General features: G+C 69.5%; 99 protein-coding genes and 6 pseudogenes (1 of these 105 cut by a window edge). 43 read left to right on the forward strand and 62 right to left on the reverse strand.

From position 1 onward, the window contains the following. Positions 1–511 precede the first annotated feature (511 nt). Entirely contained in the window at positions 512–661 is a 150-nt protein-coding gene (locus ABZ642_RS09330; RefSeq protein WP_360479654.1) for a hypothetical protein, read from the reverse strand. Beyond that, positions 658–849, reverse strand: coding sequence for a hypothetical protein (locus ABZ642_RS09335; protein WP_360479657.1), 192 nt, complete (start codon positions 847–849; stop codon positions 658–660). The genes ABZ642_RS09330 and ABZ642_RS09335 overlap by 4 nt, the downstream gene beginning before the upstream one ends. A gap of 65 nt (positions 850–914) precedes the next feature. Here ABZ642_RS09335 and ABZ642_RS09340 point away from each other — a divergent pair, with 65 nt between their 5' ends. Together ABZ642_RS09340 and ABZ642_RS09345 are read left to right on the forward strand one after the other, a co-directional pair. Next, positions 915–1148, forward strand: coding sequence for a transposase (locus ABZ642_RS09340; RefSeq protein ID WP_360479660.1), 234 nt, complete (start codon positions 915–917; stop codon positions 1146–1148). 133 nt (positions 1149–1281) lie between these two features. Next, a complete protein-coding gene (locus tag ABZ642_RS09345; protein ID WP_360479663.1) occupies positions 1282–2157 on the forward strand; it encodes an LLM class F420-dependent oxidoreductase in 876 nt (291 codons plus the stop codon). Between the two features lie 225 nt (positions 2158–2382). Here ABZ642_RS09345 and ABZ642_RS09350 read toward each other — a convergent pair. Continuing rightward, positions 2383–2508, reverse strand: a pseudogene (locus ABZ642_RS09350) (transposase); the annotation flags it as partial. A gap of 89 nt (positions 2509–2597) precedes the next feature. Continuing rightward, positions 2598–3584, reverse strand: coding sequence for an amidohydrolase family protein (locus ABZ642_RS09355; RefSeq protein WP_360479666.1), 987 nt, complete (start codon positions 3582–3584; stop codon positions 2598–2600). Positions 3585–3878: 294 nt separating this feature from the next. Here ABZ642_RS09355 and ABZ642_RS09360 point away from each other — a divergent pair, with 294 nt between their 5' ends. After that, entirely contained in the window at positions 3879–4142 is a 264-nt protein-coding gene (locus ABZ642_RS09360; RefSeq protein WP_360480196.1) for a transposase, read from the forward strand. A gap of 281 nt (positions 4143–4423) precedes the next feature. Here the strand turns inward: ABZ642_RS09360 and ABZ642_RS09365 are convergent, their stop codons facing one another. Next, a complete protein-coding gene (locus tag ABZ642_RS09365) occupies positions 4424–4840 on the reverse strand; it encodes an ester cyclase (RefSeq protein WP_360479669.1) in 417 nt (138 codons plus the stop codon). Between the two features lie 123 nt (positions 4841–4963). Here ABZ642_RS09365 and ABZ642_RS09370 point away from each other — a divergent pair, with 123 nt between their 5' ends. Then, a complete protein-coding gene (locus tag ABZ642_RS09370) occupies positions 4964–5563 on the forward strand; it encodes an XRE family transcriptional regulator (protein ID WP_360479672.1) in 600 nt (199 codons plus the stop codon). On the opposite strand, the gene ABZ642_RS09375 is transcribed toward ABZ642_RS09370, so the two are convergent. Then, entirely contained in the window at positions 5560–6579 is a 1020-nt protein-coding gene (locus ABZ642_RS09375; RefSeq protein ID WP_360479675.1) for a helix-turn-helix domain-containing protein, read from the reverse strand. The genes ABZ642_RS09370 and ABZ642_RS09375 overlap by 4 nt on opposite strands. Positions 6580–7072: 493 nt before the next feature. Here ABZ642_RS09375 and ABZ642_RS09380 point away from each other — a divergent pair, with 493 nt between their 5' ends. The 5 genes and pseudogenes from ABZ642_RS09380 (at position 7073) to ABZ642_RS09400 (ending at position 11578) form a co-directional block, all read left to right on the forward strand. Then, positions 7073–7849, forward strand: a complete 777-nt coding sequence (locus tag ABZ642_RS09380) for an SDR family oxidoreductase (protein WP_360479678.1) — start codon at positions 7073–7075, stop codon at positions 7847–7849. After that, positions 7833–8239 (forward strand): annotated as a pseudogene (locus tag ABZ642_RS09385) (cupin domain-containing protein). The gene ABZ642_RS09380 and the pseudogene ABZ642_RS09385 overlap by 17 nt, the downstream one beginning before the upstream one ends. 83 nt (positions 8240–8322) lie before the next feature. Continuing rightward, the gene (locus ABZ642_RS09390) at positions 8323–9129 is read left to right on the forward strand and encodes an alpha/beta hydrolase (protein WP_360479681.1); all 807 of its coding nucleotides are present in this window, start codon (positions 8323–8325) and stop codon (positions 9127–9129) included. 45 nt (positions 9130–9174) lie between these two features. Beyond that, positions 9175–9921, forward strand: coding sequence for an MBL fold metallo-hydrolase (locus ABZ642_RS09395; RefSeq protein ID WP_360479684.1), 747 nt, complete (start codon positions 9175–9177; stop codon positions 9919–9921). Between the two features lie 169 nt (positions 9922–10090). Further along, positions 10091–11578, forward strand: a complete 1488-nt coding sequence (locus tag ABZ642_RS09400; protein WP_360479687.1) for an MFS transporter — start codon at positions 10091–10093, stop codon at positions 11576–11578. 151 nt (positions 11579–11729) lie between these two features. Here ABZ642_RS09400 and ABZ642_RS09405 read toward each other — a convergent pair whose 3' ends face one another. The 7 genes and pseudogenes from ABZ642_RS09405 to ABZ642_RS09435 form a co-directional block, all read right to left on the reverse strand. Next, positions 11730–11924, reverse strand: coding sequence for a hypothetical protein (locus tag ABZ642_RS09405; RefSeq protein ID WP_360479690.1), 195 nt, complete (start codon positions 11922–11924; stop codon positions 11730–11732). 34 nt (positions 11925–11958) lie between these two features. Beyond that, on the reverse strand, positions 11959–12243 hold the full coding sequence (locus ABZ642_RS09410; RefSeq protein ID WP_360479692.1) for a hypothetical protein: 285 nt from the start codon (positions 12241–12243) through the stop codon (positions 11959–11961). 3 nt (positions 12244–12246) lie between these two features. Further along, complete coding sequence (locus ABZ642_RS09415) at positions 12247–12624, reverse strand: lipocalin family protein (protein WP_360479695.1); 378 nt, start codon at positions 12622–12624, stop codon at positions 12247–12249. A 45-nt stretch (positions 12625–12669) separates the two neighbouring features. Beyond that, positions 12670–12741 (reverse strand): annotated as a pseudogene (locus tag ABZ642_RS09420) (hypothetical protein); the annotation flags it as partial. A 55-nt stretch (positions 12742–12796) separates the two neighbouring features. Next, positions 12797–12919, reverse strand: coding sequence for a hypothetical protein (locus tag ABZ642_RS09425; protein ID WP_360479698.1), 123 nt, complete (start codon positions 12917–12919; stop codon positions 12797–12799). A gap of 184 nt (positions 12920–13103) precedes the next feature. Beyond that, positions 13104–14138 (reverse strand): hypothetical protein, encoded by a 1035-nt coding sequence (locus ABZ642_RS09430; protein ID WP_360479701.1) that lies wholly within the window; start codon positions 14136–14138, stop codon positions 13104–13106. A gap of 42 nt (positions 14139–14180) precedes the next feature. After that, positions 14181–15017: an oxidoreductase gene (locus ABZ642_RS09435; RefSeq protein ID WP_360479704.1), complete on the reverse strand. Its 837-nt coding sequence runs from the start codon at positions 15015–15017 to the stop codon at positions 14181–14183. A gap of 177 nt (positions 15018–15194) precedes the next feature. Between ABZ642_RS09435 and ABZ642_RS09440 the strand changes: the two genes are divergently transcribed. After that, a complete protein-coding gene (locus ABZ642_RS09440) occupies positions 15195–15872 on the forward strand; it encodes a TetR family transcriptional regulator (RefSeq protein ID WP_360479707.1) in 678 nt (225 codons plus the stop codon). Positions 15873–16207: 335 nt separating this feature from the next. Here ABZ642_RS09440 and ABZ642_RS09445 read toward each other — a convergent pair whose 3' ends face one another. Continuing rightward, positions 16208–19861, reverse strand: a complete 3654-nt coding sequence (locus ABZ642_RS09445) for a tetratricopeptide repeat protein (protein ID WP_360479710.1) — start codon at positions 19859–19861, stop codon at positions 16208–16210. 3 nt (positions 19862–19864) lie between these two features. Further along, complete coding sequence (locus ABZ642_RS09450; protein WP_360479713.1) at positions 19865–20197, reverse strand: hypothetical protein; 333 nt, start codon at positions 20195–20197, stop codon at positions 19865–19867. A 337-nt stretch (positions 20198–20534) separates the two neighbouring features. Between ABZ642_RS09450 and ABZ642_RS09455 the strand changes: the two genes are divergently transcribed. Further along, a complete protein-coding gene (locus ABZ642_RS09455) occupies positions 20535–21113 on the forward strand; it encodes a DinB family protein (protein ID WP_360479715.1) in 579 nt (192 codons plus the stop codon). 26 nt (positions 21114–21139) lie between these two features. On the opposite strand, the gene ABZ642_RS09460 is transcribed toward ABZ642_RS09455, so the two are convergent. After that, on the reverse strand, positions 21140–22141 hold the full coding sequence (locus ABZ642_RS09460; RefSeq protein ID WP_360479718.1) for a LacI family DNA-binding transcriptional regulator: 1002 nt from the start codon (positions 22139–22141) through the stop codon (positions 21140–21142). A gap of 64 nt (positions 22142–22205) precedes the next feature. Beyond that, positions 22206–23540: a GH1 family beta-glucosidase gene (locus ABZ642_RS09465; RefSeq protein ID WP_360480199.1), complete on the reverse strand. Its 1335-nt coding sequence runs from the start codon at positions 23538–23540 to the stop codon at positions 22206–22208. 310 nt (positions 23541–23850) lie between these two features. On the opposite strand from ABZ642_RS09465, the gene ABZ642_RS09470 reads away from it, so the two are divergent. Beyond that, positions 23851–26070 carry a glycoside hydrolase family 9 protein gene (locus tag ABZ642_RS09470; RefSeq protein ID WP_360479721.1) on the forward strand — a complete coding sequence of 740 codons (2220 nt, stop codon included), beginning with the start codon at positions 23851–23853 and terminating at the stop codon, positions 26068–26070. Positions 26071–26198: 128 nt separating this feature from the next. Beyond that, positions 26199–27188 carry a glycoside hydrolase family 6 protein gene (locus ABZ642_RS09475; RefSeq protein ID WP_360479724.1) on the forward strand — a complete coding sequence of 330 codons (990 nt, stop codon included), beginning with the start codon at positions 26199–26201 and terminating at the stop codon, positions 27186–27188. 34 nt (positions 27189–27222) lie between these two features. On the opposite strand, the gene ABZ642_RS09480 is transcribed toward ABZ642_RS09475, so the two are convergent. Then, positions 27223–29184 carry a DUF2264 domain-containing protein gene (locus tag ABZ642_RS09480; protein WP_360479727.1) on the reverse strand — a complete coding sequence of 654 codons (1962 nt, stop codon included), beginning with the start codon at positions 29182–29184 and terminating at the stop codon, positions 27223–27225. Then, a complete protein-coding gene (locus tag ABZ642_RS09485; RefSeq protein WP_360479730.1) occupies positions 29181–30215 on the reverse strand; it encodes a LacI family DNA-binding transcriptional regulator in 1035 nt (344 codons plus the stop codon). Before ABZ642_RS09485 ends, ABZ642_RS09480 begins: the two co-directional genes overlap by 4 nt. A 305-nt stretch (positions 30216–30520) precedes the next feature. On the opposite strand from ABZ642_RS09485, the gene ABZ642_RS09490 reads away from it, so the two are divergent. Genes ABZ642_RS09490 through ABZ642_RS09500 form a run of 3 tightly spaced genes read left to right on the forward strand, consistent with a single transcriptional unit; the run spans position 30521 to position 33881 of the window. After that, on the forward strand, positions 30521–32008 hold the full coding sequence (locus ABZ642_RS09490; RefSeq protein WP_360479733.1) for an extracellular solute-binding protein: 1488 nt from the start codon (positions 30521–30523) through the stop codon (positions 32006–32008). 9 nt (positions 32009–32017) lie between these two features. After that, positions 32018–33013 (forward strand): sugar ABC transporter permease, encoded by a 996-nt coding sequence (locus tag ABZ642_RS09495; protein ID WP_360479736.1) that lies wholly within the window; start codon positions 32018–32020, stop codon positions 33011–33013. Between the two features lie 13 nt (positions 33014–33026). Then, on the forward strand, positions 33027–33881 hold the full coding sequence (locus tag ABZ642_RS09500) for a carbohydrate ABC transporter permease (protein WP_360479739.1): 855 nt from the start codon (positions 33027–33029) through the stop codon (positions 33879–33881). 81 nt (positions 33882–33962) lie between these two features. Here ABZ642_RS09500 and ABZ642_RS09505 read toward each other — a convergent pair whose 3' ends face one another. The 6 genes and pseudogenes from ABZ642_RS09505 to ABZ642_RS09530 form a co-directional block, all read right to left on the reverse strand. Next, positions 33963–34742, reverse strand: a complete 780-nt coding sequence (locus ABZ642_RS09505; protein WP_360479742.1) for a polysaccharide deacetylase family protein — start codon at positions 34740–34742, stop codon at positions 33963–33965. A 38-nt stretch (positions 34743–34780) separates the two neighbouring features. Then, complete coding sequence (locus tag ABZ642_RS09510; RefSeq protein WP_360479745.1) at positions 34781–35917, reverse strand: acyltransferase; 1137 nt, start codon at positions 35915–35917, stop codon at positions 34781–34783. A 114-nt stretch (positions 35918–36031) separates the two neighbouring features. Next, positions 36032–36322: pseudogene (locus ABZ642_RS09515) on the reverse strand (methyltransferase); the annotation flags it as partial. A 76-nt stretch (positions 36323–36398) separates the two neighbouring features. After that, the gene (locus tag ABZ642_RS09520) at positions 36399–37355 is read right to left on the reverse strand and encodes a transporter (RefSeq protein ID WP_360479748.1); all 957 of its coding nucleotides are present in this window, start codon (positions 37353–37355) and stop codon (positions 36399–36401) included. Further along, positions 37352–38272, reverse strand: a complete 921-nt coding sequence (locus ABZ642_RS09525) for an ATP-binding cassette domain-containing protein (protein ID WP_360479751.1) — start codon at positions 38270–38272, stop codon at positions 37352–37354. The genes ABZ642_RS09520 and ABZ642_RS09525 overlap by 4 nt, the downstream gene beginning before the upstream one ends. After that, positions 38269–38700, reverse strand: coding sequence for a GntR family transcriptional regulator (locus ABZ642_RS09530; protein WP_360479754.1), 432 nt, complete (start codon positions 38698–38700; stop codon positions 38269–38271). Before ABZ642_RS09530 ends, ABZ642_RS09525 begins: the two co-directional genes overlap by 4 nt. A gap of 209 nt (positions 38701–38909) precedes the next feature. Between ABZ642_RS09530 and ABZ642_RS09535 the strand changes: the two genes are divergently transcribed. The 3 genes from ABZ642_RS09535 to ABZ642_RS09545 all read left to right on the forward strand — a co-directional run bounded on the left by ABZ642_RS09535 (position 38910) and on the right by ABZ642_RS09545 (position 42551). Beyond that, positions 38910–40265, forward strand: coding sequence for an FAD-dependent oxidoreductase (locus ABZ642_RS09535; RefSeq protein WP_360479757.1), 1356 nt, complete (start codon positions 38910–38912; stop codon positions 40263–40265). A 173-nt stretch (positions 40266–40438) separates the two neighbouring features. Then, on the forward strand, positions 40439–40780 hold the full coding sequence (locus tag ABZ642_RS09540; protein WP_360479760.1) for a hypothetical protein: 342 nt from the start codon (positions 40439–40441) through the stop codon (positions 40778–40780). A gap of 868 nt (positions 40781–41648) precedes the next feature. Next, on the forward strand, positions 41649–42551 hold the full coding sequence (locus ABZ642_RS09545; RefSeq protein ID WP_360479763.1) for an RNA polymerase sigma-70 factor: 903 nt from the start codon (positions 41649–41651) through the stop codon (positions 42549–42551). A 9-nt stretch (positions 42552–42560) separates the two neighbouring features. Here ABZ642_RS09545 and ABZ642_RS09550 read toward each other — a convergent pair whose 3' ends face one another. Then, entirely contained in the window at positions 42561–44114 is a 1554-nt protein-coding gene (locus ABZ642_RS09550; protein ID WP_360479766.1) for a GAF domain-containing SpoIIE family protein phosphatase, read from the reverse strand. Between the two features lie 506 nt (positions 44115–44620). Between ABZ642_RS09550 and ABZ642_RS09555 the strand changes: the two genes are divergently transcribed. The 3 genes from ABZ642_RS09555 (at position 44621) to ABZ642_RS09565 (ending at position 50991) form a co-directional block, all read left to right on the forward strand. Next, positions 44621–47182 carry a SpoIIE family protein phosphatase gene (locus ABZ642_RS09555; protein ID WP_360479769.1) on the forward strand — a complete coding sequence of 854 codons (2562 nt, stop codon included), beginning with the start codon at positions 44621–44623 and terminating at the stop codon, positions 47180–47182. Between the two features lie 302 nt (positions 47183–47484). Beyond that, complete coding sequence (locus tag ABZ642_RS09560; RefSeq protein ID WP_360480202.1) at positions 47485–47856, forward strand: cupin domain-containing protein; 372 nt, start codon at positions 47485–47487, stop codon at positions 47854–47856. A 282-nt stretch (positions 47857–48138) separates the two neighbouring features. Beyond that, positions 48139–50991, forward strand: coding sequence for an AAA family ATPase (locus tag ABZ642_RS09565; protein WP_360479772.1), 2853 nt, complete (start codon positions 48139–48141; stop codon positions 50989–50991). A gap of 162 nt (positions 50992–51153) precedes the next feature. On the opposite strand, the pseudogene ABZ642_RS09570 reads toward ABZ642_RS09565, so the two are convergent. From ABZ642_RS09570 to ABZ642_RS09605, 8 genes and pseudogenes are all read right to left on the reverse strand, one after another. Further along, a pseudogene (locus ABZ642_RS09570) lies at positions 51154–52359 on the reverse strand (acyl-CoA dehydrogenase family protein). A gap of 248 nt (positions 52360–52607) precedes the next feature. Continuing rightward, on the reverse strand, positions 52608–53231 hold the full coding sequence (locus tag ABZ642_RS09575; RefSeq protein ID WP_360479775.1) for a DUF5134 domain-containing protein: 624 nt from the start codon (positions 53229–53231) through the stop codon (positions 52608–52610). Positions 53232–53548: 317 nt separating this feature from the next. Continuing rightward, positions 53549–54175 (reverse strand): HAD family phosphatase, encoded by a 627-nt coding sequence (locus tag ABZ642_RS09580; protein WP_360479778.1) that lies wholly within the window; start codon positions 54173–54175, stop codon positions 53549–53551. Positions 54176–54298: 123 nt separating this feature from the next. Then, on the reverse strand, positions 54299–55924 hold the full coding sequence (locus ABZ642_RS09585; RefSeq protein WP_360479781.1) for a cytochrome b N-terminal domain-containing protein: 1626 nt from the start codon (positions 55922–55924) through the stop codon (positions 54299–54301). A 160-nt stretch (positions 55925–56084) separates the two neighbouring features. Continuing rightward, positions 56085–56414 (reverse strand): WhiB family transcriptional regulator, encoded by a 330-nt coding sequence (locus tag ABZ642_RS09590; protein ID WP_360479784.1) that lies wholly within the window; start codon positions 56412–56414, stop codon positions 56085–56087. A gap of 89 nt (positions 56415–56503) precedes the next feature. After that, positions 56504–58204 (reverse strand): FAD-binding oxidoreductase, encoded by a 1701-nt coding sequence (locus ABZ642_RS09595; protein ID WP_360479788.1) that lies wholly within the window; start codon positions 58202–58204, stop codon positions 56504–56506. Next, complete coding sequence (locus ABZ642_RS09600) at positions 58201–58923, reverse strand: lysophospholipid acyltransferase family protein (RefSeq protein WP_360479791.1); 723 nt, start codon at positions 58921–58923, stop codon at positions 58201–58203. The genes ABZ642_RS09595 and ABZ642_RS09600 overlap by 4 nt, the downstream gene beginning before the upstream one ends. 39 nt (positions 58924–58962) lie before the next feature. Next, on the reverse strand, positions 58963–59793 hold the full coding sequence (locus ABZ642_RS09605; RefSeq protein ID WP_360479794.1) for an SDR family NAD(P)-dependent oxidoreductase: 831 nt from the start codon (positions 59791–59793) through the stop codon (positions 58963–58965). Positions 59794–60139: 346 nt separating this feature from the next. Between ABZ642_RS09605 and ABZ642_RS09610 the strand changes: the two genes are divergently transcribed. From ABZ642_RS09610 to ABZ642_RS09620, 3 genes are read left to right on the forward strand one after another with little or no spacing between them, the layout of a single operon-like run. Then, a complete protein-coding gene (locus tag ABZ642_RS09610; RefSeq protein WP_360479797.1) occupies positions 60140–60967 on the forward strand; it encodes a hypothetical protein in 828 nt (275 codons plus the stop codon). Next, the gene (locus tag ABZ642_RS09615) at positions 60964–63279 is read left to right on the forward strand and encodes an HAD-IB family hydrolase (RefSeq protein ID WP_360479800.1); all 2316 of its coding nucleotides are present in this window, start codon (positions 60964–60966) and stop codon (positions 63277–63279) included. Before ABZ642_RS09610 ends, ABZ642_RS09615 begins: the two co-directional genes overlap by 4 nt. After that, on the forward strand, positions 63279–64073 hold the full coding sequence (locus ABZ642_RS09620) for a ferritin-like domain-containing protein (protein ID WP_360479803.1): 795 nt from the start codon (positions 63279–63281) through the stop codon (positions 64071–64073). The genes ABZ642_RS09615 and ABZ642_RS09620 overlap by 1 nt, the downstream gene beginning before the upstream one ends. Positions 64074–64111: 38 nt before the next feature. On the opposite strand, the gene ABZ642_RS09625 is transcribed toward ABZ642_RS09620, so the two are convergent. The 3 genes from ABZ642_RS09625 to ABZ642_RS09635 all read right to left on the reverse strand — a co-directional run bounded on the left by ABZ642_RS09625 (position 64112) and on the right by ABZ642_RS09635 (position 66922). Beyond that, complete coding sequence (locus tag ABZ642_RS09625; RefSeq protein ID WP_360480205.1) at positions 64112–64777, reverse strand: nitroreductase; 666 nt, start codon at positions 64775–64777, stop codon at positions 64112–64114. A 450-nt stretch (positions 64778–65227) separates the two neighbouring features. Next, complete coding sequence (locus ABZ642_RS09630; RefSeq protein WP_360479806.1) at positions 65228–65629, reverse strand: helix-turn-helix domain-containing protein; 402 nt, start codon at positions 65627–65629, stop codon at positions 65228–65230. A gap of 69 nt (positions 65630–65698) precedes the next feature. Next, positions 65699–66922 carry a hypothetical protein gene (locus ABZ642_RS09635; protein WP_360479809.1) on the reverse strand — a complete coding sequence of 408 codons (1224 nt, stop codon included), beginning with the start codon at positions 66920–66922 and terminating at the stop codon, positions 65699–65701. A gap of 148 nt (positions 66923–67070) precedes the next feature. Between ABZ642_RS09635 and ABZ642_RS09640 the strand changes: the two genes are divergently transcribed. Next, positions 67071–67676, forward strand: a complete 606-nt coding sequence (locus ABZ642_RS09640; RefSeq protein WP_360479812.1) for a TetR/AcrR family transcriptional regulator — start codon at positions 67071–67073, stop codon at positions 67674–67676. A 285-nt stretch (positions 67677–67961) separates the two neighbouring features. Here ABZ642_RS09640 and ABZ642_RS09645 read toward each other — a convergent pair whose 3' ends face one another. The 5 genes from ABZ642_RS09645 to ABZ642_RS09665 form a co-directional block, all read right to left on the reverse strand. Next, positions 67962–68837, reverse strand: coding sequence for an alpha/beta hydrolase (locus ABZ642_RS09645; protein WP_360479815.1), 876 nt, complete (start codon positions 68835–68837; stop codon positions 67962–67964). A gap of 285 nt (positions 68838–69122) precedes the next feature. Then, the gene (locus ABZ642_RS09650) at positions 69123–69293 is read right to left on the reverse strand and encodes a hypothetical protein (protein ID WP_360479818.1); all 171 of its coding nucleotides are present in this window, start codon (positions 69291–69293) and stop codon (positions 69123–69125) included. Between the two features lie 42 nt (positions 69294–69335). Beyond that, positions 69336–69932, reverse strand: coding sequence for a YceI family protein (locus tag ABZ642_RS09655; RefSeq protein ID WP_360479821.1), 597 nt, complete (start codon positions 69930–69932; stop codon positions 69336–69338). A gap of 104 nt (positions 69933–70036) precedes the next feature. Further along, positions 70037–70783 (reverse strand): SDR family oxidoreductase, encoded by a 747-nt coding sequence (locus tag ABZ642_RS09660; protein ID WP_360479824.1) that lies wholly within the window; start codon positions 70781–70783, stop codon positions 70037–70039. Between the two features lie 174 nt (positions 70784–70957). Then, complete coding sequence (locus ABZ642_RS09665) at positions 70958–72688, reverse strand: FAD-dependent oxidoreductase (protein WP_360479827.1); 1731 nt, start codon at positions 72686–72688, stop codon at positions 70958–70960. A gap of 327 nt (positions 72689–73015) precedes the next feature. On the opposite strand from ABZ642_RS09665, the gene ABZ642_RS09670 reads away from it, so the two are divergent. Further along, the gene (locus ABZ642_RS09670; protein WP_360479830.1) at positions 73016–73546 is read left to right on the forward strand and encodes a DUF1003 domain-containing protein; all 531 of its coding nucleotides are present in this window, start codon (positions 73016–73018) and stop codon (positions 73544–73546) included. A gap of 264 nt (positions 73547–73810) precedes the next feature. Here ABZ642_RS09670 and ABZ642_RS09675 read toward each other — a convergent pair whose 3' ends face one another. The 3 genes from ABZ642_RS09675 to ABZ642_RS09685 form a co-directional block, all read right to left on the reverse strand. Then, entirely contained in the window at positions 73811–74308 is a 498-nt protein-coding gene (locus ABZ642_RS09675) for an Ohr family peroxiredoxin (RefSeq protein ID WP_360479833.1), read from the reverse strand. Between the two features lie 908 nt (positions 74309–75216). Next, positions 75217–75618 (reverse strand): cupin domain-containing protein, encoded by a 402-nt coding sequence (locus ABZ642_RS09680; protein WP_360479836.1) that lies wholly within the window; start codon positions 75616–75618, stop codon positions 75217–75219. Positions 75619–75834: 216 nt separating this feature from the next. Continuing rightward, positions 75835–76308: a carboxymuconolactone decarboxylase family protein gene (locus tag ABZ642_RS09685; protein ID WP_360479839.1), complete on the reverse strand. Its 474-nt coding sequence runs from the start codon at positions 76306–76308 to the stop codon at positions 75835–75837. A gap of 366 nt (positions 76309–76674) precedes the next feature. Here ABZ642_RS09685 and aceE point away from each other — a divergent pair, with 366 nt between their 5' ends. Then, positions 76675–79368, forward strand: coding sequence for a pyruvate dehydrogenase (acetyl-transferring), homodimeric type (gene aceE / locus ABZ642_RS09690; RefSeq protein WP_360479842.1), 2694 nt, complete (start codon positions 76675–76677; stop codon positions 79366–79368). Between the two features lie 189 nt (positions 79369–79557). Next, positions 79558–79923: a MarR family transcriptional regulator gene (locus ABZ642_RS09695; RefSeq protein WP_360479845.1), complete on the forward strand. Its 366-nt coding sequence runs from the start codon at positions 79558–79560 to the stop codon at positions 79921–79923. A gap of 190 nt (positions 79924–80113) precedes the next feature. Here the strand turns inward: ABZ642_RS09695 and ABZ642_RS09700 are convergent, their stop codons facing one another. After that, positions 80114–80413, reverse strand: coding sequence for a DUF5133 domain-containing protein (locus ABZ642_RS09700; RefSeq protein WP_360479848.1), 300 nt, complete (start codon positions 80411–80413; stop codon positions 80114–80116). 493 nt (positions 80414–80906) lie between these two features. Here ABZ642_RS09700 and ABZ642_RS09705 point away from each other — a divergent pair, with 493 nt between their 5' ends. Then, positions 80907–81836 carry an RNA polymerase subunit sigma gene (locus ABZ642_RS09705; RefSeq protein WP_360479851.1) on the forward strand — a complete coding sequence of 310 codons (930 nt, stop codon included), beginning with the start codon at positions 80907–80909 and terminating at the stop codon, positions 81834–81836. A 123-nt stretch (positions 81837–81959) separates the two neighbouring features. Here ABZ642_RS09705 and ABZ642_RS09710 read toward each other — a convergent pair whose 3' ends face one another. Beyond that, complete coding sequence (locus ABZ642_RS09710; protein WP_360479854.1) at positions 81960–82628, reverse strand: nitroreductase; 669 nt, start codon at positions 82626–82628, stop codon at positions 81960–81962. 218 nt (positions 82629–82846) lie between these two features. After that, positions 82847–83341 (reverse strand): MarR family transcriptional regulator, encoded by a 495-nt coding sequence (locus tag ABZ642_RS09715; RefSeq protein ID WP_360479857.1) that lies wholly within the window; start codon positions 83339–83341, stop codon positions 82847–82849. 286 nt (positions 83342–83627) lie between these two features. Here ABZ642_RS09715 and ABZ642_RS09720 point away from each other — a divergent pair, with 286 nt between their 5' ends. Both ABZ642_RS09720 and ABZ642_RS09725 read left to right on the forward strand, forming a co-directional pair. Beyond that, the gene (locus ABZ642_RS09720; protein WP_360479860.1) at positions 83628–84131 is read left to right on the forward strand and encodes an SsgA family sporulation/cell division regulator; all 504 of its coding nucleotides are present in this window, start codon (positions 83628–83630) and stop codon (positions 84129–84131) included. A 448-nt stretch (positions 84132–84579) separates the two neighbouring features. Then, entirely contained in the window at positions 84580–87312 is a 2733-nt protein-coding gene (locus ABZ642_RS09725) for an AAA family ATPase (RefSeq protein ID WP_360479863.1), read from the forward strand. A gap of 98 nt (positions 87313–87410) precedes the next feature. Here the strand turns inward: ABZ642_RS09725 and ABZ642_RS09730 are convergent, their stop codons facing one another. The 7 genes from ABZ642_RS09730 to ABZ642_RS09760 all read right to left on the reverse strand — a co-directional run bounded on the left by ABZ642_RS09730 (position 87411) and on the right by ABZ642_RS09760 (position 94238). Further along, positions 87411–88637, reverse strand: coding sequence for a hypothetical protein (locus ABZ642_RS09730; RefSeq protein ID WP_360479866.1), 1227 nt, complete (start codon positions 88635–88637; stop codon positions 87411–87413). Between the two features lie 146 nt (positions 88638–88783). Beyond that, positions 88784–89572, reverse strand: coding sequence for an enoyl-CoA hydratase/isomerase family protein (locus tag ABZ642_RS09735; RefSeq protein WP_360479869.1), 789 nt, complete (start codon positions 89570–89572; stop codon positions 88784–88786). Between the two features lie 34 nt (positions 89573–89606). After that, positions 89607–90500, reverse strand: a complete 894-nt coding sequence (locus ABZ642_RS09740) for an alpha/beta hydrolase (protein WP_360479872.1) — start codon at positions 90498–90500, stop codon at positions 89607–89609. Between the two features lie 60 nt (positions 90501–90560). Then, complete coding sequence (locus tag ABZ642_RS09745; RefSeq protein ID WP_360479874.1) at positions 90561–91745, reverse strand: alpha/beta fold hydrolase; 1185 nt, start codon at positions 91743–91745, stop codon at positions 90561–90563. A gap of 8 nt (positions 91746–91753) precedes the next feature. Beyond that, positions 91754–92482 (reverse strand): flavin reductase family protein, encoded by a 729-nt coding sequence (locus ABZ642_RS09750; RefSeq protein ID WP_360479877.1) that lies wholly within the window; start codon positions 92480–92482, stop codon positions 91754–91756. Between the two features lie 329 nt (positions 92483–92811). Then, on the reverse strand, positions 92812–93324 hold the full coding sequence (locus ABZ642_RS09755) for a hypothetical protein (protein WP_360479880.1): 513 nt from the start codon (positions 93322–93324) through the stop codon (positions 92812–92814). Positions 93325–93380: 56 nt separating this feature from the next. Then, on the reverse strand, positions 93381–94238 hold the full coding sequence (locus ABZ642_RS09760) for an MBL fold metallo-hydrolase (protein WP_360479883.1): 858 nt from the start codon (positions 94236–94238) through the stop codon (positions 93381–93383). A 273-nt stretch (positions 94239–94511) separates the two neighbouring features. Between ABZ642_RS09760 and ABZ642_RS09765 the strand changes: the two genes are divergently transcribed. After that, a complete protein-coding gene (locus ABZ642_RS09765) occupies positions 94512–95360 on the forward strand; it encodes an MBL fold metallo-hydrolase (RefSeq protein ID WP_360479886.1) in 849 nt (282 codons plus the stop codon). A gap of 177 nt (positions 95361–95537) precedes the next feature. Beyond that, positions 95538–96143 (forward strand): CGNR zinc finger domain-containing protein, encoded by a 606-nt coding sequence (locus ABZ642_RS09770; protein WP_360479889.1) that lies wholly within the window; start codon positions 95538–95540, stop codon positions 96141–96143. Positions 96144–96316: 173 nt separating this feature from the next. Here ABZ642_RS09770 and ABZ642_RS09775 read toward each other — a convergent pair whose 3' ends face one another. Then, positions 96317–96490 carry a hypothetical protein gene (locus ABZ642_RS09775; protein WP_293996021.1) on the reverse strand — a complete coding sequence of 58 codons (174 nt, stop codon included), beginning with the start codon at positions 96488–96490 and terminating at the stop codon, positions 96317–96319. A 407-nt stretch (positions 96491–96897) separates the two neighbouring features. Here ABZ642_RS09775 and ABZ642_RS09780 point away from each other — a divergent pair, with 407 nt between their 5' ends. Beyond that, the gene (locus ABZ642_RS09780; RefSeq protein ID WP_360480225.1) at positions 96898–97059 is read left to right on the forward strand and encodes a hypothetical protein; all 162 of its coding nucleotides are present in this window, start codon (positions 96898–96900) and stop codon (positions 97057–97059) included. Here ABZ642_RS09780 and ABZ642_RS09785 read toward each other — a convergent pair. Further along, positions 97056–97568, reverse strand: a pseudogene (locus ABZ642_RS09785) (TIGR00730 family Rossman fold protein); the annotation flags it as partial. The gene ABZ642_RS09780 and the pseudogene ABZ642_RS09785 overlap by 4 nt on opposite strands. Positions 97569–98113: 545 nt before the next feature. Here ABZ642_RS09785 and ABZ642_RS09790 point away from each other — a divergent pair. Continuing rightward, positions 98114–100384: a M4 family metallopeptidase gene (locus ABZ642_RS09790; RefSeq protein WP_360479893.1), complete on the forward strand. Its 2271-nt coding sequence runs from the start codon at positions 98114–98116 to the stop codon at positions 100382–100384. A 134-nt stretch (positions 100385–100518) separates the two neighbouring features. Here the strand turns inward: ABZ642_RS09790 and ABZ642_RS09795 are convergent, their stop codons facing one another. The 3 genes from ABZ642_RS09795 to ABZ642_RS09805 all read right to left on the reverse strand — a co-directional run bounded on the left by ABZ642_RS09795 (position 100519) and on the right by ABZ642_RS09805 (position 103095). Further along, on the reverse strand, positions 100519–101631 hold the full coding sequence (locus ABZ642_RS09795) for an acyltransferase (RefSeq protein ID WP_360479896.1): 1113 nt from the start codon (positions 101629–101631) through the stop codon (positions 100519–100521). A 276-nt stretch (positions 101632–101907) separates the two neighbouring features. Beyond that, complete coding sequence (locus ABZ642_RS09800) at positions 101908–102468, reverse strand: hypothetical protein (RefSeq protein ID WP_360479899.1); 561 nt, start codon at positions 102466–102468, stop codon at positions 101908–101910. Between the two features lie 132 nt (positions 102469–102600). Then, the gene (locus ABZ642_RS09805) at positions 102601–103095 is read right to left on the reverse strand and encodes a MarR family winged helix-turn-helix transcriptional regulator (RefSeq protein ID WP_360479902.1); all 495 of its coding nucleotides are present in this window, start codon (positions 103093–103095) and stop codon (positions 102601–102603) included. 300 nt (positions 103096–103395) lie between these two features. Here ABZ642_RS09805 and ABZ642_RS09810 point away from each other — a divergent pair, with 300 nt between their 5' ends. After that, positions 103396–104814, forward strand: a complete 1419-nt coding sequence (locus tag ABZ642_RS09810; RefSeq protein ID WP_360479905.1) for a lamin tail domain-containing protein — start codon at positions 103396–103398, stop codon at positions 104812–104814. Positions 104815–104982: 168 nt separating this feature from the next. Beyond that, positions 104983–106068 (forward strand): hypothetical protein, encoded by a 1086-nt coding sequence (locus ABZ642_RS09815; RefSeq protein WP_360479908.1) that lies wholly within the window; start codon positions 104983–104985, stop codon positions 106066–106068. Between the two features lie 30 nt (positions 106069–106098). On the opposite strand, the gene ABZ642_RS09820 is transcribed toward ABZ642_RS09815, so the two are convergent. Further along, positions 106099–106761 carry a helix-turn-helix domain-containing protein gene (locus tag ABZ642_RS09820; RefSeq protein WP_360479911.1) on the reverse strand — a complete coding sequence of 221 codons (663 nt, stop codon included), beginning with the start codon at positions 106759–106761 and terminating at the stop codon, positions 106099–106101. Between the two features lie 109 nt (positions 106762–106870). Here ABZ642_RS09820 and ABZ642_RS09825 point away from each other — a divergent pair, with 109 nt between their 5' ends. From ABZ642_RS09825 to ABZ642_RS09840, 4 genes are all read left to right on the forward strand, one after another. Continuing rightward, the gene (locus ABZ642_RS09825) at positions 106871–107620 is read left to right on the forward strand and encodes an SDR family NAD(P)-dependent oxidoreductase (protein ID WP_360479914.1); all 750 of its coding nucleotides are present in this window, start codon (positions 106871–106873) and stop codon (positions 107618–107620) included. A 32-nt stretch (positions 107621–107652) separates the two neighbouring features. Continuing rightward, positions 107653–108378, forward strand: a complete 726-nt coding sequence (locus ABZ642_RS09830) for an NAD(P)H-dependent oxidoreductase (RefSeq protein WP_360479917.1) — start codon at positions 107653–107655, stop codon at positions 108376–108378. Beyond that, positions 108375–109040 carry a DsbA family oxidoreductase gene (locus ABZ642_RS09835; RefSeq protein WP_360479920.1) on the forward strand — a complete coding sequence of 222 codons (666 nt, stop codon included), beginning with the start codon at positions 108375–108377 and terminating at the stop codon, positions 109038–109040. The genes ABZ642_RS09830 and ABZ642_RS09835 overlap by 4 nt, the downstream gene beginning before the upstream one ends. Before the next feature lie 132 nt (positions 109041–109172). Next, on the forward strand, positions 109173–110198 hold the full coding sequence (locus ABZ642_RS09840; RefSeq protein ID WP_360479923.1) for an alcohol dehydrogenase: 1026 nt from the start codon (positions 109173–109175) through the stop codon (positions 110196–110198). Positions 110199–110207: 9 nt separating this feature from the next. Here ABZ642_RS09840 and ABZ642_RS09845 read toward each other — a convergent pair whose 3' ends face one another. Next, positions 110208–111911: a SpoIIE family protein phosphatase gene (locus ABZ642_RS09845; RefSeq protein ID WP_360479926.1), complete on the reverse strand. Its 1704-nt coding sequence runs from the start codon at positions 111909–111911 to the stop codon at positions 110208–110210. 225 nt (positions 111912–112136) lie between these two features. On the opposite strand from ABZ642_RS09845, the gene ABZ642_RS09850 reads away from it, so the two are divergent. Further along, on the forward strand, positions 112137–114822 hold the 5' portion of the coding sequence (locus ABZ642_RS09850) for a bifunctional nitrate reductase/sulfite reductase flavoprotein subunit alpha (RefSeq protein WP_360479929.1). The gene runs 1412 nt beyond the window's last position; 2686 of the gene's 4098 nt are visible here — the first part of the coding sequence; it begins with the start codon at positions 112137–112139; the stop codon falls past the right edge of the window.

Raw genomic sequence — 114822 nt, forward strand, 5'->3', positions numbered from 1 at the left:
GGTACGCAGGGCGGGACCGGGAACACCCAAGGTGGTACGCAGGGCGGGACCGGGAACACCCAGGGCGGTACGCAGGGCGGGACCGGGAACACCCAAGGTGGTACGCAGGGCGGGACCGGGAACACCCAGGGCGGTACGCAGGGCGGGACCGGGAACACCCAGGGTGGGACGCAGGGCGGGACCGGGAACACCCAGGGTGGGACGCAGGGCGGGACCGGGAACACCCAGGGCGGCACGCAGGGTGTCCGGAATTCGGCAGCAGGGCGCATCATCACCGCGCCGCTCCCATCTCCTTCTGCTTCACCCGAGGCGTTCACAACGAGTCTTCTGAAGTTGATCACTGATCGGGCGAGGCCACTGACGTGACGGCGAGGCCCCCGAACACTGTTGAGCGAGATGTCCGACGTCTCCGCACCACAGCCCCGGGGGCCTCGTTGGTTTCTCCACGTGCTGGAGGAGTGAGGTGACGATGCTCATCGTCACCCGTCAGCACGACCGACGGTGCAAGCTGTCACCCGCAGCCAGTAGCTGCCTCTTCAGCGGCGAACTGCTCGGGGGTGAGCTCGGCGGCCGGGGGAGGTGGCGGCGAGGTGGTCTTCTTGACACCGCCCAAGGCGCGACCACCCGTGCGTCGGGCCGGGGGTTTCATACGGTCGGTCATGCCGCGGTCAGCTCCTTCATCAGCTTGGCGTACTCGCTCAGCTCGGTCGGGAACTCGCCGAAGGCCTCCATGTAGTGCACCCAGGAGTGGATGGTGGTCTCGGCGAGCGGGAAGGGCTCGTCTCGGTCCGGGCCGATGCCCTCCCCCTCGGCGGGCTCCAACAGCTTGTCCTTCGCGTTGCGCGGCACGCTGAACGTGTGGCACAGCGGCATCCCAGCCGGTCGGTGGACTCGTGCGTGCAGGGCTGGACACCGTGAGCGAGCGCGAGCCCTGCAAGACCGACCTGTCCGACGGGCAGTGGGCGTTGATCGAGCCGGTGGTCGCCGCGTGGAGGGCCGCACACCCGTCGGTGAGCGGCCGCCAGGGCCGCGACGAGATGCGGGAGGTCGTCAACGCGCTCGTCCATCGCGGCCCCACCGGCTGCCAGTGGGACCTGTTTCCGCTTTCCGCACGACCTGCCGCCGCGGAAATCCGCCTTCGCCAGTAGGGGCCGGTCGACGTCCTATGGGCCGTTCGACCAACTGAGGGAACGGCGGGAATCGACCCGGAACGCCCTCCGGTCGGCAGTGGCTGGAGACGTGATGATCACGGCACAGCCCACCACCCGGAGGGAACACCCGATGAGCGACACCACAGTCCCCCTGAAGCAGCGAGTCGGCCGGTACGGCGCCTGGAGCGTCGAACTGCGCTCGGAGGACCCGGCCCGGCGCGGAGAACTGGACGAGGCCGCGGCCGAGCTGGAGGAACTCGGGTACGGCGCCATCTGGCTCGGCAACAACAGCACCGCCGGCCATGCCGCCCCGCTGATCGGGGCGACGCGCCGCATCCTCGTCGGCACCAGCGTCCTGAACATCTGGCAGCAGGAGGCCGCCACGACAGCGGCCGGCTTCGCCGAGGTGGAATCGGCGCACCCAGGCCGCTACCTGGTGGGTCTCGGCGTGAGCCACGGCCGGGTAGTGAAGGACTACAGCCACCCGTACGCGGCGATGACCCGCTACCTCGACGAGCTGGACGAGGCCGGCGTCGCCGCCGACAGCAGGGTGCTGGCCGCGCTGGGCCCCAAGATGCTGAAGCTGTCCGGCGAGCGGGCGGCCGGCGCCATCCCCTACCTGGTCACGCCCGAACACACCGCCCAGGCCCGCGAGATCCTCGGCGAGGGCCCGCTGCTCGCCCCGGAGCTGAAAGTGGTTCTGGAGACCGACCCGGCCCGGGCCCGCGCGCTGGCCCGCGGCGCCCTCGCCATGTACCTCACCCTGCCGAACTACACCAACAACTTCCTGCGGCACGGCTTCACCGAGGCCGACCTGGCCGAGGGCGGCAGCAACCGCCTGATCGACGCGGTCTTCGCCTGGGGCGACGAGGACCGCATCCGCGACCGCATCGACACCTTCCATCAGGCAGGCGGGGACCACGTGGCCCTCCAGGTGGTCACCGGCACCCACAGGGACAAACTTCCGAGGGAGGAATGGCGCAGGCTCGCTGCCCTATGGGGATGACAGCCTCGGGGGAACACGGGAACCGTGGTCGGCGGCAGCGCCAGTTCCGGTTCGGGTCTCTCACAAACGGTCAGTTGAGAGAGCCGCCCGGCGACGCGTGAACCGCCCGTATTCGCCCAGCTCGCCGCTGGCAGAAGTCCTCTCAGAACCAGGTCCGTCCTCAAAGATCATCGGATGGTGGATCATGGTGTCGTGATACGCCGTCATGAACTCACCGATCAGGAGCAGGACCTGGGCGGTGGTGCGGTCGCCGGTGTCCGCGCTCGTGACCATCACGCGAAGCAGCAGGCCGAGCGTGTCGACCACGACGTGCCGCTTGTGGCCGTCGACCAGCTTGCCGCCGTCGAAGCCGCGGTCGGGCAAGGCGGACGCTGTCGTCGGCGCGGGCAGTCGCGCAAGATCATCCGGGTCGGCGCGGCAGTGGTTACCGACCCACGGTCCTAGCCGATCTTCTCCGGGATGTTGGGGAAGAGCCGTCGGGCGTTGAGGTGGCCGATCTTGGCCCGGTCGTTGTCGTTGATGGCTGAGTTGTCGAACCAGTCGGAGGCTTCGCGCATGGACTCATACGGGTAGTCGCTGGAATACAGCACGCGGTCGACGCCCATCTCGGCCACGGCCGCGTTGAGCGTCTGGGTGTGGAAGTTGCCAGAGGTGGTGACGTAGAAGTTGCTGAGCAGGTAGTGGGTCAGTGGCTTCTTGAACTTGATCAGGTCGCCCATGTAGGAGGCGCGGTGGGCGATGCGCCACATGTTGGACGGCAGGGTCTCGCCCAGGTGGCCGAGAATGACGGTGAGGTTGGGGAAGCGGTCGAACAGGCCGCTGGTCATCAGGCGCAGCGCGTGGGTGGCGGTCTCCACGGTGAAGGTCCACACCGCGCCGAACAGCTCCGGATGCCCCTCGTAGATACCCTGGTTGCCCGGCAGCGGGTCACGGGGGTGCAGGTAGACCGGCACGCCGAGCGCCTCGACGCGCTCCCAGAACGGCAGGTAGCGTTCGTGGTCGTAGTACCAACCGGTTTCGGCATCACCGATGTTGGTGTAGCCGTTGACCAGCGCTCCGTGGAATCCAAGCTGGGTCACGCAGCGTTCCAGCTCCGTGACGGCTGCCGTCGGGTCCTGCAGAGGCAGGGCGGCGAACCCGCCGAAGCGGGTGGGATTGGCGGCCACAAGATCGGCCAGGTCGTCGTTGGCCTTCCGGGCGCGGGTGACAGCAAGCCGCGGGTCGGTCTCCCCCTGCACGCCGGGCGAGGTCAGTGACAGCAGCGAGTAGTCGATACCCGCGGCGTCCATCTCCGCCAACCGCTCCGTGGTCAGGTCGAGGAGGCGCCGGTTGATGTCCCGCATCGTCTCGGCGTTGACGTATTGCGGGACTTCATCGCTGAACTCTGGGAGGTTGAAGTGCTCTTCGAGCGCGATCTTACCGCTCATGTGGCCGCTCCTTACCGCTAGGTTGTCGAATGCGCCTTCGATTTAGAAGGCGGCTGTTACGGCGTCTCTTCGGCGCCCTACGGCAAAAGGGTGTGGCCGAGCGAGTAGTCCTGGCCGGTAAGCCTGATCATCGTCTCAGCATGGCAACGCGGAGTGGTCGACGAAACGCGGAGTGTGTCACTCTCTTGCCGTCGTGGAAAGCCATGGTCAAGATCTGTGGATCGAGCCGCGCTGAGTGGCCTGGTGGAACTGGGGTCCGTCTTCAGAGGCCATCGGGTGGTGGATCGTGGTGGGGTGATACGCCGTCGTGAACTCACCGATCAGGAGCGGGAGTTACTCGCTCCGCTGATACCGCGGGCGGCGACGGGTCGGCCGCGGGTGGCGGACCGGCAGGTCATCAACGGGATGGTTTGCAAGATCCGGACCGGGATCTCCTGGCGCGACCTACCGGAACGCTACGGGCCGTGGGGGACGCTATACACCCGCTTCCGCCGTTATGGAGTCCGGCTCTGCCGCCGTTCCGTACAGGACCCTGATGGTCTTGGTGTCCTCGTGTGAAGCCGCAGCAACACCGATGCCGAGAAGGGCAGCGGAAGCCGTGACGCGGTCTTCGCTCGGTGTGCTGCCTCGCAGGTCAGAGGTGGTATGCGGAAGCGTGTGGACTGTCCCGCCAGGACAGTTCGTTCGTGCCGGTGGCGTCCTGGGCCTGACCTGCAATGCTGTTGCCCCGGGCGGATGTTCTGACGGTGTGTCAGCAGCTCCCGCGAGTTCCCTCGATTTCCCGTCTTGGTGCCGACCCTGTGCTCCTCGGCGACGGATGTGATCGTCGCGCCTGACGGTCAGCGCAGGGCGCCGGTCTGGCGCAGCAGACTGACCCCGTCGGCGACGGCCCAGTGCTCGGCCCACTGCCCGTCCTGGTAGCGAACGAGGTCCATCACCCGGAACTCGACCCGTCGGCCGGACGCGGGAACACCGAACCATGGACCGGTGTGCCTGGCACGGAACACCTTGTGGGTGGCCACCAAGTCTCCGCTCCCGATGCAGTGCACAATCTCGACACGCAGTTCGGAGAATGCCTCGTGCAGGGCGGCCATGACCTCGCGTACTCCCTCCCGGCCGTCGTGCTGCCCCGGCTCGACGGTGCGGTTGCGGAAGTCGGGACGCACGAGATCGTCGATCAGCTCGAACCGTCCCTGCTCCTGGACCTGTTCGACGAAGAATCTCATCCGGTCCTCGGCGGATCGCTGTCCGGTCATCTCGCACCACCGTCCTGTTTTCTTGAAATCGTCGGGAAGCCCATGAAGTGCTGTGCGCCGCGATCGTCCGCCGTGCTGAAGGGCCGGGTCCACGAACTTGCGGGAACTGCAAAACTGTCGGCCATGGCATCTGTGTCAGTGGTCCCCCAGCAGCACCAAGTAGCACGAGCTCTCGCCGAGATAGGCCCGAGACTTCGTACGCTCCGCCGCTCCGCTGACCTGACACTCGATCAAGTCATGCGGCTGACCGGTATCGGCGTCTCCACGCTGTCGCGTCTGGAAGCCGGCAAGCGTCGGCCCTCGCTCGACCTGCTCGTCCCGCTCGCGGCCGCCTACCAGACCCCTCTGGAGGAACTGCTCGACGTTGCCCAGCACGCCGGTGAGCCGCCGGTGTTCCAGTCGCCGAGCCGGCGAAGCGGCATCGCTGCACAGCGCCTGTCCCACCACCTCGGCGGGATCCAGGTCTACCGGCTCATCCTGCCCCCGCATCAGAGCCCCGCCCCGCAGCGGCATGACGGCTACGGATGGCTGTGCGTCCTGGTCGGCGAGGTCCAACTGTTCCTGGCCGATGCCATCCTGTCCCTCGGCCCCGGCGATGCGGCCGAGTTCGACACCCACACGCCCCACTGGTTCGGCGCGGCAGGCGTGAAGTCGGCCGAGGTGCTCTTCCTCGCAGGCGGGCCGGGGGACCGAGTGCGTCTCCAAGCACGCATGACGGGTTAGCCGGTCGACTCCGCGGGGGAGTTCGAGTCGGGGCTCATCGAGCGGGCGTACTCGGTGGGCGTCCGGCCGTAGTGCTTCTTGAAGGTCCGGGTGAAGTGGCTGCTGTCCGAGAACTGCCAGTAGGCGGCGAGTTCCGAGACGCTCAGCCGACCGGAGGGGGCGGTGAGGGCGAGTCGGGCTTCTTCCAGTCGTCGCCGGCGGATGTAGGCGGCCACCGACTCCCCTGCTGCGGCGAATGCCCGCTGCAGGTTGCGTACGGAGACGTTGAGTTCACGGGCCAGCATCGTCCCGGACAGCTCGGGGTCGGCGAGGCGGCTGTCAGCGAGGTCTTTTGCGGCCTGCGCGAGGGCCGGGGCCAGTTGGGGTTCTGCGTCGTCGAACCGGCGTCTGGCGACCGCCTTGGCCAATTCGATGAGCGTGCTGTGGGCGGCCTGGACTCCGGCCGGGCTGAGGTCGGCGACTGTTTCGTAGATCATGTTCGAGTGGGCCACCAGCAGCCGCACCTCGGCGGAGTCGGCCGGCCCGCAGACGCTCTGTCGTTCCCCGAGCAGTGGTTTGAGCATGGCGGCGGGCAGGACGAGGACTTTCGCGGTCGTGTTCGGAACGGTTTCGAAGTGCAGGGGCCGTCCGATGTGGCGGATGAGGAACTGTCCGGCCGGCACGGTCTGTTCGGTGCGGGCCAGCGGGGCGCCCAGGGTCCAGGAGCCGTGCTGGACGACGTACATCCGCACCTGGCCCTCGATGCCGCCCAGGGGGCCTTCGGTCCGGATGGCCGACGCGCCGTGGAGATCGGTGATCGCTACGTTACCCACTGTGGTGGCACGGCTCTTGACCCGGAAGTCACGGGTCGTTTCCGGGCTGAAGGTCGGCAGCGGGAAATCGTGGCCGATCTCCGTCTCCCAGCCGCTGCGGAAGGCGTCGAATGCTCCCGATGCGGTGCCCTTGTCCGGGGGCGCGGATTCGCCGGAGGCCGCAGCACGTGACTCGTCGGTCTTCACCCCAGTGCTGTTCGGCATGGCCCTCCCTCTGCCTTCGCCCCTCCGGCGCTGCCTGGCGCTGATATTCCGTCCGGATGGCGCTGTGGTTCAAGCCTGCACTCTTCCGATCTTCCTAGGCTTCAGTGGCAGGGACAACCCCTTGCTCCGGCTTGGGGCATACACGCGAGGAGGTACACCGTGGTGCTCGCGGACCGCACGCGGCCCACCCTCCGACATGGTGCGGGTCTGCGTTCCCCGGTGGCCTCAAGGGGACAGCAGGGGCGTGGTGCGCCGTCTGCCGGCGCTGGGGGATCACCGAGACGGTTGCCATGACCCGCAGCCGCGCGGTTTCCGCATCTTCGTGGACCACCGTTCACGCCGCGACGGACTATCACCACGGTCCGGACCACGGGCCGTCAGAAAGGCCTTGGACAGAGAGGTCGCGGCGCCGTGAGGGACAGGAATCCTTCCCGGACCACGAAGACGGGCGGCAGACAACATCACTTGACTCATGAGGGATTGGAGATTTCCGATGGCTGGAGACACGTTCACTGGCAAGGTCGTCATCGTCACCGGCGGTGGATCGGGCATCGGCGCGGCCACCGCCCGCCTCTTCGCAGCCGAAGGCGCCACGGTGGTGATCGTCGGCCGGACGCAGACGAAGCTGGACAAGGTGGTGTCCGATGCGCCGGCGGGCTCGACGCTGATCGCCCGGGTCGGTGACGTCTCGGACGAGGAGGAGATCACCGAGCTGGTGGAAGCCGTGGCCAGCGACCACGGCCGGTTGGACACCTTGGTCAACAACGCCGCGAGGTGCGAGCCGCTGGGCTCCGTGTCCGACATCGATGCGGCGGGCTGGCGACGCGTCATGGCCACCGATGTCGACGGGGTCTTTTTCGCTTCCAGGGCCGCGCTTCCGTATCTGCGCGCCGTGGGCGGCAGCATCGTCAACGTCGGCTCGGCCTCCGGGCTCGGCGGCGACTGGGGGCTGGCCGCCTACGACGCCGCCAAGGGCGCGGTGACCAACCTGACCAACGCCATGGCGCTCGACCACGGCGCGGAAGGCGTGCGGGTCAACGCCGTCCACCCCAGCATGATCTCCACCGACATGACCGCGGGATTCCTGCGGAACGACGCGATCGTCGCCGCCGCTCTCAACCGGGTACCGCTGCAACGCTTCGGTGATCCAGCCGAGGCGGCCTCCGTCATCACGTTCCTGGCCAGTCCGGCGGCGAGCTACGTGAACGGAGCCCACATCCGCGTCGACGGCGGCCTCGGCGCCTCGAACGGCAATCCGCACCTCGCGTAACGGCCGCCGGGGCGGCAGCGCCACCGATCACCGTCTGGGCATCGGGGAGACCACGCTGGCCCCGCACGCCGACGGGCCGCCGCAGCACCGTCACGCCCGGCACGACGAGGGCTTCCACGTGGTGTCCGGTGCGACCCGGTTCACCGTCGGAGAGACCGAGTACGACGCGCCCGCCGGAACGCTGGTCATGATCCCGCCCAGTGCCGCACCCACCTTCGCCAACCCGACCGACGGCACCGCGGTCCTGCTCAACACCTTCACCCCGGACCTGTACGTCAACTACTCCCGGGACCTGCGCGACATGATCGCCGACGGCCGGCGCTGCCCCCCGAGGCCGCGATCGAGGCGATGAGCCGCTACGCCACCGAACCGGTCACCGGCTTCGCCTGATCGCCCACACTCACAACCCGCCGTGCGCAACGTTCCCGCCTGCCGTCCGACAGCCGGGACCAGCAACGATCGAGGAGAACGCCATGGGCACCACCACGCAGTACACCGTCAGCCTCGACGGCATCGGCCCGGTCGAGGTGTCCGTCGCCGACTATGGGGGCGGGCAGCCGTTCCTGCTCCTGCACGGAGGCGCCGGCCCGCAGTCGGTGACCGGGTTTGCCGAGAGGTTCGCCGCCGCCCACGACGTGCGCGTGCTGGTCCCGACCCATCCGGGCTTCGGCGGCACCCTCCGGCCCGGGGCCCTGGACTCCGTCGCCAGTCTGGCCGCGCTCTACCAGGCGCTGCTCCACCAGCTGGAGCTGGGCGATGTCACCGTCATCGGCAACTCCATCGGCGGCTGGATCACCGCCGAGATCGCACTGCTGAAGTCGCCCCGGGTCAGCGGCATCGTCCTGATCGACGCCGTCGGGATCGAGGTCCCGGGCCACCCCGTCGCCGACTTCTTCACCCTGACCACGGACCAGGTCTTCGAGCTCAGCTTCCACCATCCCGACCCGTTCCGATTCAACGCCGCCACCCTGCCTCCCGCGGCGCTGGCCGTCGCGGCCGGCAACCGCGCCGCGATCGCCGTCTACGCGGGCGCCGCGATGACCGACCCGACCCTGGCCGCACGCCTGGGGACGCTGGAGATCCCGACCCTGGTGCTGTGGGGAGACAGTGACGGGATCGTGGACCCCGACTACGGCCGGGCCTACGCCGCTGCGATCCCCCTGGCCCGGTTCCAGTTGCTGCCCGCCACCGGTCACAACGCGCAGCTGGAGACGCCCGACCAGGTCGTGGACGCGATCTGGGACAGCGCGGACACCGACTTCTCCGTCTTCGCCCGCTGAGCCGCGACCCGCCTGCCGACCCCCGCCACCCAAGGAGATCCGACCATGCCCAGGACCGCGGTCACCCGTGTCACCCACAGCTGCCATCTGATAGAGATCGGCGGCCGCACCTTCCTCACCGATCCCTGGTTCAGCACCAGGCCCGGCTACTACCAAGGCGAACCGATCGCCATCGGCATCCCCGACCTCCCCCGGCTCGACGGCGTGCTGATCAGCCACGACCACTACGACCACTGCGACCTGGAGGCCTTCGCCGCCTACCGCGACCGCTCGGTCCCGCTGTTCGTCGCCGAAACCGTCGTCGACGCCGCCCGCAGACACGGCTTCACCGATGTCACCGCCCTCAAGCCCTGGCAGGACGTGGAGGTCGGCGGTGTGACCATCACCGCGACCCCGGCCAAGCACGGCGTCTACGAGGTCACCTTCGTCCTGCGCGCCGGCGCCGACGCGGTGTACTTCGCCGGAGACACCATGCTCATTCCCGAACTCGCCGAGATCCCTGACCGGTTGGGGCACATCTCCGTGGCCTTGCTGCCCACCAATGGCCTGTACATCCGGCCCGCCGACAACATGCAGGTCGTCATGAACGCCGACGAGGCGGCCGAACTGACCGCAATCCTGCGGCCCGAACTGGCCGTCCCGCACCACTACGCCTTTACCAAGGGATTCCTGGGCGACCGACTGATCACCCACAGCGACAAGAACCCGCAGAGCTACCGCGATGCCACCCGCGACCTGGCCCCCGGAACCAGCGTCCGCATCGTCGAACCCGGCATCAGGACCGAACTTTGACCGCCATACCCGCGACCGGATGGCGTCCTCACCACCAGCCTCCACGACAGCGATCTTCAGGTCGACAGCACGAGCGTGTCCTGGCCAGTTCCGTTGACAGCGAGGTCAAGCCCGACGGCGAGCCGCCCGGCGACTCGCACGAAACCGCGCACGAGCGAGGGGGATGGACATGACCACGTATACGTCCCTGACCGGTGGTGGCCGTCGACGGGGAGGGCTGGTTCTGGCAGTGTGCTGCCTGAGCCTGCTGATCACCGCCCTGGACACCACCGCGGTGAACGTGGCGCTGCCTGCGGTCGGCCGCGATCTGCGCGCGCCGGTCAGCGGCCTGCAGTGGACCGTCGACGCCTACACCCTGGCGGTCGCCGCGTTCATGCTGCTGGCCGGATCCACCGCCGACCGCATCGGACGACGCCGGGTATTCCAGGCCGGACTGGCCCTGTTCACCGCCGGCTCGCTGGCCTGCTCCCTGGCCCCGACTCTGGGCTGGCTCATCGCCTTCCGGGTCGCCCAGGGCCTGGGCGCCAGCATGCTCAACCCGGTCGCCCTGTCGATCATTACCCACGCCTTCCCCGACCCGCGCGAGCGCGCCCGCGCGATCGGGCTCTGGGGCACCACGGTCGGACTGTCCCTGGCCGCAGGCCCCGTGGTCGGCGGCCTGCTGGTCACCTCGGCCGGCTGGCGCTCGATCTTCTGGATCAACATCCCGATCGGAGTGGCCGCCCTGGTTCTGACTGCGGTCTTCGTGCCCGAGTCCAGGGCCGCGGCACCGCGACGCCCCGACCCGGTTGGCCAGGTGCTCGTCGTCGCGATCCTGACCTCGCTGATCTTCGCGATCATCGAAGGCTCCCGGCGGGGCTACGGAAGCGCGCCCATCATCGGTCTGTTTCTCCTGGCCGGGGTCGCCACCGTGGCACTGCCCGGCTACGAACGCCGCCGCGAGCAGCCGCTGATGGAGCCGGCGTTCTTCCGCTCGATCCCGTTCACCGGCGCCTTCGTCGTCGCCGTCACCGCATTCGTCGTGCTGTCCGGCTTCTTGTTCCTCAACACCCTGTATCTGCAGGAGGTGCGCGGATGCAGCGCGCTGCACGCGGGCCTGCTGACCGTACCGATGGCCGCCGGCATCGCGCTCGCCTCACCGCTGTCCGGGCACCTGACCGCCGCGCGTGGTCCGCGGCTGCCGCTGGTCGCCGCCGGACTGCTGATCGCAGCCTCCGCGCTGATGCTGACCACGCTCGACGCGACGACGCCATGGGCGGTCCTGCTCACCGCATACATGCTGCTGGGCATCGGCTTCGGCCTGGTCAACACCCCGATCACCAGCTCGGCGGTGGCCGGTATGCCGCTCGCCCAGGCCGGAGTGTCCGCCGCGATCACCACCACCGGCCGCCAGATCGGGAACAACCTCGGCGTCGCCGCCCTGGGCTCGATCGTCGCCGCGCGCAGCGGGGGTCGGGATCGCTCAGGCTTCGCAGCCGCCAGTCACCCGGGCTGGTGGATCCTGGTCGCAAGCGGAGTGGTGATCGCGGTGGCAGGCCTGGCGATCACCACCCACCGGGCCACCGTCACCGCCGCCCGGGTCGCAGCACGCTTCCCGACCGATCCCGTGCCCACACTGGGCAGCGCGCCCGGCGTACTCGGATCTACGACGACCTGATGCATCGTCAGTTTTCGGCTCCGGAGCTGCTGTCGGCAGGTGCGTCGACATTCAGGGCGGCCCGGGTGGGGGTCGCGGCGGTACCCGTTGCCGACGTCATCCTCCGTTCGCCAGACGGTTCAAGAGGGAGCGGGGACGGTAGGGGATCACTTCAGCCAGTGAGATGGCGGTGCTGGTCCGGCCCCACGCCGTCGATGGCGAGAATCGCCTTGGTGGTGACCGCGAGAGACATGAGGGCCGCCAGGCCGTACCCGAGGGCGGCGGGGTCGACCCGACGGCTGGAAGGGTTGAGCGTGCCGTCGGTGGCCATCCGGCGCAGCCGGACGTGAACGGTGTTCCGGGCCACGCCCACTCGACGTCACGATCCGGGACTTCCTCGATCAGTCATAGTCGATCGACCGGTGCCCCGGCGTCGACGAGACGGTCGATCGCCGGGTAGAGCCTTTTGGGGCCGGCTTTTCCTCGCCGAGGAACTCGGCGGCCTTGCGGACGATCTCAAGCTCGGTTTCCAACTCACGGATCCGTCGACGCGCTGCTCGCAGCTCCGCGGACTCCTCCGAGATCCTGCCAGGCCTTCGGCCGTTGTCGATGTCGTCGGCGGATCCGTCGGCTACGCGGAAGACGAGTTCGCCTGGCCGGCGGATATTCCAAGGGCCGTCGGACACGTTCTACTTCCACAGGCCGAACTGCTCGACGTAGGCGTCGCCGGTGACCGGTTGCCCCTGGTAGATGCCGCGCACCGATGAGTCGGCCTCGTCGATTCCTGGCGTGAACGGCTGGTCGGCCTGGATTTCCTGGAGCACGGGTTTGGCGGTCACGACGAGTTCGGTGTTCAGGCTGGGGATCGTGACGGTCCATTTCCCGGCGTAGCGTTGGCCGGTCGTGGGGCTGGTTTCGAAGTGGGCGCCCTGCGGGGCGAGCGGATTGACGGAGACGACGCGGTGCGTGCCGTTGGGGCCGAGGACGGTCGCCCGGTGCTTTTCTCCGTTGTTGTCGAACATGTCCCACAGGTTGAGGACCTGACCGTTGTTGAGCCGCACGGCCATCCAGGTCCACTTGTGCAGCGTGTCCCAGTTCCAGTTGCCCCACTGGCGATCGAGCCAGGAGGTGCCGGTGACGTGTCTGGTCGAGCCGTCCAGCGTGAGGGTGCCGGTGGTCCGCAGATTTGGGGAGCGAGTAGTAGTAGCTGGTGTCGTCCAGGAAGGGGAAGAGGCCGGTTCAGTTGTTGTACAGCGTGGGGCCGACGGCCTTCAGCGTGAGGTCCAGGCTCCCCTTGCCCTGGGGCAGTTCCGCCTTCAGGTGCATGGCGTCGAGCGGGCCGGACAGTGACGCGTTCGGCATCCGCACATCGAGGTTGCCGGCGGACGTGCTGAACTGGTCGGCTTGAACACCTTCTGTTTGTTCAGGCCGGCTGATCACCCGTCGGCGGACTCGGCCGCGACCGCCACGGCCGGCCATGGCGCGCCCTCACGGCGCGACGGTCCACTGGCTGGACGACAGCGCCCAAGGGGAGGGCCGGGTACCTCTAATGCGTGCGCGACACGGAGGCGCGTGACCGGCCGCGCACGATCTCGGCCAGGCGGGCGGCCTGCTCATCCACGGCTTGGGGTCCGTTGCCGGTCAGCAGGGAGTGGTCGGCGTCCCAGACCACTTTGGCGGCCGAGGGGTTGAGGGTGAGGCTGACGTCGTAACCGGCCTCCTTGAGTGCCACGTCGACGTAGTAGGTCAGGCGCGTGCGCTCGCCGGGCACCTTCGGATACCCGGACGCGAGCATCACCTTTTCGCCGTACTTGGGGACGGTGGTGATCCGTGCGCCCTTGAAGGCGTGGTCGGGATCGGTCGTGACCTTCCCGTCGCCGTCGACCCGGTAGCGCGCCGAGGTCAGGCTCACCGGGGCATGGCAGATGAGGGAGATCGGTACGCCGACCTCGTGGAGCGTGTTGAGCAACTCCCCCATCCACGGGTTGTTGTTGAAGTCGACCATCGGGGCGTGTCCGCCGGGCATGTGCACGAAGGCCAGGTCCGCGAGCGAGAAGCCGGAGGCGGGGTCGCGGTGCCGTTCGATCAGCTGCTGGACGGACAGGTACTCGCGCTGCGGCGATGCCTCGAAGCCGGCGACGACGTCGCCCCGGACGGAGACGGCTTCCGCGTCCGTCCTGGGAAGCGGCTCGGAGACCGGGATGCGGCCCAGAAGCCGGTGGGCGAGGGCGAGTTCGCTCTCGCGGCGCTTGAGGAGGTCCGGGTTCCTCTCGCGCAGCTTCTCGGGGCCGAAGCGCTCGACTCCGCTCTGAATGGCGGTGCGGGCGGTGGCGGGACCGAGGTTCCCGCCCGCCTGGAAGTTGAGAGCGAGTCCGTTGATGTCGAGCTGCGGCAGCAGGCCGTCCGGCGTGGCCAGGATGAAGTCGTAGTCCCTCTCGAACTCCGCCATCACGGCGGCGAGTTCGACGAGAAAGAATCCGGTCGGTATCCCGGGGTGGCCGGCGGGCGCGCTGAGCGGGAGCCGGCGTGCCGACGACAGGACGATCAGGGCCTTGGGCCGAGGTGCGGTCGATTCAGTCATGGTCTTTCCGTCTCTTGCGAGTTGGTTTCGGAGCGAGGGCCTTCACGCCGGTACACCGGACGAGCGTTTGACGAGCGCGTCGAAGGTGCGGTCCGGCAGCAGCCGGCTGAGGAGAATGAGGGGGCGCGCTCCGAAACCGACGCGGTAGCGGGTGCGCGGACGCCGGGCGGTCGCCGCCCTGGCCACGGTCTTGCCGATGACGGCGGCGGGTGAGGTCATGCGGGTGCCCGGCCGCGAGCTTCGCTCCAGGGACGTGGCCATCGCGTCGGCCTGCTCGCCGTACGGGCCGTGGGAGGAGGTGGCACGCAGCTTGCCGGCCGCGATCGCACCCCAGTCGGTCCGGATGGAGCCGGGCTCGATGAGTACGACGTCGATGCCGAACCGCTTGAGTTCCAGGCGCAGCGCGTCGCTGAGGCCTTCGACGGCGTACTTGCTGGCGTGGTACCAGGCGCCCATGGGCGTGGCGAACCGTCCGCCCATGGAGCTGATGTTCACGATGGTGCCGCTTCGTCGGGCGCGCATGTGCGGCAGGACCAGCTGGGTCAGGCGCGCCAGGCCGAACACGTTCACCTCGATCTGTGCGCGGGCCTCCTCCATGGGAACGTCCTCCAGCGCGCCGTACGAGCCGTAGCCGGCGTTGTTGACGAGAACGTCGATGCGACCCTCGGCCGCGATGATCTCGGCCACCGCGTTGCTCACCGAGGTCTCACTGGTGACGTCGAGCGAGAGCGTTCGCACGCCCGACGCCGCCAGGTCGTTCATCCGGTCGGTACGCCGGGCCGCGCCGTAGACGATGAAGCCGGCCTGCTGAAGCTGTCGAGCGGCGGCTTCGCCGATACCTGAGGAGGCACCGGTGACCAGGGCTACCTTTTTCGTCATTGCCGTTCCTTGCGAGTCGTGGCCCAGCGCACTGGGGCTTGGAAGCAGTCAGGCGCCGGGCGGAGGCTGGTCCAGGGCGATCGGCGGTTCCGCCCCACCTAACAGACCGGCGGGCTCTTCGAGCATAAGAGACCTGCGGTCTTTACGCAAGGGACCGCTGGTCTGTAACATATGGGTATGAATACGTTCCAGCGCGCCAGAAGCGAGGAGCAGCGCGAAGTCCGCCGCCGGAGCATCCTCGAGACGGCGGCGACCATGCTCAGTGAGATGCCGGTCTCGGCCGTGAGCCTCAACGAGCTCAGCCGCCGCGTGGGACTGGCGAAGTCCAACGTCATGCGCTACTTCGAGTCGCGAGAGGCGGTCCTGCTGGACCTCCTGGAGAGCCTGACCCGCGATTTCCTGGCCGAGGTGGTCGATCAGCTGCCCGCCTCCATCGACCGGACCGGTTCCGCGATCACGAGAGCCGAGTCGGTGGCGTCAGGTCTGGCCACATCGTTCGCGTCCCGCAAGATGCTCTGCGAACTGCTCAGCGCCCAGGCCGGCATCCTTGAGCACAACGTCTCCGCCGAGGTGGCCGCGAGATACAAGCGGGGGGCCCACGACGGTCTTGCCGGACTGGCGGACATGCTGCGGGAGATCCTGCCCGAGCTCGGCGACCGGGAGGCCGCCGAAGCAGCCAGCATGACGATCGTTCTCGTCGGAGCGTTGTGGACGCACAGCCATCCGGCGGAGGCCGTGCGTGCCGCCTACGCCGGCGATCCGAGTCTCGTCTTCCTCCGAACCCCCTTCGCCGCGACGCTCGAACGTTCGATCGCGATCTACCTGACCGGGCTGCTCGCCCACTCCGACCGGTGATCCCGGCCGAACCGACCGGGCGCGGACTCGAGCACCGCGTTGGCAGAGGTCCCGCGTGACCGTCGGCTCGCGCCGATCAGCCATCCCCCTCCGTCACCTTCCGCCTCGGATCCGCGAGTTGACGGAGCGGGGCGCAGGCAATGATCTGGGCCACTCGGGGGTCTGAAGAACTGCCCGGCCTCCGCCGACGCCTCAGCGGCCTCCACGCCTCACCGCCGGTCATCGCTGTCAGTCGACATCAGCAGGGGGAAGTGCTCCGCGCGGCGCCGACCGGCAGTTCACTTCCACCGTGGCGTACATGGAGGAGGCGCACTAGGCGTGCTCACCGTCGGTGGTCATCCCGGGCGGTTGCCGGGCGGGATGCCATGGTTGCGGGCGCGTCGGCTGTAGGGCGCCGACACGAACTCCTCCAGCCCGAGATCACCGCCCGCGACCTGGCCGTCCAGGTGCCGGGCGAAGCCGACGACATCCGCCTGCCCCTCGCCCGCCAGCCAGTGCAGGACGAGGGTGAACACATCGCCCAGAAACTGCATCTGTACGGGACTGCTTTCCCGACTCCGGGCGGTGACGACCGCCGACAGGTCGCCGAGGCGCCGCTCGGTCGTGGCGAACGTGCCCGTCTCGATTGCCTTCTTGAACGCGTCGACCACAACCGGCAGCACCTTGGACCACAGGTGCTGCTCGACCGCGGCACAGAGCGTGCTTCCCCACACCGCCGCCGACCACAGGGCGTCCGCGTGCTGAAGCCGCGTGGCGCAGTCCGCGAGCGAGGCGAGCATGGGCGCGGCCAGCTCCCAGGCACCGATCCCGACGAGGAGCCCCACCGAGTCCCGGTAATGGCCCAGCGCCTCGGCGTCCCTGCCGCGCAGCCTCAGCGTCTCGGCGACGTCCCAGTGGAAGCTCGCCGTCTCCCTCGAGATGCCGAGCTTCTCCGCCCGCGCGAGTCCGATGGAGGCGTACCGCGCGGCGATGTCGAGGTCGCCCTTGTCGCGGTGGGAGGTGCACAGCCTGCCCACGGCGGCCAGTTCCTGCTGGTCGTCATGGTTGATGCGCGCCAGTTCCAGTGCCTTCGTGGCAGCGGCGATCGCGGCGTCCGGATCACCCGCGATCTGGTGGAGGATCGCCTCGTCGAGTATGAAGGCGGCCTGCTGCGTCCGGTTCTCCAGCTCGAGCGCGCGGGCGTAGCCCTCCCGGGCATGGCGCATCGCCTCGTCGTAGCGCTGGAGCCGTTTGCTCAACTGGCCCAGCACGCCGACCGTTTGGAGCAGCCCGTTCTTGTCGTCGCGCCGGAGGTACAAGTCGTGTGCCTCTTCGGCCAGCAGCCGGGCTTCCTCTCCCTGGCCGTGCCGCATCTGGAGCTGTGCCATGCGCAGCAGGAGGTTCGGGCGGTTTTCGCAGGCCTCGCCGTAGGCCACGCTGCGCCGGAAGTCGGCCAGTGCCGCCGCCAGGTCGTCGAGCCGCTCGTGCCGAGTGCCGGTCAGCTCGAACCGGGTGGCCCATCGCTGGTCAGCGGTCTCCGCCGGGAGGTCCAGCCGATCCAGCAGGCCGTCGATCCGCGCGACGAGCTGCTGTACCGCCTCCTCGCCGGCGGTGTCGTCCCTGGCGGTCAGCGCGAGCTCGTCCAGCAGAACATCCAGGTAGGACAGCGTGTCGCGGTGAGGTGTGCGCTCGACGGCACGACGCAGTCCCGTAATCTCCTTGTGCAGGAGGCGGGCCATGGCGCCGTGGTCCCGGCGGGCTACGCGTGCGAGCATCGCGCACTCCGCGAGTGCGGCCTCGCCGGCGGTGGCGGCCCGGTCCCGCCACTGGTCCAGCCGCCCGTTCGCGGTGCCCACGTAGATGTACGACCGCTCGATTCCGGCGGGCAGCCCAGTGCCGACGATGGCCTCACAGACCGGGGTCTCCTCGGCCGTGATGCGGTGCACGACCATACGGGCGAAGTCGGCTGCCCGCTTCGACGGGATGCTCCAGAGCGAGCCGATGTAGCCGCGGGCGCCGACCCGGACGAACTCCCGGCCGACGCCCGTCCAGGACTGGCAGGAGTTGTTGAACACGATGGGCCGGTGGCGCAGCGTCAGCCACTGCGGAATGCGCCAGTTCTCCAGGGCGAACCGCTCGCCCAGCACGATCCCGTCGTCCGTGCCGTGCGTGTTGAAGAACAGCAGCTCCACCGGCAGGTCTTGGGGCAGCGCCATCAGAGCACCGAGCATGACCTTGTCCGGTCCCGGCAGCAGGATGGGATGGGTGAAGTGGCCGCCCACTGAGCGCATCACGTCCTCGGTCTCCGAGATCCGGAAGAACCCGGGGTCGAACACGAGGCTGAATGTGCCGGCCGATCGTTCGATGCCCTCGCCGTACACCTCGTTGAGGATGATCAGGACGGGATCGGCTGCGACGTGCCCGATGGGCTTGCGCGACCAGTCGGCCTCCGCGGAGCGGACGAACGAGTACGGCAGACCGGTGGTGAACGCGGTGAGCCTGCGCTCGCCGACGGAGGCGAGCGCGGCCGGCGGGACCTGCGCGGTCACCGCCTCTTCCAGGGCCCGATAAGGGTTTCTGCCGCCGGTGGACAGCCATCGCCGCAGTCTCCCGCCGGCGTCGACGCCCTTCGTCTCCTCGTCGAGGCGCGCGCCCGCGGTGATCCGCCGCTGCTGCTCGTCGACCGCTCGCCGGACTGGCTCCAGGTCCGGCGGTGGCGTGACCACCAGGCGCGCGCCGCGGTGATGGGCGTACACCGCGCCCAACAGCGCGTTCACGTCGGCGGTGTTCTCGACCAGCGTCGCCTCGTCGGAATCCGGATTGGTCTCCGCGAACAGCTCGTCGAGCGGTGTGCCGGGACCGTCGACCGCACGCAGGGCCGCGCCGGTGCGCAGCGCGGTGAACAGCGCGGCTACATAGCTCGCGCGGTCGTCGGTGGAGACCTCGATCGTGCGCTCCGGCTCGCCGCCCGGCTCGCGCAGCGACTGCCAGGCGACGCTGGTGAGTTCGGCCAGTCCGCTCCACCGCAGGCGCAGCTTCTCCGGGACGTCCGCGAACATCCCGTCGTCTGGGTCGCCCTCGTCCTCCCCGGTGTGCGCGGCCCACAGGCGGTTCGCCCCTCTGCGGAGGGCGGGGTCGAGGGTGTTGAGTTCCTCGGGGCTGAAGTCGGAGAGGAACACGGCACGTTCGACGCTCATCCGCGACAACAGCCCGGACACCATCTCGTTGTGCTTGGCCCAGGACCGGTATTGGCTCAGCGCCTTGCCAAGCCGCTGGTGCTCGGCTATGTCCAGCAGGGTCTGCCGCTGCACCTCCGGACCACCGGCCAGTACCTCGTCCAGACCCAGCCGCGCACCGATGCTCCGCATCGACTTGTCCTGACTGCTTTTGAACTCCTCGTACAGCTCGATGAATTCCGCCTCGGCCATAGGCGGCGGTTCGACTGCGACGATGGGCGTCAGCCGGTCCGCGGGGAGGCAGGACGCCACGACGGCCGCCTCCCGTATCTGGTCGGGGCGGCACACCACGACCGTGTCACCGACGTTGAACACTGGCAGGCTGGTCAGCGCCAGGACCACCTCGGAGCTGCCTGCCGGTAACGACAGGCGCACCTCGTCGCCGTCGATCGCACACGGCACGGCCGCCTCGACGGTGAGCGTGACCCGACCGGGCAGGGAGTAGGCCACGCCCCGGTCGAACGGTTTTGGGGTCCCCTTCACCTTCAGGCACCAGTCCACCGGGACGTCCAGGTCAAAGCGCAGTTCGAGCGCAACGGCGGGTCCCTCGTCCCGCGGTGTGACCAGTTCGAGTTCCCGCGTGCCCGCCCCGAGGTGCTGCCTCACCCGCGTGGTCGCCAGCTCTGCCACGGGCAGCGCTGCAGGCCGCACCCCCGCGCCGAGCATCCGCTCTCGAAGGGGGAGCGGCGACTTGCGGTGCATGTCGAGCAGGGCCGCACTGAGGAGACCGCCGTCGAAGCGGAACCTGATCCCGTGCGACAGGCCGAGATCCACGGCCTACAACCCGTACACGTAGGAGTCGACCAGCGAGTACCGCGTGACGGTCGGCGGCCACGAGCGCAGCTGCGTGCGGGCGCGCTCGCGTCCCTTGCGCACGATGGAATTCACCAGGACCGGCGTCGACACCCCGACGTACAGGGCGCCCCAGTAGGTGGTCGCCGGCAGCGCCAGCGCCAGGACACCGCCGAGCGCCGAGAAGGCGAGCGAGACTGTGAGGTAGAACCACGACCACTGGAACCGTTCGGGATCGTTGCGGATCTCGTAGAGGCGAACGATCTCCGGCGCCAGCGCGCCGACCATACCCAGCAGGAACACGGCCGCAGAGCTCATTCTCCGCATCGTACCTGAGAGTGATCGACGACTCACGACTGAGGGAAGACCAACTCCGTGTTGTCATAGGGGACTTTGGGCTTGGTCTTCTCCTCGGACGCTGTTCGGAGGCCGGCCCGTCGCACGACGCTCAGCGACAGCGCCAACCGACCCACTGGGGTACGGCTCGATCTCACTCATCCCGCCGACCAGGCCCGGCACCATCAGGTGGAGACGAAACGCACCTCCTGCCGGCGGGGCGGGCCTACTCTGTGACTCGCGGTCACCGCATGATCTTCAGTTTTCACACGCCGATGATCAACGGTGGCCGTATCTGTCGGCGAACCTGGAGCAGCCAATGACCTCGCCCGGCCCCGTCACCCGCGACCTGCTCGAAACCTTCGAGGACGTGCGTTCCAGAACCTTCGCTCGCCTTGACGGGCTCACCGACGCCGAATATCTGTGGGAGCCCGTCGCCTCCTGCATGACGCTCAGGTCGGCTGCGGGCACGATGTTCCGTGCCGACCCGCGATCCGCAGGTGATGTGCGTCCGGCGCCGTTCACGACGATCGGGTGGCGTGTCTGGCACATCGGGGCGGACTGCCTGCGCGGCTATGGACGCTTCTTCGGTGACGATCCCCAGGATGAGGACCGGCATCTGTGGCCGGGCACGGCGATCGAAGGCATCCAGGCGCTGGCCAACGACTGGACCCGGTTCCGCAACCACGTCGAATCCCTCGGCGATGACGGTCTTCTCCGGCCCATGGGCCCCGTCGCTGGTGTCTACGGTCACGAGAGCTACCTGCTGCTGGCTCTGCACGCCTTGGACGAAGCCTCTCACCACGGTGCCGAACTCGGCGTCCTTCGCGATCTTTATCTGCACGGCTTCGCCATCGAGCGACGGGCAGACCGCGACGAGGTCAACCCGGCACCATGACCCTCGTCAGGCTTCGGACTGCCGTGCTACGCGGATCCCCTGATGACCAGGTCCGTCGGCAGGATGAGAGGCGTCGGCTCCTCGCCGCTCAGCACGCGTACCAGCATGCGGGTCATCTCGCGGCCGAGGGCCACGATGGGCTGGTGGATCGTCGTCAGGGCCGGCTGGGTGTGCTGGGCTGTGAGGATGTCGTTGAACCCGACGACCGCGACGTCCTCGGGGACGGCGCGGCCGCGCTCGCGCAGGACCCGCAGGGCGCCGGCGGCCATGGCGTCCGAGGCGACGAACACCGCGTCCAGGTCCGGGTGTTCGTCGAGCAGGCGGGCAGTCGCCGCGGCGCCGCCCGCCTCGCTGAAGTCGGCGTGGGCCACGCGGTGGTCCGTCAAGCCGGCCACGGCGACCGCCTCACGGAAGCCCAGGTAGCGGGAGACGCCGGCGTGCATGTCGAGCGGGCCGGTGACGGTTGCGATGGCGCGGCGGCCCGTCGAGATCAGGTACTCCACGGCCTGGCGGGCCCCGCCCCGGTTGTCGGCGTCCACGTACCAGCGCGGGGCCCGGCCCAGGGGGCGGCCTCCGTGCACGACGGGGACGCCGCCTGCCTCGGCCACCTTCGCCAGCGGATCGTTCTCGCGCAGGGCCAGCAGCATGACGCCGTCCGCACCCCGCGACTGGAGGATGCGGGCGAGCCGGGCCCGGCCCCGCTCCGAGGCGGCCAGGACCAGCAGCAGTTCGAGGTCGGTCTCCTCGATGACCGCGTTGACACCGGTGATCACCTCCGCGAAGAAGAGGTTGGCGAACAGCGCGGGATCGTCGCTGGAGATCGCCAGCACCACCGCGCCGCGGCGCTGCGAGGCGAGCGAGCGGGCCGCGACGTTGGGCACATAGCCCAGCTCCGCCACGGCGCTCTCCACTGCCTGCCGTGCCTTCGTGCTGACGTGCCGGCGGTTGTTGATCACACGCGAGACGGTTCCGACGGACACCCCGGCGCGCAGCGCCACCTCGTCGAGCGTCGGCGGCCGTCTGGTCATGTGGGGGCTGCTCCTGTTCGTACGGGCGGGGTGGCGAGTAGCAGCACTGTAAGCGCGAACCGCGTCACAGGCCGCTGCGGCGGATGACCTCGGCGTACCAGCGGGCGCTGTCCTTGGGCGTGCGGCGCTGGGTCGTGTAGTCGACGTGCACGATGCCGAAGCGGGGGGCGTAGCCGAAGGACCACTCGAAGTTGTCCAGCAGCGACCAGACGAAGTAGCCCTGCAGCGGCACGCCACGGCTGATCGCCTGTGCGCAGGAGCGGAGATGGCCGTCCAGGTAGGCGATCCGGTCCGTGTCATGCACCCCGTCGTGCTGCACCACGTCGTCGAAGGCGGCACCGTTCTCCGTGATGTACAGGGGTACGGCCGGGTAGTCGTTCTTGAGGCGCAGGAGGAGCTCCAGGAGTCCCCTCTCGTCGATCTCCCAGCCCATCGCGGTTCTCGGACGGCCGCCGTCGGCGATCCGGACCAACGGTGAGCCCACATAGGCGGTTTGGTTCGGCGTCGAGCTGCCGGCGACCAGCATCGGTGCGTAGTAGTTGATGCCGAGGTGGTCCAGCGGAGCCCCGATCCTCTTCAGGTCGCCGTCGTGGATGTGCCCGAAGGCGGTGACTTCGTGGAGGTCGTCGAGCACGTCGTCGGGGTAGGCGGCGCGCAGCAGCGGGTCGAGGAAGAGACGGTTCTGCATGCCGTCGATGCGGCGGGCGGCGTCCAGGTCGGCGGGCTCGGCGTGAAGCGGGGTGACGTGGGTGAGGTTGAGCGTGAGGCCGACGCGGGCCTCACCCCGTATGGCCTCCGCGGCCAGGCCGTGTCCGAGCAGCAGGTGGTGGGCGGCGCGTACGGCGGCCGCGGGTTCGCGGCGGCCCGGGGCGTGGCGGCCCGTGGCGTAGCCGAGGAAGGCCGAGCACCACGGCTCGTTGAGGGTGGTCCAGTGGGTGATGCGGTCGCCCAGCGCCTCGTGCGCGAGCGCGGCGTACTCGGCGAACCGCTCGGCGGTGTCCCGGACCGGCCAGCCGCCGCCGTCCTCCAACGGTTGGGGCAGGTCCCAGTGGTAGAGGGTGGGCCAGGGCTCGATGCCGTGGTCGAGGAGGGTGTCGGTCAGACGACGGTAGAAGTCAAGGCCGCGCTGGTTGACCGGGCCGGAGCCGGCGGGCTGGATCCGGGGCCAGGCGAGGGAGAACCGGTAGGCGCGCAGGCCGAGTTCGGCCATCAGCGCGATGTCCCCGGAGAAGCGGTGGTAGTGGTCGGCCGCGACGGCTCCGGTGTCACCGTCCCGGACGGCGCCCGGGGTGGCCGCGAAGGTGTCCCAGATGGAGGGACCCCGGCCGTCCTCCGTGACCGCGCCCTCGATCTGGTAGCTCGATGTGGCGGCGCCCCACAGGAAGCCGGGATCGAACATGCTCACTGAGTTGAACCTCCACCTGCGAGAAATTGAGAGCGATGACAATCGGAATGCTGTCGTTCTGGGTGCGAATCTCACCACTGACCTGGGTTGACGCCGCAGCTCGGCCGGTGCTTGCGCGATGCTTCCAGCGAAAAACTGGAAGCGCTTACAGTCGCAGGCTAGGAGCGGCACGTTCGGTCTGTGAAGTGTTCGGACACAGAAAAGACTCCCGTGTTCCAAGGCTTGACAGCCTCGGTGCCCCCGCCGAACATCTGGCACTGACGCCGAAGCGAGCCGGGAACCCTACGATCGAGAAGGGCCCGGTATGTCCCACAGAGCCAGATGGGGTGCAGCCTTCCTCGCACCCGTCCTGACCGTCGCCCTGGCCGCGACGCCCGCGCACGCCGCGGACTACGAACGGGTGCTCAACGGCACGTTCGACAGCGTGAAGACCCCCTGGTGGAGCAGCGCCAACACGCCGTCCACCATCGACCTCGGCCGGCTGTGCGCCGACGTCCCCGCAGGGACCGTCAACGTATGGGACTCCATGATCGGCCAGAACGACATCCCACTGGAGGCCGGCCGGCCCTACACGCTGCGCTTCACCGCCTCCGCTACCCGGGACGTGTCCCTCCACGCCGTACTGCAGCTGCCCGCCGCACCGTTCACGACCACCCTGAACAAGACCGCCGCCGTCACCAGCACGCCCAAGACCTTCCAGTTCACCGGCACGTCCACGAGCGCCGACCTGCACGCCCAGCTGTCCTTCCAACAGGGCGGCGCCACCCAGCCGTTCACCCTGTGCCTCGACGACGTCTCCCTCACCGGCGGCGCGACACCACCCGGCGGCGGGCGCGACTTCGGCTCCCCGGTGCGTACCAACCAGTACGGCTACGCCGTCCACGGTCCCAAGAAGGCGTCCATCGTCGACGCCTCGGCGACGCCCGTGCGTTGGCACCTGCTCGACGCCGCGGGCGCGGTCGTGAAGACCGGACGCACCCACGTGCAGGGCACGGACGCCGCCTCCGGCGACCATGTGCACATCGCCGACTTCAGCTCGGTCCACACGGCCGGTACGGGCTACACGCTCGCGGTCGGTACGGCGACCAGCTATCCGTTCGCCATCGCGGACAATCCCTACACGGCCCTGCGCAAGGACGCCCTCGGCTACTTCTACGCCGTCCGCAGCGGCACGCCCATCGAGGCCCGGTACGCCGGTGACGCCTACGCCCGGCCCGCCGGACACGTCGGCGTGGTACCCAACAAGGGCGACACGGACGTGCCCTGCCTGCCCGGTACCTGCGACTACTCGCTGGATGTCCAGGGCGGCTGGTACGACGCGGGCGACCAGGGCAAGTACGTCGTCAACGGTGCGCTCGCCGACTGGCAGTTGATGGACGAGTACGAACGTTCCCGCAGCCAGGGGGACACCGCGGGGCTGCGTGACGGACTGCTGAGCATCCCGGAGAACGACAACCGCGTCCCGGACGTACTCGACGAGTCCCGCTGGGAGACGGAGTTCCTGCTGAGCATGCAGGTGCCCGCGGGTGAGCCGCTGGCCGGCATGGTTCACCACAAGGTCCACGACTTGGCCTGGACCGCCCTGCCCACCCGGCCCGACCAGGATTCCCAACTCCGCTACCTGCACCCGCCGTCCACGGCCGCCACCCTCAACCTGGCAGCCGCGGGTGCTCAGTGCGCCCGGGTATGGGCCCGCTACGACGGGGCCTTCGCACGCAGGTGCCTGACCGCGGCCAAGTCCGCCTGGAAGGCCGCGCTCGCCCATCCCGACGTGTACGCCCCGAGTGGCGACAGCGTCGGAGGGGGAGCGTACGCCGACACGGACGTGTCCGACGAGTTCTCGTGGGCCGCCACCGAGCTGTACGCCACCACGCACGACCCTGCCTATCTGTCCCGGATCGACACGAAGATGACCTCGGCCGGGTTCTCCTGGCGCGACACCGGCGCGCTCGCCGATCTCACCGTCGTCCGGCTGCCGAGCCGCTTCCCGCACCGCATGGTCGCCGCCGCCCGCAAGCGGGTCCTCGCCGTCGCGGACGGGTTCGTACGGGACGAGCGGTCGCAGGGCTACCCGAACCCCAACCTGCCCACCGACGGCGCCTACGTCTGGGGCTCGAACAGCGTCACCGCGAACAACGCCATGGTCATCGCGACCGCCTACGACCTCACCCACCGGGACAGCTACCGCAGTGCCGCCCTGGAGTCGCTGGACTACCTCCTCGGCCGCAATGCCCTGAACCAGTCCTTCGTCACCGGCTACGGCACCCGGGTCAGCCACAACCAGCACAACCGCATCTGGGCCCACCAGATCGACCCCAAGTTGCCCAGCCCGCCGCCTGGTTCACTGGCCGGCGGCCCCGACTCCGCCCTCCAGGACCCGGTCGCGCAACAGAACCTGGTCGGCTGCGCCCCCGCCACCTGCTACATCGACGACATCTACGCGTACTCGACCAACGAGGTCGCCATCAACTGGAACTCCGCGCTCGCCTGGGTGGCGGCCTTCGCCGCCGACTCCGCGCGCTGAGCACCGCGGCCTGAACGCCGCGGCCTGAACGCACGTACCGCCGTGGCTCCGCCCGCGCCTGGACGAGCGCGGACGGGGCCGAGCCGAGGGGCCCACGGCAGCCCCGCCCCCAGAGATAGGGACTCACCATGCGCTGGAAAGCCCTGCTCAAAACCGCCTCACTCAAAACCGTCACGCTCCGAACCGGCCTGATCTGCCTGCTCGTCGCACCGATGCCGCTCCTGGCGGCCGGTCCGGCGGCCGCCGCCGACCCCGTCTCCCTGACGAGCGGCTTCTACTCCAACCCCGACTCCGGCCCGGCCGTCTGGGTCCGCAACAACCCCTCCGACACCCGTGCCGCAGGTATCCAGTCGGCCATCGCCTCCCAGCCGATCGCCCGCTGGTTCGCCGCCGAGAGCGGGGGCATCGGACCGGCCGTCGCCGGCTATGTCGGTGCCGCCGACAGCCACGACAAGCTGCCGGTTCTCGTCGCCTACAACATCCCGCTCCGGGACGCGTGCGGCGGCGAGTCGTCCGGCGGCGCGGGCAGCGTGGCCGAGTACCGCACCTGGATCTCGACCTTCGCGGCAGCGGTGGGCGACCGCCCCGCGGTGGTCGTCATCGAGCCGGACGCCCTGTCGGACTTCAGCTGCCTGACCAGCGCGCAGACCACCGACCGACTCACGATGCTCGCCTACGCCGCCCAGATGTTCCAGCAGAAGGCACCCAACACCTGGGCCTACCTGGACGCCGGACACACGAACTGGGTCGCCCCCGCGACCATGGCGAGCCGGCTGAAGTCCGCGGGCGTGGCCGCCGTTCGCGGCTTCGCCCTGAACGTCTCGAACTTCTACACCACCTCGTCCTCGGAGACCTACGGCAACTCGATCAACTCGGCGCTCGGCGGCGGCTCCCACTTCGTCGTCGACACCAGCCGCAACGGCAACGGCTCCAACGGCGAATGGTGCAACCCGGCCGGGCGCAAACTCGGCGTCACCGCGCGCGTGGGCGGCGGCGAGGACCTGCTGCTGTGGGTCAAGACACCGGGCAACTCCGACGGACAGTGCGGCATCGCACCGACGGTCCCCGCCGGGCAGTTCAGTCCCGCGATCGCCGTCCGTCTCATCGACGGCACGTGATTGGGGCGTACGGCACCTGATCGCGACCTGCCGGTCAACTCGGCGGCTCCAGGCGCACGTTGTCCTGGGTGCCGTCGGGCCAGGCGACGGAGACGAGCGCGGTGCCGGCACCGTCGTGACAGACCTCCAGCCGTACGCCTTCGGCCGCGCCCGCCCCCTCGACCGCTCCGGAGAGGCAGACCAACGCGGCGTACACCGTGCCCGGTTCGACCTCCGCGGCCGTAGCCAGCCAGGGCGTCGCCGAGTGCGGGCCGAAGGCGTTGGCGTCCCGCGCGGTGGCGATGCCCGCCTGGTCGAAGCCGCGCAGCCCAACCACCGTGCTGGCGATACCGGTTGGGCGCCGCACCCAGGCGACAGGACCGGTCTCCTCGTACCCGAGCGGCGGTTCGGCGGCGGCCAGACAGTAGCCGCCGAGCCGTAGCCGCAGCGGTTCCTGAACCGGGCCGTCGACGCGCGCGAGCCGTACCTCCAGTGGGCCGTTCAGCATGGACGCCGTCGTGATCCACGGGCCCGTACGGAAAGCGGGCGCGGGGTCGTGGGCGTACGGGGCGGGTACCGGGCCGAGCGGCCAGTGGGCGCGTTGTCGGGAGATGGCGGTGCGGACACCCAGGTGCAACCGGGTCAGCGGGCGGCGATGAGAAGGCCGCCCCTCGGCGTCGAGCAGGGCGACGTGCGAGTCGAGCGGGTCGTTCAGGCTCGCCTCCGTACTGTCGGGCGCGGCGTGCGAGGCGTAGGCCAGGCGGCCGTAGGCCGGGTCGTCCGCCTCGGCGTCGACGCCGTCGCCGACGGCGTGGTCGCTGCCGTGGTTGACAACGCGTACGACCCCGTCGATGGCAGTGCCGGAGACGAGCCACCCCGGGGCGGTCAGCGTCCGCCGCACGTCCCGGGTCTCGATCGGCAGCGCCTCCTCTTTCTCCGCCCACACCGGATGTTCGGCGGGCAGCACCAGTCCGGCGAAGCCCTTGCTCGACCAGTACGGCGAGCCCGGCCCGGAGTACGGCTGCCGGATGGCCGGGAACTCCCCGTGCCAGCCCAGCGGTTGCAGCCCGCGCCCGTCGAAGCAGCCGGCTTCGGTGAAGTGCCGCAGGACCCCGCTGGCCAGGCGCCGGGTGCGGCCCGCCGGCAGGGGAGTGGCGTCGAAGACGGCTCCGGTCCACAGCGGGCACAGCATCGCGTAGCGGTACGTGAGGGAGCGGCCCTGGTACAACGGGGCGCCGTCGGCCGCCACGAGGTGCTGGGCGTCGTCGAGGTAGCGGCGCAGCCGGGCACGATAGCGGGGGAGCAGGGTGGAGTCCGCTGCGGTGCCGGAGATGCGGCAGTACCACAGTGGGTAGTACTGCATGGCCCAGCCCGAGTAGTAGTCGAAGTGCCGCAACGTGCCGCCCCTGCCGCCCCCGTCGGCGTACCAGCCGTCGCCCGCGTACCACTCCTCCGTCCGTGCGATCGCGTGGTCGATGTCGGGCGCGCTCCACGGCGCGCCGACCGAGCGCAGGAACGCCGACGTGATCGCCCGGAACCAGACCCAGTTGTTGTCGGGGACGTCGCTGCCGAGCAGGTCCGTCATCCAGGCGACGATCCGCTGCCGTACGCCGTCGTCCAGCCGGTCCCAGATCCACGGCCGCGTCTCGTGCAGCGCGATCGCCACCGACGCGCACTCCACCTTGGCCTGCCCGCACTCACGCAGGCTCGGCCAGCGCTCCGGCGAGCGCGGATCGGTGCCGGCGGCCAGGCCCTCGGCGTACCACGCGGCGTGGCCGCCCGGGTCGGTGTCGCCGGAGTGGGCCAGGCGGAAGCCGGCGAGCAGGAAGGTGCGGGCGAAGCCTTCGAGGCCGTCGCTGTGCCGGCCGTTACGGCTGACGGGTCCGGGCAGATGGAGCAGGGCGTGCCGGTCGGTGGCGTACGGGCGGACGGCGGCCAGCTGCGCGTCGGCCAGCGCCTCCCAGTGCGCACGCGTCCAGCCGGTGTACGGGGAGAGGAGCCGGTCTTCGGGTATCAACTATCCGCCTTTCCGACGGTGTTGAGGCGGGCTGGGGGCGCCACCGACTGGCGTACGACGACGTGCGAGCCGAGCACCACACGGCGGCTCGGCGGATCGGTGGGGCGGCGGTGCAGGGCGAGGCGGGTGGCGGAGCGGCCGAGTTCCTGCTGGGGGACATGCACGGTGGTCAGTCGCGGGTAGAGGTCCTCGGCGAGCGGGATGTCGTCGAAGCCGACCACGGAGAGGTCGCCGGGGACGGAGCGGCCCAGGTCGCGGGCGGCGGCGATGGCACCGGCGGCGCTCATGTCGCTGGCGCAGAAGATGGCGGTGGCGTCGGTGCCGGTGAGCAGCCGGCAGGCCGCTTCGTATCCTGACTCGCGCGTCATGTCGCTCTCGGCGACGAGCGCCGGATCGGGTTTGATGCCGTGCGCGCGCAGTGCCCGTTCGTACCCTTCGAGGCGCTGGCCCGCCACGCTGAACTCGTGCGGACCCGCCAGGTGGGCGACCCGGGTGTGCCCGGCGGAGAGCAGGTGGCTGGTGGCGGCGAAGGCGCCGCTCTCCATGTCGCACTCCACCACGTCCACTGGCGCCTTCGCGCCCTTCCACGGCCGGGCGCAGAGCACCAGGCGGGCGCCGGCCCGGTCCATCCCCTCGGCGGCCGCGGCGAGTTGGGCGAGATGTTCCTCGGTCTCGGCCATGCCGCCGACCAGGATGATCGCCTCCACGCCGCGCTGACGCATCAGGTTGATCACCGACAGCTCGCGCTCCGGGACACCCTGGGTGGAGCAGACGAGGCAGACCCGGCCGTCGGCGACGGCCTGCTCCTCCACTCCGGAGGCGACGTTCATGAAGAACGGCGAGGTGATGTCGTTGACCACCATCGCGACCATCCCCGACGCCGTGCTGAGGGAACGGGCGTTGGCGTTGACCACGTAGTCGAGGTCGCGCGCGGCCTGCATGACCCGCTCGTGCGTAGCCGGGGGCGCCGTGTACGCCCCGCTGAGGATCCGCGAGACGGTGGCGACGGACACGCCCGCGCGCGATGCCACGTCACGAATCGTCGCCCGCCCCGCGGAACCCCGACCTTGAGCCATGCTCTGCTTCTCCTTGCCCCGGTGAACAGCCGATGTGAGTAACACCGATGAAAAAGTTACACAACTTGTCAGAGTTTCTCTATGCCCTGGCAGAGATCGGGGCTACCGGGCTTCTGGCGCCGCGAGGATCGACTCGTCAAGCGTCGTCGAACCTCTTGACGGCCATGACATGCACCCTTAGCGTCCCGGTTACTGTAAACGGTTCACTGAACGTTACGCGCCGATCGGCATCCCTCTTCTCCGCCTCGGAGGAACACCAGATGACATCGTCGAACGTCTCCAGACGCGGCCTCCTGCGCACCGCCGCACTCGGCGCCGGCACCCTCGCCCTGGGCGGCGGCCTGACCGCATGCGGCTCCGGCTCCTCCCCCTCGTCGGCCAACGCCCTCACCTACTGGGACTGGTACGTCACCCAAGCTCCCTGGGTCGACAAGGAGATCGATCTCTTCGAGAAGGGCCGTAGCGGCGTCAGCGTCAAGAAGACCACCCAACAGAACGCCAAGTACGCCGACTTGGTCGCGCTCGCCAACCGCAGCGGCAACCCGCCGGACGTCTTCATGATCCCGCAGGTGCCGAGCGTCGCCGAGCAGGTCGCCAAGGGCTGGCTGCGGCCGCTCGACGAGTGGGCGACACCGAAGTGGCAGTCGCGCTTCCCCGAGGGCACCTTCCTGGAAGGCGCCAACGTCTTTGACGGCAAGGTCTATTCGGCCCCGCTGAAGGGCTCGGGCCCGCTGTACCAGCTCTACATCCACCACGGCGTCTTCAGGTCCGTCGGCCTGACGAACCCGGACGGGACCGTGAAGACACCCAGGACCTGGGACGAGGTGACCAGCGCCGCCCAGACGATCACCAAGAAGAGCGGTGGCAAGTCGTACGGCCTCGGCTTCGGCAACGCCGACGGCATCGGCGTCCTCGCATGGTGGCTGGACCTGTTCGTACGCGGCGCCGGCGCCCCCGGCGGCGCCCCCACCGGCGCGGGAACCGGCATGGACTACCGCGTCGGCAAGTGGACGTTCGGCACCGACCGCTCGTACGCGGACTTCCTGGAGCTGTTCGTCGAGTGGAAGAAGCGCGGCTTCTTCCACCCCAACTCCGTGAGCCTGTCCGACGAGGCGGCCCGCGCCTTCTTCGAGCGCGGCAAGTTCGGCATGACCGTCGGCGGCGTGTGGAACCAACCCGAGTGGACCCAGCACAAGTTCACCGACTACAGCCTCGTCACCCTGCCCTCGCCCACCGCGACCCCGCAGGGCTACTACTACGCCGACCCGGTCGGCAACGGCTCCTTCGCCGCGGTCTCCGCCAAGAGCAAGAAGGCGCACCAGGCGTTCCAGTGGCTGGACGCGCTGACGTCCCCCGCCGCCGGACGCCGCTGGGTGCAGGACCTCAACGGCGTCTCGGCCCACCCCGCGAACAACGACCCGCACGGCATCGACTCCAAGCCCTTCGCCGCCTTCGTCGGCATGACCCAGCAGGTGCTGCGCGGCCCGGTGCCCCTGGTACGCAACCCGGAGCTGGCCGGCGTCGCGCCCGGCGCTCCCAAGCCCGACATCGGCGATGTGGTGACCGGCGTCTACACCGGCCAGATCAAGGACGTACAGAGCGCGTTGAGCGGCCTGGCCGACAAGAAGTTCCAGCTCCTCTCCGACGCGGTCGCCGCCGTGGCCAAGCAGGGCAAGAAGGTCAGCACGTCCGACTACGTCTTCGCGGACTGGGACCCCACCAAGCCGTACTCCACGAAGAAGGCCTGAGCAGCCGACATGTCACTCCTCGCCACCCGCCGGCGCCGGCTGCCGCCCCGGACCGCACCACCGGTCGCTCCCCGGGTCGGCCTCTGGCACCGCATCCGCGCCGCCAAGTGGTCGTACGCCTATCTGGCCCCGATGGCCGTGCTACTGCTGGCTTTTGTGATCTACCCGATCTTCGCCTCCTTCGGCTACACCTTCTACCGCTGGAACGGCATCGGTGAACCCGGCGACTACGTGGGCCTCGCCAACTTCCGGCAGATCCTGCAGGACCGCATCTTCTGGGGCGCGGTCCAGCACACCTTCGTCTACGCGTTCGTGCTCGTCCCGGTGCAACTGGTGCTGGCGCTGGCCCTCGCGCTGGTGCTGAACAACCCGAAGCTCAAGTTCGCGCTGTTCTTCCGGACCGTCTACTTCATCCCCGTCGTCACCTCCGCCGCGGTCGTCGGAGTGGTCATCCAGCTCATGCTCGCCAACTTCGGCGACTCGGCCGGCAGCCTGCTCGCCAGGACCGGGGTGACCGACGGGCACATCGACTGGCTCGGCGACCCGCACACCGCCCTGGCCGTGATCATCGCGATCGGTATCTGGCACACCCTCGGCTACAACCTCGTCTACTTCCTGGCCGGCCTGCAGACCATCCCGGCGGAACTGTACGAGGCGGCGAAGCTCGACGGCTGCGGCCCGGTGCAGTCCTTCTTCCGCATCACCATCCCGATGCTGCGCCAAGTCGGCGTCGTCATCGTCGTGCTGGCCTTCATCGGCAGCTTCCAGGTCTTCGACCTGGTGCAGGTCCTCACCGGCGGTGGCCCGTACTTCGCCACCGAAGTCGTCAACACGTACATCTACCACCTGGCCTTCGGCGGCTCCCCGGGCTCGGCCGCCCAGCCCGACATCGGCCTGGCCTCCGCGGCCTCGTTCCTCTACGGACTGCTGCTCATCGTCTTCTCCGCTCTGCAGGTCCTCGCCCTGCGCCAGATCAGCCGACGGCGCACGGCCGCCGACCAGTGAAGGGGTTTCGTCGATGTCCACACTGTCCCCGCGTCCGCGGCTGAGCCTGCGCCGAGGCCGGCGCGGCCTGCTCCATCTCGCCCTGCTCGGCGGCGGGCTCATCTGGCTCTACCCGTTCCTGTGGGCGCTGGGAAGCTCACTGAAGAGCACCGACGGCTTCTTCTCCGGCGGACTGAACCCGATCCCGTCCGAGTTCCGCTGGTCCAACTACAGCGAGGCCTGGACACAGGCGGACTTCGGCCGGTTCTTCGTCAACACGGTGCTGTTCGCCATGGGTACGGTCGTCGTCACCCTGCTCGCCACCTCCATGGCGGGCTATGTCCTCGCCCGTACCGACTTCCCCGGCAAGAAGCTCTGGCTGGGCCTGGTCGGGGTGACGCTCTTCCTGCCGCACGGCTACACGATCATCCCGGTCTTCGACCTGATCCAGCGGCTCCATCTCCTCAACACCCTCTGGGCGGTGGTCATCGTCCAGTCGGCGGGCGGGATGGTCTTCGGCACCTTCCTCTTCATGGGCTACTTCACGACGATCGACCGGGGGCTCGAGGACGCGGCCCGCGTGGACGGGGCGAGCTTCCACCAGATCTTCTGGCGGATCATGCTGCCGCTGTCCGGGCCGATGCTGGCGACCGTGGGCCTCTTCGCCTGTATCAACGCCTGGAACAGCTTCTTCGTCCCACTGGTCTTCACCCTCTCCCGCCCCGAGCTGCACACGCTGTCAGTGGGCATGTTCAACTTCATCGGCCAGAACTCCACCGCCTGGACGCTGGTGTGCGCGGGGTCGGTCATCACCCTGCTCCCCATCGTCCTGATCTTCATCGTGCTGCAGCGGTTCTTCGTCAACGGGCTGGCCGGCGCGGTCAAGTAGGGGCGAACGGCGATTCAGCAGGGACGCTCTCGGAAACTGACTCGACCTCATGGATGCGCACGGGCTCGCCGCCGAGGTGGCTCAGGGCCGGTAGACCATCCCGGGCTGGGGCTTGGCGGGGGCGAGCAGTTGCGACACGGTGACGATGGTGTAGCCGCGCTGCTTGAGTGCTTTGAGGATCCCCGGGACGGCGGGCACGGTCCCCTTGTGCAGGTCGTGCAGCAGGATGATGCCGTCGCGGTGGGTCTGGTCGAGCACCCGCTTGGTGATCAGGGCCGAGTCGGTCGTCTCGTAGTCCTTGGCGGTGACGCTCCAGAGCACCTGCGCCAGCCCCAGGTCCTGGCAGACCTTGGCCACCTTGCGGTTGGTGCGGCCCTCCGGCGGACGCATCAGGACGGGCCTGGTGCCGGTGATCCTCTCGATGGCGTCCTGGGTCCGGCTCAGTTCCTGACGGGCGTCGTCCTCGCCGAGGTCGGTCAACCGCTTGTGATTCCAGGTGTGATTGCCGATCTCGTGCCCCTCGTCCGCGATACGGCGCAGGATGTCGGGGTACTTCGAGATGTGACCCTTGCCCTGCACGAAGAACGTGGCGTGCAGACCTTGCTGCTTGAGGATGTCCAGGAGCTTGGGGGTCGTCGGGCTGGGTCCGCCGTCGAAGCTGAGGGCCACGCACTTCTCCTTGCGGCAGTCGGTGTTTCCGGTGACGGATCCCGATGCCTTGGCCCGGGCGGCGCGCGGCGAGGTGTGATCGTAGGTCGTGACCGACAGTGCCACGGTCACTGCGACGGCCAGGACGACGGCCGCCGCTGCCGCGACGGCGATGAGTATGCGTGACCGTCTTGTACGTGTGCTGAAGAACATGCGAGCCCGTTCTCTGGTGGGGTACCGGGGTTCCGGTGCTATTGAGTGCGGATGAGGGCGGACTGCGCGGTGAGGTCCCGCGGCCGCATGTCGACCGTCAGGCGATGCCTCAGACGGCGTCCGAGCCGACGCTCCACCAGGGTGTGGACCAGCAGGGACAGCCCGAGCATGCAGATGACGGACAGCGTCATCGAGGGCAGTGGTCCCAGCCCGGGGAATGCCTGGATCAGGCCTTTGGCCAGGGGGATCCCGAGGCTCTGGTGGATGAGGTAGAAGGGGTAGGTGAGTGCCCCGGCGGTGACCGGCCAACGCCATCGCAGTCCGGTGAGCGGGCCGATTCCGGCGAGGGCCAGCAGCCCGAGGCAGAGGGTGAGTACGACCGCGCAGACGGCCCAGGAGGGCCGGCCCTCGCCAGGGGGTACGGCGGCGTGGTCGGCCACCCGTAGTTCGAGCACGGTGAGCTGGTAGCACCAGGCGAGTCCGAGCAGCAGCCAGAGCAGGAGGTTCGGTCCGAACCTGTGCATGAGGTAGAGCACGATCCCGGCGACGAAGAGGCCGGTGTACCGGGTCAGAGCGAATTCGTCGAGCAGGGGTGAGTGGAGTTCAAGGGCGATGACACCGACCAGGAGCCAGGCTCCGCAGAAGGCCACCACCCGCTGATAGGACAGGCCGAGGACGAGCAGCGCGGCCATCAGCAGGTAGAAGCGTGCCTCGACCCAGAGCGTCCAGCTGACTCCGTCGACCGGATCGAGCCCGAGCGGTCCCGGGGCCATCGTCAGGTTCCCCAGGACGGTACGGGGGTCGATGCGCGTGGCTGCGGGCCGATGGCCCAGCCGCGAGACCAGGACGAGCAGGACGACCAGGAGCACCGCACACCAGTAGGCCGGGAAGAGCCGTGAGATCCGGGAGACGGCGAACTGTGTGGGAGTCCGTCCCCAGCAGCTCATGCAGATCACGAATCCGCTGATGAGGAAGAAGAACTCGACGCCGAGCCAGCCGTAAGCGCTGATCTCGTGCAGGAGCGGGACGGAATCCCGGAGCTCGGCCCTGCCCCAGAAGTGCGGGGTGGGCGTGCCGAGGAAGTGGTAGGCGGCCACCATCAACGCTGCCACCAGACGAAGCCCGTCTATCGCGGTCAGGCGTGACTGGTCGTTGTGAGGTTCGGAGGACGGCACGTCGGAACCGGGGCCGTGTCAGCAGACGCCGGGCAGGGGCGAGCGGCTGACGCGTATCTTGGAGCGGCCGTGCGGGCGCTGCTCCCAGTCCTCCATGAACCGTGCGTGCAGGCGGCGCAGCCCGTGTGCGACGAGGTAGTCGAACTGCATCTGCCCGAGCGCCAGCCGGCGGTCGTGGGTCCGGCTGCCGACCGCGGCCTCCGGGTTGCGGTGGGTGTCCGAGGCCATCACGGCCCGGTAGTGGCCGACGTGGTCGGGGTGCTTGAGACGCAGCCACGCGTCCCGGCCGGCCCGGCGGAGGTACGGGACGACGCGGCCGGGGTGGCGCAGGGCGTAACCGGTCTCGTGGGTGAGGGCGGCGCGGTTGTGGCGCAGTTTCTTCGGCGACTTGGCGTCGGCGGGCATGACGAAGCGACCTCCGTACAGAGAGAAAGGGGGAATCGGGGTGAGGGGTGAGGGAGCCCGTACGGCGGCGACCGCGTCAGACGCGGCGGCGCAGGAGCAGCAGGGTGACGACCGTGAGCAGGACGGCCAGGCCGCCGAGGACCGCGGTGTCGGTCCACTGGAAGGTCCAGTAGTCACCGGCCGGGTTGGCCTCGTAGAAGCGGGCCACGTACCCGTGTGCCGTCATGCACTCCTTGAGCTGGGCACCTGACGGGAAGGGGCAGTTGAACACGGAGTCGTGACGGCCGGAGGCGGTGATCAGGCCGTAGTCGCCGGTCGACCACTTGTCGCCCATCGGCGCTTTGGGGGTGCTGCCGGCGCTGACGTAGGTGCGCGGCGGGACCAGCAGCCGGGCCCAGTGGGTCCCCTCCAGCAGGAGTGTCACCATCCCCGTCACCAGCAGGGTCAGGCCCATTGCTGCCAGGACCCGGCGAGCCAGCAGGCCCAGCAGGGTGCCGGCCGCCAGGCCGAAAAGGGCGGCCGCGACGACGCGGGGGCCCGAGCCGCTCAGGACCGTGTTGTCGTACCAGAACAGGCCGTAGCTGCGGTCGGAGGCCGGTCGCCACCACCATGCGAACACTCCCGCGAGCAGGCCGGAGAGGACGGTCGTGGTCGCCGCGGCCAGGGCGAACCGGGAGGCGAACCACTGACCGCGGCTCAGACCCTGGGCGAGTACCAGGCGGTGTGTGCCCAGTTCCCGGTCGCGGCCCAGCAACGGGGCGCCCCAGAAGACGCCGATGACGACGGGCAGGGCGATGTTCAGCGCCCCGAGGTACTTCAGCGGCTCGACGTCCAGCAGGAGTGGCAGGCCGCTGTCGGACCGTGTGCAGTACAGCGGCCCGGTGGCGCAGTGGTCGAACAGCCCGCTGCGCAGGGCGTCCACCATGCCCGAGCGGTAGTACGCGGCGATCGCCGCGGTGAGGACCAGGGCGGCCGCGCCGATGGCGGCCGGCACGCGCTGCTGGCGCCAGGCGAGCCAGAGGGAGCCTTTCACGCCGCCGCCTCCGTCCGCTCGCCCGCGGCGGGATGCCCCGGCTCGTTCCCGGCCTGGAGATAGCCGATCAGGATGTCCTCCAGCCTGGGCCGTGTCACGTGCCAGTCACCGCGCAGTGGTCCGCGTTGCCGTATCAGGGCGGTCAGCTGTCTGCCGGCGGTACGGCGCTGTACGACGGTGTGCTGTCCCGCCAGGGCGTCGGCCCGGTCGGCGGGTCCGGTCAGTACGGCGTGACTCTCGCGCAGTGCGTCGGCGTCCTCGCTCAGCTCGGCGCGGCCGTCGCGCAGCACCAGCACCCAGTCGCAGGTCTCCTCCAGTTCGGGCAGGACGTGCGAGGACAGCACGATGCTCGTGCCGCGCTCGGCGGCCTCGGCCATGAGCTCCGCCATGATCTCGCCTCGTGCCACGGGGTCGAGGTCGGCCAACGGCTCGTCGAGCAGCAGGAGTTCGGGCCGTTTGCCCAGGGCCAGGGCCAGGGCGAGCGCGACGCGGGTCCGCCGTCCGGGGGACAGTTCGCCGACGCGGGCGTGGAGCGGGATGCCGCCCTCGTGGACGATCCGCTCGGCGGCCGTCCGGTCCCACGAGGAGTTCAGCTTCTCGCCCATCAGCAGGGTGTCCGCCACGGTGAAACGGGGGTAGAGCGGTTTGTCCTGGGTGAGCAGGGCGACCCGGGTACGGGCCTCGGCCGTGCCGGGCGCGGCGCCCAGCACCCGCAGTTCCCCGGAGCCGGCTCGCAGAAGGCCGCCGGCCAGGTGCAGCAGGGTGCTCTTGCCGGCTCCGTTGCGTCCGACGAGGGCGGCGACACGACCGCCGGGCACGGTGAACTCGCAGTCCCGCAGGGCCCAGCCGCCCCGTCTCCGGTACCGGAATCCGAGTCCCGTGGCGCGCAGTGCGGCCGGCGCGTCAGGCCCGGTCATACGTCCTCCTTCTTCCGTTCCCGGTCGCCCGGGGTCTGGCTGTCGTGTTCGATGCCGTAGGCGTCCAGAACCGCTGTGACCATGGCGAGGACGTCGGCCCGTTCCAGGCCTTCGGCCCGGGCGCGTGCCACCCAGTCGGTGATCTCCCGGCGCAGCGGCGAGTCGTCCTCCGCGCCGGGCCGGGCGAGTGATCGCGTCACGAAGGTTCCGAGACCGCGGCGCAGTTCGACCAGGCCGGCCTGCTCCATGTCGCGGTATGCGCGTAGCACGGTGTTGGGGTTGATGGCGGTCGCCGCCACCACCTCCTTGGCCGTGGGCAGCTTGTCCCCGACCTTGAGGAAGCCCATCCGGAGCGCTCGTTCGGTCTGCTCGACGATCTGCACATAGGCCGGTACGCCGCTGCCGCGGTCGATCCGGTAGTCGATCACGTCGCCTTCCTCGGTTCCACCATGCTTGTACTAATGAATTAATGGAAGCATGGTGGATGTCCGTCGGCGCTGTCAAACGTCTGTGACTGCGCAAGCATGAACGGGCCACCGCTGCCGCGCCGGGGTCGCTCACACACGCCCAACAAGCCGTGTCACACCGTCTGGCCCTGTCTTGTCTAAGAGGTGTCGAACAACAAACAGAGGGTCTGATGCGTGAAATTCTGATTGTCGGTGGCGGCTATGCGGGCTTCTACGCCGCATGGGGCCTTGAGAAGAGCCTCAGCACGGCAGAGGCGCGGGTCACGGTCGTCGACCCCCGCCCCTACATGACGTACCAACCGTTTCTGCCGGAGGTCACGGCCGGATCGGTCGAGGCTCGGCACGCCGCCGTGTCGCTGCGACGGCACCTGCGCCGCTCCCGCCTGATCGCGGGGACCGTGACCGCGATCAGCCATGCCGACCGGACGGTCACGGTACGGCCCGCCAAGGGAGCGGACTACGAACTGCGTTACGACACCCTCGTCGTCACCGCCGGCGCCGTGACCCGCACCTTCCCCATCCCGGGGCTCGCCCAGCACGCGATCGGTCTGAAGCACGTCGAAGAGGCGGTGGCCATCCGCGACCGGCTGATGACCGCGTTCGACCAGGCGGCGTCCTTGCCGCCCGGCGCCGAGCGGCGGAGGCTGCTGACCGTGACGTTCGTGGGTGGCGGGTTCTCCGGGGTCGAGGGCTTCGGGGAACTGCTGTCGCTCGCGACGGCGATGCTGAAGTCGTACCCGGAGCTGAGCGGCGACGAGCTGTCCTTCCACCTGGTCGAGGCCCGGGGCCGCATTCTGCCCGAGGTGGGGGACAAACCGGGCGCCTGGGTGGTGCGCTCTCTGGAACGCCGTGGCGCGCATGTTCACCTCAACACGCAGATCCGCTCCCTCGCCGACGGCCACGTAGTGCTTTCCGACGGGGCTGAGTTCGATTCCGCGTTGGTCGTATGGACCGCCGGCAATGCCTCCAATCCGGTCGTGCACAACCACTCGGATCTCCCGATCGACGAACGCGGTCTGCTCGTGGTCCGGCCCGATCTTCGCGTGGGCACCGACAGCGAACTCGTTGCGGATGCGTGGGCGGCCGGGGACGACGCGGCCGTTCCCGACCTGGCTTCAACGGTGCCCGGGGCTCACACGGTGCCGAACGCCCAGCACGCCGTACGGCAGGGCAGACGCCTCGCGAAGAACATCGTGGCCGACCTGCGCGGGGGGCGGATCAGGAACTACCGCCACAACAGTTTGGGAGTGGTGGCCACGCTGGGGCTGGGGCGGGGCATCTTCCAGTACAAGAGGATCGTCATCAAGGGGCTGCCGGCCTGGCTGATGCACCGGGGCTATCACGTCCTGGCCGTGCCCTCATGGGAACGTAAGATCCGCGTCCTCACGGTCTGGCTCACGGCCGCGGTCTTCGGACGGGACCTCGTCTCCCTCGCCTCCGTGCAGCATCCACGGGACGCGTTCGTCACGAGCGGTGATCCGCAGCGCCCTGGCGAGAGCCCGACGAGTGGCCGCACGGCCGCATGAACACGCGGGAAGGCGGAGAGGTTGCCGCAGCCCCCGCCAAGTGACGCCGCCCGGATGCGTTCACCGCTGACCGCGGCACCGGCTTCGGTCCTTGCCTTCGTCCACCTACCAAGCGCTGAGGGCGTTTCTGTCTTCCCGTACCCGGGCCTACCGCCTTTCCTGTGGAGCACACCATGAACACGAGTAAGGAGGCCGCGCGCGGCCTGACCGACATCGAGTCCTTCCTGTACCGGCATGCTCATCTGGACGCGGCACGGCAGCGCGTGACGGTTTTCACCACGCGGGTGGCGGGGCTGAACCGGGAGCAGAAGGCGGATATCGAGAGCTGGTACCTCAAGGAACAGAGGTACGTCGCACGCATGGTCACGGAACACATCGAGGCAAGCATCAGCGAGATGCGGCAGCAGCACCGTGTCCGCTTCACACGATGGCTGCGAGGAACGCTCACCGCGATGATCCTGGTCACCGGGGCCATGACCTTGTGCTTCGCTGTGCTCCTGGGATCGTTGAGCTGAACCGCCGGGCGCCGCTCACACCGCCGTGGTCCGGGCACGCGCGGCGCGGTAGAGACCCCTCGCGGGTGTCGTCGCGAAGTTCCCTTTCCAGTGCCTGCTTCTGGATCTGCAGGCGGGCCAAATCCTGCACCGTTCCAGTCGTGCGATGCAGCGTTCGACGGTGTGCGCATGGCGAGCGTCGACGGTGGTGATGATGTGTTTGGGCGCTTGAGGGTCTGCCTGCCGTCGCTGATCGAGTCGAATCACTAGATCATGCGATGTGCCTCGGGAGTGCCCCGAGCCATTCTGGCTGTTCGGGCCTGTCCGGACGTGGTGTGTCCATCGCGTGGTCGCCGCCTGCGCAAGGAGCGTCCCGGTGCCACGGTCGCTCAGGGTGCGCTGGACTCCGTGTCACATCTTGTCCTGCCGCTCGGACGGCCGGCCGAATCACTCGATTGTGCGATGCGTGCAGGTACCGCTACGACCCAGTCTGGCCTGGTTGACGAAGATTTTTTTCATTCCCTGAAGAGAAGTGCAGCTGTTGCCCGGAGTCCTTATGTGAGCCAAGGGGCGGGCCGCGAGACCACGGTGTCTCTGCCTGACCGCCACCGTTCCGACAACAGCCCGCGGCATTCCCATGTGCCGGTTCGGCCGGAGGAACGGGGCTGACTCGGATCTCTGGTTCAGCTGCGATTGGACCAGTCGTGACTTTTAGTGGCCACCTTTCCCGCACCACCCGAACAAGCCACGCGGAGCCTCGTGCCCGGCGCGACGCCGGCCGTGGGGAACGCGTCGCAGGACGGCCTGTCGAAGCCACCTGCTTGCCCGCGGTGGCGATGTGATCCCGCCACGCGACAGCCGTATCCGGAGCAACGAGGACCACAGGATCATGTATCTCAAGTCGTCCCCTACGACCAGTGACCTTGACGAGGCTGTCTCCGCCTTTGTGCAGCACCGCGCGCGCCTCTTCGGGATCGCCTACCGTGTGCTCGGCAGCGTGGTCGAGGCTGAGGACGTGGTCCAGGAGGTGTGGCTGCGTTGGCAGAAGACCGACCGCTCCGTGGTGGTGAGCCCGGTGGCCTTCCTGTCGAGCGCGACGACCCGCTTGGCCATCAACGTGGCGCAGTCGGCGAGGGTGCGTCGGGAGACCTACATCGGGCCGTGGTTGCCTGAGCCCGTCGACACCAGTGTGGATCCGGAGGTGGGCGCGGAGCGGGCGGAGGCTCTGGAGCTGGCCCTGTTGCTGGTCCTGGAGAAGCTGAGTCCCACTGAGCGGGCCGCGTACGTCCTGCGCGAGGCGTTCGACTACTCCTATCCGGAGATCGCCGAGATCCTGCAGCTCAGCGTCGTCAACATCCGCCAGATCGTGAGCCGTTCGCGCAAGCGTCTGTCGGGTGAGCCGCGGGTGAGTGTGGACGCGGTGGAGCATCGACGCCTGCTGGACGCCTTCGTCTCAGCGGCTCGCACCGGGGATGTGGCCTCGTTGGAAGCCGTCCTCGCCCCTGACATCGTCAGCCTGTCCGACGGCAACGGTCTCCGGGGCGCCGCCCGTGTACCTGTGGTGGGCCGTGCGCGCGTGGCCAACCTGGCGACCGCCACGCCGCGGTTCTGGCGGGACACGGACCTGAGGCTGGTCCAGGCCAACGGCGGTACGAGCGTGATGATGTACCGCGACGGTTCACCCACCACGATCCTGACGGTCGCTGCTTCGACGGAGGGCATCCACAAGGTGATGTGGGTGTTCAACCCGAGCAAGATCGCCGCATTTCTGGGCTCCCGCACACGGCTGTAGCACTCTGCCCTACCCGGTGGTGGCGAGCCCGATGAGCAGCAGGGCGATGTCGTCCGTCCTGGGGGCGGTTCGCCGCGCATGCTCGATCAGGGCTGTGGCGAGCCGGTCCATCGGCTGGAACCGGGCCTGGGCGAGCTGGGTGGCGAGATCGGACATGGCGTCGTCCAGGTCGACTCCGGGAGTTTCGACGAGTCCGTCGGTGTACAGGGCGAGGACGGTGCCGGGCATCAGCGGGATCTCGGTGGAGGGAAAGTCCGTGTCGGGGTCGATGCCGAGCAGCAGCCCGGGCGGCACGGAGAGGACCTCGGTGTGTCCGTCGGGGTGGCGCAGGATCGGCGGGGGATGCCCGGCGGTGGCCAGGACGGCCCGGCGGCGCGCGAGGTCGAGACGGGCGTACAGGCAGCTGGCGAAGCGGCCCGGGTCCAGGGCGACCAGTTGGCGGTTGGCCTGCGTGAGGGCCTGCGCCGGCGTGGTGCCGGTGACGGCGTGGGAGCGGAGGGAGGGGCGGATCCGGCCCATGAGCGCGGCGGCGGTGACGTTGTGCCCCTGAACGTCGCCGATGAACGCGGCCGCGGTGGTGTCGTCCACCCGGACCAGGTCGTAGAAGTCGCCGCCGACGTCCATCCCACGGGCGGCGGGTAGGTAACGGGCGGCGGCGTCCAGACCCGGGACGTCGGGCAGCGAGTCGGGGAGCAGGGCCGCTTGGAGGGTCTGCGCGAGCTCCTTGCTCGCGTCGTAGAGGCGGGCCCGCTCCAGTGCCTGTGCGATGAGTCCCGCGAGTGCGGTGAAGATCACCCGCTCCTGCTCGGAGAAGGGATGGGGGTGGTCGAAGGCGAACACGCACGAGCCCACCGGGCGCCGGGAGGTGATCAGCGGTAGGAACGCCCAGGCGTGCAGGCCTTCCTGACGGACGGCGGGAGGGTAGGCGCGGGACAGTTCCTCGAACGTGGCGAAGAAACTGGGCCGGCCGGTGGCGAGGACCCGGACCGGGGGCGCCTGGCAGGTCAGCGGAGCTGCTTCGAAGAGTTCCAGAAGCCCGGGGTCGTATCCGCGACGGCCGATGACACGCATCCTGCCGTCTTCGGCCACGAGCAGGGCCACGGTCCGGGCGTCGAAGGCCGGCAGTATCTCCTCGGTGATCAGATCGACCACGTCACGCACGCCCACGGCTTCGGAGAGGGCCGCGGCCAGATGGAGCACCTGGTAGACCTCGCCCAGGGGGATCGGCTCGCCCAGGAATGTTCCCGTCCTGGCGGGCCCAGCCCGTGAGGACGGGCCCGGGCCGGTCGGCGAGATACGGACGCTCACCCCGGATCCGTCGGGGTAGAGCTCGAAGGCCAGCCACTGGTCCGGCGGACGCAGGGCGGTGCAGCAGGTAGGCCTGCGGCTCACCAGAGCGCCGTGGAAGCAGTCCTCGAAGGGCGAGTCGGCGCACCAGGGCAACGACCGCCAGGGATGTGTGCCGGTCGGCTCGGGGATGCCGCCGCCGAGCAGGGTGGCGGCGGTGGCGCTGACGTAGGTGAACCTGCCCTCCAGGTCGAGCGAGCAGTTGCCCTCCGGCAACCGTTCGACTAGCTCCGTCGCGGCCAGCGCCTCGGCCGGATCCCGGCCGCGGCCGGCGGCTGCGGCAGGGTGCGCGGTGCCATTCCCGGACGGACGGCGTGGCCGGTGTCGGACGCGTCGCGGAGGAACCGTCCCAGGCGGCTGCAGACGGCGGCAACCCGATCGGGCCCCGGGCGGGCGGCTCCGGCGGTGCCGGAGCCGGGCCACAGAAGCAGCAGCGTGCCCCATGCCCGGGTGCCGGTGACGATCGGTGCCGCGGCCGCCGCACAGTGGTACGGAAGTGCGATCGCCGTGCGCGGATAGCGCCGGCGGGAGAACCCCCTGAGCCCGCCGGCGCGGCAGCACCCCTTGTCACAGATCACAGCGCCGGCCGGTCAATGGCCTGAAAAGGGACAAGGAGCGGCGCAATCCGGCTCATGTACGAGTCCGGAATTGAGAACGGTGACGAAGCACGGCGTGCCGCAGACGTCTGCCCCGCCGCCACCCATCCGAGGACGACGAATTCGATGATCAGCACTGACAGAGTGATATCCGGTAAGCAGCCGAACGTCCGCGAGCCCTCGGAGTCGGCGATCGCGATGCTCGACGAGCAGGGGACGGTGGTCGGATGGACGCGGGCCGCCGAGCGGCTGGTCGGGTACTCCGCCGGCGACGTCGTGGGCCGGTCGGCCTCAGCCGTACTGCCGTACCCCGAAGAAGCGCCGACGACGGCGGAGTTCGTCGAGCAGTGCCGCGCCCAGCACGGCTGGTCGGGCACGACGACGGTGCGGCACAGGGACGGTCACGGGCTCGACGTGAGCCTGCGGGTCTCGATGCTGTGGGGGCAGGGCGAAACGGTCCGGTGGCTGGTGTCCGTGACCGACATCGGCGAGGCCTCCGGGGACGCGACGAACCGGCTGGTGCGAGAGTCCCTGCTCGCCCACGTCCCGATGGGCATCGTCGTGGGGGACCCGCAACTGCGCTGCACCTGGGTGAACGACACGATGGAGAGTCACGACGGCATCTCCCGCGACCGACGGCTCGGACGTCGATTCACCGATGTGCATCCGGGCGCCGAGACCGAAGTACTCGAATCAGCGATGCGACAGGCTGTCCGGAGCGGGCCCACCAAGGTTCACGACTACCGGACGCGGCTGCCGTCGAGCCCGCATCGGGAGCACTCGTTCGCAGCTTCGATCTTCTGCCTCCAGGACGCCGACGGCCTGGTGCTGGGGGTGTGCGTCATCAGCGTCGACGTCACCGAGAGCCGGCGGGCGCGCGACCGCCTGGCCATACTCAGCGAGGGCAGCACCCGCCTCGGCAGCAGTCTGGACGTGATGCGGACCAGCCAGGACCTGGCCGACCTGGCCGTGCCCCTGCTCGCCGACTACGTCGCCGTCGACCTTGAGCAGTCCGTCCCCGGCGGAGAGGGGCCCCCGGTCCACGTCGGCTTCACGGGCGAGCGTCTCCCTGTGTTCCGGCGCGCCGGTCTGGCCTCGGTTCGTCATGGGGTCCCGGAGTCCCCGTGGGTGCGCGGCGAAGTGGTCCCCTGGCCGCCCGCCTCACCCTTCACCGAAGTCCTGAGCTCCGGCAGGCCCCACCTCGAGCCGGTCCTGGACACCGCTGCGGGTACCTGGATCGACCATGACCCCGTGCGGGCGCGGAAGATCCACGAGAACGGCATGCACTCCCTGATGGTCGTTCCCATCCGGGCGCGGCGTGTCCTGCTGGGCATGGTGCTGTTCATCCGCACCGTGGACCCGGGGCCGTTCCAGGAGGTCGATGTGCTCCTCGCCGAGGAACTCGTCAGCCGCGCCGCGCTGGCGTTGGACAACGCGCGCCAGTACGCCCGCGAGCACACCGCTGCCCTCGCCCTCCAACGGAACCTGCTTCCGCACCGTTTGAAGGGCGGCGCGGCGGTCGAGACGGCGTCTCGTTACCTCCCCGCCGACATGGATCACGGCGTCGGGGGTGACTGGTTCGATGTGATCCCGCTGTCCGGCGCGCGGGTGGCACTCGTCGTCGGCGACGTGGTCGGACACGGGATCAACGCCGCCGCGACCATGGGCCGGCTCCGCACCGCCGTGCGCACGCTCGCCGACATGGAGCTGCCCCCCGACGAACTGCTGACCCACCTCGACGACACGGTCCAGCGGCTGGCCGAGGAGGATGCCGACGCCCCGGACCAGTACCCCCCGGCTGTGGGTGCCACCTGTCTGTACGCGGTCTACGATCCGGTCACCCGCCGGTGCACCATGGCGCGGGCCGGGCATCCCCCGCCCGCGATCATCGACCCGCAGGGGCGGGTCGTGTTCCCCGATCTGCCCACCGGAGCCCCATTGGGCATCGGGCTGGGAGTCCCCTTCGAGGCCGTGGAGCTGGAACTGCCCGAGGGAAGTCTCCTCGGCCTGTACACCGACGGCCTCATCGAGACCCGCGACCACGACATCGACGTGGGAATGAACCGGCTCGGCACCGCTCTGGCCCAACCGAGCCGCTCCCTGGACGAACTCTGCGGCCGGGCGATGGAGACCTTCCCGGGGCAGGCACCCTCCGACGACGCCACCCTGCTCCTCGTCCGGACCCGCACGCTCAGCCCCACCCAGGTGGCCTCCTGGATACTGCCCTGCGACCACACCGCTGCCCGCAGTGCCCGGCACCTGGCAGCCCGTCAGCTGGCCGAATGGGGCTTGGAGGGTCTTGAGGACGCCACGAAGCTGATCGTCAGTGAACTGGTCACCAACGCCGTCCGCCACGGCCGCGGCCGGATCACTCTGCGCCTGATCCGGCACCAGGTCCTGACCTGCGAGGTGTTCGACACGAGCGCCTGCTCCCCGCGTCTGCTCAGCGCACGCACCCATGACGAGGACGGTCGCGGCCTCTTCCTGGTCGCCCAGTTGTCCCGCAGATGGGGTTTCCGCTCCGTAAAAGGTGGCAAGGTGGTCTGGGCCGAAGAAGATCTGGCCCCCGCACCAGCACTCGAACCGGTTCTCGGGGTGCCGCACAGGCCCGCGGAGCGACCCGTCCTCGCCTCCGCGTCGCCCGCGGACTCCGGCATCGCCCGGGGACGCGGTCCCGTGCCCTGGTAACGCGCCGGCCGGTGTGCACCCGTGTCCAGGAGCGACGAGGTGGCGGATCGCCTTCCGCGCGCTGTGTGTACTCCATGCCGAGGGCTCCTGGTTTGTGAGGGCCGCCGACAGGAGGCAGGGTGGTCTTGGAGTTCTGCGCGTGAGGCAGCAGGTGCGCGGCCCGCCGCAGACGCGGTACACCGGCCCGTGAGCGATGTACGGACCATCCGTTGTGGGCAGGCCCACGGAGGTGCAGAGTGTCGGCACAGGACGCGGCGAACGAGACCGCGGAACAGGACAGCGAGTCGACGTTCGGCCCCAGGATGCTGGCGGACGTCAAGCCTCCCTTCGTTCCCGAGGGCGCTTCGGGGATGACCGTTCTCGTCGAGTGGCCGCCCGGCGACCCCGGGACTCCTCCGCACCGCCACTCGGGGCCGTGTTTCGGCTACGTCCTCGAGGGCGCGGTCCGGTGGGAGCTCGAGGGTGAGCCGGAACGCGTCATCAAGGCCGGTGAGACGTTCTGGGAGCCGGGCGGTGAGGTGATCCACTACCAGAACGGCAACGCCTCGTCGGACGCGCCGGCCAAGTACATCGTGTTCATGATGTGCGCGCCGGGCCAGCCGATGCTCACCCTGGTCGAGGAGCAGGAGTTGACGCAGCGGTCCCATCTGCGCGCCCCGCGCCCCACCGGCTGACCTCCCGGCTGACCTGCCGGCTCACGCGAGCCGGTTCCGAACGGAGCCCGTCGACTCCGTGACCCGGGTTCGTTCCCCGCGCCTCGCGGCCGTCGGTGCCGGGCACTCCTCGGCCCTACGCACGTCGTGCTCCTCTCCGGCGCAAGTGATCTGGCCGGCGCGCAGCATGCGTCGCACGGGGACGAGAGGGCGGCGCGCAACCGGAAGCCGCCCAGGAGCGAGCGCCGATCACACGAGGGGACCGGCGTTGAGGGCACATATGGCCTGCGGCATGCTTGCCCCATGCGCAGCACAGACCCCACGGGCGACCTGGACCCCGGGCGCGGTGACCGGGTCGGGACCGGGCTGAGCCTGAGGGGACGGGACCGTGAGATCGCGGCTGTCCGCGAAGCCCTGGTGACAGTGCGCGGCGGACGGGGCGCCTGCGTCGTCGTGGAAGGCGTGCCCGGCGTCGGCAAGAGCCGGCTGCTCGCGGAGCTGGACGAGCGGGCGCGGCGGTGCGGGTTCGATGTGGTCTCCGTACGTGCCGACGAGTTCGACCAGTACGCCGCAGGAGCCGCCCTGCAGTCCGTCCTGCAGGCCTCCGGCGGTTCCTCCCGAGCCGCCGCGGCCGTGGCCGACCAGCGGCTCTGGCTGCTGGACAGCATCGCGGACGCTCTGGAGGAGCGGGCTCAGCGCGCGCCGGTGCTCGTGCTCGTCGACGACACGCAGTGGGCAGATCCGGCCACGCTCTTCGCGCTGCGCACGCTGCCCGGACGACTGGCCGCCTCGCGGATCCTGTGGGTGCTGGCGGTACGGTCGGAGACCGAGCGGCCGACCGTGGCCAGGGTGCGGGAGGACCTCGAACGCCTCGGAGCCCGATGGCTGACCCTCGGTCCTCTGCCACAGCAGGAACTGGAGAACATCGCGGCCGACGCGCTCGGGGCGAAGCCTTCACCCGGTCTGGCCAGGATGCTGCGAGGCGTCGCGGGCAATCCGTTCCTGGCGATCGAACTGGTGCGCTCTTTTCCTGACCCGGAAGCCGTCATAACGGAGGCGGGCACGGCCGGCCGCCTGTACCGCGACATCCCCGCCGGCTTCCGGCAGAGTGTCGCCGCACGTCTGGAGCAGCTCCCGGAGGATGCGGTGCGCCTGCTCCAGATCGGCTCCGTCCTCGGCCGCGAATTCGACTTCGGCACGGCCGCCCGCATGCTCGGCAGACAGGCCGGCAGCCTGCTGGCAGGCGTGGAGGCCGCCCTGCACGGCGGTCTGCTCTCGGCGGACGGCCCGCGACTCGCCTTCCGCCACGACCTCCTGAGGCAGGCCGTCCACGAGAACCTGCCGCCGGCCGTACGGACCGCTCTGCACCGGGAGGCCGCCGAGAGTCTGCGCGCCACCGGGGCACGATCGGCGGAGGTGGCCTGGCAGGTCGTCATGGCGGGCGGCCCGGTCGACGACGACGCCGTGACCAGGCTGCACACCGCCGTACGGGAACTGTCGTCGACGGCACCCGACGCGGCCGCGGACCTCGCTCAGCGGATCGCCGGCCTGCTGCCCCGGCGCGACCGGCGTCGTGTCAGCCTGCTGACCGACGCCGCCGAATACCTCGGCCGGACCCGCCGGGTTCACGAGGCGCTCGACCTGGTCGACACCGCCCTGTCGGACGGTCTGGAGCCGCCGCAGGAGGCGAACCTGCGCCTGGTGGCCGCCGAAATACACCAGGCCGCCGGCGATGACGCCGCCGCCATGACACACCTGCAGCAGGCTCTGGACCTCCCCGCGCTGCCGTCCGACCTGCGTGTCCTGCTGCTGAAGACGCAGGCGACGGGCCACGTGTACCTCGGAGACATCACCGCCGCCGAGCAGACGGACACCGGCCTGGTCGCGGCCTCCTACCGGAGCGACGATCCGGCCGTCGTCGTCAGCGTCATGGTGTTCCAGTCGCAGACGTTCTTCTACCGTGGGCACTTGGCCCGAGCTCTGGAGCTCGCCGAGGCAGCCACCGCACGCGCCTGCACCGAGCCCACGGTGCCCTACCTGCGGCCCCCGAGAATTCCGGCGCTGTGGCTGGCCACGGTACTGACCACCACTGACCGGCTCGCGGACACCGAGCGGGTTCTGCGTGAGGGGCAGCACGAGGCGGAGGTGCTGGGCCTTGGCTGGTCACTTCCCCACTGGCACGCTCGCCGTGCCTGCGCCCTGCTGGAACAGGGCGCGCTGGACGACGCGGCCGTGGAGGCCGAGGCCAGTCTGGCGGTGGCGGACGAACTCGAGATCACCCAGCCGAATCCGCAGACCCGCTCCGTGCTGGCACTGGTGGAGATCAGGCGCGGTGACCTTGCCAAGGCGAGGGACCATCTTCGCGCCGCCGAAGCCGGCTCCGGCACGAACGCGCAGCGGTACGGCCTGTGGGTGTCTCTCGCCCGCGCCTGCCTGGCGGACGCGGAGGGCCGGAACGAGGCAGCGGCAGCGGCACTCACGGGCAGCTTCGAAGACAGTGAGCCGACGCGGCTGCTCGCCCTTCCGCCGTCCCACTGGCCCGGCATCGTGCGTATCGCGCTGCGCGGCGCGGAGCCGTCGGTCGCGCGGGCCGTGTCCGGCGCATTGCGCACCCTGACCGCCCGGGACGACAGCCAGGAGATCATCGCGGCCGTTCGCGCCCATGTGGACGGCCTGCTCCACAGCGACCCCGGTGCACTCACGTCCGCCATCACCGGCTACCGGAGCACCGGCAGGCGACTGGCTCTGGCCGCGGCATGCGAGGACCTCGGCGAGCTCATGGCCGCGTCGGTCGATACGGCGCAGGCGATCCCGTACCTCGAAGAGGCGGGTCAGCTGGCGTCGGCCTCGGGAGCCCTGCGCGATCACGAACGGATCAGGCGGCGTCTTCGGCACCTCGGCGTGCGCGCGGGCGCCCCGCGGCAGGACACCACCGGCTCCCGGGGGTGGGGGAGTCTGACCGAATCCGAGCGGAAGCTGATCCCGCTCGTCGTGGACGGCCTCACCAACCGGGCGATCGCCGACCGGCTCTACGTGTCCGTGCACACCGTCAACACCCACATGAGGCACATCTTCTCCAAGCTCGGCATCAACACCCGCGTCGAACTGACCCGGCTGGCCGTCGAACGAGGCGATATCTCCGACGGAGCCGGGTGAGCGGTGCCCCGGCCCGGGAGGTGCGGCGCCCGCAACGCGAAGGCCAGTGAGGCCTGCGGCGCCCGCGACGCCGAAGGCCAGTGAGGCTGGATCTCCGCTCCGCGAACTTCCTCGTCGAGCAGGGCGCCGTTTCCCTCGCTTCCGCGGAGAGCGCGGCACGACTCACACGAAGGCGCTCTGCCCGGTGATGGACTTGCCGACGATGAGGGTTTGCATCTGGCGGGTGCCCTCGTAGGAGTAGAGCGCTTCGGCGTCGGCGAAGAACCGTGCGACGTCGTAGTCGAGGACGATGCCGTTGCCCCCGAAGATCTCGCGGCTGAACGCGACGACCTCCCGCATCCGGGACGTGGTGAACCCCTTGGCCAGCGCCGAGTGGTCATCGCGGAAGATGCCCTGGTCCTGCAGCCGGGCGAGCTGCACCAGCATGCCCCAGGAGGCGGTGATGTCGCCCAGGCTCTTCACCAGCAGGTCCTGCACCATCTGGAACCGGGCGATCGGACGCCCGAACTGCTGACGCTCCTTGGCGTAGGCGAGTGCGAGCTCATAGGCGCCGATCATGACACCCAGAGCCTGCCAGGCGACACCGCTGCGCGTGAAGCGCAGGATCTCCGCGACGTCTCTGAAGGAGTTGATGTTCTGCAGGCGGTTCGCCTCCGGCACCCGTACGTCGGTCAGGGCGATCTCGGCGTTCTGTACGATCCGCAGCGCGATCTTGCCCTCGATCCTCACCGGCACGAAGCCGGGGGTGCCCTTGTCGACGACGAAGCCCTTGACCTGGTTGTCGTCCACGTCCCGCGCCCACACCACGACGTGGTCGGCGAAGGTCGCGTTGCCGATCCACTTCTTCGCGCCGTTGAGCACCCAGGTGTCGCCCTTGCGCTCGGCGGTGGTGCGCATGCCACCGGAGACGTCGGAGCCACCCAGCGGCTCGGTCATGGCGAAAGCGCCGATCTTCTCCATCGAGGCCATGGCCGGCAGCCACCTCTCCCGCTGCTCCTGGTCGCCGCCGGTGTATATGGAGTAGAAGCTGAGCCCGTTGTGGACGCCGAAGAAGGTGGCCACCGAGGCGTCGACGCGACTCATCTCCATCGCGAGCATGCCGCCGAGCAGATGGCTGGCGGCGGGCAGGTGCTCACCGTAACCCTCGTAGGACAGGGCGGTCAGCCCGCTCCCGCGGAACTTCTCGATGAGCTCCATGGGGAACTCGCCCTTGTCCCATTACTCGTTGACCATCGGCTTTACCTCGTCACGCAGGAAGGTGCGGGCCTTGCGCAGTATCTTGCGCTCGTCGTCCGGGAGGAGCGCCTCGTAGAGGTAGAAGTCGGCGCCCAGCAGGTCGTCCGGCGGCGCGGGGGGAGTGGTGGTCATGTCATTCTCCTTCGGTGTCGGACAGGGGGCTGTCCCACGAGGGCGGCGTGATGTGTGTCGGCGTTCTCGGACAGGCCGTCTTCGCGTAAGGGCATGACGCGACGGCCTTCTCGAGAGGCGAGACGACGACGGGAAGCCGGTGCCCGTTCCACCAGTTGACCGACGGGCCACCCCGGTTGTGACGGCTGCCGGCACGCGGTTCGTCCGACTGAGAGGGTTTGTGGCGAGGAGTCAGTTCCGGCGAGGAGTCAGTGCGGCATCAGCAACATGACCGCCGTTCCCATGGCTGTCGCTCCGTCCCAGAAACGGTTGCAAACGCCCTTGAGGCTGGTCGAGTTGTCGGCCGTTTCGGTGGTTGCGTGCAGTGTGGGCATGTCACGGGTCAACGAGCGAAGCGAACATGTGAGGAGGTACAGCGCCAACACTCCTGTGACGATGTTGTCGGCCTTCGACTCCCCCATGAAGTGGCCCAGACCCATGGCCTGGTGTGCTGTCGGAACACCTGCGGCCATGGTCTGGTGCGAATGGCCCGCCGTGCGGTGCGACATCCAGGTCATCGCCGCCATGCCGACCGCGTAGGGGAGTCTCCTCGCGGTTGCCGACAGCTGCCTCTCCTGGCCGGACTTGACGGCGGTCAGCGGGAACCACACTGCGGCGGCGGCGAAGAAGACCGACTGTGGCAGCTCCGGCAGGGCGCCGCCCCAGCTCCACGGCATCACTGCCATGGCCAGGGCCATGGCGGCGTGCAGCAGTTGGTCGACGCGGCTGCGGCAAAAGCGAGTCCGTGTCAGGACACCCTGTCGGAGCGCGCGGACAGCGGCCGCCGCGAACAGGGCGGTCAGCAGGTAGTGGACAACTTCAACGGCACTCATGCCGAATCGCACCCTCCCACGGAGCGGTCAGGATCCGTGTCGGATCCGCAGGGTGTGCGTCCGACATCGTGTGGTACCTCCGTCGATCCACCGTGTCTTGAACCAGGCATACCTCACGACGGGAAAATATCGGGACAGACATGCCCTTGGCCGGTCGTGTCTACCCACGCCCGGGTCCCTGCACGTTGTGCTGGGGGGATGCCGTTCGGGCGAGCACGCGTCTCGGCGCGACGTCACGACATCGGGGCGAACGCTGTCCGAGGTGTGGTGCGCGGCCGGCATCCTTGTCAGGCGCGCGGAGGCATCGGCCTCCGGACTCATGGCTTCGGCCCGAGAGCGACGCCCAGTAGTTCTGCGAGTAGCTGCGTGGAGTGTTCTGCGCTGCGATGCAGGACGGTGGCCATTCCCAGTGCCTCGGCGGGCGGCAGGTTCACCGCGTTGTCATCGACGAAGACGCATTCCTCGCCGGGTAGTTCGAGCATCTTGAGGATGAGCTCATACGCAGCCGGCTCCGGTTTGCGCAGTCCGTACCGTCCGGAGACGAGCGCCGCGTCGAAGGCCGCGTCGATGTCGAAGCCCCGATACATGTCCCACGGCGCCAAGCCCATGCTGTTGGACAGCAGACCGGTCTTCAGTCCGGAGGCGCGGGCCCTGGCCAGCACCGACACCATGGATTCGTCGAGACGGGAATCCGCGAAGATCCGGCCCAGCAGGCCGGTGCTGTCGATGCCCAGCGCCCGGCCCAGGCGACGGTTCCAATCGAACTGAGTGGCCCTGCCATGTTCGAGGTCGTGAGTGAGTGCGACCATCGCCGGGTCCCGGTACCAGGTGCGCTCCACCGCTCCTTCGGACAGGCCTTCGCGGGCTTCGAAGCCCCGCACCGCGTCATCGAGCGATGTCGTGAGCACACCGCCGTAGTCGAATATGAGACATCTTCTCGGCACAGTCGTCCGAACCTCTCTCCCACACCGTCTGGTTGACTCATGTTGTTGGATGCACCGTGGAGCGGCGGAGGACGTGACGCGCTCGGCAGCGTCTTGCCACCGTCGGCCCAGCGGCCGCTCTGTTCAGCGCAGGTGCTCATTGGCGAAGTCCTGGTACTCCCGCGTGGTCGGCTTGGGGATCTGCGAGCCCTTGCCGTAGAGGGCGCGGCTGAACCTGACACGCAGGCGTCGGGCAAGGCGGGCGCCGGCAACTGGGCTCTCCGCGTCGCCGTGCGCGCCGGGTGCGATCGGCAGGTATTGGTCATGCTGGGTGAGAAGGTGGAGTTCCGTCTGGCTGAGAGGCTCGTGCACCTCGACGAACTCGCCGTGCGGCAAACGTTTTACGACACCTGTCTCGCGGCCGTGCAGTACCTTGTCGCGGTCCCTGCGTTGCAGACCGAGGGCACACCGTTTCGCCACGGCATAGGCTGCGACAGGCGCGACGAAGAGGCCGACGCGGACCGTCCACGTCACCGATTCGACCGAGAGATGGAACCGGGTGGCGATGATGTCGTTCGCCGCGCCGATGAGCGACACCAGATAGAAGCTGATCCAGGCGACACCGAGTGCTGTTCGCACGGGGCGGTTGCGCGGTCTGTCGAGAAGGTGCTGCTCACGATCGTCCCCGGTCAGCCAGGCCTCGATGAACGGATACGCGCCTATGGCCAGGAAGAGGCCGACGCCTGCCACCAGCGGAATCAGGTTGTCCAGGGCCAGGGTGTGGCCCCAGAAGGCGATTTCCCAGCCGGGCATGACTCGCAGCAGTCCGTCCGCCACGCCCATGTACCAGTCGGGCTGCGATCCGGCCGAGACCTGATCGACGCGGTAAGGGCCGTACAGCCAGATGGGATTGATCTGCACGAGTGCTGCGATGGCGAAGATGACACCGGTGACCAGGAAGAAGAAGCCCGCGGACTTCACCGCCCGCACCTTGAGCGGCAGGCCCACCACGTTCTTGTTGCTCCGTCCCGGGCCTGGGTACTGCGTGTGCCTGTGGTGGAGCAGCAGAATCAGATGGGCCACGAGCAGTCCCACCATGAGGGCAGGGATGATCAGAACATGGACTGTGTTGAAGCGAGCCACCAGTTCACCGCCCGGGAACTCGCCTCCGAAGAGAAACATCGAAAGGTAGGTTCCGACGATCGGTATGGAAAGGATCGTCCCGTTCACGACGGCGAGCCCGGTTCCGGAGAGCAGGTCATCCGGGAGGTCGTATCCGGTCAACCCTCCGAACATCCCGAGGACCAGCAGCAGGAACCCGAACAGCCACTGGAATTCCCGGGGCTTGCGGAAGGCGCCGGTGAAGAACACGCGCAGCATGTGGACGAGCATGGCCCCGATGAACACCACGGCTGCCCAGTGATGGGCCTGTCGGATCAACAGGCCGCCCCGGACGTCGAAGGAGAGGCGCATGGTCGAGTCGTACGCCTCCGACACCGTCTGCCCCCGCAACGGCATGTAACTGCCGTTGTACCGCACCTCTTTCATCGACGGATGGAAGTACAGGGTCAAATAGATCCCGGTCACGATGATGACGATGAAACTGTAGAGGCAGATCTCTCCCAACAAGAAGGACCAGTGGTCCGGGAAAACCCTGCGCGCTTTGGCCCGGATCAGGCTGTACGGGCCCAGGCGTCCGTCCGCCCAACGGGCTATCCGCTCCCCACCGCCTCCTTCGCCCGCATCTTCTTTCTGGCTCTGATCATCCATGCCCCTGAAACCATTCCTCGTCCGGCCCGAAAGGGACGCGCTGTCGATGTCATGAGCCTGACTTGTTGCCGACAGGAAATGGATACGGCGGGTTGGTCGCCTGCCGTGGGCAGAACCAAGACGGTGGGGTGCCGAGTCCGCACTCCTTGGACGAGCAGGCTCATGACTGCTTCCACCCATATGACCGGGCATGAGGCATGGATGTGACACGCCCGACCCCGAGGTGGTGCTCAGCGCTGTCACGCCGCCTCATCAGACGGCGTTCGCCCTCGGTCTTTCCACCCCAGACGCCTTCCACCCGCTCGACGCTCATGGCCCAGTCGAGACACTGGTCCAGGACCGGGCAACGATGGCAGACGGCCTTGGCCTCGGCGATCTGAACGTGCGTCAGGCTGCCGTCGCCTATGGGGAAGAACAGATCGGGGTCGATGCGCAGGCAAGCCCCCTGCTCGCGCCAGTACGTTGCGTGGTCGCCTCGTTCTGCAGCCATGACAAAGAAAACCTCCAGGAAGGGCAAGGACGACGGCTTCGTCCACGAGTCGACGGCCCCTCGGCCGGGCGGGCCGTCGACCGCCGCGCTCAGACCACGATCTTGCGCGGGTTGAAGTTGCCGCCCGGGTCGGCAGCGCCGAACAGGCCCGACATGATGGCGACACCCTCCGTCGAGATGTCCTCCGCCAGCCAGGGCGCGTGCTCCAGGCCCACCCCGTGGTGGTGCGAGATCGTGCCGCCGGCGTCGACGAACGCCTGCTGGATCGCGCGCTTGACGGTGTCGTACTCACCAAGCGGGTCGTCACCGAACACGAAGGCGAAAGTGAAGTAGAGGCAGGCGCCAGAGTGGTACGAGTGCGACATGTGCGACATGGTCCAGCCCGTGCGGCCGAGCTTCTCGTAGGCGCGGTCGGCCGCCGCGTAGACCGCTGCGTGGATGCCACGCAGCTTCGACCACGGACCGGCGGTCTCGCTCACGTCGCCGGCGGCACCGCGGTCGAGCAGGAAGTCGCGGATGTACGGCGTGTCGAACTTCTTCTGGTCGTAGAGCGCACCGGGCCCCTTGCCGACGCCGATGCCGTGATGCTTGCGCACGATCCGGCCGACGAGCGACTTCTGCCGTTTCACGTGCGCCTCGTCGCCCTCGAAGCCGATGAAGGAGAGGCACATCTCGTCGAGGTTCCAGCCACGCCTCCTGAGATACGCCAGGAGGCCGGCCTGTGCCTTCTTCTGAACACCCTTCGACTCCTTGCTCGTCGCCAGGGAGAAGGCCGTCTCCTGCGCGTCCGAGATACGGGTGACCGAGGGCGAGACGTCGCTCTCGGCGATCTCCTGCATCGCCGCGAGGCCGTGGTCGAGATTCTCGAAGAAGTAGGCGTGGATGGCCCGCTTCTCGGGGAGCCGGTGCACCTGCACGGTGACCTCGGTGATGACGCCGAGCCGCCCCTCCGAGCCCACCACCATCTCCCGCACGCTCGGCCCCGTCGACGCGCTCGGAACGGCACGGATCACGAGGACCCCTCCGGCCCGCACGACTCGCAGCCCCTTCACGATGTCCGCGATGTCGCCGTACTTGTCCGACTGCATGCCGGAGGAGCGCGTGGCGACCCACCCGCCGAGCGTCGAGTGGGTGAACGAGTCGGGGAAGTGCCCCATCGTCCAGCCGTCCCGATTGAGTTGAGCCTCGAGATCAGGGCCCAGCGCCCCGGCCTGGACGCGCGCCAGGCCGGAGCAGGGGTCGATCTCCAGCACCTGGTTGAGGCGGCCGAGGTCGAGTGAGACGACCACCCGGGACTCGTCCATGTGCGGCTCCAGGCTGCCCGCGATGTTGCTGCCGCCCCCGAAGGGGATGATCACGGCGTCCGCCTGGACCGCCGCTTCGACGACGCCTCGCACCTCCGCCTCGTCGGCCGGGTAGACGATCACATCGGGACTGCGTGCGATCACGCCGGCTCGGACGCGGACCAGGTCACGCAGGCTCTTGCCATAGGTGTGGACGACCCGGGACAGGTCGTCGACAAGTGTGTTCCCGGCTCCGACGATGCCGCTCAGAACGGCGACGAACTCCTCGGGTGCCGTCGAGGCCGGCACCTTCAACCGCGAGAAGTCGGGCCGTTCGGTGCGCTCGGCCGCCCGGAGATCGAGACCGACGGCCTTCTGTACGAACGGCGCGAAACCAGGCTTGTCCTCGTGCCGGAATCCGACACCTTCCACGCCCCAGCCCCACCACTTCATGTGTTTCACGTCTTCGGTACGCATCGTGTCGGTGCGGCCGGTGGGTTCGGTCACGAACGGTCTCCTTCAGGTATACGGCGTGAGGTCGCACTGACGCCGAGAATGCGGTCGGAGTTCTCCTCGGTGAGGGTGAGGATCGCCGAGCGGATGCGTTCGGTGAACTCGCTCCTCAACTCCCCGGGCAAAGCGGTGAGCGGTTCGCCGAAGACGACCCCGACCGGCAGACGGCCCGGTTTCGGCCAATTCGACCCGCGAGGATGCGCCGCATGCGCGCCGATGACCGCGACGGGGAGCACCGGCACCTCGGCCGAGGACGCGAGTGCCGCCGCCCCCGGTTTGAACGTCCCGAGCGATCCGTCCCGTGAGCGGGTCCCCTCGGGGAAAATCAGAAGCGGCACTCCCCGGTTCAGCAAGGCCCTGGCGCTCACTCCGCGCGCGTTCACTCCGGTGCGGTCGACCGGGAAGGCGTTGAAGAAGAGGGCCGTGAGGCCGCGCCGCCGCCACACGTCGAAGAAGTAGTCGGCGGCGGCTCCCACCGCGAGGTAGCGCGCCAATCGGCGGGGCAGCGCGCCCATGATGAGTGGGGTGTCGAGGTGCGAGGTGTGATTGGCGACGACGACATACGAGTCCTCGACGTTCGCCAGGCGCTCGCGCCCGAGCACCGTGACGCTGGTCACGCTCCAGACGAGGGGCTTCAACAGCCCCCGCTGCGCGATGAAACGCGCCGCGGCGTGGGAGCGTGAGGTGAAACGGCCGCGTATCGTCGCAGGCATCCGCTTCCTTCCCGTGCGGGCTCGCCCGCACTGATTCCTTCAGTGAGTGAGGCTGTCGTCGCGGCTGGAGGAGATCCGTCGCGAGATCCACCGCACCGTGCGGCGTGGAAGATGACGTGTGAACCAGATGAGCAACCGGTACCGGAGGCTCGGCACGGAGATCACCCGTCCGCGGCGCACGTCGCGCAGACTCGTCTCGACGAGTCGCCGGGCGTCGAGCCAGAGGAAGTTCGGAATGCTCGACGACCGGATTCCGGCCCGTGTGTGGAATTCCGTGCGGACCCAGCCCGGACACAGTGCCGTCACGGTGACGCCCGTTCCGTGGAGCTCGTTCGCCAGTCCCTCGGAGAGCGAGGTCACGAAGGCCTTGACGGCCGAATAGCTCCCCATCGTGACGAAGCCGGCCGTGCTCGACACATTGACGATCGCACCGTGCCCGCGTGCGCGCATGGCCCGTCCGGCGGCACCGGCGAGCACCAGCACCGCGCGCCCCATGACCTCGAACGCCCGGTCGTGCGGAGCGGTGTCGGCCGAGGTCATCGGTGCGTGCACGCCGAAGCCGGCGTTGTTGACGAGCATGTCCACGGGACGGGCGGGGTCCGCCAGCCGGGCGGCGACCCGCTCGACGGCGGCACGATCGGACAGGTCGGCGGGGAGCACCTCGACAACACGGCCGCGGGATTCGAGCTCGGCCGCCGTCCGGCCGAGCCGCTCCCTGTCCCGCGCCACCAGGACAAGGTCCCATCCGCGGTCTGCCAGAGCGCGCGCGAACGCCGCTCCGATACCTGACGTGGCACCGGTCACCAGGGCCACCCGTGTACGAGTCAATTGGTCAGCAACCCGCTTCTGCGAGGGATTTTGAAGATCCACAGGGCTTCCATGTCCGACGTCCGACGAGCCGGCCCAGGGGAATCGCCGCGGTCGTACGACAGCGGACGGCTGCGTCCTCGCGCATGACACACCTTTCGTTGCTCGGCTCATTGGGTGAGACCGGGCACGCGTCCGTCCTGTGACACGAGCTTCCGGACATGGCGGAGGTGAGCGACGCCCAGCACGGTCCGACGCACGCGGCCGCACACGACGGCCTCCACACGGAGCCGGTCACGTGTCACACATGTGCCGGTTGCCCGGTCTCTCGTGACGGCCCCCGACGGCTTCTCGCATGCTCCGGGGCTTCCGCAGCGTTTCCCCCGCTCCCGTCCCAGAAAGCCTGTGCATGAACTCGAACAACGAGACGACGACCGCGCCGCCCGAGACAGCGGGCTTCGACGTGCGTGAGTTCGCCCGTACGGCACACGGCAGCCACCGCGGAACGCTCGACCTCGGGTCGCTCGCCGAAGAACCGCTCGATGCCGAATCCGTCCGGCTCGTTCGCGCGCTGCGCGACATGGAACGCGCGACGCTGCACCGCGTGCGCGACCTCCTCGTCACGGCGACACACAAGGACGCCCGTGTCACCGCGTTCCTCACCACATGGATGTTCGAGAGGTTCTGGATAGCCGATGCCCTCGACGCCGTCCTGGAGGCTTCTCCCGCCGCCTGCGACCTCCCTTCGAGCGCCGGTCAGGCGCGGTGGGTGCTGGCGGAGCGCCGCGAACGCCGAGGCCCGATCCGTCGTTCCCTCGTCGCCAACATCACCGGTACACAGATCGTCGCCGAGCACGTGACGACGGCCCTCGTGGACGAATGGATCACGCAGGCGGCCTACCGGCGGCTGGCCGGCGCGTCCTCCGCCATGGCGTCGATCATCAACCCCGTGGTGGAGATCAAGCATCGCCACATCCGCTTCCTCGCCGAGGAGGCGGAGCGCCGGCTCCAGGGCTCGGCCCGCGCCCGGCGCATCACCCGCCGCGCCCTCCGGCACGCCGCCTGGCCGCTCGGCTCGGTCGATCGCGCCGGGCACGAGCGCACCTTCTTCGAACGACATGTCTTCGGCGACCGGAGCGGACGAGCCGAGGCGCGCCGTATCCGCGGGATGGTCGCCACGCTCCCCGGCATCCACCCCGGTGTCGCATCCACCGTGGAATCGAGGCTCCTTCCGTGACACCGCACAACGCGAAGACCGAACTCGGCGACGCGCACGTCCTGCTGACCGGCGCGACCGGCTTCGTCGGGCAGGCCGTGCTCGAGCGGCTGCTCACCGACCATCCCGCCACCCATGTCTCACTCCTCGTGCGCGGGAAGGGCAGCCAGACCGGGCAGGACCGGCTCCGGCAGCTTCTCCGCAAACCCGTGTTCGCGCGCTGGCGGGATGCTGTGGGCGCCGAGGAGGCCGAGCGCATCATGCGTACACGGATCACGGTGCTCGACGGCAGCATGACCAGCATCCCGGAGCTGCCCTCCGACCTCGACGTGGTCATCCACTCGGCGTCGACCGTCTCGTTCGACCCGCCCATCCACGAGGCGTTCGACACGAACGTCAACGGCGCCGTGAGCCTCTACGAGGCCTTGCTCGCCTCCGGATCCGACCCGCACGTAGTCCACGTGTCCACCTGCTACGTCGGAGGGCTCCGTCGCGGTGTGGTGCCCGAGGCCAAGCTCGAACACGATGTCCTCTGGCACACCGAGTGGACCTTGGCGACACGGACCCTCGAGCGGACCGAACTCACCTCGCGGGAGCCGGCGATGCTCGAGCGGTTCATTTCGCGTGCCCGTGGCACCCACGGGAAGGAGGGTCCGATCGCGGCGGCCCGCGCGAGCGAGAACGCGCGGCGCGAGTGGGTGCGTTCCCAGCTCGTCGCCGCCGGCCGGCGGCGTGCGCAGAGTCTGGGGTGGACCGACGTCTACACCCTGACGAAGGCGCTCGCCGAACGTGCCGCGGAAGACCTCTGGGGCGAGGCCGGACACCGGCTTTCGGTGGTCCGGCCCGCGATCATCGAGAGCGCGCTCCAGCATCCGTTCCCCGGCTGGATCGACGGCTTCAAGGTCGCCGATCCACTGATCTTCGCCTACGGCCGCGGCCAGCTGCCCGACTTCCCGGGGCTGCCCGACTCGATCCTCGACGTCATCCCCGTCGATTTCGTCGTCAACGCCATCCTCGCCGCGGCGGCCAACCCGACCCCCGTCGACGAGCCGAAGTACTTCCACGTCGCCTCGGGCGCGTCGAATCCGCTGCCCTTCCACCGCATGTACGAGAACGTACGCGACTACTACACCCAGCACCCGCTGCCCAAGGGCGACGGATTCGTCGAAGTACCGGCCTGGAAGTTCTCGGGCGAGCGCAAGTTCAACCGAGGCCTCCGGCTGGCGAAGAAGAAGGCCGACCTCTGGGACGCCGCTCTGCGGCTGATGCCGAACGACGAGCGCAAGCGCGCTCTCGCGACCGAGAACGCGAAGCTGCGCGCCGGCATCGCCACCCTCCGCAACTTCACCGACCTCTACCGCGCGTATGCGCAGACCGAGATCGTCTTCGACGACCGCAACACCCGCGCGCTGAACAACGCCCTCCCGGCCGAGGTGCGCGAGGACCGCGGCTTCGATGTGGAGCGGATCGACTGGGAGGAGTACCTGCAGAAGGTGCACCTCCCCGCCATCAGCGAGCTGACGGCGGCCTACCGTCGTCGGAAGGCCGCGGCCTCCGGGCCGGCGAACGCCCGCCCGAAACGCGAACTGCCGCGGCGTACCGATGTACTCGCGGTCTTCGACCTCGAACGGACCGTCGTCGACTCCAACATCGTCGAGCAGTACCTCTGGGTGCGCACCGCGGGCTTCCGCAAGGCGGCCTGGCCGAAGGAGGCGGTGGACCTGCTCGCCGCACTGCCCGGCTACCTCCGCGCCGAGAGACGTGACCGTGGGGAGTTCATCCGCGCGTTCCTGCGCCGCTACCGCGGCATGTCCATCGCCCGTCTTGAGGAGGTCGTACAGCGCGGGTACGCCGACACGATGCTGCGGCACATGAGCGCGGACGCCCTGGCGTGCATCCGCGAGCACCGTGCGGCAGGTCACCGCACCGTCCTGGTCACCGGCTCCATCGGTCTTCTCGCCGCTCCGCTCGCCGACCTGTTCGACGAGGTCGTCGGGAGCTCCGTGCACGTGCGGGACGGTGTGCTCACCGGCTACCTGGCGAAGCCGCCGCTTGTGGACGAGGCGAGGGCCGCCTGGCTTCTGCGGTACGCCGAGGAGGGAGGCTACGACCTCGCCGCGTCCTACGGTTACGGCGACAGCCTCTCCGACCTGCCATGGCTGTCGCTGCTGGGCAAGCCCTCGGCGATCAACCCCGACGCCGGACTGGCGCGCGAGTCGCACAAGAGGAACTGGAACATCCACCGCTGGAAGAGGGGCGGTTCGGGGGTGCGCCGCGACGTCATCGCGGCACGGGCGACGACTTCGACGCGCACCGACGAGAAGAGCGACTGATGGCTTTCGACATAGACAAGTACACGAAGAACTCCACCGGCGTGCAGTGGGCCGACCTCGACTTCGACGAGTTCGAGCGCAGCCCACTGTCCGAGGAGACGTTGCGCACGCTGCGCTACATGTGTGACATCGAATACCACACGGTGTGCTACCTGCGTGATCTGCTGACGACCCCGTCCCACGACGAACCCGCGGTGGGCGCTTTCATGACGATGTGGAACCGTGAGGAGTTCTGGCACGGCGAAGCACTCGCGGCCGTGCTGGAGCGTCACGGCCTCCGAGTCGACTTCGACGAGCTCAAGGCGACCCGTCTGAAGCTCGGTTGGAAGGACCGCCTGGGGACGGTGAAGCAGACGGTGATCGGTCGGCTGGTCGGAAACGACTTCGTCGCCGTGCACATGGCGTGGGGCGCGGCGAACGAGTGGTCGGCGACGGCGGCGTATCACCGGCTTGCCGCGCTGGAGAGCCACCCGGTGCTGGTACCCCTGCTGAAGCGGATCGCACAGCAGGAGACGAAGCACGTCGCGTTCTACGCGTCGCAGGCGCGTGACCGGCTCGCGGCAAGCAGGAAGGCCCGCGTGGTCGCCCGGCTGGCGCTGGAAAACGCCTGGGGCCCGGTCGGCTCGGGCGTCATGTCCGAGACCGAGGTCACGCACGTCATGACGCACCTCTTCGCGGGCCCGGAGGGCCGCAAACTCATCCGCGACATCGACTCGCACATCGCGAAGCTGCCGGGCATGGAGGGGCTGCGCATAGTCGAGGACGCCATGGACGAGCGCGGGATCGCCGCCTGACGGCGATGTCGGAACGGCGTTCTCACGGGTACCGCTGACTATTCATCGACAAATGTGACCGTCTCGTCGAGCGGTGCTCGGCCGGTACGGGTGTAGGGCACCGAGGTGTCTTCGAATCCGATCGACATGCCGCAGAAGAGGATGAGGTCGGGCGGGGGTGACAGGACCTCCGCGACGGTCCGGCGATAGACCGACCACGCCATCTGCGGGCAGCTGTGCAGGCCTTCGGCGCGCAGCAGCAGCATCACGGTCTGCAGATACATGCCCACGTCGGACCACTGGGGCCGGCCCAGACCGCGGTCGACGTAGCAGAACAGGGCGGCGGGCGCGCCGAAGCACTGCCAGTTCGCGGAAGCGGCCCGCTGGCGCGCCTCCCAGTCCTCGTGCGCGATACCGAGTGCGCTGTAGCGCTCCGCACCGAAGGCGGATCGGCGCTCGCGGTAGGGGGACTTCAGGGTCGGCGGGTACATCTCGTATTCCCGCTCGTCCCAGGGATCGCACGCGGTCACGCGCTCGCCGGCGAGTTCCTTGAGTTCGGCCAGCGGTCGGCCGGTCAGCAGGTAGACGTGCCAGGGTTGGAGGTTCGACCCGGACGGCGCCCAAGCCGCGGCGGAGAGCACCCGCTCCAGTACCTCTCTCGGAACGGGCCGGTCGGTGAATCCACGTACGGCTCGTCGGCTCGTGACCGCCTCGTAGACGTCCAAGTTCACCCATCTCCCTCGTCTGCTCTACGTCCCCCTGCCAGTCACAAGACCACTGAATGCAACAATATGCGCGCAATGCTACAGATTGCGGCGGTGTCGGTTCCCGCCCAGTGCGGCCGGCCACGCGGAAGCGTTCGCATCGTGAGAAGTGGCGCGGTGATCGTCGCGAGGCAGGAAGGCATGACGGGGCCCCGACCACCCAGCGGTGATCCGGGCCCTGGGAAGTGTTGGGTGTCTCGAAACCCCTCGTGATCCACACCATGCCCTGGGGACCCGGCCCGCTACTTCCGCGTGCTTGGTCGGATCCCGCAGACGGCGGCGAAGTCGCCGCCGGTTCTTGCCCTGCCGAGGTCGTGAACGGTGCTCCCTTTCATACGGGTGCCGGTCGACCCCGCTGAGGCATGTGTCCGTGTCCGCCTGCAACTCCTGCTGCCGGCGCGGATTGGGAGGTCAGTGGCCTGGTGCGGCCGGTTGATCAGATGCCGGTGAGCCGCTTTCCGGAAGGTGATCTTCCGCCCACAGGAACAGAATGGCCAGGGGGATGAGGAAAGCGTTGCCGTGTGGAGAGAGTGCGTAACGGGTTCGCGATGACAGCTCGGGCCGGACGTCCTGGGCGACCAGATCGATCGCGGTCAGTTCCTGGAGCCGCTGGGTGAGCATGCGGTTGGTGATGCCGGGGACGCGCTCGCGAATCTCTGCGAAGTCGGACGGGCCTTTGGCCAGAGCCATGAGGATCAGGCCGTTCCAGCGTCTGCTGAGCAGGGTGAAGGCCCGAGTGATGGCCGGAGATTCATCGGCTGACTGCGGACGCGTGGTCCGGCGTGCCGGCTGAGGGTGTTGTGAGGTAGTCATGGTGGGTATCCGTACTGTGCCGAAGTTGCTGGCGGTCAGGGCCTGATTGCGCAGATCACGCGCTCGGCGTCAGTCGTCGTCGTCATGGCGACGGGCGTGGGCGTGCGCGTGACGCCGAACCGGCACAGCGGTGCCGGACCCGGGCAGGGCCGGGAGCAACTCCCCGGAGACCGGCGCGCCGGTCTCCGTGCCGCGGCCTTCCCTGATGACCCAGTGGCCGAACAAGACCGCCGTGAGTCCGCAGACGCTCCACAGGGCGAGGACGGCGAGGTGGCCGGCGTCGGCGTTGACGTCGAAGTACGCGGTGTCGCGAAGCAGACTGGCTCCGGCGCCCGGGGGCAGCCACTGGCCGACGGACTCCACGCCCTTGGGAAGCATCTCCGGGGCGGAGGTGGCGCCGGAGAAGGCGTTTCCGACGAAGACCATGATCGCGGCGCTGAGCCCGAGGCCCGCCGGCCCGAGAAGTCGGATCACGCCGGCGGCGGTGGCGCTGACGGAGAGCAGGTCGAGCGACAGGATCGCCCACGTGGCCACGTGATGGTGGGGCAGCGCCCCGAGGAAACCCTGGGCCACGAGATAGACGCCGAGGGCCGCTACGGAGCATGCGACGAGCAGGGTCAGCACTCGGTGGCGTGGGCGGGCCAGGCCGCGAGCCATCGTGACAAACGCCCCGATCAGGATGCCGCAGATCGTGAGCGGGAAAACCGAGGAGCTGAACACCGCGCCCCGGGGGTCCTCCGTGGCGACGGGCACCACGTCGATCGCCTTCGCGAGGACCTTCACCGAGGAATCAGCGCCGGCGGCTCCCCGCGGGGCGGCCTTCCGCCGAGCGGCGCCCTGTTGGGCGGCCGCCTGCTTGTGGGCCTTCGCCGGGGAATGCGCACCGCCGGCCTCCTGCTCGGCGGCCTTCGCCTCGACGGCCTGCTGCCGGGCGGCCAGCTGCTGGGTGGCCTTGTCGGCCAACTGCTGTCCGACATCGGTCAGAAGCTGGGCCACGGAGGGGCCGGCGGCGGTGGCCTTCAGCACCGTGATGCTGTGGCCGGAGATGGCGAAGGCGCCGTAGACATCCCGGTTCTTGATCGCCGACCGCGCGGCCAGCTGGTCGGGATAGAGGTGGAAGTCGAACGCGCCGGGCATCTCATGGGTCAGCCCCTCCACCGCGCGCTGGCCGGCCGGACCCGTGCCCACGATCCCGACCGGCACGTCGCGCGGCGAGATCCGCCCCGCCGGCCAGGCGAACGCCATCACCGCCAGCGTGATCGCTATGGGCAGCACCACGGCGGCGATGGCCACTTCCCGCCATGCCCGGTGTCGTGACAAGGGGTTACTCACAGCCTGGCCTCACAAAAAAAGAATGACCGTTTTTCTTGAGTGCCCAGTCTGGCCCGCTTCATCGGTAAACGTCAATACGAATGTTCGTTTTCTTTGTTAGGCTGGCCTCATGCCCAAGGTCACCCAGCAGCACATGGACGCCCGTCGCGCGCAGATCCTGGACGCGGCGCGCCGTTGTTTCCTCCGCGACGGGTTCCACTCCACGTCCATGCAGGACCTGTTCGCGGAGTCAGGGCTGTCCGCGGGTGCGGTGTATCGGCACTTCACCAGCAAGGACGAGATGATCCTCGCGATCGCCGAGGAGAACATGCGTGATGTCCTCGACAACACGCTCGCCATCGCCACGAACCGGCAGGGCCAGTCCATCGGGGAGGTCCTGGCGGACCTGCTCGACGTGATTCGGGCCAAGTCGGTCGAGAAGGACGTGGCCGGCCTCGCGGTTCTGGTCTGGGGAGAGGCCATGCGCAACCGCTCGCTGGCGCGCAAGCTCGACCATCTCATGGGCCGCATACGCGCACATCTGGTCACCATGGTCCGTGACCACCAGGAAAGCGGTGGACTGCCCGCGAACGCGACGGCCGAGGGGATCGCATCAACGATGGTCTCCATCCTCCCCGGCTACATCCTCCAGGCGGCCCTGCTCGATCAGGCTGTGGTGGCCGAGGTGCCTGACGCGGTGCGGGCGTTGTGGCCGGGCCCGGCCGGTGAGCACTGAGCGGTCTCCCCGCTCACAGGGCTGCACACGCCGATCACGGGTGGGACATCCGTCGACGGTGGCCGGAGGCACTCCAGGCACGCCGCGGACCCGCAGCGGCCTGCCCCGTTGGGCGTCGGCCGGATCGCTCTCGCCTGGCAAGTGCCGGGCGAGGGCGGGGAACATCGCGCGGTCCGGCCCGAAGGGGCCCGGCCGGGCGCCGAGCCGACAGCGCAGTGGTGTGTTCGCACGGCTTGCCCGATCCCGGTGGCGACCGCCGCCACCAGGATCGGGCGGTCGTGCGGATCAGCTGGTGCGGGCCGCGGTGGTGATGAGGTTGGCCACGGCGCCGGGATGGGAGACCAGAGAGAGGTGCGAGGAGTCGATCTCCTGCACCTTGGCGTGCGCGACCTTCGCCGTCGTCTCCTGCGCAGCGGCCGGAATGATCTTGTCCTGGCGCCCGATCAGAGCCCACGAAGGGATCGTCTTCCACGCTGGGTCACCGGACGGCTGGCTGACCGCGGAAGCTGCCAGTGGGCGCTGGGCCGCAACGATCTGGTTCTGCTGTCGTGCGGACAGATCCTGGGCGAACGAGGACCGCACGACCTGCGGCTTCAGATAGAGGTCCGCGTCCCCGGCCGATGCGCCCGGAAAGGGGACGAGGTTGAACACCGACGTCGGATCCGGCACGATCACTCCCGAACCGGGCTGGGAACCGGCGATCTCCCCTGCGGACTGGCCCTTCGCCGGGATGAAGGCGTCGATGTACACGAGCGCCTTGACGTTGGCGTTGCCGAGGGCGGCGTTCGTGATGACCATGCCGCCGTACGAGTGGCCGACCAGTACGATCGGGCCCTTGACCGTCTTGAGGTAGTCGGCCAGGTAAGCGGCATCGCTGCTCACACCGCGCAGCGGGTTCGGCGGGGCCACGACGTGGTACCGCTGGCTCCGCAGCCGGGAAATGACGCCGTTCCAGCTCGATCCGTCGGCCCAGGCGCCGTGAACGAGTACCACGGTCGGCTTGCTCGCAGCGGCGGACCGGGTGGGCGAGGTGGCCGAGGACGGCGAGCTCGACGCACTCGCGGGGCCCACCGTGGCGACGAGGAGAGCGGCTCCGACGCTCGCCGCAGCCAGGGCGGTGAGCGAAGTACGGGTGCGTCGGTAGAGAGAACTACGGTTCATGAAAGGCCCTTTCGAGGCACAGATTGAAGTTCGGCCGTTTCCGGAGAACCGGATCGGCATTGGTTGCGACAGCGCGCTGTCGCAAGTCATGGCAGGGCAGACCGGGGGAGAGAGCCGTCCCGGGCTTGCCGGACATGGGCGCGGCCACGGGCCGGCTCGGATCAGCGAGCTATTCGAGGACTGCCGCTTCAGGGTGCGGACAGCGAGTGCTCAGGTTGTGTGAGCCGCGCGGACGGCACGGCCGGTCGGCGCCGAGTGCCGGACGGCCCGGGTCCGTTCGACTGCTCAACGGGACCGAGGCTGCCGCAGCGCGGCGGTGATGGCTTCCATCTGCACGTCGAGCGCCACGAGTTCTTCGCGAAGCGCGTCGATACGCGTTTGAAGTTCGGCGGCTTCGGCGGACAGCGCTACGACTGTGGCCGCCAGGTCGATGCCGTTCTCCGCGGCTTGCGTCATCGTGTGTCCTTCTGCCGGATACGCAGGCCGGCGTATCGCGGCCTATGCGCCTTGCGCCCGGTCCAGCCGCACGGCACGGATGTCGAGCGTCACCTTCACCTTGTCGCTGATCAGAACTCCGCCCGAGGCCAGGGCCCGGTTGCCGTCAAGCCCCCAGTCGGAACGCTGCAAGGTGGCCGTGCCCGTGAAACCGACACGGTTGTGACGGTGAGCGTCCCGGCTCGCACCGCGGAACTCGAGGTCGACCTGAACGGGCAGTTCGATGTCCTTGATCAGGAGGTGTCCCGCCATGCGGAAGCGGTCGTGACCGGCATGGAGGATTCCGCCCGAGCGGAAGCTCATGAGAGGGAACGTCGCAGCATCGAGGAAATCCGGGCCGGCGACATGCGCGTCACGTTCCGGATAACCCGTGTCAACGCTACAGGTCTGGGCACTGAGGTAGGCCTCGGACCGAGTGGGAAATTCTCCGTCGAGCTTGACTATCCCCTCGAAGGCGGTGAATTTGCCGCGCACGTTCGTGACCATGCCGTACCGGACGGAAAACCCGATGGTGCTGTGGACCGGGTCGATGGCGTAGACGCCGGTCAACCCCGCAAAGGAGGCGGTGCGGCAGACGGTGGTTTCCATGCGGTTGAACATGGCGAGCCGGTTCCTTCGTGTGTGGATCTCGGACAGGGGCGCATTCTGCGGAGAATGTGCGTCCGGGCCGGCCCCTGACTGCCGCCAGGGGCCACTCGCAGGGCCTATCGCTGCTGCCCGAGCCATTCGGTGAACCGGGTCTCGGCGATATGCGCTTCAGGACCTGGCACGAGCGTGGTCTCCGTCAGCTCGGCACCGGAGTACGGGGCGCTCGGGTCCGTGACGACCGTGCGGGTGTCGCCCTTGTCGGCGAGTACCTGACGGATGAGTTCGTCGAGCTGGAACACGTCCGGGCCGGCGACCTCCACCACTCCGTTGACCGGGGCGCCGACCGCGGTGCGGCCGACGGCCGCGGCCACGTCGTCGGAGTAGATGGGCTGGAACTTGACAGGGGCCAGACGCACGGTGTCGCCCTCGGTCGAGATGTCCGCGATCCCGTTGACGAATTCGAAGAACTGAGTGGCGTGGACGATGGAGTACGGGATGGCGGAGGCCTTGATCAGCTCTTCCTGTGCCTGCTTGGCACGGAAGTAGCCGCTCTCCTGAAGGCGGTCGGTACCGACCACGGACAGCGCCACGTGGTGCGTCACACCACTGTCCGCCTCGGCCCGCAGGAGATTGGTGGTCGAGGTGCGGAAGAAGTTCATGACGTCTTCGTCGCCCCACGAGGGGGAGTTGGACACATCGATCACGATCGACGCGCCCCGCAGTGCCTCGGTCAGCCCTTCGCCGGTCAGAGTGTTGACCCCGGTGTTGGGCGAGGCCGCGACCGCCTCATGCCCGTACTCGTCGAGCTTGCCCATCAGCTTCGTGCCGATGAGCCCGGTTCCACCGATCACTACGACCTTCATAGCGGTGTCCTTTCGTAGACATTCATGCCGCGGCGCACGGCTGTGACGATTTCCTCGTCGGCGCCGAAAGAATTTCGGTCTGCACTGGGAGAGACCGGACAGGTAGATCTGTTTGTGACAGGGTTTCGTAAGAATCGAGAAAAGCGAGGCTTTCCACCCGGCCGTGGAACGGCGCTATTCGGCGAGCTTTCCATCGGTCGAGACCTCTGCCATCAGAGAGGAAATCTCGTCAGGGACGGCAGGAATGCTCTCGCGGGTGATACCGGCCGTCGGCGACCACACGAGGTTGACCTGCTGAGCGGGGTCCAGGTGGGGGTAGTCGCTGCGGTTGTGGCAGCCGCGGGTCTCGCGACGCTCAAGTGCCGCTTCGAGGGTGGCCCGGGCCGACAGTGCCGCGGACTTCAGATCAAAGGCGTGCGCGAGATCCTGGAAGCCGGCGATGTCCGGGTGCACACCGACGTCCTCCATCCGCTTCTCGATCGCCGCGAGTTCTTCGAGCCCGGCGCGCAGGCCTTCTTCGTCGCGTACGACTCCGGCGTGCTCTGTCATGGTGTTGCGGATGGCGCGCTGCAGGGCGCGGACGTTCTCCGGTCCGTCGGCCACCAGCAGATCGTCGATCTCCGCGCGGGCCTGTGCGACAGCCGACGCCGACCGCAGCTGGGCGGTCAGGGACCGCGAGTAGGCGGCGGCCGCCTGGCCCGTGATGCGGCCGAAGACCAGCAGTTCGATGAGACTGTTCCCGCCGAGGCGATTGGCACCGTGCAGGCCGCTCGACGCCTCACCGATGGCGTACAGACCGCGTACGTCGGTGCTGTGGTCCTCGTGCCGTACCCACACCCCACCCATCGAATAGTGCGCGGTGGGCGCGATCTCGATGGGATCGCGGGTGATGTCCAGCATCTGCAGATCGAGCAGGGTCTGGTAGACCCGGGGGAGACGCGTCATGATCGTCTGCCGTGGCAGATGGGAGACGTCGAGCCACACTCCGCCCTTGGGCGTCCCCCGCCCTTCCTTGATCTCCGTGTAGGAGGCCAGGGCCACGCGGTCACGGGTCGACAACTCCATGCGCGCAGGGTCGTAGCGGTTCATGAACCGCTCGCCGAGCGCGTTGCGCAGGATGCCGCCCTCACCGCGCGCGGCCTCGCTGACGAGGGTGCCGGCCGCGTTCTCGGGCTCGATGATCCCGGAGGGATGGAACTGCACCAGTTCGGGGTCGCGCAGACGGGCGCCGGCCTCCACGGCCAGGCGGGACGAATCGCCCGTGTTCTCGTCGCGCCGAGAGGACGTTCGCCGCCAGATGCGGGTGTGACCACCAGCGGCGAGGATGACGGCGTCGGCGTGGATCAGGTACCGCGTTCCATCGGTGAGATCGAAGCCGTAGGCACCGAAGACGGCGCCGTCGTGGACCAGGAGCCGGGTGATGTAGACACCGTCGAGCACCGGAACGTTCAGCTGGTCCGCGCGCCGGATGAGGGTGCGCTGGATCTCCAGACCGGTGTAGTCGCCGGCAAACGCGGTCCGCCGGAACTTGTGCGCGCCGAAGAAGCGCTGGGAGATCCGTCCGTCCTCCTCGCGAGCGAAGGCCATGCCGTAGCGTTCCAGGTCGCCGATGCCCCGAGCGGCGCCCTGGGCGACGATCTCCACGGTGCGGGGATCGGCGAGCAGATAACTCTCCTTGAGCGTGTCGGCTGCGTGCTGCTGCCAGCTGTCCTCGGGATCCATGGTGCCGAGGGCAGCGTTGATTCCTCCGGCGGCGAGCGCCGTATGCGCGTCCTCCTTGGGGCGCTTGCCGACCGCGAGGACGTCGACACCGGCCTCGGCCAGTTCGATTGCCGCTCGCAGCCCGGCACCTCCGGTTCCGATCACCAGCACCGCGGTGGAAATACGTCGTTCGCTGATTGCCACGATCTACTCCGATCGCCGAGGGATTGTCACTCAGTACGACCGGGACGTTCCGGAATCTGTGACACCTTTCGTGGCTCCCCGTCAGCGGGCCACTGCGACCGTGCTCCCGCGGTGCCCCACCCCAGCGACGAGCCGGGCGGGTCAGGCGTCGGCCGTCACAACCTCGTGGGCTACACGGTCATACCTCCAGTCGACCACCGCCTTGGCGAGCCGGCTGACCACTGATCGTCTCCGCCGGGCAAAGGAGCTGAAGATGCCACAAGCCGCGAGGCCATGGGCGGCTGGTGGCGTCGGCGTCCCCGGTGAGGAAATGAGGCTTAGGTGGGAATGACCCTTCACCCCGGAGGCCCGGCCTTCCGGCCGAGTTCCGCTTCCGGCGCTGCTGGACGCCTCGACCTCCGCCTGCGCCACGAGCGGCTGGCGTTCGCCAGGATGCGCACGTCGCAGGACCGGTTCGCGGACGCGATCACCGCCTTTGCGGGCACGATGGGCTTCGTGTACGTCCATGCCGTCTGGTTCGCGGTGTGGATCGCCCTCAACCTCAGGCCGTTCGGCTCCGGCGCGGTCTTCGACCCCTACCCGTTCGGGCTGCTCACCATGATCGTGAGCCTGGAGGCCATCTTTCTGTCCACGTTCGTCATGGTGAGCCAGAATCGGCAAGCCGCACGTGAAAACGTCCGGGCCGACCTGGATTTCGAGACCAGTCTTCGCGCCGAGGTCTGGACGGTGCACATAGGCAAGGCGCTCGGCCTGAATCCGCAGGAGATCGAGCTTCACGTCCAGGAGATCATCCAGCAGAGCAAGGTGGCGATGGAACCGGGGTCCGGGGTTCCGCCGGTGGCCCCGGATGCGCTGTGAACGTGGACTCACGAGGGCCGCGGCTGGGTCTGCCCGACGTGCGCGACCGGCCGGATGTCGTTCAACGGCCAGGGGATTGCTCGAGCACCTGCGGGTGGATGCTCGTACCACTGCCAAGGCAAGGGGTGGCGGGCGCGATGCTTCGGGTGGTCGACCGGCGACGGGCGAGTCGGTATCCCGTCTCCGTAGCCGTCGTGTGCCGGCCTGACGCACACAACGGCTACGGAAACGACGTACAGCTGGACAGGAAGCGTTCGCCGTCGGCTATGAGGCCAGTCTGATGCTTGTCGGTGTTCCCCGCAGGGCCATCTTCGTGTAGGGGCACAGCGAATCGGCCTTCTCCACGAGCGGGGCGGCGACGGCAACGTCGACGTCCGGCCACCTGACCTCAAGGTCGATGTGCAACAAGTAGCCGCCGTCTTCCGGGTCCCGTCCAAAAGCCACGGTCGCCACCACGGAGATCGCCGCGGGGTCGAGCGCGGCCTGTCGTGCGACCAGACTCAGCGCCCCGTGAAAACAGGCGGCCATGCCGGCGGCGAACAACTGCTCGGGATTCGTCCCCTGGCCGTCTCCTCCCAGTTCCTCGGGCATGCGCAGGTGGAGATCCAGGACTCCGTCCCCCGAGCGGGCCCTTCCCGAGGCCCGCCCGTGACTGACCATCCCCCCGCTCACCGTCACGGACGCGGTGTAGATCGGGGCGAAGGCCTTGCCGTCGAAGTCCTTGTCGGTGGACAGATTGGGCAACCTGGTCCGCTCGGTCATGGCATGACTCCGTCAGCGACGCAGTACACGGCAGGGCGCTGAGCCGAGACCGACGCGGGAAAGATCGCGTCCGTCGGCCCTTTCACGTCACGCGGCCGCTTCGCGCCGAGCCGCCATGCGATACCAGACTCCGGGCCATGGGCAGAGCCCAACGGACTGGTAGTGTCGTATGCCATATTTGGTGCACCTTCGCGTAGGGAGGTTTCCGGATCCGGACAGTCAGTTGACAGACACGTCCCCGCTGTTGTGACAGTCGGTGGCGTGCGGCTCGCCTGGCGAGTGCCTCAGCCCTGACCATGCGAGCAGGCCTGTGCCGGGCCTCTTCGAAAGTGCCGACGGTCGGGTCATTGGTTCGTGCCGCGACTTGGTGAATCATCGGCCCAGGTCGCGGCAGGACGCGGGTGAACCGTCCAGGGGCCGGCGGGGGCTCTGACGCATTTCGCCGGCCGCACCCGCAGCCCAGCCGTCCCTGTTCGGCCACGACGAGGCCCTGCACCGTCAGGAGTTCCGCGCGCACGGACCTTCGTGCAGGTGAACGCCGGGTTCGGCCGTCGACCGCTTCGGCCCTGGCGATCGAGGCGGGGTCCCGGGTGGCGACGGTCGTCGCCCGTCCTCGCCCTGGACCGAGTGCGCGAACCTTGGCGGATGCCTCCCGGGGCGCACGGTTGAAGCCCGACATGCTGTCACGATGGCCGGGCACCGGACGAGTCGGCCGCGCTCGGAGCCCGCAGCACCGCCACGGCAAGGGCCATGACGGTGCTGCTGGGGAACCGCGGTTGAAGATGGCCGACTCGGCTGCGCCGTCCAAGGCACGCCGGCATGCCGCGGTGCGGGGACCGCCGTAGCCGCGAACAGCGCTGTCAGCGAGCCGTACCCACGCCGTTCGGAACCGGCCTGTGCGCGGGCGGTCAGTCGGTGGGCCGCGGGGCGCGCAGGTGGGCCCGTTCCTTCAGTTCCTCGTCGTCGACCAGGGTGAGCATCGGCTGGTCCGGCGCGCACATCATGAACACGATGTACTTGGCCGGCGCGTCCGACGAGGCGTTGCCGTTCTGGTAGTGGATCATCTCACCGCCCGGCTCCCAGAACGTCTCACCGGCCTTGATCACGTGCTCCGGCTCACCCTCGAGCTCCCACCGGACCGCGCCCTCGAGGACGTAGCCGAAACACGGCCCCGAGTGGCGGTGCGGAGGAGTCCCGGGGTCGCCGGGAGCCCACTCGACGAGGACAGTCATTCCCGACGCGCCCTCGGGAACGAAAGGCGGCTTGACGTCCGCCAGCATCTTGGGTCCGAAGCCGTCCTCTGAGTGCATTTCGTGCATGGTGCTACACCTCCGTAGACCGGCCCGGAACGGACGATCTCGCGTCGGTGGTTCCGGGCTCACAACAACTTGCTTCACAGCGAAGACAGAGCGTGGACCGCATCTGTGACACGCCGTGAGCCTCCCGCTTCGCGCGCAGCGGGTCGCCGGTCGCGGCACGGTGATGCGTGTCGACATGCGTCCACGCCGTACGGGCCCGGCCCTGGCTCAGCCGAACATGCCGACCTTGTAGCTGCCGGCCGGCTGCTGGGTGATGATGTTGATGCGGTTGTAGGCGTTGATGAGGGCAATGAGGGTCGTCAGCGCGGCGAGTTGGTCCTCGTCGAAGTGCTTGGCGGCGTTCGCCCAGGCCTCGTCGGTGACACCACCGGCCGCGTCCGCGACGCGGGTGCCCTGCTCGGCCAGTTCCAGCGCGGCGCGCTCGGCCTCGGTGAAGACCGTCGCCTCCCGCCAGGCGGCGATCAGGTTGAGCCGCACCGAGGACTCCCCGGCGTGGGTGGCCTCCTTGGTGTGCATGTCGGTGCAGAAGCCGCAGCCGTTGATCTGGCTGGCGCGGACCTCCACCAGATACTGAATGGTGGCCGGCAGCGTCGAGTCCGCCAGCGCCTTGCTGGCCGTGAAGAACTGCTTGAGCACCTTGCCCGCGAAGGGATTGCCGTAGTAGTTGAGGCGTGCGTCCATTGGCCCTCCAGATGAAATTGCTGGTACGCACCACTGACCGGACAGCCCGGCAAGGTGTGACACCGAAGAGCGGTGTGATGCAGGTCTCAGTGGCCATGTCATGGCGTACGGCCCAGCTGCGGGTCGCGCCCGGCAGGACTTCAGCAGTCTCGGGCCAGGCGTACTCGAACGCATCACGCGGCACGGTGCACACACGTTGATCGCGTGACGTCGAGGACTGTCACAAAGGTGGCACGAGGGCGGTCCAAGGTGTGGTGAACGGCTGACTTCACCCCATCCACGCACATCTCTGACCGGTCGACACCGGAGCATCTCCATGTCGGCAGTCGGTCTCTCCCCTGCCCACGCTGTGACAGAAAGGCCGCCATGAGTGATCCGTCCCGGCCCACCGAGTTCTCTGCGACGAGCGAGCTCGACCAACTACCCGACGGGGACACCGAGGAGACCGCCGAATGGCAGGCATCACTCGACGCCGTCGTGCGGAACGCAGGGCCGCACCGGGCGGTGTACTTGCTGCGACGGGTGCACGAGCACGCGGCCAGGTCCGGGATCGCCCTGCCCGGACTCCTGTCCTCGGACTACATCAACACGATCCCGGCGTCCGCGCAGCCGGTCTTCCCCGGTGATGTCGCCGTGGAGTCCAGGATCACCGCCTTGAACCGCTGGAACGCGGCAGCGATGGTGACACGCGGCTCCCGCCTGGGGCTCGGCGGCCACATAGCCACCTACGCTTCGGCGGCATGGCTCTACGAGGTCGGGTTCAACCATTTCTTCAAAGGCAAGAACGGGGACGGGTCGGGCGATCAGCTGTACGTGCAGGGGCATGCCTCGCCCGGCATCTACGCCCGCGTGTTCCTGGAGGGGCGCCTCGACGAGAAGCAGTTGGACGGTTTCCGACGCGAGGCCGGCGGCCACGGACTGCCGTCCTACCCCCACCCCCGCCGCCTGCCGTGGCTGTGGGAGTTTCCGACCGTCTCCATGGGGCTTGGTCCGCTCGCCGCCATCTACCAGGCTCGGTTCAACCGCTACCTGCACGCGCGCGGCATCAAGGACACATCCGGGTCCCGTGTATGGGCATTCCTCGGGGACGGGGAAATGGACGAGCCCGAGGCGATGGCCGCGTTGGCGCTCGCCGCCCGCGAGGGGCTCGACAACCTCACCTTCGTCGTCAACTGCAACCTGCAGCGCCTGGACGGCCCCGTACGGTCGAATTCCAAGATCGTTCAGGAGCTTGAGGGCCGGTTCCGCGGAGCGGGCTGGAACGTCGTGAAGTCCCTCTGGGGCGAGGCTTGGGACGCCGTGCTGCGACAGGACACCACGGGGGCCCTCGTCCACCGCCTGGGCGAGGTACCCGACGCCCAGATGCAGACGTACGCCGCGCGGGACGCCGCCTACCTACGCAGGCACTTCTTCACCGGCGACGCGCTCTCCGGCATCGCCGCTCGGCTCAGCGACGCCCAGCTCACCGATCTGTTCGAGAACTCGCGGGGCGGGCACGAACCGCTCAAGGTCCATGCCGCCTATCGCGCCGCAGTCCAGCACCGTGGCGCACCGACCGTCATCCTCGCCCAGACGGTGAAGGGGCACACGCTGGGCGCGGGCTTCGAGTCCCGCAACGCCAATCACCAGATGAAGAAGCTGACCATGGCGCAGTTCCGTGACATGCGGGACGTGCTTGAACTTCCCATTCCCGACAGCGCGTTGAGCGGCGACCTGGTGCCGTACTGGCACCCGGGTGAGAATTCGGAAGAGGTGCGGTACCTGCGCGATCGGCGTACGGCTCTGGGAGGGCCGGCCCCGGTGCGCAAGGTGGTCGCCAAGCCGATGCAGCAGCCCCCGGCCGCCCCCTTCGAGTCGCTGGCGAAGGGCTTCGGCAAACAGGAGGTGGCCACCACCATGGCTCTTGTCCGGCTGGTCAAGGACCTGATGCGGGTCGAGGAGACCGGGCGGCGCTGGGTGCCGATCATCCCCGACGAGGCCCGCACGTTCGGCATGGAATCCCTGTTCCCGACAGCCGGCATCTACTCGCCGCACGGCCAGACCTACGAACCGGTCGACGCGGATCAGCTGCTCTACTACCGCGAGGCCAAGAACGGCCAGCTCATCGACGAGGGCATTACCGAGGCCGGCTCCATGGCCGAGTTCACCGCCGCGGCGACCTCGTACGCCACACACGGCGAGCCCATGATCCCGTTCTACATGTTCTACGCCATGTTCGGTTTCCAGCGAACCGGCGACCAGTTCTGGGCCCTGGCGGACCAGATGGGGCGCGGGTTCGTCATCGGGGCGACCGCCGGCCGTACGACGATGACAGGTGAGGGGCTGCAGCACGCCGACGGACATTCCCACCTGCTGGCATCCGTGAATCCGGCCGCGGTGAGCTACGACCCCGCCTTCGCGTACGAGATCGCGGTGATCGTCAGGGAAGGGCTGCGACGGATGTACGGCGACCAGCCCGAGGACGTCTTCTACTACCTGACGGTCTACAACGAGCCCAAGCGGCAGCCTGCCATGCCAACCGGGCCGGAGGTCGAGGAGGGGATCCTCCGGGGCATGTACCGGTTCCGGCAGGCGGAGCCGCTGGGCGCGGGACCGCGCATCCAGTTGCTGGCTTCCGGCACGGCCGTCCACTGGGTGCTGGAGGCCCAGGAGCTGCTCATGTCCCAGTGGGGGGTCCGGGCCGACGTGTGGTCGGTGACCTCCTGGACGGAGCTGCGCCGCGACGGCATGAGTGCCGACCGGGCGCGGCTTCGGGGCGAGGAGCGGGTTCCGTACGTGACGGCCGCGCTGTCGGGCACGTCAGGGCCCGTTCTGGCGGTCAGCGACTGGATGCGGCAGGTGCCCGACCAGATCAGCCAGTGGGTGGAGCAGGACTACACGTCGCTGGGCACGGACGGCTTCGGGCTGTCGGACACCCGTGATGCCGTACGCCGCTATTTCCACGTCGACGCCGAGTCGATCGTCGTCGCCGCCCTGGACCAGTTGGCACGGGTGGGCGCAGTCGCCCCGGAGACGGTTGTCCAGGCTCGCGAACGCTACGGCCGCCCTGCGATTGCATGAGGCGTGACCGCCATAGTTTGTTTCAAACGATACCGTATCGGATGAATGGGTAGCTGATAGCCTGGAACTGTGACTGCCGATGCTCCTCGCCCCTCGAGCGGCTCGCGTGCGACCGACCGTCCCGGGGACACTTCACCTTTCGCTCTCGGCCTGTTGCTGCGGCGGGCGCACTGGCGGGCGGCGGGGGTGATGACGGAGGCGCTCCGCCCGCTCGGTATCGAGTTGCGGCATTTCGCGGTGCTTCTGGTGCTGGTCGACCGCGGGCCCACGGTGCAGCGGGACCTGGGGTCGGCGACGGGCTCGGACAAGGCGGGGATCATGCGGGTCGTGGACGACCTGGAGCGCATGGGGCTGGCCGTGCGCAAGGCGGTGCCGGGTGACCGGCGGGTGAGGGCGGTGGAGATCACGCCCCGGGGTGTCGAGTTGTTCGACGCGGCGCATGTGGCGGCGGAGCCGCTGGCCGAGCGTCTGGTCACCGGCCTGGGACCGGACGAGCGCGAGCAGTTGACCGGATTGCTGACCCGGTTCGCCCATCCCTCGGAAGGCGACGCGTAAGCACGCACGCACGCCCGGCGGCCGACCAAAGCGCGGACGGACTCCGGGCGGTACGTCCCCTGCGGCGAACCCGGCCGTGACGCCCGCGGCCACCCCCCCCGCCACCCACCGACCCTGCTACGACCAGGACTTCGCCGTCGTGCCGAGGCGGATGCCTCGATCCGGCGGCGAAACAGGCGAGCGCGAACCTCTACGGAGTGACAGAGGATCCGTCAACGAGCCCGGAGCAGCCGGAGGGGACCGCCGGCGAACCGTCCGCGCTGTCCGGCTCCTGGACACTGTTCCGCCTGACCCGGGCCACGAGCAGCGTGTCCGCGGCCGCTATCGCCTCGCGCACGTTCCGGGTTCCCATCGTGATGCACAGCGTGTAACTCACGTCCTCAAGCTCACGTGCACCTTCCCGCCACCCGTCTTCGGCGAGCGCGATCCGCAGAGACGCGTACCGGGTCAGCAGCCTTCTGACGACCTTCGGATCCGGAACAACGAGCACAGCCAGGTCCTCTCTTTCGACGTTCGAGTCACACCCGCACCTCGCACCGACAACACGCCGGGCGACAGCAGCGTTCGGTCGCCTTCGTGGGCCACACCGCTGCCGCGAGTGAAGACCGGATGCCCCCGGCTTCTGTGACGAAGTCGACTCCAACGCTTCATCGCCGGGCCTGTGTTGCACGGTCCTGGCCCGACTGGTCACTCTTCGGCACACCGCGGTCCGACGGAGGCGAACTGCCCTCCGAGGGTCGTCCGGACCGCCGGGAACGGCACCGACGGCAATTCCGAGCCGGACGCACGGGCGGCCGGAGCCGATGCGGCCGTTCCGGGCCTGGGGGTTCTTCCGTAGCGGGCGCAGGTGGGATGGCTGATGTCACACGACGCGTGCATACCCGGTCAAAGGATTGAGCCGAGGAATGAAGCCCTCGCGAAGGTTGACGGGATCGGTGTGTGCGGCCGTGCAGCGCCGTGCCTTGTGAGGGGGAGGATGCCGTATGGATCATGCTGACTCGGTGCCGGTCGCGGAGTTGCTCGATGAGCGTCGGCACCTGCTGGAAGTCACCTACTGGATGTTGGGCAGCTCCGGTGAGGCGGAGAGCGTCGTCGGTGAGACCTACCGTCGGTGGTACGGGCTGTCCGAGGCGGAGCGTGGGGAAATCCCAACTCCCCGGTACTGGCTCGCGAAGACCGCGGGCGGGATCTGTCTCGGCCTGCTCGCTCACCCCCGCCGGGGTGCGACCGGTCAGGGGGACCGCCGGCCCGAGGCGCACCTCACGAGGACGGGAGACGCCGAGGGAGCTCAGGCGGGCCTGGCAAAGGAGGTCAGCCGGGTTCTGCTGAACGCGCTGGACTCCCTGTCGCCGGCCGAGCGGGCGGCCTTCGTGCTCAATGACGTCTTCGGGATGGCCTCCGGTGCGGTGGCCGACATCGTGGGACGCCCGGAGTCCGAGTGCGTAGAGCTCGCCGACCGTGCCCGGCACAGTATTCGGAGGCAGCGCTCCCGCTCCACCCCACCGGACGAGCACGATCTCCTCGCCCGCACCGTCCGCCAGGCCTGTGCGGACGAGGATGCCGAACTGCTTGAGTCGTTGCTGTGTCCGGACGCCACGGCGTTCTTCGACGGCGGCGGCAAGGTCCGCGCACTCAGCAGGCCCGTGCACGGCAGCCGTCAGGTCGCGCACAGCCTGCTGGTGCTCCTGGCCCGCCATCCCCGCACCACTTTGACCACCCAGTCCGTCAACGGGCGTACCGGCCTCATCGCCCGCTACGACCGTCAGGTCGCCGCCGTCATCAGCCTCGACATCGCCGAACACCGTGTCGCACAGGTCTGGGTTGTCCTCAATCCCGACAAGCTGCGCTCCTGGAACCAGCTCCCCACCCAGGGCGACCCCGGCTCGCACGGACGCCCGTCAGGACGACCATGAACACGTCCATGCGGGTCCGGGGGCTCGGGTCTGTCGTGCTTGCGTCGGGTGCGTGGTCGGCCACGCTGCAAGCCCGGAAGCCCGGACGGGCGAGAGTACGCCCCCCTGCGGACGCCGACGGTGTCAGCAACCCTCGACGAACGTCACCGTCTCCGCGAGCGGCGCTCGGCCGATGCGGGGCTGGCTCGCCGTAACGTCCTCGTGCCCGATCGACATGCCGCAGAAGAGAAGGAGGTCATCCGGGGGCGACAGGACCTCCGCGACGGTCCTGTGGTACTTGGCCCAGGCCATCTGCGTGCAGCTGTGCAGCCCTTCGGCGCGGAGCAGCAGCATCACGGACTGCAGGTACATGCCCACGTCGGACCACTGGGGTCGGCCCAGACCGCGGTCGATGTAGCAGAACAGGGCGGCGGGTGCCCCGAAGCAGTCCCAGTTCGCGGCAGCGGCCCGCTGCCGCGCCTCCAGGTCCGCACGCGGAATGCCGAGTGCGCCGTAGCGCTGCTCGCCGAAGGCGGATCGGCGCTCCTGGTAGGGACTCATGAGCACCGGGGGGTACTGCTCGTACTCCGGCTCGTCCCAGGGGTCGCCCGCGGCTATGCGCTCACCGGCGCGCTTCTTGAGCTCGGCCAGTGGCCGGCCGGTCAGCACGTAGGCGTGCCACGGCTGGAGGTTCGATCCGGACGGCGCCCACGCCGCGGCGGACAGCACGCGCTCCAGCACCTCCCGTGGGACTTGCTGGTCGGTGAATTCCCGTACAGCGCGCCGACTCGTGACCGCTTCATAGACATTCATGATCGCCTGCACCCCTTCTCCGTCCGACACGCCTGCAACCGTCGCGTTATAGACAGTATCAGTTAATACCATCTCGGGCGAGAGGGGTGGCGCATATGGGGGGAGGGGCGGTGGGTGTGCTCCGTGCCGCGGGTTGGTGCGGGCGCTTCGGTCCCGACGGCGATGACGCGCCCGGAGTCCGTCCGGGCTTTGGTCGGCCGCCGGGCGTGCGTGCGTGCTTACGCGTCGCCTTCCGCGGGATGGGCGAACCGGGTCAGCAATCCGGTCAACTGCTCGCGCTCGTCCGGTCCGAGGCCGGTGACCAGACGCTCGGCCAGCGGCTCCGCCGCCACATGCGCCGCGTCGAACAACTCGACACCCCGGGGCGTGATCTCCACCGCCCTCACCCGCCGGTCACCCGGCACCGCCTTGCGCACGGCCAGCCCCATGCGCTCCAGGTCGTCCACGACCCGCATGATCCCCGCCTTGTCCGAGCCCGTCGCCGGCCCCAGGTCCCGCTGCACCGTGGGCCCGCGGTCGACCAGCACCAGAAGCACCGCGAAATGCCGCAACTCGATACCGAGCGGGCGGAGCGCCTCCGTCATCACCCCCGCCGCCCGCCAGTGCGCCCGCCGCAGGAGGAGGGCGAGGGCGAAGGGCGACGTGTCCCCGGGGCGGTCGGTCGCACGCGAGCCGGTCGGAGGGGTGGCTCTGTGGGGAATGTGGATGGTCACGAGGTCACATTACAGCCATATGTGCATTCGATACGGTTTCACTTGAAACTGAGTGTGCACCGCGCTCTGGAGCTGGGCTCCCGCGGCGACACCGACACCTCGCCCGGCCTGGCACGTCCGCTGACGGTCACTTGACTGATGCATCAGGTCTCGGCCGGTCCCAGGCTCGTAACGACCCGATCTACCGGAGCAGGTGAGGACCTTCCGAATCAGCCGTTGGCCCATTCGCGGCTCTGTGGGCGCCGACCGGTAGCCGTCGTGGCGGGAAGACGAGAGAGGACGAATCATGAGTGGGAAGGTCTTCGGCACCGATGATGAGCCCGGGTGTGCTCACAAAGATCGCAGACGCCGGCAGGATGGCCACGCGGAGTGGGACATCCAGCGTGATCCGGTGACGTGTCGGACGGTTGTGGCGCTTCTCGAAGAGGATGTGCCTCTGCCGGTCGCAACAGATCTCCGATATGACAGCACGGAGCCGTATTCCATAGTCATGGCATTCAATGCGGGCACCGATCTGGTCATCGAGTGGGAACTTGGACGCGAGCTCCTGGCTTCCGGCCGGCGGCGGCTCTCCGGTTTCGGTGATATTCAGATCTGGCCCACCGAAATCCGCGGTCACGAGTTGGTCTACATGTCGTTCAGGTCGGGCTGGGAAACCTTTGTGGTAGCCGCGTCGGCGGTAGTGATCGACGAATTCCTGGAACGCACCTTCGAGGTCGTGTCCCTTGGAGGGGAGAGGAGCTTTCTGGGTATCGAGAGTTTCGTCAGCCAGGTTTCGGACGAAGCGTGACGTCCTACCTTGTGCGCTTCTCAGGACCACTTTGCCCGTTCTTCGCCCCCGTCGGGATCATGCTCGGCAGAGTCGCGGGTCCGCCCGGAATCGACCGAGACTCGCCGTCAGGTGTGCTGTTACGAGAGTCGTTCGACTGATGGTTGAGCCCGCCCTACGAGGGTCGTCGCACCTCACGAGTAGCATGATGGTCGCAACGACGCCTCGATGGAGAGAAGCTTCACGTGCTGTGCCCCATGCCTGCTGTGCCGACGAGCGGACGACCGGCCCTGCTTGAGCGTCCCGTCGCCACGGTCAACGCAAGCACCGCACGCGGGCACCGCCGGACGGCGGCGGGCTTCGTCTTCGTAAGGCCCCCTCAGGCCCGCACGCTCACGGTCACACCGGGCGTACGCGTCGGGACGGGGCTGTCGGGGACCCCGCAGAGGGCGGGATCCGTACGGGTTCGATGATCGGGCGGGACAAGGAGCTGCGCACCCTGCGCGGCCTGCTCGCGGACGCTGCGGCTGGGCACGGCAGCGCGCTGCTGGTGCACGGCGCTGCCGGCGTCGGCAAGTCGGCTCTGTTGCGCACGGTCGGGGCCGAGGCCGGCGAAAGCGGCTTCAAGGTGCTGCGGACATCTGGGGTGGAGCCCGAGCAGTGGCTGCCGTTCGCCGCGCTGCAGATGCTGCTGCAACCGGTCGCCCGTGGCATGGAGGACCTGTCGGCTCCGCACCGGTCGGCGCTGAGCGGAGCCTTCAGCGCCAGGGACACCGAGCCCGAGATCTACCGGGTCGGACTGGCCGTGCTTGAACTGCTCGCCGACGCGGCCAACCAGCAGCCGCTCCTGCTGCTGGTCGACGACCTGCAGTGGATCGATTCCTCCAGTCGGGACGTGCTCAAGTTCGTTTCCCGGCGCACCCGCGACCACGCCATACAGGTGATCGCTGCGGCCCGGGTCCAGTACTCCGACTCGTACGTGCTCCTGGACCTCCCCCTGGAGCCGCTCGGCCGGCCGGCCGCCGCCGAATTGCTCGATGCCGGCACGCCCGATCTCCCGGCGACGTTGCGGGCGCTCATCCTGGAGCGTGCCGCGGGTAATCCGCTGGCCCTGGTGGAGCTGCCCAAGGCCGTGCAGGGCGGGACCGCGCAGATGGACGACCTGCCGCTGACCCAGCGGCTGGAGGACGCGTTCTCCGCGCGTACCGATTCGGTGAGCCGGGAGTGCAGGACGTTGCTCCTGGTCCTTGCCGCCGAGCCGGCCGCGCCCCTCAACCTGCTGCTCGACGTGTCGAGTCGCCTCTGTGGCTCCGCGGTCTCCGTCGACGCGGTGCAGGAGGCGGTCGACGCGGATCTGGTCACCCTGGTCGGCTACAGCGCGGAGTTTCGCCATCCGCTGATGCGCACGGCGATCTACACCCACGCCACGCTCGCCGATCGGCTGGCCACTCACCGTGCCCTGGCATCGGTGATGGAGGACACCCCCGAGCGCCAACTCGCCCACGAGGCGGCGGCCACGATCGGGCCGGACGAGGAGCTGGCCGCCCGGCTCGAGCGGTTCGCCGACGCGTCGCAGACGCGAGGGAAGGTGGCGGCCGCCGTCCCTGCGCTGCGTCAGGCGGCCGACCTTGTCCTCGACGCTCAGCGCCGGACCGGCATCCTGGTCCGGGCGGCCGAGCTGTCCAGCGAGATCAACCACCGCATCAGCGTCCAGATGCTGCTGGACCGCACCGACATGAGCGTGCTGGGCCGGGTCGAGCGGGCTCGCCTCATGGTGGTGTCCGACAATTGCGCAATCGAACCCGGCGCGCCCGAGCGACGGATCCAGGACATGGTCACCGCGGCGGCCGGAGCGTTCGACGCAGGAGCCCGGGACGTCGCGGAGAACCTGTTGTGGCGAGCCAGCGCACGATGCTTCTTCCAGGACGGCGACGCGCAGGTGCGTGCCGAGGCCGCGGCAGAACTGGATCGATGGAACCCTGACCCGGACGCCCCCCATGTCCTGGCGGTGCGGGCGTACACCGAACCGTACCGGCACGGAGCTGACGTGATCGCGCGGCTCGACGCCATCGGAGCAGACCCCGAAGACGGCCGGATCCTGCATTTTCTCGGCAGCGGTGCCATGGTCATCGGCGACGTCAGCCGCGCCGTTCAGTACCTTGCGATGGCCGCCGCGGCATGGCGGTCGCAGGGCCGACTCGGGCTGCTCGCCCGCTCGCTGGCCACCAGCTGGCCACAGGTGTACCTCGGTCGGCTCGAGCGAGCTCGCGAGGAGTCCGCCGAGGGGCTCGCCCTGGCCGAGGAGACCGAGGAGTGGATCGTCTGGCTGGGGCTGAAGGCCACGGCCGGCCTGGTGGCGGCGCTGCGCGGAGAAACCGAGCAAGCAGCGCGGATGATCCGCGAACTACGCACGCACAGCCTGTTCCCGGGCATGCCGTTCGTCACCGTGATGGCGCAGCAGACCGACGGCCTGCTCGCTCTCTTCGACGGCCGCGCCATGGAGGCCTACGACATCCTCTCGCGGGCGTTCGATCCCGGTGACCCGCACTACCACTCGGTGAGCCGCTGGCTGCTCGCGCCGGACCTGGCGGACGCCGCAGTGGCCGCGGGCACCGTGAAGCAGGCCCGGGACCTGCTGGCCGACCTTCCGGAGCTGGCCGGACGGCTCCCTTCGGAAATGATGGTGGTGGCGCACGCCTACACCGACGCGGTGCTGGCTCCGGACGACACCGCGGAGGAGCGCTACGCCGCGGCGCTTGCCGCACTGCCGGCCGAATGGACGCCGGCGCGGGCCCGGCTGCATCTGCACCAGGGCCGCTGGTTGCGCCGCCAACGCCGCAACGTGGACGCTCGGCAGCCGCTTCGACTCGCCCGCGACGAGTTCGACCGGGTCGGCGCGCAGCCCTGGGCCGAGATGGCGCGCGAGCAACTGCGTGCCACCGGCGAGTCGAGTGGGCGACGGCGCGCGAACACCGGCGAGCAGCTGTCTGCCCAGGAAATGCAGATAGCCGTGCTGGCGTCCCAGGGGCTGAGCAACCGGGAAATCGGCCAGCGCCTGTTCATCTCGCACCGCACCGTCGGAGCGCACCTGTACCGCATCTATCCACGCCTAGGCATCACCGGCCGGGGCAAGCTCGCCGCCGCACTGGCCGCGCTTCACGACGGACAGCCCACGTCCGACGTCTTCGACGGCCCGGAGTGACTTTCCGGCTCGGAGGGCGGGTACGGCCGTGCCGGTTTCGAATTCCATGGGGCCGGCCGACCGAGTGAGGCTTGTCGGTGTTCCTTGTCGAGCCGCGGTCAGGCAGAGCTTTCAACGATCGCGACGGACGCCTTCTGCGGCACGGCGAACGGCGGGTGCCATGCGGTGTCGTCGCCTGGCGCGGCGTGACCTGCGGCGGTGCCGTCGCCTGGCCCGGCGTGACCTGCGGCGGTGCCGGCCCGGTGGGTCGCGGGTGTGTCGTCGGCTGTCGCGTCGGCGGACAGGTGCGGGGCCGGGGCGGTCTGGGGCTGGGGCTGGGGTTGGGGCGGCGTGGGGGCCGCCGGGCCCTGTTCGGTGGTGCGGAAGGCCAGCAGGACCGCGGAACCCGCGGCCCACAGGATGAGTGTCGCCAGCGGGGCGAGGACGTGCGAGCCCTGGAAGTAGCTGAGGTCGGCGATGGCGCGGACGGCGGCGCCGGGCGGCAGCAGCTCCGACAGGGGCCGCGCTCCGCCGGGCAGGAGGTTGGTGCCGATGGTTGCGCCGCTGGTGGAGTTGCCGACGGTCAGCAGCAGCAGGGTGGCGAGGGGGATACCGAGCGGGCCGACGTAGGTGGCCAGCATTTTCGTGGTGAACGCGGCGGCGGCGGCCAGCAGGGCCAGAACGAAGGCGAGAGGGAGGAACGACGCGGGGACGGCGCCGAGGATGGGACCGGCGATGGCGGCGGCGACCAGGCCCGACGCCGCGGCGAAGGCGGCCAGCAGGGTGAAGCGGTGCCGAAGGTGGAGCAGGCTGCGGAGGCCCACGACGTTCTGAGCGAGGGCGAAGCCGGAGAGGGTCACCCCGAAGGAGACGTAGAACCCGGCCAGCCCGCGGGAGTCGTACCGGTCGAGCGGAACGACGTCGGAGACGCTGAGGTGCCGGTCGGCGCCGTGGGCGTACGCGGTGACGAGTTTGGTGACCGCGGTGGTCGTCGACAGGCCGTTCGCGCTCGCGACGTCGAGTTTCAGGCCCTTGCCGTGAGAGCCGGTGCCCACCACGGCCACGACGTCGTGGTGGCGCAGCGCGTCACGTGCCTCGGTGGTGGAGTCGGCACGCCGGGTCTCGATCGCGTCACCCAGGGCCTTCTGGAGCTTGTTCGCGAGCTGGGGGTCCGTGACCGCTACGGGGATCCGGTGGGGCTGGGGGTCGCGCATGAACCCGATGTAGCAGCTGACGAATGCCGAGACGATGACCAGACCGATCAGGAACGGCTGCAGCCAGACGCGGACCGGAGGCCGTGACCTGCGATGGGGGTGGGGCTGGGAATGCACTCCGGGTTTCTCCATGACTGGTGGGTGATCGGTCTGTGGTGATCGGTCTGGTTGGTGGTCGACGGTGGTGGGACTGTTCGGGGTGCCCCCGTTCCCCGGGACCGGTGCCGCACGGGCGGGCGCGGTTGCCGGCGGGGGCGGGCCCGGGCCAGGGGGCGCGGTCAGCGGCCCTGAAAGTCGACGGCGGGCCGGGGCTGCTGTGCCTTGAAGGCCTTGACGGCGGAGGCGAGGCCCTTGGTGACGTCGTCGGTTTCGAACAACGGCATGGCGATGTCGAACATCGCCTCGTCCGCGGCGGCGACCCCGCCGACGGCCCAGGCACGCAGCAGGGCCTTGTGCGCGGCGTAGGCACGGGTGGGGCCCTTGGCAGCCTTGCGGGCGAAGGCGGTCGCCTCGGCCAGCAGGGCGTCGTCGGCAACGACCCGGTTGACGACACCGGCGTCCGCCATGACGGCGGCGGACACCTGCTCCGAGGTGAGCGCCCATTCCGCGGCGCGGGCCCGGCCCGCACGTTCGGCGACCCGGTAGATCCCGCCGAGCAGGGTGACGATGCCCAGGGTCTGCTCGGGGTGACCGAAACGCGCCGTCTCGCCGGCGAAGATCACGTCGGCGCGGAGTGCGAGTTCCAGACCGCCGCCGAAGCACAGCCCGTGGACGGCGGCGATTACCGGCAGCGGGAGCCGTTCGAGCTGGTTGAAGACCTGCATGTAGCGCTCGAAGAGGGTCCGCAGTTCGCGTGCGTCCGTATCCGGCCAGTCGACGATGTCACCGCCGAAGCTGAAGTCCGGGCCCTCGGCGCGCACCAGGACCGCGCGGGCGTCGCTGTGGCCGATCGCCTCCAGCGCTTCGGCGAGGTCGGTGGCCATCCGCGGGTCGATGCGGTTCTGCGGCGGGTTGTCCAGGACCAGCGTGGCGAGGCCGTCGTCGATGGAGTGGGTCAGATGGGGCATGGGGGTCGTCCTTGCGCTCTGTCGGGGGCGTAGGTCAGGAGAGGTGCAGTCGGAACCAGTCGAGGGCGGCGGCGCTCGCCCGGTCGAACTCGGTGGTGTACGGGTCGAAGTGGCCGCCGGGGATCAGTTGCAGCCGCTTGGGCTCCAGGGCCTGTTCGAAAGCTGCGAGCCCCGTGTCGGTGAGGGTCACGGTGTCGTTCGCGGCGACGACCATGAGCAGCGGCGTGGGGGAGACCCGGGTCACCCAGGCCCCGGGCTCGTACATGCGGGCCAGCCGGTTGGAGCGGACCGTGACCTCGTTGCTCCACACACCCCGCGGTACGGGCTGGAGGTAGAAGTCGATGGCTTCCCGCGTCCGGTAGGAGGCGGGCACGGCCGGGTCGTCGCCGACGACGGCCTGGGTGCGGGGGGCCTCGCCGCGGGCCTGGGCGCGCTCGTCCTCGTCGAAGGCGGCCTCCACCTGCGCGACCGCCTCCGGCGCGACGCGTCGCCGCCCCTGCTCGAAGCCGCTGATGGTCGGCACCTGGGAGACCACGGCGCGCAGCCGGCGATCGGTGGCGCCCAGCACGATGGCGTGGCCGCCGGCGTAGCTGGTACCCCACAGGCCGATCCGGTCGGCGTCCACCTCGGGCCGGCTCTCCAGAAAGGAGATGGCGCGGCGCCAGTCGGCGATCTGCCGCCAGGGGTCGATGTCCTGCCGGGGAAGGCCGTCGCTGGCGCCGAAGGCGCGGTGGTCGTGCAGCAGGACGACGAAGCCGGCCTCGGCGAAGGCCCGCGCGAAGGGCTCCAGGCCGTGCTCCCTGACCCCGGCGTAGCCGTGGGCCATGGTGATCGCCGGGTGGGGGCCGGGACCGTCCGGCAGGAAGAGCCAGCCGCGCAGGGTGACTCCGCCGTCGGCGTGGAACGCGACATCCTCGCGCTGGATCATGGAACAACCTCCTCGGCGCGGTGAGGGTCGGGCCCCGACCGCAATGACGGGAACAGGGGCTCAGCCCTGGTGGAAGTACTCGGCGTCGAGCACGCCGTTCAGCCTGCGACCCAGTTCGGCGGAGAACCGGTGGAGGGCGCCGAGCGGCCGGTGGTGGATGGCCGCTCGCGCGATCTGCCCGTCCGCGTTCTTCGTCAGGATCGTCACGCCGTCGATCCGCGTGCCGCCGAACGCGGTGGCCTGCCACTCCACGTAGGTGCGGTCCCCGCTGACGGTCTCCTGGGTGAAGACCAGTGAGTCGTAGATCGTGCTCGCTGCGGCCAGCACGTTCTTGACCTGGTCACGGCCGTTGACGGTACGGGTGAGCGCGCTGGCCTGCAGCGTCACATCGGCGGCGAACACGTCGCCGAACGCGTCGGCCGACTTCTCCTCGAAGGCGTTGGTCCAGCCCGATGCGCGCACCGCGGGCAGTGCGCGGGCCAGGAAGCGGTCGAGGTGCGCCGCGACGCGGGCCGGCTGCTCCAGGTGGGCCCAGTGCCCGGCCTGGCCGACCGCCACCGTCTCGGGCGCGGCAAACCGCGGCGCGACCCCCTGGGCGACCAGTTCGTCGGTGACGAAGCCGTCGTCCTCGCCGCGCACAATGAGCACGGGCCCCGTGTACCGGCTGGGCTGCTCGCCCGCCGGGTGCCCGTTGTTCCAGCAGTCGGCGGCCTCCCGCACGGTCTCGGGGCGCATCCGCGTGCCGCTCACCACCAGCCGGTCCAGGTCCGCCGCCGCCAGCGCGACCGACAACCGCGTCCTGACCGCGCGCTGCGCGTCGCCGTCGCCACCCAGGGAACGGAAGGTGTCCATCACCTCGTCGGGCTGCCGGGTCCCGGCCAGCGGGACCGGGGCGACCAGCACCAGACCGCGAGCCCGGTCGGGGCGCTGCGCTGCCGTCAGCTCGGCCACCGCCGACCCCATGCTCTGACCGACGATCACGAAGGGCTTGCCGAGGGCGTCGGTCACGGCGCCCACCTCGTCGGCGAACCGGTCGTAGGTGAACGGCCCGCTCGCTTGCGTGCGGTCCCCGCTCCCGGCCAGGTCGAGGGTGACGCATTCGATGCCGGGGGTGGTGAGTTCGCCGATCAGGCCGTCCCAGACGTACTGGTCGTCCAGGAAGCCGTGGACGAACACCACAGCGAAGTCTCCCTCGCTCCACCGCCGGAACCGCACATCGGTCGTTCCGATGCGTTCTGTCCTCATCACTGTGCTCACTTTCCGGGGGCGACCCTGACCTCCCCCGAGGGGGACCACTCCTCGGTGTTGATCGGCGACCAGTCGGCGGGTCGTCCGTCCAGGCGCTGCATCCGCAGGCCGTGCCGGGCTTCGAGCAGTTCCTTGTCCAGGGGAGTGGTGAAGACGTTCTCGACCAGGGTGTACTCGGCGGCCAGGCGTCCCACCGCAGGGAGGGCGGCGGTATCGATACGGCCGCGCTCCAGGTAGAGATCGTCCCGGACGTGGAAGCGCACCACCCGGCCCCACACCACGTGGTCCACCATGTCGTCCCCGACGGGGATGATCCGGTCGACCACGCACTCGAACGAGATCGGCGCGTCCTTGACCCGGGGTGCGCGCACGACCTCGGACGGCTCCTTGCCCAGATTCAGGGCCTCGAACTCGTCCACGTCCGGCTCGAACCCGTACGCCGAACCGTGCATGGCGTCCGCCTGCGGCAGCGTCACCAGGTTGGTGACGAACTCACCGGTGTCACGGATGTTGACGAAGGTGTCCTTCAGCGTGACGCCGTCCGCCTGCGGCTGCAGGGTGATCGACACCATGGGCGGCTTCCGACCGACGGCGGTGAAGAAGGAGATCGGCGCGAGATTGGCCACGCCCTCGGTCGACACCGTGCTCACCCAGGCGACGGCGCGCGGAATGATGCTTCCGATCAGCAGTTTGTAGGCGTGGGCGGCGTCGAGCTCCGCAGCGTCAATGATCATCGTCGGACCTCCATCGGTGGGAACACGGCATGGGGACGGCGCCGAACGCCGAACGGCCACTGCCGGGAGAGTGGCTCAGGGACGGTGCCGCAGGTGGGGGAGGGCACTGCACCTTGAGATCCCATGAGACATAAGCGTATGCCTGTTGGTTATGTCGAACAAGATGGGGCCTTATGGCATATTTCACCATCAATGGGCGAGTGCGGGTGTAGCTGTGGCGTGGTTGCCCCGGGTGAACGTGCGGCAGGGGCCCGGCTCGGCGGGCTTGAGCAGGGCGGCGCATCTCGTCGTTCCCCCCTGTCGCGCGCGGCACGTACCGTCCGCAACTGTCACGGGGTCAGTTGCGGGGGCACCTCTCCGCCGAGCAGCCTGACCAACTCGGCGAGGTGGGCGTCGAGTTCGCGGCCGACGCCGGTGATGCGCGGGTCGCCGTAGCTGGCGAACAGCAGGCTCGGCTGGTCGATGGCGAATTTCGTGTCGCCGTCGGAGTCGTTGTAGAGAAGGGCTCGCAGGGGGGCGTGGAGCATGACCGAAGGGTCGTAGCGGTACATGCGTTCGGCGATGGTGTGGTTGCCCATCAGATACTGGGTGGCCCTCCAGTCGGACACCGAACCCGTCATCACGGCGGTGATATCGCTGCGGTAGTAGCGCATGAAGGCGTGCGGAGCGTTGGTCTCGGCCAGTTCGAGCGTGGCCTGCCAGGAGGTCATGCCGTGGAAGCGGTCGAGATCGATCTCGGGGACGAGGGCTTCGTAGTGCTCGCGGGCCGCTTCGTAGGGAGCCGGCAGCGCCACGACGAGACGCCGGGCGGTGTGGTCGACGATGCCGGTGCGCGTGATCATGTGGAACACCTCCGGGAAAAGGGGACCGGGCACTCCCGAGACGCCGGTCTTCCTGGTCACTTCCCCAGCAGCCCGACCGCTCCGTACCAGAGCGGACCGGGGTTGAGCAGGTCCGGGTGGAGCCGCGTCATCCGGTCGAAGAACTCGCGGGCGGTCGGGTTCTCGTCCAGCAGCCGGATGACGTCCAGCAGGTACTGCCGGGTTCGGTCGAGAATGGCGGGATCATCCGGCAGGTCTTTGTTCTTGTGGCCGGCCACGACCGTGCGCGGCTCGAGCGCGGCGACGCGGTCGATGGCCGCCAGCCATTTCTCCAGGCCGCCGTTGCCGCCTTCGAGGATGTACTGGTGCACCCCGTTGTAGGCGACGTCGCCGGCCACTATGAGGCCGATGGACGGTACGTGCAGCACGGACGTCCCGTCGGTGTCCGTGTGCCCGACCTCGACGGCCTGGACGAGGTTGCCCTCCAGCCGGAATCCCTCGGCGGGAATGGGCTGTGCCAGAACCGGGCTGTCGGGGATCAGGCCGGGAAAGACCCTGTCCCACATCTGCTCGCGCCCCTCGGTGGCCTGCTGGTGCATGACCTCGATGGTGTCGTGGGTCGCGAAGGCGGTGGCGCCGCGGAATCGCTTGACGAGTTCCGCGGTGCCGAACCAGTGATCGCCGTGCCCGTGGGTGGAGTAGATGTGGGTCAGGTGTCTGCCGGACCGCTCGACCCAGTCGCCGACCTGCTCGGTCTGTTCGCGGGTGAAGGGCGGATCGACCAGGAGGGCGTCCTCTTCCCCGAAGATCAGCGTCGAGGTCAGCGGTGAGGAAACGAGTCGATCGCCGTTCGGTAGACGTGCCTCGCCGGCCCGGGGAGTCCCGTCCGAGACGAGGGTCTCGTACGCGAGAGGGCTGGGTGCGGATGCGGTCATGATGGCTCCTCTCCGAGGGGTGACGTGCGGACCGCGCGGTCGGCCGGCCACGCCCCCGCGGGGTCGGACCGCTTGCGCAGTGAACCGAATACCCGCGCGACAAACCTGCGCAACGGCAACCGTTCGACAGAACCAATCATGTATTGACTCTGTTGTCGAGTCGGGCTACCTTCGGCCGGAGAAGTACGGCAGCAAGGCAGCATCCCCAGGTACCCCCATGGCTGATCGGATACAGCCCTCTCGCCGCCGCCTCTGAGTCGCAAGGGAATGATCATGACCGGAGCGCAACTGACCTGGAACGTCCACGTGGCGCCGTCGATCCCCACCGAGATCACGGACCTGCCGCCCGACGTCCCCCAGCGCATGTGGTCGCCCATCACGGCCACGCTGATCACCGGCGAGCGCGACGCGGTGCTGGTGGACGCGCTGATGACGGCCGAGCAGGCCGACCGGCTGGCCGACTGGGTCGCGGCGAGCGGCAGGAACCTCACCACGGTCTTCGTGACCCACGGGCACGGTGACCACTGGTTCGGGCTGGGCACTCTCCTCGAACGCTTCCCGGGGGCGCGCGCGGTGGCGACGCCGCCGGTTGTGGAGCAGATGAAGAAGCAGATGGCGCCGGAGTTCGTCGCGTCGTTCTGGGACAAGCGCTTCCCCGGCCAGATCCCGGAGAAGCTCGTGGCCGCGGAGCCACTGACCGGCGATCGGCTGGAGCTGGAGGGCCACGACCTCGTCGTCGTGGGACTCGGGCACACGGACACCGACGACACCACCTGCCTGCACGCGCCGTCCATCGGCCTGGTCGTGGCCGGAGACGCCGTCTACAACGATGTTCACCTCTACCTCGCCGAATCGCCCGCCGAGGGCCGCCAGGCCTGGGTGGACGCGCTCGACACCATCGCCGCGCTGGAGCCGGAAGCGGTGGTCGCGGGACACAAGAACCCCGACCGTCCTGACGACCCGAGGACGATCGCCGAGACCCGGCGCTACATCCGCGACTTCGAGGCGGTCGCCGAACGCTCCACGACCACTCTCGACCTCTACCGCGGCATGTTGGAACTGCACCCCGGTCGGATCAACGCGGGCGCGCTGTGGGGCTCGGCGAGGTCCGCCAAAGGCTGAGCGACCGGCAGTGACCCGTGCGAGCGGCCCGGCCTGCATGGACGGACGCACCTGGCCCTGCGCCGGACTCGGGGAGGCCGGCACTCGTCATGCGCGGAGTTACACTCAAAAAAAGGTAATAAGTGAATAGGCTATGGGTATGTTGCCGTAGCTGCCGCCACCGAAAGAGATCCGCAAATGTCCTGGACCGCGACAGACCGATACGGCCTGGAGCCCGCCCCCGGCGGGCTGGCCTTCGTACAGGACCTGCTCAACACCCGGCCCGCCGGCAAGCCCCGCAAGCCCGACCTTCTGCAGACCGTGGAAGACGCTCGCATCTGGCTCGACGAGGCACTGAAGAGCTGGAGCGGCGTGACCCGGCGACCCGCCCCCGGCATCGAGCTGACAGCCGAAGACGTGCAGCACCTCCTCGACTTCAGGCAAGACCTGCGCCAGAGTCTCCACGGCCGGCTCGGCGACTCGGCAGCGGAACCCGGCCCGGCGGCTTCACTGATGACCTTGCCCACAGCACTGCGGCTCGACGAGCAGGGCGCCATCCACGCCGTACCCCGCGGCACGGGATGGCGGCAGGTGGCGTCACTCGCCCTCATCGAGGTCTACCAGGCGCAACTCACCGATACCCTCCGCCGCCTGAAGTCCTGCCGCAACACACGCTGCATGACAGCCTTCTACGACCGCTCCCGCAACAACAGCGGCGTCTGGCACGACGTCCACGTCTGCGGAAACGCGGCCAACCTGCGCAACTCGCGTGCGCGCAAACGGGCCGACGCCGACCACGTCTGACTCCCCCCGACGTCACAGGAATCGGCGGCCCTCGACCTCCTGCCTCTACGACCTCCGGCCTCGCGAGCCCGGAGCGTGACCTCACCCGCGGCGCCTTCGAGTGGCACACGGCCCGCCGCAGACGTGGGCGCGGCGGCGGGGTGCCGCCGCGCCCACGGTCGTGGAACGCGCGGTCAGCGCCGCCTCCGGTACGACCAGCCGGTGCCGATTCCCGCCACGTGGAGAGCCAGGGCGGTCAGGCCCAGCAGCATCACGTTCGTGGAGGTGAAGGTGTCATTGGTGCTGATGTCCGCCGCGTTGATCAGAAAGGCGATGAAGAACAACACTGCCGCAACGATGCCGGGCATGACCAGGCTCCTCTCAATGGGGTGAATCCCGTATGCCCACACATCGCCTCCACAAGCCCGTCGCCGGGTAACCACGAGGAGCGGCCCGTCCCGATCCTGCGGCTCCGGGCGTCGCGGCAGGGGTTTTGTGCGTCACGGAGACCCAGACCTGGGTTCGTGGAGCCACGCATGCGGAAGTCGGACCACGGCAGTTGTGGTGAGAGGCATGGCCCGGAACCCACTCACGTCCCAGCGGTCCGGGCTTCGGCCCCCTCGCTGCTCTCACCACGGCGGCGGTGCTGGTCCCCACCGCCTACGCCGCACCCGGCCTCACCGGCCGCCGCGGGATCCGCCAGGTGAGGATGTGGTGGAGGGCTGCTCCGAGGGTCGCGCCGAGGACCGGGGCGGTCAGGTAGATGGCGAGGTCGGTGGTGTACCCGACAGGGGTGGCGCTCGGTCCGCAGCGGCGTACGGCGGCCGTCGACTGGGCACGCTCCGTCGGCGGCCTGGTCCTGGAGGACGACTACGCGGCACCTTCCGACAGCGCGTGGGCCGGCGCGCTGGACGCACTGTGCGCGGTGATGCCCTAGGACAGGGCTCGGGAGCCCTCGGCGCGCGGCGTTCCGGCCGGGTGTTGTTCGAACGGCCTGTCCAGGAGGGCGAGTGCCTCGGTGCCCGTGGCGGCGACGAGCACCAACGCCGACAGCGGCAGGGGCAGGAAGCCCTCCTCGTCCATGCGCCGTAGCTGGGCCAGCAGCCCGTCGTAGAAGCCCGCGATGTTCAGCAGCACCACGGGCTTGTCGTACAGGCCGTGCTTCCTCAGCTCCAGGACCTCGGTCACCTCGTCCAGGGTTCCCACACCGCCGGGCAGGGCCACGACGGCATCGGACATGGCCGGCAGCCGCGCCTTCCGCTCGGGGAGATCCTGGGCGACAACCATGTCCTCGGCGTCCTTCCTGGCCCAGTCCCGGAGGAAGCTGCCCGAGACCCCGGACAGCCGCCCACCCGACGCCCGGACCGCGTCGGCGACGACCTTCATCAGCCCGGCGTCGTTCCCGCCCCACACCAGCGTGTGACCGCCTTTCCCGAGCAGCTCCGCCGGTGCCAGTGGACCATTTCCGTGTCGGAAAACCGGACCACTTCGCCGTCAGGACCTCGGCAGTCCGGAATCCTGCCCACCGGAGCCGCGTCCAACTGGTCTCCACGACGGCCCGCCTTCGAAGGCGGGCCGATCCGTATTCGCCGGGCTTCGCGGTCGGGCTTCGCGGTCGGGGTTCTCGATCGGGCTTCTCCGGTGGGTGGAGTCCCGGCGGCAGTACGACCGGAAAGCGTTGTCGCGGTGCGCGAAACCCTAGCTCGCAACCACCAGTTCAAGCCGTTGTTCTGATGCGCTCATGACAGTCTCGTGCGGCGGGTGCCAATCTGATCTCCGGAAGTTCACCGCCCACTCACAGGCACCTCACGTAATACCCACATCTCATTTCCCACGTCACCGGCACGCCCGAGCAGACGTCACTCCGTCGCCCCGTGCCCATTCGGCTCTCTCTCCCCCCCCCGCACCCGCGCCCCGCCGGACGGCTCGACCCAGCCGACCCGCTCTCCCGGGCTCCACCGAGTCCGACCACCCCACAGAAGGAGAACGCCATGTTCCGGCAGGACCGTCACCATCGCCGTGTCAGACACGGTGTCGCCCTGGCGCTGACCGCCGCCACCACCCTGGTCGCGGCCGGCCTCCAGCACGGCACCGCCCTGGCCGCGGCCGGCGAACCCGCCCCCGCCAAGATCCTGGCCACTCCCAGAGCCGGCGCGGCCCCCGCACCTCTCTCACCGGCGAAGCGCACCGCACTGCTCAAGAGCGCCGCGGCCGACGCCCCCGGCACCGCGAAGACCCTCGGCCTGGGCGCCGGCGAGAAACTCGTCGTCAAGGACGTCACCCAGGACGCCGACGGTACGACGCACACCCGCTACGAACGCACCTACGCGGGCCTGCCCGTCCTCGGCGGTGACCTGGTCGTGCACGAGAACGGCGGCCGCCTCACCGTGTCGAAGGCCACGAAGGCGGCTCTCGCGATCCCCTCCACCAAGGCGAAGATCTCCGCCGCCACGGCGAAGGCCCAGGCGCTCAGCACCGCCGCGAAGGCCGGCGCCGAGCAGCCCAAGGCCGACGGCACCCCCCGTCTCGTCGTCTGGGCCGCCTCCGGCCGACCCGCCCTGGCCTGGGAGTCCGTCGTCGGAGGCGTCCAGGACGACGGCACGCCCAACGAACTCCACGTGATCACCGACGCGGCGTCCGGCAAGCAGCTCTTCCACTATCAGGGAGTCGAAACCGGCACCGGCACCGGGCAGTTCGACGGGACCGTGCCCCTCGGCACCACACTCTCCGGCTCGACCTACCAACTCGTCGACGGCGACCGTGCCGGACACCGCACCTACGACCTGAACCAGGGCACCTCAGGCACCGGCACCCTCTTCACCGACGACAACGATGTCTGGGGCGACGGGACCGCGGCCAACCGGCAGACCGCGGGTGTGGACGTGGCCTTCGGCGCGGCTGCCACCTGGGACTTCTACAAGAACGTCTTCGGCCGCAACGGCATCCGCAACGACGGCGTCGCCGCCTACAGCCGCGCCCACTACGGCAACAACTACGTCAACGCCTTCTGGCAGGACAGCTGCTTCTGCATGACCTACGGCGACGGCTCAGGCAACACCCACCCGCTCACCGCGCTCGACGTGGCTGCCCACGAGATGAGCCACGGCGTCACCGCCGCCACCGCGGGCCTCACCTACTCCGGCGAGTCGGGCGGCCTGAACGAGGCGACCTCCGACATCTTCGCCGCCGCCGTCGAGTTCTACGAGAACCTGCCCGCCGACGTCCCGGACTACCTGGTCGGGGAGAAGATCGACATCAACGGCGACGGCACCCCGCTGCGTTACATGGACAAGCCCTCCAAGGACGGCGCGTCCAGCGACTACTGGAGTTCGTCACTGGGCGGACTCGACGTGCACTACTCCTCGGGCCCGGCCAACCACTTCTTCTACCTGCTCTCCGAGGGCAGCGGAGCGAAGACCGTCAACGGGGTCGACTACGACAGCCCCACCTACGACGGCCGGCCGGTGACGGGCATCGGCATCGACAACGCCCGCCAGGTCTGGTACCGGGCACTCACCACCTACATGACGTCGAGCACCGACTACGCGGGCGCCCGCACCGCCACCCTCCAGGCCGCGGCCGACCTCTTCGGGGCCTACAGCCCCTCCTACCTCGCCGTCGCCGACGCGTGGGCGGCGATCAACGTCGGCAACCGGATCGCACTCGGCGTCAACGTGGCACCGATCGCGGACCAGATCAGCGGTGTCGGGCAGGCGGTGTCCCTCCAGACGGACGCGTACACCACGAACTCCGGCGCGGGCCTGACGTACACCGCGACCGGCCTGCCGGACGGACTGACCATCAGCGACACGGGCCTGATATCCGGCACCCCCACCACCCTCGGGACCAGTGACGTCACGGTCACGGTCACCGACGACACGGGTGCCTCCGCCACCGAGCACTTCTCCTGGCAGGTGGCCTACGTCTACGCCAACGCCACCCGGGTCGACATCCCCGACAACGGCGCCGCGGTGGAGTCCCCGGTCACCGTCACCGGCCGCACCGGGAACGCCTCGGCCACCACCCAGGTCTACGTCAAGATCATCCACACCTACCGGGGCGACCTGACCGTCGACCTCGTCGGCCCCGACGGCACCGCCTACTCCCTCCTGAACCGCAGCGGCGGCTCCGCCGACAACGTCGACCAGACGTTCACCGTCGACGCCTCCGCACAGCCCCTGACCGGTACCTGGAAGCTCCGGGTGCAGGACCGGGCCGCGATCGACGTCGGCTACATCGAGCAGTGGCGGCTCGTTCCCTGAGCCCCGTCGTCCCCACCGGGCGGAGCCGTTGTCCCGGACGCCCACCGCGTCCTGGGACAACGGCTCCCGCTCCGGCGCCGGACCCGCCAGGGCACCCCGGCCAGGTGGTCGCCGGCCGGAGTCAGCCGCCTCGTTCATGCACGTGGGCGCCTCACTCGGCGCTCCGGCGGGCGGCACCGTGCTGGAGCGATCAGGGTCTTCCAGGACCTGTTCCGTTTGAAGGGCATCTCGAAGAACTGGGCGAACAGCCATGCCCCGAGCACCGAAACCGGCAGGGCCACGGCAAGCGTGAACCAGAACGTCGGCAGGCCGGGAGAGACGAAATGCGGGGCGACGCGGCGAATCACGACCATGACGATCGGCAGATGAATCAGGTAGAGGCTGTAGGAGAAGTCACCGAGCCTGCGGACCGGTCGGGTGGTCAGGAGCCGTAGGAGCGGGGCGGGCCTGCCGGTGGCCACCGCGGCGAGCAGCATGGTCATGGCGGGAGCGATGGCCAGGTCGATCCAGAAGTAGTGGTGCACCGTCCACACGGAACCCTTGACGGCGCCGAGAGCCAGGACGGGCAGAGCGGCCAGGACGGCGAACCAGCCCCAGGGCAGGCGCCGAACGCGCTCTCGCGCGGCGACGACCCCCGCGCCGATCACCCCCGCGACGAACACGGGCGCGAGGTGGGGCGCGAGCCAGTTGTCGCCCTCCACCGGATTCGTGCCCGGTGCCGTCAGGCCGAGGGCGATCACCGGAAGCGCCACGCACGCGGCCAGCACCACCGCGCTCGACCGCCGCCGGACAAGGAGGAGCAGGGGAAAGAGGAGGTAGAGCTCGGCCTCCACCCCTATCGACCAGAACGCGCCGTTCGGTGTGGGCGCGGTGATCATGTCCTGGGCGACGAGTCCGAACACCAGGACGGTCTTGCCGGTAGGCGGTCCGAAGTGCGAGGCCGGCACCACGAACAGGGAGATCATCAGGCTCATCGCCAGCGCGGCCCAGTACGGCGGCAGGATCCGCCAGGCACGCCGGCGCAGGAACTGGGCGAGGCCGCCCGACCGCCAGCCGTGCCGCGCCGGGGAGATGGCCAGGGAGAAGCCGGACAGCACCAGGAAGAAGACGACGGCCAGGCGCCCGAACATCAGCCCCTCCAGCCACGGGGGTGCCGAACTGTCGGGGTAGCCGGGGAAGGTGTACAACCAGCAGTGAAACAGCACCACATACAAGGCGGCCAGGCCGCGCAGGCCGTCCAGGCCCACCACTTGTGCGTGGACGCGGGCTCCGCCCGCCGTCTCCTCCTGCCCTGCCGGGGCCGGGGCGGCCGGTTCGAGAGTGCTGCCGGCCGGACGGCTCAGGTCCGTGGAAATCGTTCAACCCCCTTCTCCGTGCGGCGGCGTTTGCCGCCGAGCCGGTTCCCTGGCGGTGCGCCGGGCGGCACAGGGCCACCACAGAGACTTGGTACGTGGCGTCCGGCTGAGAAGTTCAGCGCGGGAGGCGGCCGGTCCTCATGGCCGGCAACATCGGAGCTGTGGGCGTCAGCCCGTCTGGGCGGCCTTCTGTCCGGACGGGGCGACGGCGTACCACTGCGCGTCCTTCCCCTGGCCGTTCGCCTGTTCGGCGCCGGTGTCGCCGCTGTACCGGTAGAGCGGCCACCCGGCGAGGGTGAGCTGTTTCATGCCGTTCCGGTGCACCGTGCCGAGAAGGTTCTTCTCGACTCCCGAGGTCTGTACGGAGTCCCCCACGATGACCGGCAGCCAGGTCTTCGTGCAGGCGCCGGAGCAGGTCCATTTGGAGGGATCCGACTCGTCCTTGTCGTAGCGGTAGAGGGTCATCCCCTTGTCGTCGGCGACCACGGTGCCGACGCCGTTCAGCGCCTCGGCCGCCACCCCGGTGGTGAGGGCCGAGGACCCGGTCCCGGAGCCGCCGCTGTCGGCCGCCGCCGAGGTGGCCGGTGCGGAGACCGCGGAATCCGACGCGGCCGGGGTCACCGGCGCGGCGCTGTCGGAGCCGTCGCCGTTCGAGGAGCCGCACGCCCCCAGCAGGAGCGGGGCGGCGAGCCCTACGGCAAGGCTCAGGACGATGCGTCGCAGGATCAAGGAGTTGCCCTTCTGAAGGAGTCGCAGCCACTTGCTCCCTTGGTACGTCGCCCGACTCCCGCGTTCTCAGCCGGGGACACGAGATGACGCAGTCTTGACCATCGCCGTGCCCGGCGACGGCGGCCCGCGCGGTCACGCCGGCGGCGCGGTGCCGTTCGTGCCGGTGAGGTTGTCCTCGATACGCGCCAGGAACCGCATGGCCTGCCGGTACTCCTCGTCGGTGAATCCCGCGGCGGTGACCGCCTCCAGGTCGCGCCAGGCCTGCAGCACCCGGTCGCGCAGCGCCCTTCCGGCGCGGGTGGTGTTCACCAGGACCGACCGGCGGTCGGTGGGGGAGGGGCTGCGGCTGACGAATCCGGACTGCTCAAGGCGTTGCAGCATCTTGGTGACGGTGGACGGATCGAGCCCCAGCGTCCTGATGAGGTCGGCCTGGCGCTGCTCGCCCCGTTCCCAGAGCCGCATCATCAGGAGCTCCTGCCCGGGGTGGAGGCCGGTCTCGCGCAGCAGGTGGCCCGCCGTGATCCGGTGCGCCCGGGCGGCACGGAAGAGGACCTCGCTCATCGGAGCGTCGGCGACGGCCGGGACCGCGTCGTCCCTGCCCTGGACCGATTCGGACGCTGGCGGCATGGCTGCTCTTCCTCCCTGCGCGGCGAACGGGTCGCCCGTCGTGGAATCGTCTCACCCCGCCGGCCTGCCGGGGGCGTCACCCGGTCGCGGCCTCGCGGGTGCGCCGCCGGTGGCGGCGCGCCTTCACGCGGTCGCCGCAGCGCGGCCCTGCCGATGGCTGCCGACCGGCGCGGCCACCCGGCGCGATCTTGGTGATTCGCCCACCGTTCATAACGGCCTCACCTGGGTGAGGGGAGCCGTTCGGGCCACGTCGGAAAAGTCCTGGCGGCCTGTCACAACGGAACCCCAGGGACGTATTTCGTGACCGAATCACGCGTTCGCCGGTGGCGTCGTAGCCTCCGTGTTCTGCTCGTCGCCGTCGCCGGCCCGACGCTCGCCGTCGGCGCCCTGACCGCGTCCCCCGCCCACGCGGCGGCGGCCGACGACATCCGCATCAACGAGGTGGTGACCACAGGGGACGTCAACGACTCGGTGGAGCTCTACAACAAGGGCACCGCCTCGGTGGACCTCTCCGGCTGGATCCTCAAGGACGACAACAACAGTTCCAAGTACGCGATAGCCGCCGGGACCACGCTCGCCGCCGGCGGCTTCGTGGCCTTCGACGTGCACAACGCCTTCGGTCTGGGTTCCGACGACGAGGCCCGCCTCTACCTGGCCGACGGCACCACTCTCGTGGACAGCTTCAGCTGGAGCGAGCACTCCGACCCGTCGTGGTCGCGCTGCCCCGACGGCACCGGCGCCTTCGGCTCGGCCGCGGTCACCCTCGGCGCCGCCAACGACTGTGGATCCGGCGGCGTTTCGGCGACGGCCTGGCCGGGCGGCAGCTCCGTCGCGACCGCCGACACCAAGAACGCCTTCGGCTCCGACCTGAGCGGCCTCTACCAGGAGGGGAGCGTGATGTGGGCGGCGCAGAACAGCGGCAAGCTGTGGCGGCTGGTCCCGAACGGCTCCACCGCCTGGAAGGCCGACACCAGCAACGGCTGGACCTCCGGCAAGACCCTCAAGTTCCCCGGCGGCTCCGGCACGCCCGACGACGAGGGCGTCACGCTGACCGGCTCCGGAGCCGGCGGGGGCGTCTACGTGGCGAGTGAGCGCAACGCGGACTCGTCCGGCACCAGCCGCCTGTCCGTCCTGAAGTACGACGTGAGCGGCACCGCCACCACGCTCACCGCCGCCACCGAGTGGAACCTGACCTCGGACCTGCCGTCCGTGGGCTCCAACCTCGGCCTGGAGGCCATCACCTGGGTTCCGGACGCCACCCTGACCGCCGCCGGGTTCAAGGACGCCTCCACCGGCGCGGCCTACAACCCGGCGAACTACGGCTCGCACACCGGCGGCGTGTTCTTCGTCGGCGTCGAGGGCACCGGCATGATCTACGGCTACGTCCTCAAGGACGGCGGCACCTTCACCCGTGTCGCGTCGCTCAGCAGCGGCATGGCCGGCGTGATGGAACTCCAGTGGGAGCCGCAGGCCTCCCGCCTGTGGGCGGTCTGTGACGACACCTGTGACGGCCAGCACCGGACCATGAAGATCAACGCGTCCGGTGTCTTCGCCACCACGGCGATCTACAACCGCCCGTCCGGCATGGACAACCTCAACAACGAGGGCTTCGCCGTCTCCGGCTCGGACGCGTGCAGCAGCGGCACCAAGCCCGTGTACTGGTCCGACGACAGCAACGACAGCGGCCACGCCCTGCGCAGGGGCACGATCACCTGCTGACCCTGCCGACGCGCCGGTATCCCGCTGTATCGTACGCGCGGCACCTCACGCACCACTGGAAAAAAGCGTCAACTCCCGTACCGGCACGTCGACTTCACCGACGTGCCGGTTCCTTTCGCCGCCCCCACCGGAGGAACCGTGGCAACCAGCCGCCCCTGCCGTTCTCGTGTGCCGCTGACCCGACGCAGATCCCTCGCCCTGACGGCCGCCCTGGCCGCCGTCTGCTGCGCCACCCTCACCCACCCCACCCCGGCCCGTGCCGACGCGGCCGCCGACCGTGCCGCCCTCGCCCAGTGGTGGGCCCCCGTCAACTTCCAGGACGTCGACTCCACCGGCGAGACCGCGCTCGGCGGCAAGTCCGACTACATCACGTCCTACGACTACGACGGGGACCTCAACGGCCGCGACAACTGGGAGAACACCGGCCAGTTCGCGCTCGCGGCGCATGTCTACTACTCGGTCGTCCAGACCCCGTCCTTCTCGTACCTGCTCTACACGTACTTCCATCCGCGCGACTGGTCGGACGGCGTCCTCGACAACTACCAGGAGGACCTGACCGAGCACGAGAACGACGCCGAGGGCGTTCTCGTCGTCGTGGCCAACGACGGCTCCGCGCATGGCCAGTTGAAGGCCGCCATCACCGTCGCGCACAGCAACTTCTACTCCTGGGTGCCCGCGGGCAGCGACTTCACCGGCGGGCAGGAGAGCGTCGACGGCACCCTGAAGCTCCAGGGCGACCCGCACGACGACGGCCACGGACGTCCGTTCACCACCCAGCAGCCCAACACCCATGCCGCGTGGGCCGAGGGCTACCTGTCCAAGGAGCGCGACCAGTACGCGAGCGGAGACGGCATCGTCTACTACCCCGGCTCCACCGCCGAGGTACCGTCCGGATCCAACGACCGTGACGTGCAGTACACGCTGACCGACGTCTTCGCCTCGAACGGCATGTGGGCGAACCGCACGCTGACCTCGCTGTTCGCGACCACCAACAACTTCGCCGGGGACGACAGCTCCAACCCCTACGGTGCCAAGTGCGGCGCCGGCGGGGTCCTCGGCCCGGCCAACGGCGCCTGCGACACCGACGCGGCCAACCCGCCCTGGGCCTGGGACGACGGCGACGACCTGCCCGGCCGGGGCTACCTCGCCACCAACCCCGCCGAACTCGTCTGGGACTACTTCGACTGGTCCGGCAAGCCCTCCTCGCCCGACCTCGCCTACACCTGGGACCAGTACAACGGCATCACTTCGTGACGAGGGGCCGCGGCACTCCGCCGTGAGCGGTCAGGGCGTACCGGTGAGGTTCTCCATCAACCGGTACGCCTGCTCCAGGGACAGCGGCGGCGCCGGCAGCGGATGGGCGGCCGTCGTGCGCAGGCCGTCGAGCGTGAACGCGACACCCCGGCGCCAGGCGTCGGGCGCGGTGTCCTTGACGGCGCGGGCCAGCAGGGCGTTGGTGCCGAAGACGAACAGCAGGTCCTCGTGGGCGAAGTCCGGCCGTAGGGTGCCGGCCCGCTGGGCGCGGTCGATGATCTGCGCGGCGGCGGCGTAGGTGCGCTCGCACACGGCCATCAGACGGGCGGCGTCCGGATAGCGGCCGGTGACCACGTCGCCGATCGCGGGGTCGGTGACCTGCAGTTCGCAGATCGTCTCGACGTAGTACGCGAAACCGTCCCAGGCGTCGTCGTGGGCCAGCGCCTGCCGGGCCGTCTCGGTCAGCCGGCCGGCGACCAGTTCGGTGACCACCTCGTCGATGAGCGCCTCGCGGGTGCCGAACAGGTTGTAGAGCGTGCCGTGACTCACGCCCGCCCGGCGGGCGATCTCCTTCAGGGGTGCCTGGAGGCCGCGTTCCTGGAAGAGCTCGGCCGCCGCCGTCCGCAGCTTCTCCGCGTTGCGTTGCGCGTCGGCCCGCATCCGGTGTGCCTCCTCGTGTGTTCGGGCGTCCATGGTCCCATCCTTCGACCGGCATAACTTGACCCATGGGTCAAGTTATGTGTTACCGTCGGCGGAGAACTTGACCCCTAGGTCAAGATACCTCCGTCCCAAGGAGACGCCCATGTCCAAAGTGATCGCCGTCCTCGGCGCCGGCACCGGTCTGGGCGTGTCCGTCGCCCGCCGCTTCGGCAAGGAGGGCTTCCGGGTCGCTCTGGTCGCCCGCCGCAGGGACCGGCTGGACGACCTGGTCGCCCGGCTCGCCGAGGAGGGCGTGGAGGCCGCCGCCTTCCCCGCCGACCTGTCCGATCCCGCCCAGGTGCCCGCCCTGGTGGCCGCCGTCCGGGACCGCTTCGGCCGGATCGACGTCGTCGAGTACGGCCCGATCGGCGGCGACCAGAGCTTCACGCCCGCGGCCCGGCTGGACGCGACCACCCTGGAAGGGCTGTCCCGGCTGCTCCTGCTCACCCCGGTCGAGGTGTTCCGCGCGGTGCTGCCGGAGATGACCGAACGCGGCGACGGCGCCCTCCTGATGACCACCGGCTACTCGGCGGTACGGCCGATGCCCCACCTCAGCGGCTTCGGCCCGGTGATGGCCGCAGCCCGCAACTACCTGTACTCCCTGCACGGCGAACTCGCCGGCACCGGCGTCTACGCCGGCACCCTCACCGTCGCCGCCATGATCACCGGCAGCGAGCAGGCCGAGACCGCCGCCGAGTCGGCCGCGGCGGCCGACGCGGACTTCGGCGGCCTGGAGGTCACCGCCGTCCACCCGGACGAACTCGCCGAGCACTACTGGGACATGTACACCCGCCGCGACCGCGTCGAACAGGCCCACCCCGCGGAACTCACCCCGCGCGACGACCGCTCGTAGCCCGCTCCCCCCCACTCGCCCGGAGGCATCCCATGGCAACACTGCTGCACCTCGACTCCTCCCTCTGGCCGGTCGGATCGGCCTCGGTCTCCCGTACGGTCACGGCCGCCTTCCGCCAGGCCTGGGAGGACCAGCACCCCGACGGCACCGTCGTCTACCGGGACCTCGACGCCGACCCGGTGCCGCACCTCGACGCCCCCGCGACGGCGGCCGGCCTGGCGGACCCCGCCGTACACACCCCGGAGCAGGCGGCCGCCTTCGCCCCGCGCCGGGCGCTGATCGAGGAGCTGGAGAGCGCCGACACCGTGCTCATCGGCGCCCCGATGATCAACTTCTCGATCCCCTCCACCCTGAAGGCCTGGCTCGACCAGGTGGCCGTGCCCGGCCGCAACCTGGCCGCCGAGGAGTCCACGGTCCGGGACCTGCCGGTGTACGTGGTGGCCAGCCGCGGCGGCTCCTACGCGCCCGGCACCCCGCGCGAGGACTTCGAGTACGTACTGAACTACCTGCGGTCGCTCCTCGGCGACGGGCTGGGCATGGACGTCGACTTCATCGTCCCCGAGCTGACCCTGGCGCACTCCACCCCGGCGATGGCCGAGCTGATCCCGCTCGCCGACGCCTCCATGGCCAGGGCGCACGAGGAGGCCGCCGCCAAGGGCAAGGCAGCCGCCGCCCGGGCGTCCGGCAAGGCCCGGCCCCTCATGGACCTGGGCGCCGGCGACGCGGCCGTCTGCGCGGACGGGGCGTGCGCCCGATGAGCGCGAGCACGCTCCGTATCGACGTCTGGTCCGACGTCGTCTGCCCCTGGTGCCACATCGGCAAGCGCCGTCTGGAGGCGGCGCTCGGCAGGTTCGAGCACGCCGACGAGGTCGAGGTGCACTGGCACAGCTTCCAGCTCGACCCCGCCCATCCAAGAGGCGATCGCCGACCCGTCCTGGAGGCGCTCGCCCACAAGACCGGGGCGCCGCCCGCCCGGCTGCGGGCGATGATCCGCCAGGTCACCGAGCTCGCCGCCGCCGAAGGCCTGCGGTACGACCTCGAACGCGCCGTCTCCGTCAACACCGTCGACGCCCACCGCCTGACTCACCTGGCAGCCGCCCACGGCCGGGGTGCCGAGATGCACGAGCGGCTGCTCCGCGCCCACCTCGGCGAGGGCGAGGTCGTCGACGACCCCGGCACCCTGATGCGGCTCGGCACCGAGGTCGGCGTACCCGAGGACGAGGTACGGCGGATGCTCGACGGCGACGCGTACGCCGACGCCGTCGCGGCCGACGCCCGCGAGGCACGCCGTCACGGCGCCACGGGCGTGCCGTTCTTCGTGCTCGACCGTGCCTACGGCCTCTCCGGGGCGCAGTCGGCCGACACCTTCCTGTCCGCCCTGCGGACCGCACACGCGGACACCGCCCGGGCGAGGCGCTGAGCGGGGCTCAAGCCACCTTCGTCGTCGCCCAGCAGGCGCCCGCCGGGCTCGACGCGCGCGATCGGCCCGGAGCTGGTCTGCTGGGGGAGGGGGTTTCGACCGTTCCCGTCGTACCCGTTCCGGGAGAGACGTATGAGTACCTACCGAGTCGCGCAGGTGCCCGCCATGGGCGCGCCCTTCGAGGTCGTCGAGCGGGAGGTGCCCCGGCCGGGTCCCCGGCATGTGCGGATCGCCGTGGAGGCCTGCGGGATCTGCCACAGCGACAGCTTCTTCGTGACCGCCGGGCTGCCGGGCATCACGTTCCCCGTGGTGCCCGGACACGAGATCGCCGGGCGGATCGAGGAGATCGGGGAGGGCATCGAGGACTGGGGCTGGGCGATCGGCGACCGGGTCGGGGTCGGCTGGTTCGGCGGCAGCTGCGGCCACTGCGAGCCTTGCCGGCAGGGCGACTTCATCGTCTGCGAGAACTTGAAGACGCCCGGCTGGGCTTACGACGGCGGCTTCGGCGCGCAGGTGATCGCCCCGGTGGACGCCCTGGCCCGGATCCCCGAGGGGCTGACCGCGGCCGACGCCGCGCCCCTGGGCTGCGCGGGCGTGACCACCTTCAACGGGCTCAGGCGCAGCCCGGCCGAACCCGGTGACCTGGTCGCCGTCGTCGGCCTCGGCGGGCTCGGCCACCTCGGGGTGAAGTACGCGGTGGCCATGGGCTTCGAGACGGTGGCCATCGCCCGCGGCGCGGAGAAGGCCGACTTCGCCAAACAGCTCGGCGCCCACCACTACGTCGACTCCACGGCCTCGACACCCGTCGCGGAGGCCCTCCAGTCGCTCGGCGGCGCCAAGGTCGTGCTCGCCACCGCGGGCAACTCCCAGGCGATCTCCGCGGCCGTGGACGGTCTGGGCCCCCGGGGTGAGCTGGTGGTGATCGGCATCGACCTCGAGCCCCTCGGGATCAGCCCGTTCCAGTTGCTCACCAACGCCCGGGAGATCCGCGGCCATCCGTCCGGCACCGCCCAGGACGTGCAGGACACCATGGAGTTCAGCGCCCTGCACGGGATCCGCCCGACGATCGAGACCGTCCCGCTGGAGGAGGCGGGCGCGGCCTACCAGAAGATGATGGACGGGGCCGCGCGCTTCCGCATGGTGATCACCTACGACTGACCGGCCGGATCACGGCCGTACGGCACGGGCCGCGAGCAGCGCGATGTCGTCCTCGGAGCCGATGGCGAGGCGGTCGAGGACGGTGTCGACGATCTTGTCCAGCGGGTCGCTGGGGGACAGGGACAGCCCGGTCAGACGGGCCAGGCCCCGGTCGATGTCCTCACCGCGCCGTTCCACCAGTCCGTCGGTGTACAGGAGCAGCACACCCCCGCGTTCCGGGGTGACGCGCTGCTCGTACCGGCCGAGCCCACTGCCCAGCGGCGGGCCGACCGGCACCGGCACCAGCTCGATCCCGCCCTCGGGGGCCAGCCAGACCGGCGGCAGATGCCCGGCGCTCGCATAGGTGAGGGTGGCGACGTCCGCGTCACCGAGCGCGAGGAAGCAGGTGGCCACCCGCTCGAAACCGGAGTCCGAGACCATCCGGTCCGCGTGTTCCAGGATCCGGCGTGGCGAGAGCCCCGCGCGGGCCAGGGCACGGAGCGTCGAACGGTAGTGGCTCATGGCCACCGCGGCGTCCACGCCATGGCCCATCACATCCCCGATGACCAGCATCGTACGGCCGTCGGGCAGGGCCAGGACGTCGTACCAGTCGCCGCCGATCAGCGAGCCGTCGTCGGCCGGCCGGTAGCGCCCGGTGGTCTCCACACCGGCGTGCTGTTGCAACTGGCCCGGCTCGGCCAGCAGGGCCCGCTGCAACTCCAGCGCCATGGTGTGCTCACGCTCGAAGCGGACGGCCCGGTCCAGGGCGCGCGCGGCGCGGGCGGCGAGTTCGCGGGCCACCGTGGCGTCCTCGTTCGAGAACGGCCCGGAGTCCCCGGCCCGGGCCAGCTGCAGACTGCCGAGGTACCGGCCGTCCGAGACCAGCGGCGCGAGCAGTACGGAGTGGACACCGGCGGTCAGACAAGCCCGGGCCGGTGGCCAGCTCGGGATCAGCGCCCGCCACTGTGCCGAGGTGATCGCGTTGCGCCGCAGGACCCGGCCCGCCGCCAGGTTCCGCCGGGTCCCGGCGCCACGCGGCCAGCCGACCAGTTCGCCGCGCGCGTCCAGCGCCGCGAGACCGGCGACCAGACCCGGTCGAGTCGCGTACGCGGCGAGCCGGGTGGGCGCCCGCCGCCCCGACGCCGTGTCCGGCGGATTGAGCTCCACGCCGGCCGCGTCCGCCAGCTCCGGTACGACGAACTCCGCCAGCTCCCGGCAGGTCCCGGCGACATCGGTGCCGGTGCCGATCCGGGACGCGGCCGCGTCGAGCAGCGCGAGCCGCCGATGGGCACGCTCCAGCTCGTACACGTACTGCTGCGGCTCACTGATCTCCAGGCCCACCCCGGCGACGCCCACCACCTTGCCGGTGCTGTCCACCAGCCGGTGGTACACGCACCGCCACTCCCGGACCTGGTACGGCGAGTCCACCCAGGTCCGCCCGGTGACGATGGTCTCGCGCGGCCGTCCGTCGTGCAGGATGTCCCGCAGCAGCTGCTCCGACCGCTGGATGTGCGGCAGCACCTCGTGCAGGGTGTGCCCGAGGTAGGCGGCGGCGGGCAGACCGGTCATCCGGGCCATGTGCGGGTTGACGTACAGATAGCGCAGATCGGTGTCGAGGACCGCGAAACCGACGGCCGCGTCCTCGACGATGCCGCGCAGCAGATCGATGTAGCCGATGTCGACGGGCGGTGCGCCCGCGGAGGCCGGTCGTCGCGAGGAGGTGTCCCTGTCCACCCGGTCCTCCTCGCCTGCCCCCGCCCACGGCCGCCCTCATCCTCCACCAGGTCCCGGTACCGCGCATCCCGGGGCAGCCCGTACCCGCCCGCTCACATCGCCGGGCGCCGGTCTGTGCGGTGGCCTTAACCCCCGTTGATCAGGAGCGGTGACGCCGGTGTAATCAGCTGTGCCTACCGTCGAGGCCGGACGACAGAGGCTGACCAGCAGGAACAGGGGGTGCCCGTGGCCGCGCCGGACTCACGCAGCACCGACACCGCCCAGGTGCGTACGGTCTGCTCGTACTGCGGGGTCGGCTGCGGCATGGTCCTGGACATCGGCAGCGGCCCGGACGGCCGCCGTACCGTCCTGAAGGCCTCCGGCGACAAGCGGCACCCGGCGAACTTCGGCCGGCTGTGCACCAAGGGCGCCACCACCGCCGACCTGCTCGCCGCGCCCGGCCGGCTGACCACCGCCCTGTTGCGGCCCGAGCGGGGCGAGGAGGCCGTCCCCACCGCCGTGGACACGGCGGTCGCCGAAACCGCGCGACGGCTGCGCGCGATCGTCGACGAGCACGGACCGGACGCGGTCGCCCTCTATGTCTCCGGCCAGCTGAGCCTGGAGGCCCAGTACCTGGCGAACAAGCTCACCAAGGGCTTTGTGCGCACCAACAACATCGAGTCCAACTCGCGGCTGTGCATGGCCAGTGCCGGCACCGGCTACAAACTGTCCCTCGGCGCCGACGGCCCGCCCGGCTCGTACCAGGACCTCGACAAGGCCGACGTCTTCCTGGTCATCGGCGCCAACATGGCCGACTGCCACCCCATCCTCTTCCTGCGTCTGATGGACCGGGTGAAGGCGGGCGCGAAGCTGATCGTCGTCGACCCGCGCCGCACCGCCACCGCCGCGAAGGCCGACCTCTTCCTCCAGGTGAAACCGGGCACCGACCTCGCCCTGCTCAACGGCCTGCTCCACCTCCTGTACGAGAACGGGCACACCGATCCCGAGTTCATCGACGCTTACACCGAGGGCTGGGAGGCGATGCCGGAGTTCCTCGCCGAATACCCGCCCGCCGCCGTCGCCGACATCACCGGCATCCCCGAGGCCGACCTGCGCGCGGCCGCCCGGCTGATCGGCGAGGCGGGGGAGTGGACCAGCTGCTGGACCATGGGTCTCAACCAGTCCACGCACGGCACCTGGAACACCAACGCGCTGGTCAACCTGCACCTCGCGACCGGCAGGATCTGCCGCCCCGGCAGCGGCCCCTTCTCCCTCACCGGCCAGCCCAACGCCATGGGCGGGCGGGAGATGGGGTACATGGGACCGGGGCTGCCCGGCCAGCGGTCGGTCCTGGTCGACGCCGACCGGGCCTTCGTCGAGGACGTGTGGGGACTGGAGCCCGGCACCGTCCGCGCCGACGGTGTCGGCAAGGGCACCGTCGAGATGTTCCGGAAGATGGCCGACGGCGAGATCAAGGCCTGCTGGATCATCTGCACCAACCCGGTCGCCTCCGTCGGCAACCGGCGGACCGTCATCGAGGGCCTGGAGGCCGCCGAGTTCGTCGTCACCCAGGACGTCTTCACCGACACCGAGACCAACGCCTACGCCGACATCGTGCTGCCCGCCGCCCTGTGGACCGAGTCCGAGGGCGTCCTCGTCAACAGCGAGCGCACCCTCACCCTCGCCCGTCCCGCCGCCGACCCGCCCGGCGAGGCCACCGCCGACTGGCGGCTGATCGCCGGGGTGGCCCGCGCGATGGGCTTCGAGGACGGCTTCTCCTACGACAGCGCCGAGCAGATCTTCGAGGAGATCAAACGCTTCCACAACCCGGGAACCGGCTACGACCTGCGCGGAGTCAGCTACGACCGGCTGCGCGGGACCCCGGTGCAGTGGCCCGCGGCCACCGCCGACGGCCCCGACCGCAACCCGGTCCGGTACGTCGACCCCGACGGCACCCTCACCTTCGCCACCGCCTCCGGCCGCGCGGTCTTCCACCCCCGCCCGCATCTGGACCCCGCCGAGATGCCCGACGACGACTACCCGTTCGTCCTGAACACCGGGCGCCTCCAGCACCAGTGGCACACCCTCACCAAGACCGCCAAGGTCGCCAAGCTCAACAAGCTCGACCCCGGCCCGTTCGTCGAGGTCCACCCCGAGGACGCGGCCGCGCTCGGCCTCGCCGACGGCGACTCCGTCGAGGTCGCCTCCCGGCGCGGCCGGGCCGTGCTGCCGGCCGTCGTCACCGACCGGGTGCTGCCCGGGGCCTGCTTCGCGCCCTTCCACTGGAACGACCTGTTCGGCGAGTACCTCAGCGTCAACGCGGTGACCAGCGACGCGGTCGATCCGCTGTCCTTCCAGCCCGAGCTGAAGGTGTGCGCGGTGTCGCTGACGAAGGTGTCCACACCGGTGAGCGTGCGGCGGCCGGGTGTCGAGGAGACTCGGGCCGCGCTGCCCACAGCCGCCCCCGCCGCTGCCGCCGCCGTCTTCGGACTCGACCCCGTCCCGCCGCCGGTCCTCACCGAACCCGAACGGCAGTACCTGGTCGGTTTCCTCGCCGGCGTCCCGGCCGGTGCACCCGGTGTCCCCGTCCTGCCCCCGGACGCGCCGTTCAGCCCCGAACACGCCCGGTGGGTCAACGGCACCCTCGCCGGCCTGTACTCCCGTGCACCGGCACCGGCACCGGCGCCGGCGCCGGCGGCCCCGGCGGCGGGGCCGGCCGCCCGCCAGGTGGTGATCCTCTGGGCCTCGCAGACCGGCACCGCCGAGGACTTCGCCGCCACCACCGCCGAGCGCCTCACCGCGGGCGGCCACCCGGCCTCCCTGGTCGCCATGGACGAGGCCGATCCGGCCGCCCTGCCCACGGGCGCCGACCTGCTGCTGATCACCAGCACCTTCGGCGACGGCGACGCCCCCGACAACGGCGCCGGCTTCT

Origin of the sequence: Streptomyces sp. NPDC007157 (genome assembly GCF_040634235.1) — a bacterium.
In the GTDB taxonomy this organism is placed as follows: Bacteria; Actinomycetota; Actinomycetes; order Streptomycetales; family Streptomycetaceae; genus Streptomyces.

Excerpts from the sequence above, each read along its gene's own strand:
- ABZ642_RS09330 (WP_360479654.1), bottom strand. The coding sequence starts at position 661 with ATGACCGACCGTATGAAACCCCCGGCCCGACGCACGGGTGGTCGCGCC.
- ABZ642_RS09345 (WP_360479663.1), top strand. The coding sequence starts at position 1,282 with ATGAGCGACACCACAGTCCCCCTGAAGCAGCGAGTCGGCCGGTACGGC.
- ABZ642_RS09355 (WP_360479666.1), bottom strand. The coding sequence starts at position 3,584 with ATGAGCGGTAAGATCGCGCTCGAAGAGCACTTCAACCTCCCAGAGTTC.
- ABZ642_RS09365 (WP_360479669.1), bottom strand. The coding sequence starts at position 4,840 with ATGACCGGACAGCGATCCGCCGAGGACCGGATGAGATTCTTCGTCGAA.
- ABZ642_RS09370 (WP_360479672.1), top strand. The coding sequence starts at position 4,964 with ATGGCATCTGTGTCAGTGGTCCCCCAGCAGCACCAAGTAGCACGAGCT.
- ABZ642_RS09375 (WP_360479675.1), bottom strand. The coding sequence starts at position 6,579 with ATGCCGAACAGCACTGGGGTGAAGACCGACGAGTCACGTGCTGCGGCC.
- ABZ642_RS09380 (WP_360479678.1), top strand. The coding sequence starts at position 7,073 with ATGGCTGGAGACACGTTCACTGGCAAGGTCGTCATCGTCACCGGCGGT.
- ABZ642_RS09390 (WP_360479681.1), top strand. The coding sequence starts at position 8,323 with ATGGGCACCACCACGCAGTACACCGTCAGCCTCGACGGCATCGGCCCG.
- ABZ642_RS09395 (WP_360479684.1), top strand. The coding sequence starts at position 9,175 with ATGCCCAGGACCGCGGTCACCCGTGTCACCCACAGCTGCCATCTGATA.
- ABZ642_RS09400 (WP_360479687.1), top strand. The coding sequence starts at position 10,091 with ATGACCACGTATACGTCCCTGACCGGTGGTGGCCGTCGACGGGGAGGG.
- ABZ642_RS09415 (WP_360479695.1), bottom strand. The coding sequence starts at position 12,624 with ATGGCCGTGCGGCTCAACAACGGTCAGGTCCTCAACCTGTGGGACATG.
- ABZ642_RS09425 (WP_360479698.1), bottom strand. The coding sequence starts at position 12,919 with ATGCCGAACGCGTCACTGTCCGGCCCGCTCGACGCCATGCACCTGAAG.
- ABZ642_RS09430 (WP_360479701.1), bottom strand. The coding sequence starts at position 14,138 with ATGACTGAATCGACCGCACCTCGGCCCAAGGCCCTGATCGTCCTGTCG.
- ABZ642_RS09435 (WP_360479704.1), bottom strand. The coding sequence starts at position 15,017 with ATGACGAAAAAGGTAGCCCTGGTCACCGGTGCCTCCTCAGGTATCGGC.
- ABZ642_RS09440 (WP_360479707.1), top strand. The coding sequence starts at position 15,195 with ATGAATACGTTCCAGCGCGCCAGAAGCGAGGAGCAGCGCGAAGTCCGC.
- ABZ642_RS09450 (WP_360479713.1), bottom strand. The coding sequence starts at position 20,197 with ATGAGCTCTGCGGCCGTGTTCCTGCTGGGTATGGTCGGCGCGCTGGCG.
- ABZ642_RS09455 (WP_360479715.1), top strand. The coding sequence starts at position 20,535 with ATGACCTCGCCCGGCCCCGTCACCCGCGACCTGCTCGAAACCTTCGAG.
- ABZ642_RS09460 (WP_360479718.1), bottom strand. The coding sequence starts at position 22,141 with ATGACCAGACGGCCGCCGACGCTCGACGAGGTGGCGCTGCGCGCCGGG.
- ABZ642_RS09465 (WP_360480199.1), bottom strand. The coding sequence starts at position 23,540 with ATGTTCGATCCCGGCTTCCTGTGGGGCGCCGCCACATCGAGCTACCAG.
- ABZ642_RS09470 (WP_360479721.1), top strand. The coding sequence starts at position 23,851 with ATGTCCCACAGAGCCAGATGGGGTGCAGCCTTCCTCGCACCCGTCCTG.
- ABZ642_RS09475 (WP_360479724.1), top strand. The coding sequence starts at position 26,199 with ATGCGCTGGAAAGCCCTGCTCAAAACCGCCTCACTCAAAACCGTCACG.
- ABZ642_RS09490 (WP_360479733.1), top strand. The coding sequence starts at position 30,521 with ATGACATCGTCGAACGTCTCCAGACGCGGCCTCCTGCGCACCGCCGCA.
- ABZ642_RS09495 (WP_360479736.1), top strand. The coding sequence starts at position 32,018 with ATGTCACTCCTCGCCACCCGCCGGCGCCGGCTGCCGCCCCGGACCGCA.
- ABZ642_RS09500 (WP_360479739.1), top strand. The coding sequence starts at position 33,027 with ATGTCCACACTGTCCCCGCGTCCGCGGCTGAGCCTGCGCCGAGGCCGG.
- ABZ642_RS09505 (WP_360479742.1), bottom strand. The coding sequence starts at position 34,742 with ATGTTCTTCAGCACACGTACAAGACGGTCACGCATACTCATCGCCGTC.
- ABZ642_RS09525 (WP_360479751.1), bottom strand. The coding sequence starts at position 38,272 with ATGACCGGGCCTGACGCGCCGGCCGCACTGCGCGCCACGGGACTCGGA.
- ABZ642_RS09535 (WP_360479757.1), top strand. The coding sequence starts at position 38,910 with ATGCGTGAAATTCTGATTGTCGGTGGCGGCTATGCGGGCTTCTACGCC.
- ABZ642_RS09540 (WP_360479760.1), top strand. The coding sequence starts at position 40,439 with ATGAACACGAGTAAGGAGGCCGCGCGCGGCCTGACCGACATCGAGTCC.
- ABZ642_RS09545 (WP_360479763.1), top strand. The coding sequence starts at position 41,649 with ATGTATCTCAAGTCGTCCCCTACGACCAGTGACCTTGACGAGGCTGTC.
- ABZ642_RS09555 (WP_360479769.1), top strand. The coding sequence starts at position 44,621 with ATGATCAGCACTGACAGAGTGATATCCGGTAAGCAGCCGAACGTCCGC.
- ABZ642_RS09560 (WP_360480202.1), top strand. The coding sequence starts at position 47,485 with ATGCTGGCGGACGTCAAGCCTCCCTTCGTTCCCGAGGGCGCTTCGGGG.
- ABZ642_RS09565 (WP_360479772.1), top strand. The coding sequence starts at position 48,139 with ATGCGCAGCACAGACCCCACGGGCGACCTGGACCCCGGGCGCGGTGAC.
- ABZ642_RS09575 (WP_360479775.1), bottom strand. The coding sequence starts at position 53,231 with ATGAGTGCCGTTGAAGTTGTCCACTACCTGCTGACCGCCCTGTTCGCG.
- ABZ642_RS09585 (WP_360479781.1), bottom strand. The coding sequence starts at position 55,924 with ATGGATGATCAGAGCCAGAAAGAAGATGCGGGCGAAGGAGGCGGTGGG.
- ABZ642_RS09590 (WP_360479784.1), bottom strand. The coding sequence starts at position 56,414 with ATGGCTGCAGAACGAGGCGACCACGCAACGTACTGGCGCGAGCAGGGG.
- ABZ642_RS09600 (WP_360479791.1), bottom strand. The coding sequence starts at position 58,923 with ATGCCTGCGACGATACGCGGCCGTTTCACCTCACGCTCCCACGCCGCG.
- ABZ642_RS09610 (WP_360479797.1), top strand. The coding sequence starts at position 60,140 with ATGAACTCGAACAACGAGACGACGACCGCGCCGCCCGAGACAGCGGGC.
- ABZ642_RS09620 (WP_360479803.1), top strand. The coding sequence starts at position 63,279 with ATGGCTTTCGACATAGACAAGTACACGAAGAACTCCACCGGCGTGCAG.
- ABZ642_RS09630 (WP_360479806.1), bottom strand. The coding sequence starts at position 65,629 with ATGACTACCTCACAACACCCTCAGCCGGCACGCCGGACCACGCGTCCG.
- ABZ642_RS09640 (WP_360479812.1), top strand. The coding sequence starts at position 67,071 with ATGCCCAAGGTCACCCAGCAGCACATGGACGCCCGTCGCGCGCAGATC.
- ABZ642_RS09645 (WP_360479815.1), bottom strand. The coding sequence starts at position 68,837 with ATGAACCGTAGTTCTCTCTACCGACGCACCCGTACTTCGCTCACCGCC.
- ABZ642_RS09650 (WP_360479818.1), bottom strand. The coding sequence starts at position 69,293 with ATGACGCAAGCCGCGGAGAACGGCATCGACCTGGCGGCCACAGTCGTA.
- ABZ642_RS09655 (WP_360479821.1), bottom strand. The coding sequence starts at position 69,932 with ATGTTCAACCGCATGGAAACCACCGTCTGCCGCACCGCCTCCTTTGCG.
- ABZ642_RS09660 (WP_360479824.1), bottom strand. The coding sequence starts at position 70,783 with ATGAAGGTCGTAGTGATCGGTGGAACCGGGCTCATCGGCACGAAGCTG.
- ABZ642_RS09670 (WP_360479830.1), top strand. The coding sequence starts at position 73,016 with ATGACCCTTCACCCCGGAGGCCCGGCCTTCCGGCCGAGTTCCGCTTCC.
- ABZ642_RS09675 (WP_360479833.1), bottom strand. The coding sequence starts at position 74,308 with ATGACCGAGCGGACCAGGTTGCCCAATCTGTCCACCGACAAGGACTTC.
- ABZ642_RS09680 (WP_360479836.1), bottom strand. The coding sequence starts at position 75,618 with ATGCACTCAGAGGACGGCTTCGGACCCAAGATGCTGGCGGACGTCAAG.
- ABZ642_RS09685 (WP_360479839.1), bottom strand. The coding sequence starts at position 76,308 with ATGGACGCACGCCTCAACTACTACGGCAATCCCTTCGCGGGCAAGGTG.
- aceE (WP_360479842.1), top strand. The coding sequence starts at position 76,675 with ATGAGTGATCCGTCCCGGCCCACCGAGTTCTCTGCGACGAGCGAGCTC.
- ABZ642_RS09695 (WP_360479845.1), top strand. The coding sequence starts at position 79,558 with ATGACGGAGGCGCTCCGCCCGCTCGGTATCGAGTTGCGGCATTTCGCG.
- ABZ642_RS09705 (WP_360479851.1), top strand. The coding sequence starts at position 80,907 with ATGGATCATGCTGACTCGGTGCCGGTCGCGGAGTTGCTCGATGAGCGT.
- ABZ642_RS09710 (WP_360479854.1), bottom strand. The coding sequence starts at position 82,628 with ATGAATGTCTATGAAGCGGTCACGAGTCGGCGCGCTGTACGGGAATTC.
- ABZ642_RS09720 (WP_360479860.1), top strand. The coding sequence starts at position 83,628 with ATGAGTGGGAAGGTCTTCGGCACCGATGATGAGCCCGGGTGTGCTCAC.
- ABZ642_RS09725 (WP_360479863.1), top strand. The coding sequence starts at position 84,580 with ATGATCGGGCGGGACAAGGAGCTGCGCACCCTGCGCGGCCTGCTCGCG.
- ABZ642_RS09730 (WP_360479866.1), bottom strand. The coding sequence starts at position 88,637 with ATGGAGAAACCCGGAGTGCATTCCCAGCCCCACCCCCATCGCAGGTCA.
- ABZ642_RS09735 (WP_360479869.1), bottom strand. The coding sequence starts at position 89,572 with ATGCCCCATCTGACCCACTCCATCGACGACGGCCTCGCCACGCTGGTC.
- ABZ642_RS09740 (WP_360479872.1), bottom strand. The coding sequence starts at position 90,500 with ATGATCCAGCGCGAGGATGTCGCGTTCCACGCCGACGGCGGAGTCACC.
- ABZ642_RS09745 (WP_360479874.1), bottom strand. The coding sequence starts at position 91,745 with ATGAGGACAGAACGCATCGGAACGACCGATGTGCGGTTCCGGCGGTGG.
- ABZ642_RS09750 (WP_360479877.1), bottom strand. The coding sequence starts at position 92,482 with ATGATCATTGACGCTGCGGAGCTCGACGCCGCCCACGCCTACAAACTG.
- ABZ642_RS09755 (WP_360479880.1), bottom strand. The coding sequence starts at position 93,324 with ATGATCACGCGCACCGGCATCGTCGACCACACCGCCCGGCGTCTCGTC.
- ABZ642_RS09760 (WP_360479883.1), bottom strand. The coding sequence starts at position 94,238 with ATGACCGCATCCGCACCCAGCCCTCTCGCGTACGAGACCCTCGTCTCG.
- ABZ642_RS09765 (WP_360479886.1), top strand. The coding sequence starts at position 94,512 with ATGACCGGAGCGCAACTGACCTGGAACGTCCACGTGGCGCCGTCGATC.
- ABZ642_RS09770 (WP_360479889.1), top strand. The coding sequence starts at position 95,538 with ATGTCCTGGACCGCGACAGACCGATACGGCCTGGAGCCCGCCCCCGGC.
- ABZ642_RS09775 (WP_293996021.1), bottom strand. The coding sequence starts at position 96,490 with ATGCCCGGCATCGTTGCGGCAGTGTTGTTCTTCATCGCCTTTCTGATC.
- ABZ642_RS09790 (WP_360479893.1), top strand. The coding sequence starts at position 98,114 with ATGTTCCGGCAGGACCGTCACCATCGCCGTGTCAGACACGGTGTCGCC.
- ABZ642_RS09805 (WP_360479902.1), bottom strand. The coding sequence starts at position 103,095 with ATGCCGCCAGCGTCCGAATCGGTCCAGGGCAGGGACGACGCGGTCCCG.
- ABZ642_RS09820 (WP_360479911.1), bottom strand. The coding sequence starts at position 106,761 with ATGGACGCCCGAACACACGAGGAGGCACACCGGATGCGGGCCGACGCG.
- ABZ642_RS09825 (WP_360479914.1), top strand. The coding sequence starts at position 106,871 with ATGTCCAAAGTGATCGCCGTCCTCGGCGCCGGCACCGGTCTGGGCGTG.
- ABZ642_RS09830 (WP_360479917.1), top strand. The coding sequence starts at position 107,653 with ATGGCAACACTGCTGCACCTCGACTCCTCCCTCTGGCCGGTCGGATCG.
- ABZ642_RS09835 (WP_360479920.1), top strand. The coding sequence starts at position 108,375 with ATGAGCGCGAGCACGCTCCGTATCGACGTCTGGTCCGACGTCGTCTGC.
- ABZ642_RS09840 (WP_360479923.1), top strand. The coding sequence starts at position 109,173 with ATGAGTACCTACCGAGTCGCGCAGGTGCCCGCCATGGGCGCGCCCTTC.